At 58.5% G+C, this 115,343-nt stretch carries 85 protein-coding genes, 1 tRNA gene and 1 pseudogene (1 of these 87 running past the window's edge); 46 read left to right on the top strand and 41 right to left on the bottom strand.

Features of this window, described 5'->3' with window-relative positions; all coding sequences use genetic code 11:
- Both GVL50_RS00435 and GVL50_RS00430 read left to right on the top strand, forming a co-directional pair.
- On the top strand, positions 1-1,062 hold the 3' portion of the coding sequence (locus GVL50_RS00435; protein WP_159811348.1) for a RimK family protein. Its footprint begins 513 nt before the window's first position; the window shows 1,062 of its 1,575 coding nt (coding positions 514-1,575); the start codon falls outside the window, past its left edge; its stop codon occupies positions 1,060-1,062.
- Between the two features lie 7 nt (positions 1,063-1,069).
- Positions 1,070-1,993 carry a magnesium transporter CorA family protein gene (locus tag GVL50_RS00430; RefSeq protein WP_159811347.1) on the top strand — a complete coding sequence of 308 codons (924 nt, stop codon included), beginning with the start codon at positions 1,070-1,072 and terminating at the stop codon, positions 1,991-1,993.
- Between the two features lie 129 nt (positions 1,994-2,122).
- Here the strand turns inward: GVL50_RS00430 and GVL50_RS00425 are convergent, their stop codons facing one another.
- On the bottom strand, positions 2,123-2,458 hold the full coding sequence (locus tag GVL50_RS00425; protein ID WP_159811346.1) for a DUF2834 domain-containing protein: 336 nt from the start codon (positions 2,456-2,458) through the stop codon (positions 2,123-2,125).
- Positions 2,459-2,801: 343 nt separating this feature from the next.
- Here GVL50_RS00425 and ilvA point away from each other — a divergent pair.
- Positions 2,802-3,791, top strand: a pseudogene (gene ilvA, locus GVL50_RS00420) (threonine ammonia-lyase, biosynthetic); the annotation flags it as partial.
- A gap of 30 nt (positions 3,792-3,821) precedes the next feature.
- On the opposite strand, the gene GVL50_RS00415 reads toward ilvA, so the two are convergent.
- Entirely contained in the window at positions 3,822-4,127 is a 306-nt protein-coding gene (locus GVL50_RS00415) for an NIPSNAP family protein (RefSeq protein WP_159811344.1), read from the bottom strand.
- A gap of 20 nt (positions 4,128-4,147) precedes the next feature.
- A complete protein-coding gene (gene eco / locus GVL50_RS00410; protein WP_053119858.1) occupies positions 4,148-4,633 on the bottom strand; it encodes a serine protease inhibitor ecotin in 486 nt (161 codons plus the stop codon).
- 369 nt (positions 4,634-5,002) lie between these two features.
- On the opposite strand from eco, the gene GVL50_RS00405 reads away from it, so the two are divergent.
- On the top strand, positions 5,003-5,272 hold the full coding sequence (locus tag GVL50_RS00405; protein ID WP_159811343.1) for a DUF1652 domain-containing protein: 270 nt from the start codon (positions 5,003-5,005) through the stop codon (positions 5,270-5,272).
- Here GVL50_RS00405 and GVL50_RS00400 read toward each other — a convergent pair.
- Positions 5,269-5,667 (bottom strand): hypothetical protein, encoded by a 399-nt coding sequence (locus GVL50_RS00400; protein WP_159811342.1) that lies wholly within the window; start codon positions 5,665-5,667, stop codon positions 5,269-5,271. The genes GVL50_RS00405 and GVL50_RS00400 overlap by 4 nt on opposite strands.
- Before the next feature lie 89 nt (positions 5,668-5,756).
- Positions 5,757-6,026 (bottom strand): DUF2790 domain-containing protein, encoded by a 270-nt coding sequence (locus GVL50_RS00395; protein WP_159811341.1) that lies wholly within the window; start codon positions 6,024-6,026, stop codon positions 5,757-5,759.
- A 480-nt stretch (positions 6,027-6,506) separates the two neighbouring features.
- Between GVL50_RS00395 and GVL50_RS00390 the strand changes: the two genes are divergently transcribed.
- Positions 6,507-6,815: a hypothetical protein gene (locus GVL50_RS00390; RefSeq protein WP_159811340.1), complete on the top strand. Its 309-nt coding sequence runs from the start codon at positions 6,507-6,509 to the stop codon at positions 6,813-6,815.
- Between the two features lie 105 nt (positions 6,816-6,920).
- Here the strand turns inward: GVL50_RS00390 and GVL50_RS00385 are convergent, their stop codons facing one another.
- From GVL50_RS00385 to GVL50_RS00370, 4 genes are read right to left on the bottom strand one after another with little or no spacing between them, the layout of a single operon-like run.
- Positions 6,921-7,898 (bottom strand): tetratricopeptide repeat protein, encoded by a 978-nt coding sequence (locus GVL50_RS00385; RefSeq protein ID WP_159811339.1) that lies wholly within the window; start codon positions 7,896-7,898, stop codon positions 6,921-6,923.
- Positions 7,899-7,913: 15 nt separating this feature from the next.
- Positions 7,914-11,450 carry a LysM domain-containing protein gene (locus GVL50_RS00380; protein WP_256671787.1) on the bottom strand — a complete coding sequence of 1,179 codons (3,537 nt, stop codon included), beginning with the start codon at positions 11,448-11,450 and terminating at the stop codon, positions 7,914-7,916.
- 29 nt (positions 11,451-11,479) lie between these two features.
- On the bottom strand, positions 11,480-12,337 hold the full coding sequence (locus tag GVL50_RS00375; RefSeq protein WP_159811338.1) for a DUF4123 domain-containing protein: 858 nt from the start codon (positions 12,335-12,337) through the stop codon (positions 11,480-11,482).
- The gene (locus GVL50_RS00370; protein ID WP_159811337.1) at positions 12,328-14,376 is read right to left on the bottom strand and encodes a type VI secretion system tip protein VgrG; all 2,049 of its coding nucleotides are present in this window, start codon (positions 14,374-14,376) and stop codon (positions 12,328-12,330) included. Before GVL50_RS00370 ends, GVL50_RS00375 begins: the two co-directional genes overlap by 10 nt.
- Positions 14,377-14,752: 376 nt before the next feature.
- On the opposite strand from GVL50_RS00370, the gene GVL50_RS00365 reads away from it, so the two are divergent.
- Positions 14,753-16,054: an OprD family porin gene (locus tag GVL50_RS00365; protein WP_159811336.1), complete on the top strand. Its 1,302-nt coding sequence runs from the start codon at positions 14,753-14,755 to the stop codon at positions 16,052-16,054.
- 143 nt (positions 16,055-16,197) lie between these two features.
- Here the strand turns inward: GVL50_RS00365 and GVL50_RS00360 are convergent, their stop codons facing one another.
- The 13 genes from GVL50_RS00360 to GVL50_RS00300 form a co-directional block, all read right to left on the bottom strand.
- Positions 16,198-16,818 (bottom strand): hypothetical protein, encoded by a 621-nt coding sequence (locus GVL50_RS00360; protein WP_159811335.1) that lies wholly within the window; start codon positions 16,816-16,818, stop codon positions 16,198-16,200.
- Between the two features lie 45 nt (positions 16,819-16,863).
- Positions 16,864-17,802: a carbohydrate kinase gene (locus GVL50_RS00355; RefSeq protein WP_159811334.1), complete on the bottom strand. Its 939-nt coding sequence runs from the start codon at positions 17,800-17,802 to the stop codon at positions 16,864-16,866.
- A gap of 13 nt (positions 17,803-17,815) precedes the next feature.
- Positions 17,816-19,312 (bottom strand): xylulokinase, encoded by a 1,497-nt coding sequence (xylB, locus tag GVL50_RS00350; protein WP_159811333.1) that lies wholly within the window; start codon positions 19,310-19,312, stop codon positions 17,816-17,818.
- Positions 19,313-19,619: 307 nt separating this feature from the next.
- Positions 19,620-21,092 (bottom strand): mannitol dehydrogenase family protein, encoded by a 1,473-nt coding sequence (locus GVL50_RS00345; RefSeq protein WP_159811332.1) that lies wholly within the window; start codon positions 21,090-21,092, stop codon positions 19,620-19,622.
- A 19-nt stretch (positions 21,093-21,111) separates the two neighbouring features.
- On the bottom strand, positions 21,112-22,215 hold the full coding sequence (locus tag GVL50_RS00340) for an ABC transporter ATP-binding protein (RefSeq protein WP_159811331.1): 1,104 nt from the start codon (positions 22,213-22,215) through the stop codon (positions 21,112-21,114).
- A gap of 129 nt (positions 22,216-22,344) precedes the next feature.
- Entirely contained in the window at positions 22,345-23,175 is an 831-nt protein-coding gene (locus tag GVL50_RS00335; protein ID WP_159811330.1) for a carbohydrate ABC transporter permease, read from the bottom strand.
- Positions 23,176-23,183: 8 nt separating this feature from the next.
- A complete protein-coding gene (locus GVL50_RS00330; protein WP_053119886.1) occupies positions 23,184-24,110 on the bottom strand; it encodes a carbohydrate ABC transporter permease in 927 nt (308 codons plus the stop codon).
- A gap of 153 nt (positions 24,111-24,263) precedes the next feature.
- A complete protein-coding gene (locus GVL50_RS00325; protein WP_159811329.1) occupies positions 24,264-25,574 on the bottom strand; it encodes a sugar ABC transporter substrate-binding protein in 1,311 nt (436 codons plus the stop codon).
- Between the two features lie 332 nt (positions 25,575-25,906).
- Positions 25,907-26,812, bottom strand: a complete 906-nt coding sequence (locus GVL50_RS00320; protein WP_159811328.1) for an AraC family transcriptional regulator — start codon at positions 26,810-26,812, stop codon at positions 25,907-25,909.
- Between the two features lie 67 nt (positions 26,813-26,879).
- The gene (locus tag GVL50_RS00315) at positions 26,880-27,773 is read right to left on the bottom strand and encodes a phospholipase (protein WP_159811327.1); all 894 of its coding nucleotides are present in this window, start codon (positions 27,771-27,773) and stop codon (positions 26,880-26,882) included.
- Between the two features lie 193 nt (positions 27,774-27,966).
- Positions 27,967-28,605, bottom strand: coding sequence for a phospholipase (locus GVL50_RS00310; protein WP_306109853.1), 639 nt, complete (start codon positions 28,603-28,605; stop codon positions 27,967-27,969).
- A 350-nt stretch (positions 28,606-28,955) separates the two neighbouring features.
- On the bottom strand, positions 28,956-30,245 hold the full coding sequence (locus GVL50_RS00305) for a glycosyltransferase (RefSeq protein WP_159811326.1): 1,290 nt from the start codon (positions 30,243-30,245) through the stop codon (positions 28,956-28,958).
- 68 nt (positions 30,246-30,313) lie between these two features.
- The gene (locus GVL50_RS00300; protein ID WP_159811325.1) at positions 30,314-30,682 is read right to left on the bottom strand and encodes a response regulator; all 369 of its coding nucleotides are present in this window, start codon (positions 30,680-30,682) and stop codon (positions 30,314-30,316) included.
- 252 nt (positions 30,683-30,934) lie between these two features.
- Between GVL50_RS00300 and GVL50_RS00295 the strand changes: the two genes are divergently transcribed.
- From GVL50_RS00295 to GVL50_RS00270, 6 genes are all read left to right on the top strand, one after another.
- Positions 30,935-34,426, top strand: a complete 3,492-nt coding sequence (locus GVL50_RS00295; protein ID WP_159811324.1) for a response regulator — start codon at positions 30,935-30,937, stop codon at positions 34,424-34,426.
- Positions 34,426-35,259 (top strand): protein-glutamate O-methyltransferase CheR, encoded by an 834-nt coding sequence (locus GVL50_RS00290; RefSeq protein WP_053119903.1) that lies wholly within the window; start codon positions 34,426-34,428, stop codon positions 35,257-35,259. Before GVL50_RS00295 ends, GVL50_RS00290 begins: the two co-directional genes overlap by 1 nt.
- A complete protein-coding gene (locus GVL50_RS00285) occupies positions 35,256-35,849 on the top strand; it encodes a chemotaxis protein CheB (RefSeq protein ID WP_053119905.1) in 594 nt (197 codons plus the stop codon). Before GVL50_RS00290 ends, GVL50_RS00285 begins: the two co-directional genes overlap by 4 nt.
- Complete coding sequence (locus tag GVL50_RS00280) at positions 35,843-37,057, top strand: hybrid sensor histidine kinase/response regulator (RefSeq protein WP_159811323.1); 1,215 nt, start codon at positions 35,843-35,845, stop codon at positions 37,055-37,057. The genes GVL50_RS00285 and GVL50_RS00280 overlap by 7 nt, the downstream gene beginning before the upstream one ends.
- 44 nt (positions 37,058-37,101) lie before the next feature.
- Entirely contained in the window at positions 37,102-37,479 is a 378-nt protein-coding gene (locus tag GVL50_RS00275; RefSeq protein WP_053119909.1) for a response regulator, read from the top strand.
- 100 nt (positions 37,480-37,579) lie between these two features.
- On the top strand, positions 37,580-40,543 hold the full coding sequence (locus tag GVL50_RS00270; RefSeq protein WP_159811465.1) for an RHS repeat domain-containing protein: 2,964 nt from the start codon (positions 37,580-37,582) through the stop codon (positions 40,541-40,543).
- Between the two features lie 7 nt (positions 40,544-40,550).
- Here GVL50_RS00270 and GVL50_RS00265 read toward each other — a convergent pair whose 3' ends face one another.
- The 3 genes from GVL50_RS00265 to GVL50_RS00255 all read right to left on the bottom strand — a co-directional run bounded on the left by GVL50_RS00265 (position 40,551) and on the right by GVL50_RS00255 (position 45,050).
- A complete protein-coding gene (locus GVL50_RS00265; protein ID WP_159811322.1) occupies positions 40,551-42,221 on the bottom strand; it encodes an ATP-binding protein in 1,671 nt (556 codons plus the stop codon).
- Positions 42,218-43,720, bottom strand: a complete 1,503-nt coding sequence (locus GVL50_RS00260) for an ATPase domain-containing protein (protein WP_053119916.1) — start codon at positions 43,718-43,720, stop codon at positions 42,218-42,220. The genes GVL50_RS00265 and GVL50_RS00260 overlap by 4 nt, the downstream gene beginning before the upstream one ends.
- 274 nt (positions 43,721-43,994) lie before the next feature.
- On the bottom strand, positions 43,995-45,050 hold the full coding sequence (locus GVL50_RS00255; protein ID WP_159811321.1) for a tetratricopeptide repeat protein: 1,056 nt from the start codon (positions 45,048-45,050) through the stop codon (positions 43,995-43,997).
- A gap of 161 nt (positions 45,051-45,211) precedes the next feature.
- On the opposite strand from GVL50_RS00255, the gene GVL50_RS00250 reads away from it, so the two are divergent.
- Genes GVL50_RS00250 through GVL50_RS00240 form a run of 3 tightly spaced genes read left to right on the top strand, consistent with a single transcriptional unit; the run spans position 45,212 to position 48,501 of the window.
- Positions 45,212-47,359 (top strand): FUSC family protein, encoded by a 2,148-nt coding sequence (locus GVL50_RS00250; RefSeq protein ID WP_256671785.1) that lies wholly within the window; start codon positions 45,212-45,214, stop codon positions 47,357-47,359.
- Positions 47,349-47,549: a DUF1656 domain-containing protein gene (locus GVL50_RS00245; RefSeq protein ID WP_053119922.1), complete on the top strand. Its 201-nt coding sequence runs from the start codon at positions 47,349-47,351 to the stop codon at positions 47,547-47,549. The genes GVL50_RS00250 and GVL50_RS00245 overlap by 11 nt, the downstream gene beginning before the upstream one ends.
- A gap of 4 nt (positions 47,550-47,553) precedes the next feature.
- Complete coding sequence (locus GVL50_RS00240; RefSeq protein ID WP_159811320.1) at positions 47,554-48,501, top strand: HlyD family secretion protein; 948 nt, start codon at positions 47,554-47,556, stop codon at positions 48,499-48,501.
- 197 nt (positions 48,502-48,698) lie between these two features.
- Here the strand turns inward: GVL50_RS00240 and GVL50_RS00235 are convergent, their stop codons facing one another.
- The 7 genes from GVL50_RS00235 to GVL50_RS00205 form a co-directional block, all read right to left on the bottom strand.
- Positions 48,699-50,120, bottom strand: coding sequence for an efflux transporter outer membrane subunit (locus GVL50_RS00235; RefSeq protein WP_053119925.1), 1,422 nt, complete (start codon positions 50,118-50,120; stop codon positions 48,699-48,701).
- Positions 50,117-53,296, bottom strand: coding sequence for an efflux RND transporter permease subunit (locus GVL50_RS00230; RefSeq protein WP_053119927.1), 3,180 nt, complete (start codon positions 53,294-53,296; stop codon positions 50,117-50,119). Before GVL50_RS00230 ends, GVL50_RS00235 begins: the two co-directional genes overlap by 4 nt.
- A gap of 15 nt (positions 53,297-53,311) precedes the next feature.
- Positions 53,312-54,565, bottom strand: a complete 1,254-nt coding sequence (gene mexE, locus GVL50_RS00225) for a multidrug efflux RND transporter periplasmic adaptor subunit MexE (protein WP_053119928.1) — start codon at positions 54,563-54,565, stop codon at positions 53,312-53,314.
- A 230-nt stretch (positions 54,566-54,795) separates the two neighbouring features.
- Positions 54,796-57,132, bottom strand: a complete 2,337-nt coding sequence (locus tag GVL50_RS00220; RefSeq protein WP_256671794.1) for a TonB-dependent receptor — start codon at positions 57,130-57,132, stop codon at positions 54,796-54,798.
- 175 nt (positions 57,133-57,307) lie between these two features.
- On the bottom strand, positions 57,308-58,273 hold the full coding sequence (locus GVL50_RS00215) for a FecR domain-containing protein (RefSeq protein ID WP_159811318.1): 966 nt from the start codon (positions 58,271-58,273) through the stop codon (positions 57,308-57,310).
- A complete protein-coding gene (locus GVL50_RS00210; RefSeq protein WP_159811317.1) occupies positions 58,270-58,791 on the bottom strand; it encodes a sigma-70 family RNA polymerase sigma factor in 522 nt (173 codons plus the stop codon). Before GVL50_RS00210 ends, GVL50_RS00215 begins: the two co-directional genes overlap by 4 nt.
- 166 nt (positions 58,792-58,957) lie before the next feature.
- Complete coding sequence (locus GVL50_RS00205) at positions 58,958-59,872, bottom strand: LysR family transcriptional regulator (RefSeq protein ID WP_053119932.1); 915 nt, start codon at positions 59,870-59,872, stop codon at positions 58,958-58,960.
- 270 nt (positions 59,873-60,142) lie between these two features.
- On the opposite strand from GVL50_RS00205, the gene GVL50_RS00200 reads away from it, so the two are divergent.
- The 4 genes from GVL50_RS00200 (at position 60,143) to pgm (ending at position 66,377) form a co-directional block, all read left to right on the top strand.
- Positions 60,143-61,165 carry a zinc-dependent alcohol dehydrogenase family protein gene (locus GVL50_RS00200; RefSeq protein ID WP_053119934.1) on the top strand — a complete coding sequence of 341 codons (1,023 nt, stop codon included), beginning with the start codon at positions 60,143-60,145 and terminating at the stop codon, positions 61,163-61,165.
- A 545-nt stretch (positions 61,166-61,710) separates the two neighbouring features.
- Positions 61,711-63,174 carry a hypothetical protein gene (locus GVL50_RS00195; RefSeq protein WP_159811316.1) on the top strand — a complete coding sequence of 488 codons (1,464 nt, stop codon included), beginning with the start codon at positions 61,711-61,713 and terminating at the stop codon, positions 63,172-63,174.
- Positions 63,175-63,223: 49 nt separating this feature from the next.
- Positions 63,224-64,624, top strand: coding sequence for a PLP-dependent aminotransferase family protein (locus GVL50_RS00190; protein WP_159811315.1), 1,401 nt, complete (start codon positions 63,224-63,226; stop codon positions 64,622-64,624).
- 106 nt (positions 64,625-64,730) lie between these two features.
- Positions 64,731-66,377, top strand: coding sequence for a phosphoglucomutase (alpha-D-glucose-1,6-bisphosphate-dependent) (gene pgm / locus GVL50_RS00185; protein ID WP_053119941.1), 1,647 nt, complete (start codon positions 64,731-64,733; stop codon positions 66,375-66,377).
- A gap of 142 nt (positions 66,378-66,519) precedes the next feature.
- Here pgm and GVL50_RS00180 read toward each other — a convergent pair whose 3' ends face one another.
- Positions 66,520-67,215, bottom strand: a complete 696-nt coding sequence (locus GVL50_RS00180) for a pirin family protein (RefSeq protein ID WP_159811314.1) — start codon at positions 67,213-67,215, stop codon at positions 66,520-66,522.
- 235 nt (positions 67,216-67,450) lie between these two features.
- Between GVL50_RS00180 and GVL50_RS00175 the strand changes: the two genes are divergently transcribed.
- Positions 67,451-69,925, top strand: a complete 2,475-nt coding sequence (locus GVL50_RS00175) for a UvrD-helicase domain-containing protein (protein WP_159811313.1) — start codon at positions 67,451-67,453, stop codon at positions 69,923-69,925.
- 58 nt (positions 69,926-69,983) lie between these two features.
- Here GVL50_RS00175 and GVL50_RS00170 read toward each other — a convergent pair whose 3' ends face one another.
- Positions 69,984-70,256 (bottom strand): DUF1652 domain-containing protein, encoded by a 273-nt coding sequence (locus GVL50_RS00170; RefSeq protein WP_053120469.1) that lies wholly within the window; start codon positions 70,254-70,256, stop codon positions 69,984-69,986.
- Positions 70,257-70,520: 264 nt separating this feature from the next.
- On the opposite strand from GVL50_RS00170, the gene GVL50_RS00165 reads away from it, so the two are divergent.
- The 14 genes from GVL50_RS00165 to GVL50_RS00100 all read left to right on the top strand — a co-directional run bounded on the left by GVL50_RS00165 (position 70,521) and on the right by GVL50_RS00100 (position 92,663).
- Positions 70,521-71,336, top strand: coding sequence for an AraC family transcriptional regulator (locus GVL50_RS00165; RefSeq protein WP_159811312.1), 816 nt, complete (start codon positions 70,521-70,523; stop codon positions 71,334-71,336).
- Positions 71,337-71,388: 52 nt separating this feature from the next.
- Positions 71,389-72,795, top strand: coding sequence for an FAD-binding oxidoreductase (locus tag GVL50_RS00160; RefSeq protein WP_159811311.1), 1,407 nt, complete (start codon positions 71,389-71,391; stop codon positions 72,793-72,795).
- A gap of 42 nt (positions 72,796-72,837) precedes the next feature.
- Complete coding sequence (locus GVL50_RS00155; RefSeq protein WP_053119950.1) at positions 72,838-73,182, top strand: cupin domain-containing protein; 345 nt, start codon at positions 72,838-72,840, stop codon at positions 73,180-73,182.
- Between the two features lie 55 nt (positions 73,183-73,237).
- On the top strand, positions 73,238-74,323 hold the full coding sequence (locus tag GVL50_RS00150; protein WP_159811310.1) for a polyamine ABC transporter substrate-binding protein: 1,086 nt from the start codon (positions 73,238-73,240) through the stop codon (positions 74,321-74,323).
- A gap of 475 nt (positions 74,324-74,798) precedes the next feature.
- Positions 74,799-76,265: a serralysin family metalloprotease gene (locus tag GVL50_RS00145; protein WP_159811309.1), complete on the top strand. Its 1,467-nt coding sequence runs from the start codon at positions 74,799-74,801 to the stop codon at positions 76,263-76,265.
- A 92-nt stretch (positions 76,266-76,357) separates the two neighbouring features.
- Entirely contained in the window at positions 76,358-76,780 is a 423-nt protein-coding gene (locus GVL50_RS00140; RefSeq protein ID WP_159811308.1) for an AprI/Inh family metalloprotease inhibitor, read from the top strand.
- Positions 76,781-76,983: 203 nt separating this feature from the next.
- Positions 76,984-78,759 (top strand): type I secretion system permease/ATPase, encoded by a 1,776-nt coding sequence (locus GVL50_RS00135; RefSeq protein WP_159811307.1) that lies wholly within the window; start codon positions 76,984-76,986, stop codon positions 78,757-78,759.
- Entirely contained in the window at positions 78,756-80,105 is a 1,350-nt protein-coding gene (locus GVL50_RS00130; RefSeq protein WP_159811306.1) for an HlyD family type I secretion periplasmic adaptor subunit, read from the top strand. Before GVL50_RS00135 ends, GVL50_RS00130 begins: the two co-directional genes overlap by 4 nt.
- A 2-nt stretch (positions 80,106-80,107) precedes the next feature.
- Positions 80,108-81,478, top strand: a complete 1,371-nt coding sequence (locus GVL50_RS00125; RefSeq protein WP_159811305.1) for a TolC family outer membrane protein — start codon at positions 80,108-80,110, stop codon at positions 81,476-81,478.
- 489 nt (positions 81,479-81,967) lie between these two features.
- On the top strand, positions 81,968-84,919 hold the full coding sequence (locus tag GVL50_RS00120; RefSeq protein WP_159811304.1) for an autotransporter serine protease: 2,952 nt from the start codon (positions 81,968-81,970) through the stop codon (positions 84,917-84,919).
- A 197-nt stretch (positions 84,920-85,116) separates the two neighbouring features.
- Positions 85,117-88,203, top strand: a complete 3,087-nt coding sequence (locus tag GVL50_RS00115) for an autotransporter serine protease (RefSeq protein WP_159811303.1) — start codon at positions 85,117-85,119, stop codon at positions 88,201-88,203.
- 55 nt (positions 88,204-88,258) lie between these two features.
- Complete coding sequence (locus GVL50_RS00110) at positions 88,259-89,947, top strand: polyurethanase (RefSeq protein ID WP_159811302.1); 1,689 nt, start codon at positions 88,259-88,261, stop codon at positions 89,945-89,947.
- A gap of 201 nt (positions 89,948-90,148) precedes the next feature.
- Positions 90,149-92,002: a polyurethanase gene (locus GVL50_RS00105; RefSeq protein WP_159811463.1), complete on the top strand. Its 1,854-nt coding sequence runs from the start codon at positions 90,149-90,151 to the stop codon at positions 92,000-92,002.
- A 286-nt stretch (positions 92,003-92,288) separates the two neighbouring features.
- A complete protein-coding gene (locus tag GVL50_RS00100; protein WP_159811301.1) occupies positions 92,289-92,663 on the top strand; it encodes a hypothetical protein in 375 nt (124 codons plus the stop codon).
- A 111-nt stretch (positions 92,664-92,774) separates the two neighbouring features.
- On the opposite strand, the gene GVL50_RS00095 is transcribed toward GVL50_RS00100, so the two are convergent.
- Positions 92,775-92,999, bottom strand: coding sequence for a YgdI/YgdR family lipoprotein (locus GVL50_RS00095; protein WP_159811300.1), 225 nt, complete (start codon positions 92,997-92,999; stop codon positions 92,775-92,777).
- A gap of 195 nt (positions 93,000-93,194) precedes the next feature.
- Between GVL50_RS00095 and GVL50_RS00090 the strand changes: the two genes are divergently transcribed.
- From GVL50_RS00090 to GVL50_RS00070, 5 genes are all read left to right on the top strand, one after another.
- Entirely contained in the window at positions 93,195-94,847 is a 1,653-nt protein-coding gene (locus tag GVL50_RS00090) for a VRR-NUC domain-containing protein (protein WP_159811299.1), read from the top strand.
- Complete coding sequence (locus GVL50_RS00085) at positions 94,844-97,111, top strand: ATP-dependent DNA helicase (protein WP_159811298.1); 2,268 nt, start codon at positions 94,844-94,846, stop codon at positions 97,109-97,111. Before GVL50_RS00090 ends, GVL50_RS00085 begins: the two co-directional genes overlap by 4 nt.
- Before the next feature lie 161 nt (positions 97,112-97,272).
- Entirely contained in the window at positions 97,273-98,181 is a 909-nt protein-coding gene (locus GVL50_RS00080) for a zeta toxin family protein (RefSeq protein WP_159811297.1), read from the top strand.
- A 97-nt stretch (positions 98,182-98,278) separates the two neighbouring features.
- Entirely contained in the window at positions 98,279-100,198 is a 1,920-nt protein-coding gene (locus GVL50_RS00075) for a PAS domain-containing sensor histidine kinase (RefSeq protein WP_159811296.1), read from the top strand.
- 74 nt (positions 100,199-100,272) lie between these two features.
- The gene (locus GVL50_RS00070) at positions 100,273-100,809 is read left to right on the top strand and encodes a hypothetical protein (RefSeq protein WP_053119988.1); all 537 of its coding nucleotides are present in this window, start codon (positions 100,273-100,275) and stop codon (positions 100,807-100,809) included.
- Between the two features lie 256 nt (positions 100,810-101,065).
- On the opposite strand, the gene GVL50_RS00065 is transcribed toward GVL50_RS00070, so the two are convergent.
- The 4 genes from GVL50_RS00065 to GVL50_RS00050 all read right to left on the bottom strand — a co-directional run bounded on the left by GVL50_RS00065 (position 101,066) and on the right by GVL50_RS00050 (position 105,255).
- Entirely contained in the window at positions 101,066-101,362 is a 297-nt protein-coding gene (locus tag GVL50_RS00065) for a hypothetical protein (RefSeq protein ID WP_159811295.1), read from the bottom strand.
- Positions 101,363-101,549: 187 nt separating this feature from the next.
- Positions 101,550-102,893, bottom strand: a complete 1,344-nt coding sequence (locus GVL50_RS00060; protein ID WP_159811294.1) for a sodium:proton antiporter — start codon at positions 102,891-102,893, stop codon at positions 101,550-101,552.
- Positions 102,894-103,062: 169 nt separating this feature from the next.
- Positions 103,063-103,920 carry a glucose 1-dehydrogenase gene (locus GVL50_RS00055; RefSeq protein ID WP_159811293.1) on the bottom strand — a complete coding sequence of 286 codons (858 nt, stop codon included), beginning with the start codon at positions 103,918-103,920 and terminating at the stop codon, positions 103,063-103,065.
- 186 nt (positions 103,921-104,106) lie between these two features.
- The gene (locus GVL50_RS00050; RefSeq protein ID WP_159811292.1) at positions 104,107-105,255 is read right to left on the bottom strand and encodes a MalY/PatB family protein; all 1,149 of its coding nucleotides are present in this window, start codon (positions 105,253-105,255) and stop codon (positions 104,107-104,109) included.
- Positions 105,256-105,543: 288 nt separating this feature from the next.
- On the opposite strand from GVL50_RS00050, the gene fdnG reads away from it, so the two are divergent.
- The 7 genes from fdnG (at position 105,544) to GVL50_RS00015 (ending at position 114,615) form a co-directional block, all read left to right on the top strand.
- Positions 105,544-108,609, top strand: coding sequence for a formate dehydrogenase-N subunit alpha (fdnG, locus tag GVL50_RS00045; RefSeq protein ID WP_159811291.1), 3,066 nt, complete (start codon positions 105,544-105,546; stop codon positions 108,607-108,609).
- 14 nt (positions 108,610-108,623) lie between these two features.
- The gene (gene fdxH / locus GVL50_RS00040; RefSeq protein ID WP_034154153.1) at positions 108,624-109,559 is read left to right on the top strand and encodes a formate dehydrogenase subunit beta; all 936 of its coding nucleotides are present in this window, start codon (positions 108,624-108,626) and stop codon (positions 109,557-109,559) included.
- A complete protein-coding gene (locus GVL50_RS00035; RefSeq protein WP_053120000.1) occupies positions 109,556-110,221 on the top strand; it encodes a formate dehydrogenase subunit gamma in 666 nt (221 codons plus the stop codon). The genes fdxH and GVL50_RS00035 overlap by 4 nt, the downstream gene beginning before the upstream one ends.
- 3 nt (positions 110,222-110,224) lie before the next feature.
- The gene (fdhE, locus tag GVL50_RS00030; protein ID WP_159811290.1) at positions 110,225-111,151 is read left to right on the top strand and encodes a formate dehydrogenase accessory protein FdhE; all 927 of its coding nucleotides are present in this window, start codon (positions 110,225-110,227) and stop codon (positions 111,149-111,151) included.
- Between the two features lie 45 nt (positions 111,152-111,196).
- Entirely contained in the window at positions 111,197-112,600 is a 1,404-nt protein-coding gene (selA, locus tag GVL50_RS00025) for an L-seryl-tRNA(Sec) selenium transferase (protein ID WP_178124141.1), read from the top strand.
- On the top strand, positions 112,597-114,513 hold the full coding sequence (gene selB, locus GVL50_RS00020; RefSeq protein WP_159811288.1) for a selenocysteine-specific translation elongation factor: 1,917 nt from the start codon (positions 112,597-112,599) through the stop codon (positions 114,511-114,513). Before selA ends, selB begins: the two co-directional genes overlap by 4 nt.
- Before the next feature lie 6 nt (positions 114,514-114,519).
- Positions 114,520-114,615, top strand: a tRNA-Sec gene (locus GVL50_RS00015).
- 64 nt (positions 114,616-114,679) lie between these two features.
- Here GVL50_RS00015 and GVL50_RS00010 read toward each other — a convergent pair.
- Positions 114,680-114,970 carry a type II toxin-antitoxin system RelE/ParE family toxin gene (locus GVL50_RS00010; protein WP_159811287.1) on the bottom strand — a complete coding sequence of 97 codons (291 nt, stop codon included), beginning with the start codon at positions 114,968-114,970 and terminating at the stop codon, positions 114,680-114,682.
- Positions 114,963-115,208: a type II toxin-antitoxin system ParD family antitoxin gene (locus GVL50_RS00005; protein WP_053120009.1), complete on the bottom strand. Its 246-nt coding sequence runs from the start codon at positions 115,206-115,208 to the stop codon at positions 114,963-114,965. Before GVL50_RS00005 ends, GVL50_RS00010 begins: the two co-directional genes overlap by 8 nt.
- Positions 115,209-115,343: the final 135 nt, after the last annotated feature.

Genomic DNA, 115,343 nt, shown 5'->3' with positions numbered 1-115,343 from the left:
TTAGTTGAGTTTCGCCGAACTAACGGTTGGCACATCGAGGGCGTGAAGTCCGGTGCGTTGCACAAGTTGCGCGATGATCAGGAAGATCAGTTTGCCAATGCGCTGGACGGTTTCAGCCGTAAAGTCTGGCGTGTGCCGCGCTCGCCGCAAGTTGCGCGTTATGACCTGGCTATTCTTCACGACCCACAGGAAGCCTTGCCGCCGTCGAATCCCAAAGCACTGGAAAATTTCGTCCGGGTCGGCAAAACCATGGGCATTGATGTCGAATTGATCGAGCGCAAGGATTACGCGCGATTGGCCGAGTACGACGGGCTGCTGATTCGCGAAACCACCAGCGTCGACAACCACACCTACCGATTCGCCAAGAAGGCCGAGAGCGAAGGGCTGGTGGTGATGGACGATCCGACGTCGATCCTTCGCTGCACCAACAAGGTCTACCTGACCGACCTGCTCAACAGCCATCAACTGGGCATGCCCGCCACCGAAATCCTCTACAAGGAGCGACCCGAAGAGTTCGAACGGGTCGGCGAACGCCTCGGTTTCCCCTTGGTGTTGAAGATCCCCGACGGCTGTTTTTCACGCGGCGTGATCAAAGTCGAAAGCCAACAAGCGCTGCTCGAAGCCACTGCGGAATTGTTCGAGCACTCGGTGTTGTTGCTGGCCCAGGAATTCTTTTACACCGAATACGACTGGCGCATCGGCGTACTCAATCGCAAACCGATCTTCGCCTGCCAGTACTTCATGTCCAAGGGCCACTGGCAGATCTACAACCACAAAGCCAAAGGCCAGGACGTCACCGGCGAATGCCGAACCATGGCGATCCATGAAGCGCCGCGTGCGGTCGTCGACCTCGCGGTGAAAACTGCCAACCTGATCGGCGATGGCCTCTACGGCGTCGACCTGAAACAGGCCGGCGACAAAGTGGTGGTGATCGAAGTCAACGACAATCCAAACCTCGATGCAGGCATCGAAGACGCATATTTACAGGACGATTTGTATTCGCTGGTGCTGGAAGAGTTTGTGCGGCGGCTGGAACTCAAACGTCGCGGGCAAGCGTGGTGAGCCGCCGATGATCAGCAGTTTCTCACTGAGCCACGGCGCGTTACAGCGGGTTGAACGATTGGACGCCGAGGTGATGCTGTTCAGCAATCCCGACGCCGCCGAGCGCGACTTGCTGCACAGTCATTTCAAGGTCGATGAACATGCGTTGGCCTCGGCGCTCGACCCGGACGAAGTCTCGCGCATCGAGTTTCACCCCGATCATTTGTTCCTGATCTGGAAGCGCCCGGAAAACTATTCCGGTGGCGGCAGCCTGGCCTTTGAGGTGTCGTCCTGCGGCTTGCTGTTCGCGCCGGGGCAATTGCTGGTGATCGCCACCGACGACACGCCGCTGCATGGCCTCGGTACTCGGCAGCCATTAAACACGCCGCTGGATGTGCTGCTCGATCTGCTGTTCAACAACATCCATCACTACCTCGGTCACCTGAAGGTGATCAAACTGGTCGCCCGCGAGTTGCAGCAAAAATTCAACGCCTCGATGCAGAACCAGCATCTGGTGCAGATGTTCAACCTCAGCGAGAGCCTGATCTATTACATCAACGCCCTGCACAGCAACGGCGCGGTGCTGACACGGCTGCGTAATCACGCCGAGAAACAGCATTTTTCCAGCGAGGCGCTCGGCCTGATCGATGACCTGATCATCGAAAACAACCAGTGCTACAAACAGGCTGAAATCTACTCAACGGTGTTCTCCGGGCTGATCGACGCGCGCGGTAACCTGATGAACAACAGCATGAACAACCTGCTGCGCAAACTGACGTTGATCAACGTGGTGTTTTTGCCGCTGAACCTGATCGCGAGTATTGGCGGGATGTCGGAGTTCAGCATGATGACGGCGGGGACGCCGTGGTGGGTGTCTTATCCGGTGTTTTTGCTGGTGATGTTGATGGGGGCGGGGGGGATGTTGTTTGGGCTGAGGCGCTTGGCCAGCTGATTTGTGTTGTCTGAGCTGGCCTCTTCGCGAGCAAGCCCGCTCCCACAATGGATCTGCGCAATGGCATAGATCCCCTGTGGGAGCGGGCTTGCTCGCGAAAGCTATTTCCCAAACGCCAAAAAATCCGGATCAGCCCGCATTCGCCGAACTGCTGATCTTCCTACGCTCCCGAACCCCACGAACCACCAGATACAACAACGGCCCCACCGACACAAACACCGCCGTCAGCAACAAATAAGGCACCACCGACCAAACCGACTGCCCGCGAGCCTTGGCATCCTTGACCATCCAAACCCCGGCCAACGTCGCCAGCAGGTACAAATCAATCACCACCTGTGCCGTATCCGGCCGCGACATCAAGCTGATCCCAAAATCAATCAGCGACTGTTCAGCCTGGAGCATCACCGAAACGGTGTAACCGGAAAAAGCCAGCAAAGCCGTGAGGGGCAGGGCGACAGACATCATGCATTCCTTCCTTGAACTGATGAGCAGAATCGCCAGATTACCCGCGCCACGCAAAATTGGCCATTGACGTGCCAGCGGCGTTCAGGCTAATTTTCAGGCCATGACTACCTACGTATTGCGCTGCCAGCCAAGCATTATTATTACCGCCATTCCTCACTTGGCGGGCTAGCTCACGACTGCAGCACCCAACCCGCCCTAGAGGCGGGTTTTTACTTTCTGTCTCCAGGGTTCGAAACACCGCTCATGTAGGAGCTGCCGCAGGCTGCGATCTTCAGGATCAAAAGATCGCAGCCTTCGGCAGCTCCTACGCAGGGTGTGTGAAATCGCTATCAAGGAGATCAGCATGAGTTACACCAACGACCAGCAAGCCCTGCTTGAGCACTACGTGAAAAGGATTCTCGCCGCTCCCGTGTACGACCTGGCTGTGCGTACGCCATTGCAGGCAGCCCCGGCGTTGTCCGAAGCGCTGGGTAATCGCATCCTGCTCAAGCGCGAAGACCTGCAACCGACGTTCTCTTTCAAGATCCGTGGCGCCTACAACAAACTGGTGCAACTGAGCGATGCGCAGAAGGCACAAGGCGTCATCACCGCATCGGCCGGCAACCACGCGCAAGGCGTGGCACTGGCGGCGCGCGAACTGGGCATCGCCGCGACCATCGTCATGCCGTGCACCACCCCTGAACTGAAGGTGCTGGGCGTACGCAGTCGAGGCGCGGAAGCGCGGCTGCACGGTGAAAGCTTTCCCTTTGCGTTGGCCTATGCCCTGCAATTGGCCGAAGAAACCGGCCGCACCTTCGTGTCCCCCTTCGATGACCCGGACGTGATCGCCGGACAAGGCACCGTGGCCATGGAAATCCTTCAGCAACACCAAGGCGTGCTGGATGCCATTTTCATCCCGGTAGGCGGTGGTGGCTTGATCGCCGGCATCGCCGCGTACATCAAATACCTGCACCCGGAAGTGCGGATCATCGGCGTTGAATCCGAACATTCCGCGTGCCTGAAAGCCGCTCTGCACGCAGGCGAACGTGTCGTGTTGCCCAGCGTCGGCACCTTCGCCGACGGCGTGGCCGTGGCGCAGATCGGTGAATACGGTTTTGAAGTGTGTCGTTTCTGCGTGGACGAGGTGATCACCGTCAGCAACGACGACCTCTGCTCCGCGATCAAAAACATCTACGACGACACGCGATCAATTACCGAACCCTCCGGCGCCCTGGCCGTCGCGGGCATCAAGCAATACGTGGCGCGAAGCGGCGTGCGCGGTCAAACCTTCGTGGCGATCGACTCAGGCGCCAACATCAACTTCGACAGCCTGCGTCACGTCGCCGAGCGCGCCGCTGCGTGCGGCGTCCCGGTGTAACGGTGTTCAGGGCAGCAGCGGGCGCAGGAACGTGCGCTCGTAGCTGACGATGAACTTTTTCTCGACCAAAGAGGCGACCAGCGCAGTACTCTCGGGATCGGTCATCGCGATATGCCGATAGCTTTCGTAATCCGCCAGTGACGGAAAACTGAACAGGCAATACGCAATGTTGCTCGCACCCTCCGATGGCAAAAAATAGCCATGATGGCTGCCGCCCAAGCGTTCAACGATACCGAGCCAGGCCTTGGCGTAAGCCTCGAACTCGGTCAGTTGGTACGGGTCGATCACGTATCTGACGTGGCAAGTAATCACTGCACGTGCTCCTTGCCCGGTTATTCCTGAATGGCTGTGTTGACCTTGTCCGAGGCTGACCAGATGCGGTAGCGCACTTCGACGTCCGTTGGGGCGTAGACCACGATCGGCAATTTGCTGTTGTAACGCACGGTGAAACCATCGCCTACAACCGGCACGAACGCGCGCTTCTTCTTGCTGCCGGGCGGGCAGGCCATCAGCGTGCTCATCGGGCCAATGACTTTCTCGAGGCGATAATACGGATAGCCCCAGCCTTGCAGATTTTTCTCGTCGAGCACGCCGCCGAGCTTCGGACGATTGCAGTCCACCTCAAGGGTCTTGCCGGCAAGAATCTCGACCTGGAAGTTTTCTTCATTCTCTTGCTTCGGCAAATGAATGACCTGACGGGTAAAGCCCGCCTCAGCCTTCGGGTAAGGTGCGACGTCTTCAAGTTTCGCCGCATGGGCGAGGGTGGACAGACTGGCGATAATCAGCCCGGTGGTCGCGTAAGCGCGTAAAGAACCCATGGATGCCTCCTTGCGGGTGTAGGGTGGTTTGACAAGCATTCTTACCGTCATGGGTGATGAATGCAAACCCGCAACAGATTGCAAAATGCAACGCGCAAAAGGGCCCAACCGGCATTTTGCACGTAGCGAAATACTGGCCTTTGCGCCAAGTGATTGATTTTTATGTGGGTCAGAATGACCCGATGAAAGGCACGCTTTATGCGTCTTTTCAGTGCGGCGCACCGGGTTTGGGCGCCTACACTCCAATGGGCATTTCGCCGTACCACCGTTTGCCGCACCAGGGAAACAGCGGGGACACACCCGTGCAGGCGCAGCAAAGGTCAGCGTGAATACTTGATTGGCAATCTCACAGTAAGGAGAGGGTTCGCCATGTTTCTGTCTGCCTTGGAACTTCGTAACATCGTTGAAAGCAGTTTCCTGCCAAAGCGCTGCCAGTGCACGCTGTCGCCGGACTTGCTGATGACCGTCAAAGTGTTTGGCGATCACCAGACCGATCAGGTCGATCTAATGGTTCGTGACATCGACGCCAGCCACCTCAACGGCTGTCGCGAGATCAATGAACTGATCGCAGGGCTGCGTTCGGATCTGAACAAGCAAAGTACACCGCACTACTACAGTCCGCGATCCAGAGCCGTTTAACCCACTGTTTCAGCCAGTTCGACCGTCACGCGCCGGGCCTGCACAAAACCAAGGCCCAGCGCGAGCTCGACCAGCACCGCCAGCAAAATGCCGGGGCCGGCATGGCCATTGAGCCATTCGCCAAAACCCAGCACAGCCAAGCCAAAACAACCGACGATAAACCCGTTGCTCAGCGCACTGCGCGCCACCGACGGCGGTGCATTGCGCACCAGAAAAAACATCACCCCCAACGCCGCAAACAACACCGCACTGCGCCGCGCGACAAATCCGACTGCGGTCGAATACTCAATGCTCCAGATCGCCAGCAACACCTCGGGGAAAAAGCCCCAGGCCAACGCGAGCAAAAAACACAACGAAGAGGTAATGCCCGACAACGCGCGAAACGACAACTGCATGGCTAATCCTTGCGGCAGTGAGGAGGGCCCCGAGCATAACCCCCGAAACACCCCACGCCTACCGCAACGCCAAAAATCAGAACGTTCTGTCAGTTTTGGAAACTGCACGCGTCAGACATTTTCCGATAACTGATCTCCTCAGGCTTGCCGGCGTTATCGATGTACTTCATATCAGCTGTAATCACCTTGCATTGCTGAGTGGCCGGCTCAGTCAACGAAATCACCTTCGCCACATGCAGCGGCATGCCGTACTCATAAGGCACCGCTTTCGATGTGGCCGACGTGTCATTGGCATGCGCCAACCCGGCAAAAGCCGCGCAGGCGAGGGCGGTGGTGAGCAGAAACGGACGAATGTTCATGAAAAGACTCCCGTGCGACGCAAAGAGAGTTCGGCGCAATACAAACCGAACCTGCCGCACTGGGCGTCAGCCAAGGGCTGAGGGCGTGCGGTTCAGTACAGTTTTCGACCACGGCGTTAAGCGATGGTTAACCCGGCTGAACGCCGGTTGTCAGGGAGTGAGGCGGTTTTCTTCGCGCGGTTTGGCGAATTCCTACAGAAGCTGCTGCTTTGTCTGCGTTCGGGGTCTGGAGCGGGGCGGGTATTGTCGGGTGTCGCTGCAAAATCAGCGGCTCGGGTTTGGTCACCTGAATACTCGTACATGTGCCATCATTCGCGCCGCGGACACTTATGTCTTCGGAGTGCATTGCTGTGGCGGCTGTGTGCAGGATTGCCTTCGGGCGAGCTGATTGGGTATTCAGTTGACCAAGCTTGCATACAGTCCGCCTCCCTCGTTTGGTCACGGTGTCGGCGGGTTACTTACCCAATTGGAGTTATCTCTATGCCGATACTGAATCCGCTGCCAAACCGTTATCACCCTCTAAACAGCAACATCACCGAAAGCCCGACACTGCTCATCGATACCGAAGCCAACCCCAAAGACATCCCCAAAGACATCCTTGAAGCAGCTGTCCAGCGCATCCGCGCGTGCAGCGACCTGCTCGAAACATTGCACTGTCTGTGCTTCAAGCAAGCCGACGTGGAAGACATTCCGCACATTACCCATGCGCTGTATCTGCTGGCGCAGGATGGCAATGATTTGCTGCAGGTCGCGCAGCAACAGATGGTGAGCTGGAAGGCGCCGGTTTGATGGGGTAGGTAATTTGGCAGGAGTGAATGGCTGATAAATGTAGGCTGATTCACTGCTGTCGATTGGCAAAGGCAAGGCGCTGCGCGTTGAAATCTTGAATCCCGGTTACCTTCCGAGCTTGTCAGGAAAGAATGAAAGTGGTGGATGGCTTTTTTTCCACTGATCTGCAAATTTTTCTGCGTCTAGTATTTGGGTTGGAGTCATTTTCTCTGCAATCTCAGGCAGGACTTCCTCTACGTATGATTGCATGCTCCCACCTTCATCGAGTTCTTTGAGTAAGGAAGTGATCGCATATCCTTTCACCAAATCAAGTTCAAATCCAAATCGTTCAGGTGTGTGAGCAAGATAGGCTCCGTAACTGGTAACTCCGCTTTCATAGCCTCGCTCAGCGGCAGTCTTTATCCATCGGCGAGCGACTTCAAGATCCCCTCCGCTTTCATGTAAATACGCTGCATATTCCATCATCGCTCGAGGGTTGCCACCTTCCGCAGATGCTTTAAACCAATGGGCGACGGATTCTTTTCGTTTCCAAGGTAAAACAAATCCCTCTCCTTGCCGAGTCGAAATTGCCATCCAAAACTGAGCTGTCGAATTTCCTGATTCTGCTGATTTTTCGAGCCAATTACGATCGAGCGTCGCCTCATACATTAAGTACATAGCTTCAGAGTCCCCTTGCTGAGCTTTGGGTTCTGCCAATAAACTTGCTTTTAATAACCAGTCCGTAGGTTTGACTTCTGACACTGGACAGTTTTTCATCTCTACACAAAGGTCATTTCCGCTTCGCCCTAGTTGTATCATTGCGTATAAATTGCCTTGCGTCGCAGCAGCTTCGTACCATTTTTGTGCGGCTGTCGTCATGTACCGATTTCTTTTTCTAAGCGATTCCCCTAAGTAATATTGAGAGTCTTGATCTCCTGCCTTGGACGCTTCTTCTAAATACGGGAGCGCAGACGTAATTTTGAGTTGGTTGTAAAGGATCAATCCTTTTTCTTTCGCGAGGTTTTGCTCAGTGTTAAGTGCTGCGAACGCACTAAGTGAAAACGCGGAAAGGGCAGTTATAATAAAGGTTGCCAATTTTTTCATAAGTGTTCGCCCTGTTTAACGGCTCTGTCCGATAAATGTAGATGTTTGTGAGGGGGTGTAGGTCTTTCCATAAAAGTTACTGCGTCGGCAGGCGCCATCTAGGTTTGCTCCAAGTGTGCTCACATGGTTTTTGTAGTTTTGACGCATTCTGTCGTTCGCGGGGCTGACAAAACTCAGGACAGGCTCACTCATGAAGACATCTAGAACGAGGCGATTACTACAATATTCCTGATTGGCATTTAGAGCTTGTACGCCGAAGCCATTCATACTGGCGCACGCTTGTTCAAACTGCGTCTGTGCTTGGCTAACGGTTTTATTTTCTATGGCGTTTTTAACGATCCAACTCAAGATCCGTTCAATTGCTCTCTGTTGTAGGAGATGCGATTGAGTGTTGTCATACTCCCTTTTTTTGTTAGGGTTTTCTGATACCGAGAATGACTCAGGTGAGCTTGTTAGAGTCATTAATAACGGCCCGAGAGCTGATGGTATAGCATTTACACACCACTCTTCGAGCTCGCTCTGGTTGCCATATTCAATAATTGCATCCGCTATTGGGCCCCCTTTGCCTGCACGAGTCAATGATTCGTAGAGCCCCATAACAATGTCCCAACGCAACATGTAAGCCATTGCCACATTGAGGCCTACGGCACCCAACGCATTAAGCGCAGACGCATACTCACTGGCCTCAGGATCCATCCACTCTACATTTCGCCCCTTAGTCTTATGCAGTTCCTTGCGATAAAGGTTAATGATATCAACCACCGCCTCATACCCAATTTCAAACTTGAAGCTCCCGTTGGCACCAGGCCCAAGTACCACGGTCGCTTTCAGGTTGAGAATGAATCGTCCTTTATCCAAAGAAATCTGCGCAGTGCCCTGGAACCCGGCACCCAACGCCAGCCCAACGGATCCACTTAACTTGGCGAGCGTCAGCCATGGGTTCGTGCTTTTCGCATCTTTGTCGCTGCCAACTCCCATCGTCGGCGCAGTGCGCAGTGCAACGAGATCTTTTGGTGGAGCCCAATTCAATGCGCCGGTCAGTTCGATGGCGCCTTGCAAGCCTCCGAATACGTTGAAGGTCGCCTTCGCCCCGTTTTCGACCTGGACGTTGGCCAAGCGCCCGGTGAGGACTTGATCCGAACTTTTAGTGGCGACAGCGGTGCCGGACTTCGACTTGTGTTCAAGGTCGGGGGTAGGGCTGGTGTCGCCGCTGTCGGTCTTGGCTTTCTTCGCGGCTTCGTGATCTGGGCGTTCTTCTTTGGCTGATGCGTCTTCGCGCTGTGCGCGTTTGACGGGGCTGAGCGTTGCGCCGTATTTGACGTTGCCGAGGATCGGGCTCAACTCGACGCTACCGGCCAGCAACAACGATGCGCCGGCGTAGCCCCAGGCCCTTACGCCAAAGTGGAAGGAGAAGCGGCCAAAACTCATGTGCTGAGGAACACCGTCCAGGAGGTAATCGAGGGTGATTTCCTGAGCACGTTCTTTGGTGGGCATGTCGACTTTCAGCAACTGCACTTCGCCGCGAGCCAGGTCGAGACTCAAACCGACGTTGCCGGACATTTGAAAGCCTTCGGCGGCGGTAACGGTGGGGCCTTCGAGTTTTACTTCGCTGTGAATGCTTGGCTGAGGAGGGGTCAGGCAGCGGACGAATTGAGCCTGGGGGCTGCTATCGAACAGCCTGACTGCGCCGCGAACACTTTTCTTGAAGACCAGTTGCTGAAGATTTTTACCCCAGCTTTCCAGCGTCGCATCGTTTTCCAGTTCAGTGACCTTACAGCCTTTACTTTTTATATAGGCGTAAAAATCTTTGGCCAGGAACCAGCCTTTTTTATCGAAGCAGTCCCCGACCTGGTCGCTGAATTTTATGGCGCCCTGAGCCAGGAGCCATTGGCGGAACGAGGTAGTAGCACTGTTTTTATCAGAGCCTTCAGTGGCATCTGTCGGTAGGCTTTCGCCGACTTTCGTTACAGAACCCAACGCTTTTTTAGAGTCCTCCTTCATGATTTTCTTAGCGTCTTTGAGGTTCATCATGCTGAACCAGCCCAAAGGTGTGCCTTTGCTATCCGAAAGACTCACTTCACGCAGGGGGAAGCCAGGTTTTACCATGCGGTCTACGGGCTTGGGCTGGAATTGTTCCGGTTCCCAAACCAGGTAGCGTGCTGGTTTTGCGGCGATGACGTTCTGCTGAGCAGTGGCATGAAGGTCGTCTTTGATTTTCTGCAGGCTATCCCATTCGGCTCGTTCGGTATCCACCAAACCGGCCGGTGCTTGCGCATTTTGCCCGGTGGCCTCGATCCAGCGTTTGTACTTTTCCTGCAGTTGTGCGGTGACCTCCGCTTGCCTCTTCTCTGTATCCAGATACCGTTTGAATTGCTCAATACCCGATGGAAGTCCGTCACTGATCAGGGCGAACTCTGGCAGCGCGATGCCGTATTCCGAGGCTTTGATAATGGATTCTGTGTAGGCGTGGTAATCCAGCGCATCGGCGTTCTTGAACAACGTGTAGGCATAACCGACGAGGTCGGCAGTGCAGTCGTTCATGCCGCTGCAGATGTTTTCGTAACTTTTCTTCTGCTCAGCCAAAGCCTTGGCGACGTCTTCCAGCGCGACTTGTTTGAATTCTTTATTGCTGAGGAGTTTTTGACGCGCCTCGAGGTAAGTCTGCACGCGGGCGCGGGCTTCCATCGCCTCTTTGGAGAACAGCGAGCCACTTTCAAAGGTGTAGCCTTCGAGCTTGGCGGCTTTGATTGCCAGTTTTTTCAGCTCGGCGCGTTCAGCCAGCAGATTGTGATAATCGACGAACTCTTGGCGAACACTCTCGCGTGAGTCCATATCTGCTGTCATTTGCGCCATGCGCGATCGAGCAGTGTCCTCTTGAGGAGGCTGGGTAGAAGCGGGGGCGGGATTCTTTTCATCGACTTCGTTTTGCCGGCGTTTAGCGGTGGCAGGGTCGATTTCAAGCTCATCTCCCATTGCTTCGAATTCTTCCATCCGCGCACGTTCGGCGCCCGTGAGAAAGTTGCTTAACTTGGGCTCAAGGAAGTATTCCAGCAGTCCCGATTCTTGCAGCCCGTTGAGGCGCGCATCACGCGGCTTGCCGGGCGCAATCATTTTCTCCAGCTTGAACATCGACTCTTTGATGGAAGCCAGTGCAGGTTCAGGCAACAGCCAGAACTCTTGCTCCTCGGTGGCATACAGCGCACTGGCAAACGTTGAGGAGCACGCAGTGGGTTGATCCTTGAAAGTCTTCGAAGGCTTCTCAGGATCGTCCTTTACCGGATCCAGCTCAACCAGATCCTCAGCGGAGCACTGCGGTGCGGCGCTCGGAGTCGCCTCTGCAGGTGCTTGAGCCGCAGCGGGAGACTGAGCGGCGGGTGCAGTTGAAGCGGCTTGTGCGCTTTTCGGCACGCTTAGATTCCATCCCACTTTGACGTTGTCGGGGCTGGTAATGAAGGGGTTCAGCTGACGCAGTTGCGCCACGGTGGTCTTGTAGCGCGAGGCAATCTGACCCAGCGTTTCGCCAGGCATGACGGCGTGATTAGTGATTTCCATAGTGCTTCCGTTCTGTGGTCGCGTCGCCGTTATTGTTTGGCGACGGCGGCTGATTCCAGGAGCCGATCAACTTTGATAAACGACTCGTCCTTTGATTGCAGGATCGCCATGATCTCTGGCTGTGTTTCAAACAGCGGGCCGTTCACTGCATGGCCAAGCTTGAGCAGGTGTTCACCTTCGTAAATGTTGCTTTCCAGCAGCAGGTCGAGGTTGTCCGCGATGTCGTTCAGACGCTCATCTTTCGGCTCGTTGAAAGACGCGTATTCCTCGTCAACCCAATAAATCCAGCCGAGGCGAGCCTGAACCAGCGCGGCTGATTCAGGCAGATTGAACGCCACCCCATCACTGCGCCATTTCGATTCGGCGTTGGCTATCGTGGCTAGCCAAGGCCCTCGTTGTTGGCCGAACTGCTTGGGCGCGGGGCTGTAAACGGCACTCCAGCAACCGAGTAACTGATCGAAGCTGTCGCCGGCGGTGTAAGCCAATGCGTTCCACAGGCTGGGCTTGTGGTAGCTCAACAAGCTTTGGCCACCGGAACCGTCATTGGCCCGCAGCAGCCATCGTGCGTGTGCCAGTGCTTTTGCAGGATCCGCTGCTGAGATCGCAATTCCGGCAAAGTGTTCCTCACAAAGTTTCACGGCTTCATCTGCCAGTCGGCTGCCCCTTGGCGCGACCAGCCACAAAGGCCCATCGGGCATTTCAGCGAAATCTGTCGCGAAAAAAAGTGCTTGCGAGGTGACCGGTTCACCGACCCGATACAGACGAGCCAAGGCTTCGGGCTGTAGTCCACGGTCGATGATGAAGCACAGAGAGCTGCCAACCATCGGCAACTGGGGAAAGTCATAGCGAGGCGCCGCCAGCAGCGTGCTCAAGGCTTTTACATGCATGTGCAATCCTTACGGCTGCAAGCGCCGTTACTCTGCAATCCGCACAGCGGAGTGATGCCTGATTCATTCGGACGCTTCGGCAGTGGCGCTTTCCCAGCCTTATCCGCATCCGCCACTTTCATCGGCCCCGGCAACAACGGCGCCGCCGGCGTACCCGCACCCGGCCCACCGCCAGAGTTCACCTTCACCTCGGCCCCGCTGATGGTCACACCCCCGGCATCCACCTTCACAAAACTCCCGCCAGCCTTGGCCGTGAGTTCCATGCCGCCTTCCATCACAACTTTCTCGCCAGCGTTGTAGTGAATCTCCGTCCCGGCCTCAACGAACTGCGCTGTGCCAACCTTGACGTGCTGAGTCACCGCAACCGTCAGGTGGTCGTTCGCGCGCATTTCGCTTTTGCGGTCGAGGTGGGTGATGCGGTGTTCTTCGACTTTGAATTCGCTGTAGGTGTTGGCTTCGACGGTGTCGTGGCGTTCGTTGCCGACGCGGATTTTCTGGTCGTGTTCGATGTTTTCGTCCCAATCGCGTTGGGCGTGCAGGTAGATCTGTTCGGCACCTTTTTTGTCTTCGATGCGGAATTCGTTGTAGCCCTTGCCGCCCGGGGAGCTGAGGGTTTTGAAGGTGCTGCGGGTTTTGTTCGCCGGCAGGTCGTAGGGGACGACGTTTTCCTTGTGGTACAGGCAGCCGGTGACCAGTGGCTGGTCGGGGTCGCCTTCGAGGAAGGTGACGAGGACTTCCATGCCGATGCGCGGGATGGCGATGCCGCCGTAGGCTGCGCCGGCCCAGCCGCTGGCGACGCGCATCCAGCAGGAGGTGTTGTCGTCGGACTGGCCTTCGCGATCCCAGTGAAATTGCACTTTGATGCGGCCGTACTGGTCGCAGTGGATTTCTTCACCTTTGGGGCCGGTGACGACGGCGGTCTGGCTGCCGAGGACTTTCGGTTTTGGGTGTTCGAGGGCAGGGCGGTAGTGCGCGTCCCACGGGGTCGCGAGGAAGCTGTTGCGGTAGCCTTGATGGAAATCGCTTTTGTGGTCGGTGACGTCGCTGGTGACGTTTTCGCCGAGCACTTGCGGTTGTTTGCCTTCGTGGAAGACTTCCAGCAGCAGCCACAGGTCGTTCCATTCGGCACGCGGGTGTTCGGCGAGGGTCAGGAAATGGCCGCTGGTGAGGGTCGGCTCATCACCTTTGCCGTCGGCGAGTTTGTAGTCGCTGCGATGGCGTTCGAGGGCGCGGGTGGTGAGGAATTTGCCGCGCTCGCGGGTGGTGAAGCGACCGGGGTAATCGTAGTCTTCGAGATCCGGGCTGAACTCGGTTTTGTTCGCGGCCTCGGGGAGGATCTTCGGTTTCTCGAAGTCGTAGTCGCGGCGGCTGACGCGGGTGGTGCGGGTTTCCAGGCGCAGGTTGAAACGCTTGATCACTGGTTTTTCCGCGGCCATGCCGGAGTCTTGCTGGTAGCTGACGGCTTTCAGTTTGCGGAACACCGTCTGGTCGTCGCCAAACACCAGTTTGTGGCCACTGCTGCTGTGCTGGAAATGGAAGTGGATGCCTTCTTCCTCGCACAGACGCTGGATGAAGTGCAGGTCGGACTCGTCGTACTGCACGCAGTATTCGCGTTGCGGGTACTCGGCGCCGAGCTGGAAACTATAAGCGTCGGCAAGAATGCCGCGTGCTTCGAGCACCTGGCCGATGATTTTCGGCACGGTCAGGTTCTGAAAGATTTGCTGATCGTGGTTGTGCCGCAGGTAGGCGAGTTGCGGCACCAGGCTGATGCTGTAGCGGGTCAGCGTCTTGCCGGAATCGCCTTGCTCGATGCGATAGACCAGGCCGTGGATGATGCCTTCGCCGGTGGCGCCGAAGGTCAGAACGCCGGGTTTGTGCAGCAGCTCTTCGAGTTTCAGGTCAGGGCGGGCGCTGACCAGTTCGAGGTCAAAACGGAAGGGCTGATTGAGGGCTTCGCGACCGGTGAAGCTGAGTACTTGCAGGTCAGCGGAGGCGCCTTCGAGCGTGAGGGTAATGTGGGTTGCGTTGGCGTCCAACATGCCTTGAATTCCGTCCTTGAATAAGCAGAGCCCGGATGGTGCAGCATTCAACCGCCTCGTTCAAGGCGCAAATGCCGTAGACGTTGGCCCTTGTCGGTATGGGGGAAACCCTTAGTTGGGGACTTTCGCTCAATAAAACCGGGCGCTTCGCTGCACTGAAAAGCGCGTGCGGCGAGGGCATCTATCCGACCGGGCGCACAGGAAATCGTGGGTCAGATTCAGACTAAAGTCGTCTTTGGCGCGTCAAAGCCATCTGCCATCATTGTCGTTCACCCCCGTGTTTCCACTTCTGTCCGGCTCGGTTTTCTGACTCGGATCGGGAGCTATTTCTGGCTTATTGCGCGCTTGCGCAAACGCTGCAGTGTTGGAGTTTTTCATGCGTCCCCCATTACCCCTCATCACCCCGCGCCAGTCGTTTGGCTTCGGAGCCTTTGTCCTGTGCGCAGGTTTTACCGCGCCGGTTCAGGCCAGCGGTTTTCTCGAAGACACCACGGCGAAAATCGAATCGCGCACGGTGTACTTCAACCGCGACTTCCGTGATGGGCACACTTCCAACGAGCAGGGCGCGTCGAAGCGTGAAGAGTCGGCTCAGGGTTTTATTCTCGATCTGCAATCGGGTTACACCGAGGGTACGGTGGGCTTTGGTATTGATGCGCTGGGCATGCTCGGTTTCAAACTCGATTCCAGTGCTGACAGCAGCAACAGTGGTTTGCTGCCATCGAGCGGTCAGGATCCGCGCGGTTCGAAAGATCAGTACGCGAAGATGGGCCTGACCGCCAAAGTGCGCGTTTCTGATTCGGTGTTGAAGTACGGCGCGTTGCGGCCGGATCTGCCGCTGCTCAAGTACAACGACGGGCGATTGCTGCCGACGATGTTCAACGGCGCGATGTTGACCTCGAAAGAGGTGAAGGATCTGACCTTTATGGCGGCGCGTCTGGACAAGTACACCGCCCGCGATTCCACCGATTCGCAAGACATCCGCGTGCACTGCAAGAACAAGCGTTACGCATGTAACACCACGGCCGATCATTTCGACATGTACGGCTTCGATTACAAGATCAATGATCGTCTGACCGGCCAATATCACTACGCGGAACTGGAAGACATCTACCGTCAGCACTTTGTCGGGTTGTTGGCCAATCAGCCGTTGGCGGGTGGTGTATTAAAGGCTGATCTGCGCTTGCTCAAGAGTGCTGACAGCGGCGATGCAACGGCCGGTTCCATCGATAACCGTGCATTGAGCGGTTTGCTGTCTTTTGCGCACAGCGGCCATACGTTCAGCGCGGGTTGGCAGCGTATGAACGGCGATAACTCGATGCCGTACCTCGATGGCAGTAATCCGTATCTGGTCAACTACGTTCAGGTTAACGATTTTGCCGCGGCGCAAGAGCGCTCGTGGCAGTTGCGTTATGACTATGACTTCAAGGCGATCGGCATTAATGGTTTGAGCTTCCTGACCCGTTACGTCAACGGTGATCACATCAAAGTGCTGGGCAGTGATCAGGAAGGCAAAGAGTGGGAACGCGACAGCGAGTTGAAGTATGTGATTCAGGAAGGGACGTTCAAGGATGTCAGCGTGCGGTTGAGGAATGCGACGTATCGCACGAATTACCAGCAGTTTGCCCGGGATGTGGATGAGACGCGGGTGATTGTGAGTTACAGCTTTTCGGTGTTGTAGGGCTTGGATTTGTAGTGCCTGATCGGGCGCTTTCGCGAGCAAGCCCGCTCCCACATTTGATCTTCAGTGAATTCGGTTTTTGTGTACGACAGAAGTCCAATGTGGGAGCGGGCTTGCTCGCGAAGGCGTCCGTTAGATCACCACTACAACCAATGCCAGAACCGGCTCCAGAACCCGCGATTCAGCTCTTCCTTACACCCGGCATATTGCTGGGCATACATGCTAGAGCGGGCCTGCACTTTGCGCGCCGTTGGCAGTAGCCAGGCTTTGCTCGCATAAGTCTTGTTGCGGAAACCACCCCAGCCCTCGTGGTAGTTGAGGTACTGGTTGTAAGCGTCGTACTTGTAGACGCCATTAATGGTGGTGGTCTTGTCCATGTACCAGCCGATGAAGTCGATGGCGTCGTCGAAGTCTTCACGATCGGCCCAGTTGCGGCCGGTGCTTTTCTGGTAGTCCGACCAGACTTCATCTTTCGCCTGCGCATAACCCGACGTGGTGGTCACGCGGCCCCACGGAATCACCCAAAGCAGATATTTGCGCGGGGTTTTGGCGTCGTAACGGTAGCCGGACTCTTGGTACATGATCGCGAAGGGCACCTGAATCGGCACCCCCCAGCGTTTTTGCGTGACTTGCGCCGCGTCGTACCAGTCGCTTTTTTCACGAAAGATATCGCAGAGATTTTCCGGCGAACGCGGCGGTGAAGTGCCGCAACCGGTCAATAACCCTGCGAGTGTCAGTAGTCCAAGCGTCTTTCCGTAATTCAAAAGCCGTTATCCCGTCATGCGCAAAAAAGGCGACAGTCTACGCGTTCAGGACAGTTGATGACGATAAGGCAAGTCTGGGCCGGTTTTGCTGCACGTCAGCGCGGCGGCTTGCACGGCGAATTTCAGCATCGCGTCGATCTGCTCGCGCGTCAGTTGCTGCACGCCTTCTACAGAGTCCAGACCGTGCTCAGTCAGCCAGGTAATCAGCGCGGCCTGGAAAGTGTCGCCAGCGCCAACGGTGTCGGCGATTTTCACCGAACAGGCCGGTACTGACCACGAACCGTGCGCGCGACTGAACACCGTTGCGCCTTCACCGCCACGGGTGAGAAAGACGATTTGGCAGCGGTGCTCCAGCCAGCTTTCGATCACCCGCTGCGGATCCTGCTCGGGGTACAGCAGGCTCAAATCTTCGTCGCTGACTTTGATCAGATCGGCCAGTCGCACCAGCGTGGCAATGCGCTCGCGCCACAACTCGATGTTCGGTTCCGGGTTGAGACGCACGTTCGGATCGAGGCTGATCAGGCGTTTACCGCTTTCACGCTGGACGAGTGCCAATAGGGTGTCGGCAATCGGCTGCACCACCAAGGAGAACGAGCCGATGTGCAGGCCGCGCACTTCCGGGCCCAGCGTCGGCAGATGCGCGAGGCTCAGTTGTCGATCCGCGCAACCTTCGCCACGGAAGCTGTAATGCGGCGAACCGTTGGCACCGACGGCGACCATCGCCAGGGTGGTCGGCGCGGCGAACTCCACCAGGTAATCCGGACGCACGCCTTCGTCCTGCAACACTTGCTGCAAGCGGCGGCCGAGGTAGTCGGTGGACAGACCGCCGAACAGCGCCGAGTCCACGCCCAAACGGCGCAAACCCACGGCGACGTTGAACGGCGAGCCGCCGGCAATCGCCTTGAAATTCACTTTCGAAGCCAGACCGCTGGCATCGTCTTCGCTGAAGAAATCAAACAGGGCTTCGCCACACACCAAATACATAATTGTTTGCTCTTTATAGGGTTGCGACATGCTGTTGATAGCGTTCATAGACCTGCTGAAACGCCGCAACATTGGCGGCGATCGGCAGGGTTTCACTGCTCAGATCAAGTTTGACGCAACGCTGACACAGATCGGCCAACGTTTCTTCGTGGCCGTTCGACCAGGATTTGCACCACGCCGCTTGTATCGCAGCGCCGAGGGCAGCGGCTTCGCTTTGTTCGGTGCAGATCACCGGGGTGTTCATGATGTCGGCGACGATCTGTCGCCACACCGCGCTTTTCGAGCCGCCGCCAATCAGGCAAATGCTGCGGCTTTGTAAACCATTCTGCCGTAGCAAATCCAGCCCATAGCGCAATCCGAAGGTCGTGCCTTCGACGGCGGCGCGGCACAGATTGGCCTGGGTCAGGTTGTCCATGGCCAAACCGTGCAGGCTGCCGGTGGCGTGGGGCAGGGCGGGGACGCGTTCGCCGTTGAGGAACGGCAGCATGCTCACCCCGTCGGCGCCGATCGGGGCCTGGGCGACGAGGTCGTTGAAGCGTTCGAGGTCGAGGTCGAACAGCTCGCGTATCGCGCCGGTAGCGTTGGTCAGGTTCATGGTGCAGATCAGCGGCAACCAGCCGCCGCTGGACGAGCAGAACGTGGCGACGGAGGCGTCGGGGCTGACTTTCGGTACGTCGGAATAGGCGTAGACCGTGCCGGATGAACCGAGGCTCATGGTGATCGCGCCGGGCTGAATATTGCCGGTGCCGATGGCGCCCATCATGTTGTCGCCGCCGCCGCTTGCGACCAATGCAGCGGGGTTGATGCCCAAGTGCTCAGCAATCGACGGCAGGATGGTGCCGACGGCTTGGTGGGCGTCAATCAGTTCGGGCAACGCTGCTTGCAAGCGGCCGCTGGAGTCGATGTCGCGCAGCAACTGCAAATCCCACTGACGGGTGCGCACGTTGAAATAGCCGGTACCGGAGGCGTCGCCGTATTCGCTGCACGCGCGGCCGGTGAGCCAGAAGTTGAGGTAATCGTGGGGCAGCAGGATGCGCGCGATGCGGGCGAACACGTCGGGATGCTGTTCCTTGGTCCACAACAACTTGGAAACGGTGTAGCCCGGCGCGATGACTACGCCGAGGCGTTCCAGCGAACCTTGTTCATTGCCCAGATGTTTGAGCAGGCGATCGTTTTCGGCGCTGGTTTCGGTGTCGCACCAGAGCTTGGCCGGGCGCAGGACCTGGCCTTGGTCGTCGAGCAGTACCAGACCGTGTTGTTGGCCGGAGACGCCGATGCCGAGGATGGATTGGCCATCGACGTTTGCCGCGAGGAGTGCGCGGCGGGTGGCGAGGGCGAAGGCTTCCAGCCATTGATCGGTGTGCTGCTCGCGGCGGCCGTTGGCGCCACTGATCATCGTGTGATTGGCGGCGCCCTGGCCGAGTACTTGACCGCTGGCGGCGTCGAGGATGATGGCTTTGCTGCCTTGGGTGCCGCAGTCGATGCCGAGGAAGAGGTTTTGGGTTGTCATGTGTGAACCACTCGGGGTGTGGTGAAGATCAAGAGCTTACCCCCTCACCCCAGCCCTCTCCCCCAAGGGGGCGAGGGGAAAGGGAGCCGATCGGGGGCTTTTCGGAAGCAAGGTCGACTCCGGATCCATCTTTTAATGGAAAGGGAGCCGATCGGGGGCTGTTCAGATGCAAGGTCGACTCCGGATATCTCACTCAGAGGCTGTTCAAAGCTTGAGTTCGACTCCGGACTTTCAGGTCGACGGAGCTTTTGCAAACCACTCGGTCAGTCTCCTCTCCCTCCGGGAGAGGGTTAGGGTGAGGGGCTTTTCAGTCCAGAATCCGCTGCAAAGTCCGCGTAACGCCCACTTCCCGCAAACTCTCACAGCACCACTCAAACGCCGCCACAAACTCCGTCGAACGCGGTATCGCCGTGCCAAAAATCTCCTCCACCGCCAACAACCGCTCAGTCATCAACCCATCATCCGCCACCAACGCCTGACAAAACGTCGCCCGTGGATCAGGAATCGAATAGGTATCCCCATTCTCATCGACCCCCTTCAAATACAGCGCCCAGGCCGCTACCACCAGCGCCGCACGTTTGGTCTCGCGACCATCGGCAATCAACCGGTTAATCGTCGGAATGGTGAACTTGGGAAACTTCGACGAGCCATCCGAACACACTCGCTCAAGCTGATCGGCAATCGCCTGATTGGAAAACCGCGCGACCAGCGTGTCCTTGTATTCACTCAGATCAATGCCCGGCACCGGCGCCAGTTGCGGGGTGACGTCCAGATCCATGTAAGCGCGCATGTAACGCACAAACAGCGGGTCGTTCATGGTCTCGTGGACAAACCGATAACCCTTCAAAAACCCCAGATACGTCAGCGCCAGATGACTGCCGTTGAGCAGTTTGATCTTCATCTCTTCGTACGGTGAAACGTCGTCGGTGAACTGCACGCCCACGTTTTCCCACGCCGGCCGACCGTTAACGAATTTGTCCTCCAGCACCCACTGCACAAACGGTTCGCAAACCACCGGCCAGGCATCGCCCACGCCGTGTTTGTCGGCCAGTTGCAGGCGATGCGCAGTGCTGGTCATCGGCGTGATGCGGTCGACCATGGCGTTGGGGAAACTGACGTTCTGATCGATCCACTCACACAGATTCGCGTCGAGTAAACCAGCAAAGGCCAGCAGTGCCTTGCGGGTGACGGCGCCGTTGTGCGGCAGGTTATCGCAAGACATCACGGTAAACGCCGCAGTGCCCGCCCCACGGCGTTTGGCCAGCGCCGCGCAGAGGAAACCGAACACGGTTTTCGGTGCTTGCGGGTTTGCCAGATCGTGCTGAATCTGCGGCAGATGTGCCATGAATTCGCCGTTGCTGTCGTCGATGCAGTAACCGCCCTCGGTGATGGTCAACGAGACGATACGAATCGCTGGATCGGCGAGTTTGTTGATCAGCGCCTGAGCACTGTCTTGGGCCAGCAACATGTCGCGGATCGAGCCGATCACCCGCACTTCGGTGTCGTCGCTGTCACCCAGTTCGAACAGGGTGAACAGGTAATTCTGCTCTTTTAGGTCGTCGCGGGCGCGCTGGTCTTCAGCGCGCAAGCCGACGCCGCAGATCGCCCAGTCGAGGGCCTCGCCGGTGTTCATCAGCGCATCGGTGTAGTACGCCTGATGCGCGCGATGGAAGCCGCCGACGCCAATGTGGGCGATGCCCTGGCGGGTGTCGCTGAGGTTGTAGGCCGGCAGTTTTACTTCGCGCGCCAGGCCGTGGAGATTCTGTTGGTTGAGTTTCATTGGGCAAGTCTCTTGAAAATCAGGCTGCAGCGCGCAGGGGACGGGTCAGCGCCACGCCTTCGGCATCGAATAAATGGCAGTGGGCGGCGTCGAGGTGCAGGCTCAGTTGCTCGCCGTAACGGCTGGCCAGATCACCGCGCACGCGCATGGTCAGGGCTTCGCCGGCGCTGGTGGTAACGTGGCAGAAGGTGTCGCTGCCCAAGCGTTCGCTGACGTCGGCGGTGACTTGCAGGGTGCAGTCGCCCGGTTGTGCGAGTTCCAGATGTTCCGGGCGAATGCCGAGGGTCACGGCGCTGCCGACGCTGAGGTTGGCGGCGTTGAACGGCAAGGTGACGCGGGTGCCGGCGTCCAGCGAGACTTCGCAGCTTTGCGCATCGACACGGGCAATCTTGCCTTTGAGGAAACCCATTTTCGGTGTGCCGAGGAAGCCCGCGACGAACAGGTTGGCCGGTTGGTGATAAAGATCCAGCGGCGAGCCGACCTGCTCGATCTTGCCGCCATTGAGTACCACGACTTTGTCGGCCATGGTCATCGCTTCCACCTGATCGTGGGTCACGTAAATCATCGTCGCTTGCAGGTCTTTGTGCAGGCGCAGCAACTCCAGGCGCATTTGCACGCGCAGGGCGGCGTCGAGGTTGGACAGCGGTTCGTCGAAGAGGAAGATTTTCGGATTGCGCACGATAGCGCGGCCAATCGCGACACGTTGACGCTGGCCGCCGGAGAGCTGTTTCGGTTTGCGCTCAAGCATCGGCCCGAGTTCGAGGATGCGCGCGGCTTCGCCGACTTTCTTCTCGACTTCGGCTTTCGGCACGCCGGCCAGATCGAGGGCGAACGACATGTTCTTTTTCACGGTCATGTGCGGGTACAGCGCGTAGGTCTGGAACACCATCGCCAGATCTCGCTTGGCCGGGCTGACTTCGGTGATGTCGCGGCCATCGAGTTCGATGGTGCCGCCGCTGACTTCTTCCAGCCCGGCGATCAGGCGCAGCAGGGTGGACTTGCCGCAACCGGACGGGCCGACGAAGACCACGAATTCCTTGTCGTTCACCTCAAGGTCGATGCCTTTGATGATGGAAAAACCTTCGAAGCCTTTTTGCAGATTCTTGATTTTCAGGTTGGCCATGATGATGGGCCTCCGCGTTGTTGTTTTTTTAAGATCAAAAGATCGCAGCCTGCGGCAGCTCCTACAGAGGGGGGGCTGCATGCTTTATGTAGGAGCTGCCGAAGGCTGCGATCTTTTGCTTTTCAATATTCATTTCACGGCGCCGAAGGAGAGGCCGCGCACCAGTTGTTTCTGGCTGATCCAGCCGAAGATCAGAATCGGCGCACAGGCCAGCGTCGACACCGCCGACAACTTGGCCCAGAACAAGCCTTCGGGGCTGGAGTACGAGGCGATCAACGCGGTCAGTGGCGCGGCTTTCGACGAGGTCAGGTTCAACGACCAGAACGCCTCGTTCCAGCACAGAATCAGCGACAGCAACACAGTGGAGGCGAGGCCACCCTTGGCGATCGGCAGCAGCACACGCACCATTTCCTGCCATAACGTGGCGCCGTCGAGACGGGCGGCTTCGAGGATGTCTTTGGGGATGTCCTTGAAGTAGGTGTAAACCATCCAGACCACGATCGGCAGGTTGATCAGCGTGTAGATCACGATCAGTGCGATGCGCGTGTCGAGCAGGCCGAATGTTTTGGCCAACAGGTAAATCGGCATCAGCACGCCCACCGGCGGCAGCATTTTCGTGGAGAGCATCCACAGCAGCGTGCCTTTGGTGCGCTGGGTTTCGTAGAACGCCATCGAGTACGCCGCCGGCACCGCGATCAACAGGCACAGCGCGGTGGCGCTGAAGGAAATCACCACTGAGTTCCAGGCGAAACTGAAGTAGTCGCTGCGCTCGTTGATGTGCAGGTAGTTCTCCAGCGTCGGCGTGAAGATGAACTGCGGCGGCGTGGCGAACGCGTCAATTTCAGTTTTGAAACTGGTCATCACCATCCAGAAGATCGGGAAGAAAATCACGATCGCGATGGCCCAGGCCAAGGTGCCGAGCAGCAGGCTTTGCAGCCGGCGGGATTGTTGAAGAGTCATGGCGGGCCTCAGGCTTTGTCAGTCAGGTTTTTGCCGATCATCCGCACCAGAATGATCGCGGCGATGTTGGCGATGACCACGGCAATCAAGCCGCCCGCCGAGGCCATGCCGACGTCGAACTGCACCAGCGCCTGGTTGTAAATGAGGTAAGCGAGGTTGGTCGAGGCATAGCCGGGGCCGCCGTTGGTGGTGGTGAAAATCTCGGCGAACACCGACAGCAGGAAGATCGTTTCGATCATCACCACCACGGCAATCGGTCGTGCCAGATGCGGCAGCGTGAGGTGCCAGAAGATTGCGATCGGCCCGGCACCGTCGAGGCGCGCGGCTTCCTTTTGTTCCTGGTCAAGGGACTGCATGGCGGTCATCAGAATCAGGATCGCGAAGGGCAGCCACTGCCACGAGACAATGATGATGATCGACAGCAACGGGTAGTGAGCGAGCCAGTCCACCGGTTGCGCGCCGAAGAGTTTCCAGATGTAGGCGAGAATCCCCGAGACCGGGTGGAAAATCAGGTTCTTCCAAATCAGCGCACCGACCGTGGGCATGATGAAGAACGGCGAAATCAGCATGACCCGCACGATGCCGCGACCGAGAAATTCGCTCGCTTCGAGCAGTGCACTGATAAGCACACCGAGCACCACGCTGATCAACAACACACTGCCGACCAGCAACAAGGTGTTGGTCGCACCGGGCATGAACCCCGAATCCGTCAGAAAGTACGTGAAGTTCTCAAGCCCGACGAACTCGTTTTCACCGGGGTAGAGGAGGTTGTAGCGGATCAGCGAGAAATAAATGGTCATGCCCAGCGGCACGATCATCCACAGCAGCAACAGGGCCACCGAAGGGCTGACCAGAAACCAGCCAGGATTGCGCACGCGCACTTTGCGCTGGGGCTGGGACAAGTCGATGTGGGCTTTGGCAGTTGAAGTATTCATGGCGATCACAACCGAGTCATACAGACCTATGGAGATCCCATGTGGGAGCGGGCTTGCTCGCGAATACGGTGGGTCAGTGTCATGTATATTGGCTGACACGACGCTTTCGCGAGCAAGCCCGCTCCCACAGGAGGCAGGAGCGAGCGGTGCGGGTTACTTTGGATAACCGGCGCGCTTCATCTCGCGTTCAGTGGATTGCTGCGCGGCAGCGAGGGCTTGATCCACCGTGGTCTGGCCGATCAGCGCTGCCGAGAACAGCTTGCCGACCTGGGTGCCCACTGCCTGGAACTCAGGAATGGTCACCAGTTGAATGCCGATGTACGGCACCGGTTTCAGCGTCGGTTTGCTCGGATCGACAGCCTTCAGCGATTCCAGCGTGATCTTGGCGAATGGCGCGGCGCTCATGTACGCATCGCTGTAGGTCGAGGCGCGAGTACCCGGTGGAACGTTGGCGATGCCATCGGTCTTGGCGACCAGTTCGCCGTACTCTTTGGACGTCGCCCAGGCGCTGAATTCTTTCGCGGCGTCTTTTGCCTTGGAACTGGTCGGAATTGCCAGTGCCCACGAATACAGCCACGCCGAGCCTTTATCAGTCACCTGATGCGGGGCGAAAGTGAAGCCGACGTGATCAGCCACTTTGCTTTGAGTCTTGTCGGTCACGAACGAGCCGGCGACGCTGGCATCAACCCAGATCGCGCACTTGCCGCTGTTGAACAGGGCGAGGTTTTCGTTGAAACCATTACTTGTAGCGCCCGGCGGTCCGGACTTCTTCATGGTGTCGACGTAGAAGTTCAGCGCGTTTTTCCATTCGGGGCCGTTGAATTCCGGCTGCCACTTCTCATCGAACCAGCGCGCGCCGTAAGCGTTGGCGACGGTGCTGATCAGCGCCATGTTCTCGCCCCAACCGGCCTTGCCGCGCAGGCAGATGCCGTACTGCTCTTTATCTTTGTTGGTGAGTTTTTCCGCGAAGCCGGCGATCTCTTCCCAGGTCGGCCGCTCCGGCATGGTCAGCCCGGCATCCTTGAACAGGTCGGTGCGGTAGTAGGTGATCGAGCTTTCGGCGTAGAACGGCAGGGCGTACAGCGAACCCTTGACCGACAGGCCTTCACGCACTGATGGGAAGACGTCGTCGAGGGCGTAACTGGCCGGCAGATCTTTCATCGGCTCCAGCCAGCCTTTTGCGCCCCAGAGTGCAGCTTCGTACATGCCGATGGTGAGCACGTCGAACTGGCCGCCCTGGGTGGCGATGTCGGTGGTCAGGCGTTGGCGCAGAACGTTTTCTTCGAGCACCACCCAATTGAGCTTGATGTCCGGATGCTCGGTCTCGAAGGTCTTCGAGAGTTTTTGCATGCGGATCATGTCGCTGTTGTTGACGGTGGCGATGGTCAGGGTCTGGGCGCCAAGGCTGACGCTGCAGAGGGTCATGCAGGTGAGGGCAAGCAGAGCTTTTGCAGTGGGTTGCATCGTGCACTCCTTTTCTGCGCCCGGCGGGGGCAGAAGGACAGTTATTGTTTTTGTGTCTTCCGACTGCAGGAAGAATGTGCACTGATTACAGCCTTCAATGGCCGGGCTGACAAATCATCCCTAGCACTGGAATCGATACTTTTTTGCACTGGAGTTTGAAGGGGTAAACGTAGGGAAGGGGTTTTCAGCGGTGCGGCTCGATCGGATGTGTACAGGTTTGTATGGATTGTGTGGGAGCGGACTTGCTCGCGAATGCGGTGGGTCAGTGCCATATAGGTTGGCTGACACGACGCTTTCGCGAGCAAGCCCGCTCCCACAAGGGCGAAAGCGTGTCAGCCGTGGTTTTGCTCGGTCAGGCGCTGCACCGCCAGGCGGCGATAGTGCGACGGCGTCATGCCTTTGAGTTGCTGAAAACGCCGGTTGAAGTTGGAGATATTGTTGAACCCCGACTCGAAACACACCTCCGTCACCGGTTTATCGCCATCGGCCAACAGTTCGCAGGATTTGCTGATGCGCAGTCGATTGACGAATTCGATGAAATTACGCCCCGTCGCCTGTTTGAACACCCGGCTGAAGTAGGTCGGCTTCATGTTCAGATGCTCGGCGACTTCTTCCAGTGTTATCTCGCGGGCGTAGTGCGTGAAGATGTAATCGACCGCGCGGTTGGTGCGATCAATGTTGTGCTCGTCTGCCAGTTGCGGGGTCGTCGCGCCGGACAGCAACTGAAAGTCATCACTGGCGGCCAGCAGCTCCATCAGAATGAAAAAATGCCCGAGCCGCGTGATGCCTTTGGTGTCAGCGATTCGTTGCATCAATGTCATGGCTTGACGAATGGTGCGTTTGCAGCGGAATTCGATGCCGTACTGCGCACGCTCCAGCAACGGCGCCAGAGTTTTCAGCTCGGCGAAAATCTGATTGCCGCTTTCGAACAGATCGTCTGTGAAGTTGACCAGCATGTCGCGCTTCTCCACGACTTCATCCTCCGCGACCTGGCTGATCCAGTTGTGCGGCAGATTCGGGCCGGTGAGAAACAGCGTTTCCGGGTAAAAGTTACCGATGTAGTCGCCAATGAACACCTTGCCGGAACTGGCAACAATCAGGTGCAGTTCGTATTCCTTGTGAAAATGCCAACGCACCAATGGGCAAGGGAAACCGTGCTGGCGGTAAATGATGGACAACCCGTTGTGGTCATCCATCAACTCGTAAGAGGGGTCGGTCACTCGGGCTGTTCGGGACATGGCTGGGCGCTTTTTTTGTTATCGCACGCCAATCATGCCCCTTTCTGACCGGGTTCTACTACCCGTGTCATGGATTTGCCTGGATTCTGGAATGCAGTGCCTCGCCGTAAACCGCTTTCATGCTGGTGGCGCTCCAGCACAGGCGGACGATGTCTGACTCCTCGAAAAAATCAGTGCTGATGATGCTGCAACGGGTGACCCAGTCTCGCGTGGTGTCAAACCAGTCGTTGATGTGGTTCTTGATGCGCTGCGGGCCGCCGAGCACCGAATAGCTGGTCGCCGATAGCGACCAGAGTGACAGGGGGTAGGGTGCGCCTTCCAGCGACGTGCGGATGTGGGTTTGCAGATCCGTGGTATCGGTGAAGCGTTTGCCGCTCCATTTGTGTTTGATCCGGAACCAGAAGTAGTCCTCGTCCAGCTCACGTTTGGCAGGTGCCGCCATGATGATGCGGCGTTGCGTGCTGTTGCGTTTCAACTGGTCAATGGTTAGCAGGCTGTCCGAGGGCGATATGGCGCGCGAGCCGAGGCGCGCCATGATCAGGTCATTGAAGCGCTGGAAATCGAACGGCTTTTCAGCGTCGCCCAACTCATGAAAATCGAGCACGATGAATTCATCGCGGTTCCGATCAAGGAATGTGGTGAGCGCCGTCATCAGTTCATCGAGGGTGCGACCGGATGAATAACCGTTGTGGTGGCAGTAGAACTGCGGCTGTTGCCAGTGAGCGGTGTAGCCGAGGCGAAGGTCAAACGCTCTCGCGCCATTGGCCAATTGCCAAGCAAAGGAATCGTTCTGGCAGGTTGTCCAGTTGCCGAATACGCTGTCGTAATCAGGGGCTTTGCGATCCATACCACTGTTGTGCGTACCGGGCCAGACGATGTCGGCCAGTCTCAACCGCCCGACATCCAATACGTTGCCCATCCAGGTGTTTTTGTCGAGTGCGCCTGTTGCAATACTGTTCATGAGCCATCCTTGTCGTTGTTATCACACCATTCCATGGCGCAATACATTCATGATGCGGATGTGACGGTGTTGCACATCCGCCGTTTCCCGGTGGTTACCGGATTTCATGAACCAGCTTAGAGTCTGTCAGTACTTTTGCCAGCTTTTGACATATCTGCACAAATATAGCGATTTAATATTACTCGGATAGCGCTCAACGTCCCTTGAGCAGATTGACGACTCGGCAGAAGTTAACGATCTGTGATTCTTCAATGAAGTCGACATTAATGATGTTGCACTTTCGCGCCCAATCACTTGTCTGCGGGTCAAACATTAAATCCAGGTCTTTGTGGATATCAACAGGGCCGCCCGTACCGCTGTAACAGGTGGCGGAAAGTGTCCAGTTATTGTAATTGCCAGGCGGATTACTCATCACGTCAGTGATGAAATTGCGTAGGTCACTGACATTCGGGGTGGACAGCCCAGACCATTTACTTTGCACTTCGTCATGAAACAGGCTGGCGTCGAGCTCGCTGTATCTAGGAGCACAGACCAGCACACGTTGCAGCGGGCTGATTCTCTTCAGATCGCCAAGCGTGAGGTGCTTGTTGCGGGCAGTAATCATGCGTGGCCCCAACGCTTGCACGATCAGCCTGTTGAACAAGGCGAAATCAAACGCGCCTTTGCCATTTTTGAAGTTTTTGAAGTCGAGAATAATAAACTCGTCAGGATTGACGGACAGAAAGTCCCAGACTTCTACGACGAGGTTTTCCAAGGTGCGCGACGACAGATATTCGTTATGGTGAAAGCGAAAACGATCAAATCCCTCCTTGGCCCCGGCGTCGTAACACAAGCGCACATCCAGCGCCCGGGAACCGTGATTCAGCTGGCTGGCGAAAGACTAGTGCTGACAGGCAAGCCAGTGTTTTCCCGGTATCAGTGCATAGGATGCTTGCCAGTCACAACCGGCGTTGTGAGTACCGGGTAGCGTCAACTCGCTAAGCGTGAGTCGATCAACTTCTCGTGTTGCAGTCATCCAGTTTTTGTTTGGGTAATTGTCCATGTGTTTGCGTCCCTGTATCGGTGGGTTATTTAAGTCGCACATTAACGCTGGTTGCATTAGTGCGAAAAGTGCAGGGTTTTTATAAGGCCTGGCGCAGGCTGCGCCAAGCGTCGGAGTAATGCGAAGTGTGTAAATTGCGGCTATTTCGAGTTCTTTGCTTCAATCCACTGCGACATGTATTGAGTGCTCTTGTGCAAGTGATGGCGCAACATGCTGCCAGTGAAATTGTTGGTTCTAAGTTGCGATAAGTTGTTTGTGCAATGCAGTAATTTGTTGATCAGCGCCGGGCCGTGCACAGCGTGTTGATAACGATCCGCTAATAATAAGTATCCCGCCGATTGCGCCTTCTGCCAATGCGCCTCATCGCGGTATAGCCGAACCGCTTCATCCGCCAGTGCTTGCGCCGAAACACTGACCGCCCCTGGCCACGAATGATCGCCGTGCATGGCTTCCGCTCCAATCGGCGTGGTTACGCTTGGCGTACCACAGAGCATTGCATCGACCAGTTTGCCCTTGATCCCGGCACCGAAACGCAGCGGCGCCAGGCATACGCGGGCCTCGGACATTACTTGCAACGCATCCTCTGCCCAGTTCATCACATGAAAGCCTTGCGCAGGATTGTGCAGCGCCGTGGCTTTCGGCGGCGTGTAGGCACCATAAAGGTGTAGTTGCGCCTTGGGCAATTGCGCGCGGATCAAGGGCCAGACGGTCGACTTCATCCAGAGCACCGCGTCCCAGTTGGGCGCGTGACGGAAGTTGCCAATGCTCAGGAAGTGTTCGCGATCATCGAAAGTCCGAGGCGTGGCAGTCGGCGGATCGATCATCAGCGGACACCAGTGCAGCAAATCTGCCGGTAAACCGAACTGGTCTTGCAGCAGCTGGATCTCCACTTCGGAGATCATCAGGTTGAGGTCGCAGCGATACAGCGCGGCGATTTCCCGTTTGGCCAGATCGGTGTTGGCCATCAGATCGAACTCTTCGCGCAGTGCCGGCGCGAACAGTTCGCTGAAGTCGTTTTCGTCGGCGCTGGCCTTCAGGCGATCTTTAAGACGCTGATGACGAGCATGACGCAGGCTTTGCAGGTCGGAGGTCTCGAGTACGCGCAAGGCATCAGGGCAGTGCTTTTCAACACGCCAGCCGAACTGTTCTTCCATCATGAACTGGTCAAACAGGACGATATCCGGCGCGAGCTCAGTAATAAAGGTATCGAATGTGCTGCTGTTTAGCTCGATAGGCACTTCGCGAATGCCCAGTTCGGCCAGATCAGCCTTGTGCTCGCCAGGGCCGGCAGGGCTGCTGAAGGTGATCTCCCAACCTTGCTGCAAAAACGTTTCAAGGATTTGCATGACGTGCCCACTGGCAGCCGAAGAGCGTGGTTCCGGCCAGACGTAGCCAATAACCAGGACTTTGGTGGGGTGGGGCTGGTGCATGCGGGTATTTCCTTGAGACGGGCTGTGGCCAAAAACGGGGCGCAATTAAACCACAGCCAGCCTGGGTCTTAGTTGCCCTGGTTGAGGACAGCCTTGACCTTGTCGCGCAGTTGATCGATTGAGAAGGGTTTGCCGATCACGTGCATGTCCGCCGGGACCTCGATGGTTTCGGCGTAGCCGCTGGCGAACAGGATCGGCAGAGAAGGGCGCAGTTTGCGCGCTTCAGTGGCCAGTTGCTTGCCGTCCATGCCGGGCAAACCAACGTCGGTCATCATCAGATCAATGTGCTGACCGCTATCCGCGAGTTTCTCCAGCGCCTGCTCGCTGCCGTCCGCCTCGAGCACACTGAATTCCAGTTCCTCCAACACATCGACGATGAGCATACGCACGATGTCGTCGTCTTCTACGACAAGGATGGTGGCGGAGGTGGCGGGCATAATAAAGGCTCTCAAGGGGTGAATTCGGGGGCGCCGGTCGATCAAAAATGCCGGGCTCTTGCATGAGTAAGTGGCGCATAGCCACAAGTTCCCGAACGGATACAAAAAAGAATAGCGGCAAGGATACCGGTTGGTCGCTGTGATAGCGCTGGCAAATGTAGAAAAATGCGGCAAAAGCGATGAGAAAAATGGATCCATGCCGGGGTTTTGGGGCAAACTCTCGGGTTTTCAACAGTTCGACAAGGCTGCCCCATGTCCACTCCGTCTTCGGTTGATGAGCAACGGTTTCGCAAACTTCTAAGCCGCAACATCGGTCTGCCGCTGGGCGTCGGTGTGCTCAGTGCCGTGTTTTTCGTGTCGCTGATCACTTATTTGCTGTCGGTCATCCAGTGGGTGGAACACACCGACCGGGTGATCAATAACGCCAACGAAGCGGTGAAACTCACCGTTGACCTGGAAACCGGCATGCGCGGCTTCCTGCTCAGCGGCGACGAGCATTTCCTTGATCCGTACGAGACGGCCAGGCCGCGCATTGCCGTAGCGCTGAAAACCCTGACCGAACTGACCATCGACAACCCGGTGCAAACCGATCGTTTGCGTCGCCTTGAGGCCTTGCAGACTGAATGGGCCAATTACGCGCAATCGATGATCGATCTGCAGCGATCCAGCGGCGATTATCGGGGCGCGGTGAAGGCTGGGCGGGGCAAGCGCCTGACCGACGAAATCCGTAAGCAATTCGAAGATGTGATTGAAACCGAGCAAGTCCTGCGCACTACGCGTAATGAGGACGTGCGCCGTACGACGATCTGGAGCATCAGCCTGTACCTGCTGTTTATCGCCGGTATCAGTGGTTTGCTGGCCTACATTGGCCGTCGTGACCTGATGACGTTGTCGGGAAACTACAGCGCCAATCTCGCCGCACAACAGGCCAGCGCCGAACGTCTGGAGCAGCAGGCATGGCTGCGCAACGGTCAGACCGAACTGGCCGAGCAAGTGCTGGGGCAACTGACCCTCAATCTGCTGGGCCGCAACATTCTGCAGTTCTGCGCGCAATACCTCGGTACCGCCGTAGCCGCTCTTTATGTCCGTGAAGAACACGGCGGGCTCAAGCGCGTGGCCACTTACGGCTTCTCCCGCGAGCAGGAAGAACAGGATCAATCGATTTACAGTGGCGAAGGCATCGTCGGCCAAGTGGCACAAACGTCGCGTCTGATCCGTCTGGATTCAGTGCCGGTCGACTATTTCAAAGTCAGCTCCGGGCTGGGTGAGGGTTTGCCGCACAGTGTGCTGGTGGTTCCGACTAGCGATGATGATCGGGTCAATGGGGTGATCGAACTCGGTTTCCTGCGCCCGCTCAACGACCGTGACATCGAATTGCTGGAGCTGATTGCCGGCAACATTGGCACCTCCATCGAGGCCGCGCGTTACCGTCAGCGTTTGCAGGAAGTGCTGGCCGAGACCCAGCAGCTCAACGAAGAGTTGCAGGTGCAGCAGGAAGAGCTGAAAACCGCCAACGAAGAGCTGGAAGAACAATCGCGGATCCTCAAGGAATCTCAGGCGCATCTGGAAACCCAGCAAGTCGAGCTGGAGCAGACCAACGAGCAGCTCGCCGAGCAGGCGCAGACACTGGCCGAGCAGCGCGACGCCATGGATGAGAAGAACACCGCCCTCAATCAGGCGCAGGTACAGCTCGAAGAGCGCGCCGAAGAGTTGCAGCGTTCAAGCAAATACAAATCCGAATTCCTCGCCAACATGTCCCACGAACTGCGCACGCCGCTGAACAGTTCGTTGATCCTGGCCAAACTGCTGGCGGAAAACCCGCAGGACAATCTCAGCGCCGAACAGGTGAAGTTTGCCGAGTCGATCTATTCGGCCGGCAACGATCTGCTCAACCTGATCAACGACATTCTGGACATTTCCAAGGTCGAGGCCGGCAAGCTTGAAGTGATCCCGGAGAACACCAGTGTTGCGCGTCTGGCCGATGGCCTGCGTGGCGTGTTCGAGCCGATGGCCAAAGACAAACAGCTGACCTTCACCGTCGATTTGCAGCCGGGCACGCCAGGCATGATGTTCACCGACCGGCAGCGTCTGGAGCAGGTGATCAAAAACCTGCTGTCCAACGCCGTCAAGTTCACCGAGAAAGGCGCGGTCAGCCTGACCATTGCCGGCCAGCCGAATGACCAGATCGCGTTTATCGTGCGTGATTCGGGGATCGGCATCGCGGCGGATCAGCAGGAAAGCATTTTCGAAGCGTTCCGTCAGGCCGACGGCACCACCAACCGCAAGTACGGCGGCACCGGGTTGGGCCTGTCGATTTCCCGCGATCTGGCAACGTTGCTGGGCGGTTCGATCAGCGTCAGCAGCACGCCGGGGCAGGGCAGCGTGTTCACCCTGTTGCTGCCGCTGCAGTACAGCGAGTCGGGCGAAATCTCGACTGCACCTTTAACGTTTACGCCGCCAGCGCCGACCGCGCCTGTACCTTTGGCGCCGATCGTCTCGCCATTGGCCCCGGTTCACATTCCGCGCTTCGCCGATGACCGCGATAAAGCTCCATTCGCCACACGCTGCATTCTGGTGGTGGAAGACGAACCGAATTTCGCCCATATCCTTTATGACCTGGCCCACGAGTTGGGCTATCAGTGCCTGGTTGCTCACGGCGCGGATGAAGGCTATGACCTGGCGAAAGAGTTTATTCCGGACGCCATCCTCCTCGACATGCGCCTGCCCGATCACTCGGGTCTCACTGTCCTGCAGCGTCTGAAAGAACGCGCCGAAACCCGCCACATCCCGGTGCACGTGATTTCGGTCGAAGACCGCGTTGAAGCCGCGATGCACATGGGCGCCATCGGTTACGCGGTCAAACCGACCACCCGCGAAGAGCTGAAAGACGTGTTCGCGCGTCTCGAAGCGAAGCTGACGCAAAAGGTCAAACGCGTGCTGTTGGTTGAAGACGACGATTTGCAGCGCGAAAGCATCGCGCGATTGATTGGCGACGAGGACATCGAAATCACCGCCGTCGGTCTGGCGCAAGACGCCCTGGAGCGGCTGCGCGAGACGGTTTACGACTGCATGATCATCGACTTGAAGCTGCCAGACATGCTTGGCAACGATCTGCTCAAACGCATGGCCACTGAGGACATCTGCTCGTTCCCGCCGGTCATCGTTTACACCGGGCGCAACCTGACCCGCGATGAAGAGGCCGATCTGCGCAAGTATTCGCGCTCGATCATCATCAAGGGTGCGCGTTCGCCTGAGCGTTTGCTCGACGAGGTCACACTCTTTTTGCACAAAGTCGAATCGCAGTTGTCCCATGAACGGCAGAAGATGCTCAAGACCGCGCGCAGCCGCGACAAGGTCTTCGAGGGTCGCAAGATCCTGCTGGTGGACGACGATGTACGCAACATTTTCGCCCTGACCAGTGCTCTGGAAACAAAAGGCGCAGTCGTGGTGATCGGTCGTAATGGCCGCGAAGCGATTGAAAAACTGAATGAAGTCGAGGACATCGATCTGGTGTTGATGGACGTGATGATGCCGGAAATGGATGGTTTCGAAGCCACCATTGAAATCCGCAAGGATCCGCGCTGGCGCAAGCTGCCAATCATTGCGGTGACGGCCAAGGCCATGAAGGACGATCAGGAGCGCTGCCTGCAAGCGGGTTCCAACGATTATCTGGCCAAGCCCATTGACCTGGATCGCCTGTTCTCGCTGATTCGTGTGTGGTTACCGAAGATGGAACGTATTTAGTGGAAGGCAGCAGTCCAGCCGAACGAAACAGCGAAATCGAATTACGTTTGCTGATTGAGGCGATCTACCTCAAGTACAGCTACGATTTTCGCGATTACTCGGGCGCTTCGATCAAGCGCCGGGTGCAGCACGCGTTGAGCCAGTTCGAGTGCGCGACCATTTCGGCGTTGCAGGAAAAGGTTCTGCACGACCCGACCGCGTTCATGCAGTTGCTGCAACTGCTGACGATCCCGGTCAGCGAGATGTTTCGTGATCCTTCGCACTTCCTCGCGATTCGCAAGGAAGTAGTGCCGTTGCTGCGCACCTATCCGTCGATCAAAATCTGGATCGCCGGCTGCAGCACGGGTGAGGAGGTCTATTCGATGGCGATACTGCTGCGCGAAGAAGGCCTGCTCGATCGCACGATCATTTACGCCACGGACATCAATCCGCGCTCGCTGGACAAGGCCAAGCAGGGCATTTTCTCGATGGAGAACGTCCGTGCCTATACCGCCAACTACCAGCAGGCCGGCGGTCAGCGTTCATTTGCCGAGTACTACACTGCCGCGTATGGCTACGCGATATTCGACAAAACGCTGTGCGAGAACGTGACGTTTGCCGACCACAGCCTGGCGACCGACAGCGTGTTCTCCGAAACCCAACTGATTTCTTGCCGCAACGTGCTGATCTATTTCAACAAGAAGTTGCAGGATCGCGCCTTCGGGCTGTTCCATGAATCGCTGTGCCATCGTGGTTTTCTGGTGCTCGGCAGTAAAGAGACGCTGGATTTTTCCAGCTATGCCAATCAGTTCGAGCCGTTGGTCAAACAAGAACGGATTTACCGCAAAACATGAACGAGGCCGTGGCTTTACCTCGCGTCGAGGCGATTGTGGTCGGTGCTTCCGCCGGTGGCGTTGAGGCGTTGCTGAGCGTGCTCGGCCCACTGCGCAGTGGGTTTGTGCTGCCGATTATCGTTGTGCTGCACTTGCCCGAAGAGCGTCGCAGCCAATTGGCCGAAGTCTTCGCGCGGCGTCTGGACATGCCGGTGCACGAGGCGATCGACAAGCAGGACATTGCTGCTGGCACCGTGTATTTCGCCACACCGGGCTATCACCTGTCGGTGGAGCAGGATCGCAGCCTGTCGCTGAGCCTTGAGGATCGTGTGCATTACTCGCGGCCTTCGATTGATTACCTGTTCGAGTCCGCCGCTGATGCCTACGGCTCGAAGCTGGCCGCTGTATTGCTGACCGGCGCCAATCACGACGGTGCGCGCGGGCTGGCACAAGTCAAACGTCGCGGAGGCCTGACCATTGTCCAGGATCCGCAAGAGGCGCAAGTCGCCACCATGCCTCAGGCTGCGCTGAACATTCAGCAGCCCGATCATGTCCTAACCCTTAACGGCATCGGCCGTCTGCTTGTCGAGCTGGAACGAATCGCATGCTGAGTAATATTCAAGCCAAATTGCTGATCGTCGACGATCTGCCGGAAAACCTGCTGGCGCTCGAAGCCTTGATCAAACGCGAAGACCGCACCGTCTACAAGGCGTTGTCCGCGGACGAAGCGTTGTCGTTGCTGCTGCAGCACGAATTCGCCATGGCCATCCTCGACGTGCAGATGCCGGGGATGAACGGCTTCGAACTCGCCGAGTTGATGCGCGGCACCGAGAAAACCAAGAACATCCCGATTATCTTCGTCAGCGCCGCCGGTCGTGAATTGAACTACGCGTTCAAGGGTTACGAGAGCGGTGCGGTCGACTTCCTGCACAAGCCGCTGGATATCCATGCGGTGAAAAGCAAGGTCAACGTTTTTGTCGATCTGTACCGCCAGAGCAAGGCGATGAAACAGCAGGTCGAAGCGCTGGAGCAGGCCCGTCGGGAGCAGGAAGCGCTGTTGCAACAGTTGCAGAGCACTCAGTCGGAGCTGGAGCAGGCGGTGCGGATGCGCGATGACTTCATGTCAATCGTCGCCCACGAAGTGCGTACGCCGCTCAATGGCCTGATACTCGAAACGCAGCTGCGCAAGATGCACCTGGCACGGGACAACGCGTCGGCGTTCACCCTCGACAAGATGCACGCCATGGTCGATCGCGACGAGCGGCAGATCAAAAGCCTCATCCGCTTGATCGAAGACATGCTTGATGTTTCGCGCATCCGCACCGGCAAGCTGTCGATCCGGCCGAACCGTTTCGATCTGGTGCAGTTAGTCAGCAATCTGTTGCAGAACTTTGCGCAACAGATCGACGCGGCGGAAACCGAAGTATCGTTCACGGCGCCAGAGCCGGTCGAAGGTCACTGGGACGAGTTCCGCATCGAGCAAGTGGTGTCGAACCTGATCACCAATGCCTTGCGTTACGGTGGTCGCAGCCCGGTCAAGGTGCGTGTTTACCGCGAAGGCGATGAGGCGCGCATCGAGGTCGAGGACAATGGCATCGGCATCAGCGCCGAGAATCAGAAGCGAATTTTCCAACAGTTCGAACGGGTGTCCGCCAAGACGGTAGTCGCCGGGCTCGGGCTGGGTCTGTTCATTTCCGAGCAGATCGTCGCCGCCCATGGCGGCTCCATCGTCGTCGAGAGTGAAATCAACGAGGGCGCCCTGTTTCGCGTTTGTCTGCCGATCGAGGAAAACGGCAAATCTGACGCAACCTCTGATTGACCGCACGGTCGTATCAGCAGCTATTGACCGAACAAAGGCTTCCCATGAGCGTAGATGCACAAGATGTAGTACTCGTCGTCGAGGACGAACCGGTTATCTTGATGGTCCTGACCGATTACCTGTCGGGCCAGGGTTACCGCGTGTTGCAAGCGGAAAGCGGCGAGCAGGCGTTCGAGATTCTGGCGAGCAAGCCGCATCTGGATGTCCTGATCACTGATTTCCGTCTGCCTGGCGGTATTTCCGGCGTACAGATCGCCGAGCCTGCCGTCAAATTGCGACCGGATCTAAAAGTGATCTTCATCAGCGGTTACCCGCAGGAGATCCGCGAAACCGGCAGCCCGATCACGCGCAAGGCTCCGATTCTGGAAAAACCGTTTGATCTGGATGTCCTGCAGGAGAAAATTCAGGAGCTATTGGCCTGAAAACAGGGCGGTTGGCGGCGTACCTGTAATTTCTGACAGTTGACGACGCGATCGTAATGGATCGTTATAAACCCTGAAATCCGTTTCGGGGTTGAGTTTCATGGATCGTGGCACACCGGCATTAGCCGTGATTGACCCCTGTGGTGCACCCATTCGCGCCGTAGTTTATTGGCGGCAGTCGGCACTCGATGCACCTCAGGCGCGTATTACTCAAACGATCCTTGATCGCCACACCCGTACCAGCCATCGCCGCGATCCACGGCTCTTTTCGCTGTTTAAAAGCGCCTCCGCGCCTGCCAATCAGACGACCCTGACTAGCCTGTCCGGCGCCTCCTTGCTGTCCGTCAATGTTGATGCCGGTTGGCGCTTGAGCCTGACCGGCGCCAGTGGGCAGCCACTGGAAAGCTGGGATCAGAAACTCAGCCACCGTCGTGTTGTGCATGATGCGTTACTGCGCCCAGCGTTTCTTTTCGAGCAGGAAGCGGGCGAAGCGCTACAGCGCAGCGAGTGCTATGACTATGCCGACGGCAGCCCCGAATCTGCACAGCACAATCTTTGCGGTCAGATCGTCCGCCATGATGATCGGGGAGGGACGGTGTTTCTTCTCGAGTGCAGTCTTTCCGGCTCCGCCCTTGAGCAGTCCCGACGCTTTCTCCAGGCGCTTGATGCCCCTGACTGGCCGGAAGATGAAATCGGACGGGACAACCTGTTGGAACCTGAACGAGCGCTAACGCGCACGGACAACAACGCCGCAGGTGATCAGATCCGTCATGTTGATGCGTTGGGCAATGAACAACTGCTGCGGCAAACGCGGGCTGGAGAGTTGTCAGAAACTTGCCTGAAACTGCAGGGCGCTGCCGGGTTCAGCACGCTGGTGGGCAACATTCGCTACAACGCCGAAGGGCAGATCGAGCAACAAACTGCAGGAAATGGCGTGGTCACGCGCGCTACTTTTGATGCGGAAAATGGCCGATTGAGCACGTTGATCACGCAAAACACGAACCAGTCGCCGATACAGAACCTGACATATGCCTACGATCCCGTCGGCAACCTGCTCAGCATCAGTGATAGCGCCCAGCCCATCCGCTACTTCCGCAATCAGCGAGTCGCGCCACTCAACACTTACCGTTACGACTCGCTTTATCAATTGATCGAAGCCAGTGGCCGGCAGTGCGTCAACACTCCGGGTGGGCCATTGTTGCCGGAATTCATATCGCCGCCCGACTCAAGTCAGCTGGAAAATTATCGTCAGACGTTTGCTTACGACAGTGGCGGGAATTTGCTGACGTTGCAGCACGTGGCTGACAGTGGTCAGCGCAGTGAGCGCACCGCCGTTGCCGCGGCAAGCAATCGGAGTTTGCCGTACTCAGCGAACGGTGAGCCGCCAGGGGAGGGCGAAATCAACGCCGGATACGACCCCAACGGCAACCTTAAATTGCTGCAGCAAGGCCAGAATCTGCTGTGGAATGGCCGTAATCAGTTGTGTCAGGTCGATCAGGTTCTACGTGAGGGTGAGCCCAACGATTCAGAGCGCTATGTTTACGACGGCGCAGGCCAGCGTCTGCGAAAAATTCGCACGGCCTACAGTTCTCGCCGAACCCGTACTCATGAAACCCGCTATCTGCCAGGCGTTGAAATTCGCACAGCTCCCGAAGAAACCGTACACGTCATCAGCGTTCAGGCCGGGCGTTGCACCGTGCAGATCCTGCACTGGGAAAAAGGCCGGCCAGCGCATGTTGCTGATGATCAACACCGTTATCTTTTGACCGATCATCTGGCTTCCAGCAGTCTGGAACTGGATGTCGACGCCCAACTCATTAGCCAGGAAAGTTTCTACCCCTATGGCGGAACAGCCTGGTGGGCCGGGCGCGACAAGGTTGAAGCCGGTTATCGGACGTTGCGTTATTCGGGGCAGGAGCGGGACGCAACCGGACTGTATTACTACGGGTTTCGCTATTACATGCCTTGGCGCCAGCGATGGCTGAGTGCGGATCCTGCGGGTGTGAGCGATGGGTTGAATTTGTATCAGATGGTGGGGGGTAATCCGATCGGGTTTGTTGACTTTCAAGGGTTGGCAAAAACGCGCGTGAACTGGCCTGACCGCGCAAAAGCCATGCCGTCAGGGATAGCGCGAGGCATCGTCAAAGGGAGTGCGGGGTACGGTTTCAAATACGTCGCGAAGCAGGCACTGAACGCTACAATCGGGCCGTATGTGCGCTGGCTGGCAGCGGGAATGAGTGGTGCTGCCGGAGGTTACGCTGCCGCCGGCCTGACCGCGCACGCTCTTCAGAGCGCCGGTGTCACGGGTCGACGTAAAATGATGGCGGTAGGTGCCATGGGAGTAGCGGGCTCTGTTGCGGGATTTGCAGGTGGCTTTCTCAGTTCAGATCCGATTGGCACGTTGAGTGACGTTGCAAAAGATCTGGGTGGCGTATTGACCGGTAGGGTCATTTCTCCGCTTGGCCCCTCCATCACCTATGACGGTAATGCCACGCTAGCCTCGCAAGCCGTCAACATCGCGACCAATCTTGCCGTAAATTTCGTAGAAGGAATGTGGCTCGGTGGTTTGAAAAACAGTGATTACCCACTGTTGAGATCAGCCGGAAATGGTGCGCTGAAAAGCTTTGTCGGCGACGCTATTCGCTCTACAGACGTTGTGCCCGCCAGTTACAACGAGAGTAAACATTCGGCGTGGAGTCTGCCAACCGTTGCGGATGGTAAAACAATAGTTAAGACCTTCGCTCACGATACGGCAATGTCTTCCCTCTACGGTTTTGGTAACGACGCGATCAACCGAGGTATTGATATTGGCTTAGCGGATTCGCACGTCGATCCGACCCTACGAGGAGGCTTTGGGAACTTGCAGGTGGTCAACGAACTGGATGCAATTGTGGGAGAAAAAGTGCTGTCGGGAATGGCCTGGCATGAGGTTAACGCTATTCCCAACGAAACAACCACGAAAGCGAGTACTGCAAGAAATCAGCAAGCCGCTAAAGATAAGCGAATGGCTCGAAGTCGACGTAGACACGGCATCGGCATCGAAATGCAACCGATGAATGTCTGATTCGGCGTTACTGCCGAATCATCTCCCTGACCTTCGCCGTCAGAAGGTCAAAAGTGAACGGCTTGGTGATCATCTGCATTCCCGGATCGAGGAACCCGCCGCGCACGGCCGCGTGTTCGGCATATCCAGTGATAAACAGCACCTTCAACCCCGGCCGATATTGACGACCAATCTCGGCCAACTGCCGACCATTCATGCCCGGCAGGCCAACATCGCTGATGAGCAGATCAATACGCTGTGCCGAATTCAGAATCGGCACTGCACCGTCGGCATCTCCGGCCTCGACGAAGGCATAACCCAACTCGCTCAAAACCGCGCTGACCAGCACGCGAACGGCGGGGTCATCTTCGACGATCAACACTGTTTCACCGTTGATTGCATCCGGCGCTTGCTGAATATCGGTATCGGGTTGTTCCAGCTCTTCACCACGGAAGCGCGGCAGGTAGAGTTTCACCGTGGTGCCTTGATCGATTTCGCTGTCAATCGAGACATGCCCGCGTGACTGTTTGCTGAAGCCGTAAATCATCGACAGACCGAGCCCGGTGCCCTGGCCGATTGGTTTGGTGGTGAAGAACGGATCGAACGCGCGGTTGATCACGCTTTGCGGCATGCCGCCGCCATTGTCGGTGACGCTGAGCATCACGTAATCGCCGGGCTCAAGGTTGCTGTAGGCCTCGGTGAATTCGCGATGCAGCACCTGATTGCTGGTTTCGACGATCAATTTGCCACCCTCGGGCATGGCATCGCGGGCGTTGATCACCAAGTTGAGCAGGGCGCTTTCCAATTGATTCGGATCGGCCTCGGCGACCCACAATTTGTCGTTCAGGCGCATGTCCAGCTGGATGCTTTCGTTGAGACTGCGTTGCAGCAGCTCGCCCATCGACAGCACAAGGGTATTCATCTGTACGGCTTTGGAATCAAGCGACTGCCGACGAGAGAACGCCAGCAGCCGATGGGTCAGGCCAGCGGCGCGGTTGGCAGAGGTCACGCCCAGATCGATCAGGCTGTCGAGATCATCCAGACGTCCACGCGCAAGTCGCCGGCGCAGCAACTCAAGGCTACCGATGATCCCGGTGAGCATATTATTGAAGTCGTGGGCGATGCCGCCCGTGAGCTGGCCGACCGCTTCCATCTTCTGCGACTGGCGCAACGCTTCTTCGTTGTGGCGAAGTTGCGCGGTGCGTTCCTCGACCTGTTGTTCGAGGGTTTCCAGTGTCGATTGCAGACGCCGTTCGCTTTCACTCAGATCGATCAAGCGGTCGCGGGCTTCATATTGTCGTCGTCGACCGCGCAGGGCGGCGGAGACCATACTGACCAACGTGGCCGGGTGGAAAGGGCGCTCAAGGAATGACACGTTGCCCAGCAGGCTGCTCAGTTGCGACGAAGGGCCTTGTTCCTGTCCGCCGTGATGAGTGAGCAGCACGATCGGTAGATCCGACCAGGCCGGTTGTTGCTCCAGATGCTGGAACAACACCTCCAGCTCCGGGCCACGCAACGCTTCCGCGGCAATCAACAACAACCCGGCGCCAGGTTCCAGTTGCGAACACAGTGTCGCCAGATCCGGCGTGATCAAACCACCAAATCCAGCTTCATTAAGGATCATCAGCGCAATTTGGCTGTCGCGACCCACGGGCGCCAGAATGAGCGCCCGTTCGGCCAGCGGCGTAGCCACCGTCACAAGTTATCTTCCTGCAGCAGCGGTTTGCTCGCGCCGAGGTAAGTCGGTACGCCACGAAGCACGCCCTGGAAGGCTTCCAGCGGTTCACCAATGGTCATGCCCTGCGTGGAAATGCGGTATTCGCGAATGGTCGATTCGTGGCTGCCGGTGCGTTTCTTGATGATGGAAATCGCCCGCCGGACTTTGCCGAGGGCTTCGAAGTAACGCAACAGAATCACCGTGTCGGCCAGGTAAGTGATGTCGACCGGCGCTTGCATATCGCCGACCAGACCATGTTGGGCGACCGTCATAAACGTCGCCGCGCCTTTGCGGTTAAGGTACAGCAGCAACTCGTGCATGTGCAGCACCAGGGCATTTTCTTCCGGCATCGCGGCTTGATAGCCGTTTATGCTGTCGATCACCACGGTTTTGATTTCGCCTTCATCGACGCAGCGTCGCACGCGGTGGGAAAACTCGCCCGGCGACAGTTCGGCGGCGTCTACCTGTTCGATCAACAGATTGCCGGTCGCTTGCAGGGCCTTGAGGTCGATGCCGATATTTCTCATGCGCTCGAACAGCAAACCCAGTTCTTCATCGAAAATGAACAGCGCGGCTTTTTCGCCACGCGTCACTGCCGCAGCGGCAAAGATCATCGAGATAAGCGATTTACCGGTACCGGCCGGGCCGAGAATCAGTGTGCTGGAACCGGTTTCGATGCCACCGCCGAGCAGGGCGTCCAGCTCTTTGATGCCGCTGGTGAGCTGCAGGCGTGCATATTCTCCACGGTGTTCGGCGGCGACCAGCCTTGGGAATACGTGAACGCCGTCACCCATGATGGTGAAGTCGTGGAAGCCTCCGCGATACTTCTGACCGCGGTATTTGACCACCCGCACGCGGCGGCGCTCGGCGCCATAGTTTGGGGTCAGTTCTTCCAGACGAATCACGCCGTGGGCCACGCTGTGCACGGTTTTGTCGAGGGACTCGGTGGTCAAGTCGTCGAGCAACAGTACGGTAGCGTTGTAGCGCACGAAGTAATGTTTGATTGCCAGAATCTGCCGGCGATAGCGCAAAGAGCTTTGCGCCAGCAGACGGATCTCCGACAGGCTATCGAGCACGACGCGGGTCGGTTTGAAGCGTTCGACCGCTTCGAAAATCTGCTTGGTTGCTTCGCCCAACTCCAAATCGGAGGAGTACAGCAAGCTCTGCTGATGCTCGGCATTGAGCAGGCTTTCCGGTGGCGTCAGCTCAAAAATCTTGATGTTCTCATCCAGCTCCCAGCCGTGGGAGAGCGCACCCTGGCGCAATTCATTCTCGGTTTCCGACAGCGTGATGTACAACGAGCGTTCGCCGGCTTTCGCGCCGGCCATTAGAAAATGCAAAGCGACCGTGGTTTTACCGGTTCCGGGTTCTCCTTCCAGCAGGAAAACATGCCCGCGCGATAAGCCACCGGCCAGGATGTCATCCAGGCCCACAATGCCGGTGGCGGCTTTTGCACTGATCAACTCGTTAGATGTAGACAAAAAATGCCCTCTCATGACTAGGGGAAGCGAGGCAGCTGACTCGATTGAGCTGCCTGATTACTTGACCTTGGGCCGTGATGGCAGTTCCGCTCTTTCTTCTTGAAAGTTTACGGCGAACACAAAAAGCTGAGGCAGGATTTTGTGGCGAGGGGATTTATCCCGGTTGGCGTGCGCAGCAGGCCCTGCTTTTGGTGAAGAGGGGCCGCTGCGCGACCCAACGGGGATAAATCCCCTCGCCACAGGCAGTGGTGAATTCGGTCAGGGTGCTTGAGGTTTAGAGGCCCTGTTGCAAAGCAGGATCATCCGGATTGAGCTGTTCCAGTTGTGCCAGCAAAACCTGCACGTTCTGCAATTGACCGCTTTCTTTCCAGTAATTGATCAGCAACACCCGCGCCTTGCGGTCGGCAGGATGGCGCTGAACGATTTCCTGCAACTGATTCTGCGCGGCTTCCAGTTCTTCAGCACTGTGCAGGGTGGTCGCGAGGTCGTAGCGATAATCCTTGTTGTCGGGTTCAAGTTCGACGGCTTTGGATAAGCCGAGCAAAGCAAATTCGAGCTGATCATGGTGCAGCAACCATAGGCCGAGAGCATGTTGCAGATACGCCGAATCGGGCTGGGCTTTGAGCTGCTGCGCAAGCAATTGTCGGGCAGCGTCGCTCTGGCCCTGACGGTCGAGCACATCAATCTGCATGACCAGCGCCGGCAAGTTGCCCGGCTCCAGGCGCAAAGTGTTTTCCAGCGCGTCCTGCGCTTGCTTGAGTTCGGCATTGTGCAAGTGCAGGCGCGCCAGTTGCGCGTAGGTCGCAGCGCTCGGTGGTTGCTCCTTGAGGACTTGCTCCCAGCCGTCGATCGCTTGCTCCAGCGGCGCGAAGTACAACCCCAGCTCATCCGGGGTCAAACCGAGCAGGGCATTGATCGCGGCAAAGCGTACAGATTGATCTTCGTCATCCAGCAGCGGCCCGAGCAATAGGCTGCGCTGGCCGCCGGGTACCAGGCCCACGACACTTTTGATCGCGGCCAGGCGAACATCGGCCGCTTCGCTCTGCAAATCCGCATCGGCCAGTTTCAACGCCTGCGGGCTTGGATAATTGGGCAATTCCGCATGCAGCCACACGCGGCGTTTCACCGACAGATCAGGACGCCCCAATTGCTGATACAACTGCCGCGCCGCCCCCGGCTGACCGGCACGCGCCGCCGACAAAGCTTCGCTGTAGCCATGCTTGATCGCTTCGGGGACAACCGGAGTGGTGCTGCGCAGTGACAACCAGGCGACGATCACAATCAATGCGAGGCCAAGGCTGATGAGCAGATAGCGGCGGGACTGGGGCATGCAGGTATCCGGAAACGTGCTGACTTGAGCAGAGCGGCAAGCTTCGGTCAGCTCGGCGCGGGAGTCAAACCTTGTCCTTGTGAAACGTCCTACAACACGCGTCGAATGCATTACTCGCCCGGCTTGCGATGCAGTGTCTACGCTTGCAGGAGTTGCTTTTAATGAGTGTGCCCATGCAAGCCCTGTTCAATTATTTCAAAGCGGTGATCCACCCGGGTCAGGCTGTGCTGCTGTTTGGTCTGCGCACCATCGCCGCCGGGTTGCTGACGTTGTATCTGGCGTTTTTGTTCGACCTCGACCAGCCAAAGTGGTCGATCATGGCGGTGGTGATTGTCAGCCAGCCGCTGGCCGGGATGGCACTGGCACGCAGTTTTGGCCAGGTGATCGGCACCACGCTGGGTGCGGCGGTGGCAGTGCTGATCATGGCGATTTTCCCTCAGGCACCGCTGCCATTCATTACAACGCTCGCGTTGTGGTTGGCACTGTGTACGGCGGGCGGCACGTTGTTGCGTTACACCAGTTCGCAGGCATTCGTGCTCAGCGGGTATACAGCGGTGGTGGTGGCGTTGTTGGCGATTCCCGAACCGGACGGGACGTTCCTGCTGGCCGTCACCCGAGTCACTGAAACGTTATTGGCGGTAGCCTGCGTCTGTGTGGTCAGCCTGCTGACGGCGAGGCCCGAAGCGGTGGCCAAGGGTTATTTCGCCAAGGTTGATCAAGTGATCAAACTGGTCGCCGGCCATGCCGCCGCCGTGATTCGCACGGAAGAAAGCGAAGCCGATTTTCAGCGTCGGCAAATGCAAGTGCTCGCTGAAATCAGTGCGCTGGAAGGCCTGCGTCGGCATTTGTACTTCGATGCACCGCGCCTGCGCAGCGCTAACAATCTGGTGCTGTTATTGGGCAATCAACTGATGTTGCTGACGTCGCGGCTGACCGCACTGCGTCACCAGCGGCAATTGCTCACCGAGCGTTGGGAAGGTGATCTACCGCTGGATATCCAGCGATTACGCGCCGATGAACTGGCGTTTCTCGATCAGTTGGCGCAGCAGGGCCGTGCAATGCCTGAGGAGGCCCGGCACCACTTCGTCACGCTGCAGCAACAGTTCGATGAAATGGCCTACAAGGCCGAGCAATTGACCGAGGACATGAGCGCCACTCTGCGTTCACTGGCGTGGGCGCTGCGCTGGGAGCAAGCGCGGTTGATGCAACAACTGGAGCAGATTCTTGAACTCAGCGATGCGATCCAGGAAGGGCGCGAGGCCAGTTGCATGTTTCGCGGTCAGCAGAGCCCGCTGCATCTGGATTTCACCTTGGCGTCGATGAACGCGATTCGGGCATTTACAGCATTGCTGGTGGCCGGGCTGATCTGGATCGAAACGGCGTGGGATGGTGCGCGCGGCGGGATGATTCTGGTCGGCATCCTGTGTTCACTGATGGCGACGTTCCCGCGACCGCTGATGGCTGCGCAGAGTTATGCGCGTGGCTTGGGCGTGGCGTTGCTGGTGTCGGCGCTCTATCAATTCATGATCGTGCCAGCGATCAGCAACTTCGAAATGCTGGCGTTGGTGCTCGCGCCATTGCTCTATGTGATCGCGGTGGGGTTATCCAGTCCGGCCACGGCGGGCATCGCGATGGGGTTGGGTTTGTCGAGTTTTCTGATGCTTGGCCCGCAGAACGCTGGTACCGGTCAGAACAGCGCAATTCAATGGTTTGAGTTCGCCGGCGCTTACGTCAGCGCGGCGATGCTGGCGCTGATTGTCTACGCGTGGATTTTCCCGTTTCGTCCGGCGTGGCGTCTGCGTCGCCTCTATAACGAAGCACGCGAGCAGGTCTATCAACTGACCAAGCTGCCGGCCACCGATGAACAGCAATTCGCTTTCGAAAGCCGCATGGTCGATCGCCTGACCAGCATGCAGGGTCTTTTGCCGGCGGTGAATGACCGAGCGATGCCGCAACTCTACGAAGTGACGCTGGCGTGTCTGGCGTTGGGGGTGGCGATGCAGCAACTACGGCTGCAAGCACAGAACAACACGCTGGTGACGCCTGCGTTCAGCCAGCATTTGTCTTCAGCGTTGCGCCACACCGGGCGGTTTGTCGCCGCGCGTGATGATGTGCAACTGGCGCCATTGCTGGAGCGACTTCACGCATTAGGCGATGAGCTGGACGAATTGCACGTCGCCAGTCACGAACATCTAGGCTCGGTGTTTCGTATGCGCGTGGCGTTGCTGATCGTCGTGTCATTCCTGCAACGTCATGGCGAATATCTGCAAGCAGGAACCGTTGAAGGAGAACCGATCCTTGCCCATTGATTTCGAAGTTGGCGGCGTCTACCTGCCGCCCATTGCCCAGGCGCTGTTACTGGCGATTCCGATATTCCTGCTGCTGGATTGGGTGCTGCGTCGTCTGGGTGTGTTGCGCCTGGTCTGGCATGAAGCCCTGTTCGAAGGCGCCTTGTATGCCTGTGTCTGTGCCACGCTGATTCTGTTGATGGGAGCCTGAACCCTTGAAAATGTTGTTGGCAAGAATGATGACCGTGGCGGTGGTGATATTGGCGATCGTTCTCGGCTGGTTCGCTTGGGAGTATTACACCCGCGCGCCGTGGACACGGGATGCCCGGGTGAGGGCGGATGTGGTGACATTGTCGGCCGATGTGTCCGGGCGCATCGTCAGTCTGGCAGTGCAGGACAACCAGCACGTTGATAAAGGCCAATTGCTGATGGAGATTGATCCGGCACGCTACAAACTGGCGGTGGAACATGCGCGACGTGAGGTCGAGGTGTCCAAAGCCACACTGGGCCAATCGAAAGCCTCGATTGTTGCCAGTGAGGCGCTGCTCAAACAGCGCCAAAGCGAAGAACGTCGGCGGCGCACGTTGAAACAGGGTTTTGCCATTTCCGGTGAGGAGTGGGAGAAGTCCAGCACCGACGTCGCGGTGGCCCAGGCCGATCTGTTGCGCAATCAGGCCAATCTCGGGCTGGCCGAGGCCAATGTGCAATTGGCTATTGCTGCACTGAGCCAAGCGGAACTGGATTTGCAGCGCACCCGCGTTGAATCCCCGGTCAGCGGTTTCGTCACCAATTTACTGACCCGGCAGGGTGATTACGCCGTGGCCGGTGGCGCGCTGTTGGCGCTGGTCGACAGTGATTCTTTTTACATCAGCGGTTATTTCGAAGAAACCAAACTGCCGAGGATCGAAGAGGGCGATCGTGTCAAAGTGCAGCTGATGAGTGGCGAAACCTTCGGCGGCACGGTGCAGAGCATCGCCTACGCCATTGCCGACCGCGAAAACGCCCCGGGCAGTCGACTGCTGGCCAACATCAATCCGAGTTACACCTGGGTAAAGCTCGCGCAACGGGTGCCGGTGCGGATCGTGATTGACGCGGATTACGCTGGCAAGAACCGCTTGCGTGCAGGCACAACCGCCACCGTCACGATCCTGGAATCACACTAACCCCTGTAGGAGCTGCCGAAGGCTGCGATCTTTTGATCTTGCCCATCCAAAAGCAACATCAAAAGATCGCAGCCTTCGGCAGCTCCTACATGAAGTCGGTTCATTCGGCAGGCACAAAAAAGCCCCGCGACCGAATGATACGCGGGGCAAAAAATTTGGTTGGTTGCGGCCAACCAAAGGAGCTCTTTAACAATCGATTACTTGCTGGCAACAGTCTCCGGTTGCCAGCCGCCGCCGAGGGCTTTGTAGATCGCGACAATGCCGCGATACAGATCGACTTCGGCCTGCGCCTGGGTGTCTTCAGCGTTCAGACGTTCACGCTGAGCATCAAGCAGCACGAGGAAGTCGGTAGTGCCTTCGCGATAGCGGATCTCGGCGAGGTCAGCAGCCTTGCGGCTCGACTCACTCTGACGAATCAGCGAGATCAGCCGTTGCTGACGTTTGCCGTAATCGCTGAAGGCGTTTTCCGATTCTTCCAGGGCCAGCAGCACTTGCTGCTCGTAAGTCGCCAATGCGCCTTCGGCTTCGGCATCGGCGCCGCGCAAACGCGCTCGCACGCTGCCAAGGTCGAACGCAGCCCAGGTGATGCTCGGGCCGAGTGCCCAGGCGTTGGCCGCCGAGGAACCGATTTGCGAACCACGCCCGGCCGTCCAGCCAAGGAAACCGCTGAGGCTGACCCGTGGGAACAGATCGGCTTTCGCCACGCCGATGCGCGCTGTGGCCGACGCCAGGTTGCGTTCTGCGCTGAGAATGTCCGGGCGACGTTGCAGCAGTTCACCCGGATCGCCAATCGGCAAGGCCTTGGCAATCGCCGGCAAGTCTTTTGGGCTGAGGTCGACGGTCAGCTTGTCCGGACGCTCACCCAGCAGGGTGGCGATGCGGTTTTTCTGCCGAACCTGTTCGGCCTGCAATTGCGGCACGCTGGCTTCTACCGAAGCCAGACGCGCATCGGCACGTTCGACGTCGAGCTGATCACCAACGCCGGCGTCACGCAGGCTGATGGTGATCTTGCGCGACTCCTGCTGGTTGTTCAGGTTGGCCACGGCGATCTTTTCCCGCAACTGAGCGCCGCGCAGTTGACCGTAAGCGTCGACCAGTTCGGCAATCATGGTGACTTGCAGTTGGTACAGATCGGCTTTGGCAGCCTCTTGATCGGCGTCGCTGGCTTCCAGATTGCGCTGGATGCGTCCGAACAGATCGAGCTCCCAGGCCATGTCCAGACCGAGATCATAGCGTTCGCTGTTGACCCGGTCGGTGGTCTGGCCGGGGATTTGCCCCTTGGCCAGATCACTGCTGACGCGGCTGGTGATGGTCGGCATTGCATCGTTGCTGGCATCGTCGCGGATTGCCCGAGCGGCTTTCCAGCGGGCGAACGCCACGCGCAGTTCACGGTTGCCTTGCAGCGATTGGGTCACCAACTGGTTGAGGGTCGGATCGTCGAATTGCTGCCACCAGATGCCTTCGAATTTCGAACGGTCGAAGTTCTTTTGCCCGGCGGCGCCGTCGGTGACGGCCGTGATGTTGGCCGCCTCCGTGGCTGGGGTCTTGTAGTCGGGGCCGACGGCGCAGGCGCTGAGGGCCAGCACCAGCAGGCTCGGCAGGAAGACTTTCAGACTCATTGTTGCGCCTCCAGTTTGAGGGCCTTAGCCGCTTTGCGGGCTTCGCCGCGCTCAACAAAGTTACGGATCAGCACGTAGAACACGGGCGTCAGCAACAGACCGAAGAAAGTCACCCCGAGCATCCCGGAGAACACCGCCACGCCCATGGCATGACGCATCTCGGCACCGGCACCGCTGGAGAACACCAGTGGCACTACACCCATGATGAACGCGAAGGAGGTCATCAGGATCGGCCGCAGACGCAGACGGCAAGCTTCCAGTACTGCGGCGAGCGGGTTGAGGCCTTCTTCCTGTTTATCCTTGGCGAACTCGACGATCAGAATCGCGTTCTTACACGCCAATCCGACCAGTACGATCAAACCGATCTGGGTGAAGATGTTGTTGTCACCGCCCGAGATGATCACACCGGTGATGGCCGACAGCAGGGTCATCGGAACGATCAGGATCACCGCCAGCGGCAGGCTCCAGCTTTCGTATTGAGCGGCGAGCACCAGGAACGCCAGCAATACGCAGAGCGGGAACACGAACAGCGCGGTGTTGCCGGACAGAATCTGCTGGTAGGTCAGGTCGGTCCATTCGTAGGTCATGCCGTTCGGAAGTTCTTCCTTGAGCAGTTTCTCGATGGCTTTTTCGGCCTGGCCGGAGCTGTAGCCTGGGGCTGCGGCACCGTTGATTTCTGCGGTAATGAAGCCGTTGTAGTGCATCACGCGATCCGGACCCGAGGTGTCGCTGACCTTGATGAAAGTCGCCAGCGGGATCATTTCGCCTTTGTTGTTACGCACTTTCAGCTGACCGATCTGATCGGATTCGAGGCGGAACTGCTGTTCGGCCTGAACGTTGACCTGATAGGTGCGCCCGAAGCGGTTGAAGTCGTTGGCATACAGCGAACCCAGGTAAATCTGCAGGGTGTCGAAGATGTCGCTGACGGCCACGCCGTGGGTCTTGGCTTTTTCCCGGTCGATGGCGGCATCGACCTGCGGCACGTTCACGGTGTAGCTGGTGAACAGGCCTGCCAGTTCCGGCACGTTGTGGCTCTTATTGATGATGTTCATGGTTTCTTTGTACAGCTCGTCATAGCCCAGGTTGCCCCGGTCTTCGATTTGCAGACGGAAACCACCAATGGTGCCCAGACCTTGTACCGGCGGTGGCGGGAAGATCGCCATGTACGCCTCTTGAATGTTGGCGAACTGGCCGTTCAAGGCACCGGCGATCGCACCGGCGGACATGCTCGCGTCTTTACGTTCGTCGAACGGCTTCAGGGTCACGAAGACGATGCCGGCGTTCGGACTGTTGGTGAAACCGTTGATCGACAGGCCCGGGAACGCTACAGCGCTTTCCACGCCTGGCTGTTTCAGCGCGAGGTCGGACATGCGTTTGATCACGTCTTCGGTGCGATCCAGGCTCGAAGCGTCCGGCAGTTGCGCGAAAGCCACCAGGTATTGCTTGTCCTGGCCGGGTACGAAACCCGTCGGGGTGCTGGAGAAACCGAAGAAGGTCAACACCATCAGGCCTGCGTACAGCAGAAGGGCGATGCCGCTGCTGCGGATGACCCGGCCCACTGTGCCGACGTAGCCATGGCTGGCGCGGTCAAAGAAGCGGTTGAACGGACGGAACAGCCAGCCACCGAAGATCTTGTCGAGCACTTTCGAGAAGCGGTCTTTCGGTGCGTCGTGGCTTTTCAGCAACACCGCGGCCAGCGCTGGCGACAGGGTCAGCGAGTTGAACGCCGAGATTACGGTCGAGATGGCAATGGTCAGTGCGAACTGCTTGTAGAACTGCCCGGTGAGGCCGGAAATAAACGCCGCCGGAATGAACACCGCACACAGCACCAGCGCCGTGGCAATGATCGGGCCGGTCACTTCACGCATCGCCCGTTTGGTCGCTTCGACCGGCGTCAGGCCGAGTCCGATGTTCCGCTCGACGTTCTCCACCACCACGATGGCGTCGTCGACCACGATACCGATGGCCAGTACCAGACCGAACAGCGACAGCGCGTTCAGCGAGAAGCCAAACAGGTGCATCACCGCAAACGTACCGATCAACGATACCGGCACCGCCACCAACGGAATGATCGAGGCGCGCCAGGTTTGCAGGAACAGAATCACCACCAGAACCACGAGGATCAGTGCTTCGAAGAGGGTGTGAACCACCGCCTCGATCGAGCCGCGCACGAAGATCGTCGGGTCATAGACGATGCTGTAGTCCATGCCTTGCGGGAAGCTTTTCTTCAACTCGTCCATCTTGCCGCGAACTTCGTTCGAGATGTCGATGGCGTTGGAACCTGGGCGCTGGAAGATCGGGATCGCCACAGCCGGCTGGTTGTTCAGCAGGGAACGCAGGGCGTATTGGCTGGAACCCAGTTCGACGCGAGCGATGTCTTTGAGGCGCGTGATTTCACCATTGTCGCCAGCGCGAATGATGATGTTCTCGAACTCTTCCTCAGTGACCAGACGGCCCTGAGTGTTGACCGACAGCTGGAAGCTCTGGGCATTCGGGGCAGGGGGCGCACCCAATTGACCGGCGGCGACCTGGCGGTTCTGCTCACGAATCGCCGTGACCACATCGGTCGCGGTCAGATTGCGCGAAGCAGTCTTGTTCGGATCGAGCCAGACTCGCAACGAGTAGTCGCCCATACCGAACAGCTGCACGTCACCAACACCGTTCAGACGCGCCAGCTCATCCTTGATATTGAGGATCGCGTAGTTCGACAGATAAAGCATGTCGTAGCGTTTGTCCGGCGAGGTCAAGTGCACAACCATGGTCAGGTCGGGCGAGGCCTTGTCGACGGTGATACCGATGCGTGTCACTTCCTCGGGAAGTTTCGGCTCGGTACGGGTCACCCGGTTTTGCACCTGCACCTGCGCGTTGTCGAGGTCAGTGCCCAGGGCGAAGGTGATGGTCAGGGTGATCTTGCCGTCGGCGGTCGACTGCGAGGACATGTACAGCATGTTCTCGACGCCGGTGATGGCTTGCTCCAGCGGAGCCGCCACGGTTTCACCGATGACTTTGGGGTTGGCGCCCGGGAAGTTCGCACGCACCACCACGGTCGGTGGCACGACTTCCGGGTATTCGCTGATCGGCAGCTGGAACAGCGAGATCGCGCCGGCGATCAGGATCAGCAGCGACAGCACCGCTGCGAAGATCGGCCGTGAAATGAAGAATTGGGAAAAATTCATCGGAGTTGTCGTCCCTTAACCGCGTGGGGTCGTGGCGGCCAGCTTCACAACCGCACCGGACGCACCCTTGGCAGGGGCGACTTTGGGCAGGTTGCTGGCTTCCAGCGCTTGACGTTGTTGAGCGAGTGCCGCGATGGTCTGTTCGCTGGCCATCGGCACCACTTCCGGGGTAACCGGCGAGCCAGGGCGAACCCGTTGCAGACCCTTGACGATGATCGTGTCGTCCTTGTTCAGACCGGTGCGGACGATGCGCAGGCCTTCGATTTTCGGGCCGAGTTCGACGGCGCGGTACACGGTGTTGTTGTCCGCATCCATTACCAGCACGAACTTCTTGCCAAGGTCGGTGCCGACCGCTTCGTCGTTGATCAGCATGGCGTTGTAGGTGCCGCTGCCGACCAGTTTCAAGCGAGCGTAGAGGCCCGGGGTGTAGGTGCCGTCGCTGTTGTCGAACACTGCGCGACCACGGATGGTGCCGGTTTTCGGGTTGACCTGGTTGTCGACGAAGTTCATCTGACCGAGGTGCGGGTTGCCGTCTTCATTGGACAGGCCCATGTACACCGGGGTGGTCGCGCCGCGCTGACCGTTGCGAGCGAGTTGGGTATATTTAAGGAACACACGCTCGTCAGCATCGAAGTAAGCGTAAACGCGATCAGTGGAAACCACGCTGGTCAGCGGCGTGGTGTCGGCGGTCACCAGGTTACCGGCGGTGATCTCGGCACGGCTGACGCGGCCAGTGATCGGCGCGGTCACGCGGGTGAAGCTGAGGTTGAGTTTGGCCAGATCCAGTTGCGCTTGCAGGGCACCGACGGCGGCGCGGGCTTCTTGGGCAGCGCTGGTGCGCGAGTCAGCCAGTTCGGCAGAGATCGCGTTGCTGGCACGCAGACGTTCACCACGGCCGGCTTCGTTTTCACTGCGGGTGGCGTTGGCGCGGGATTGGGCGACAAGGGCTTCGAGGCGGCGAACCTCGGCCTGAAACGGACGCGGATCGATCTGGAACAGCAGGTCGCCTTTCTTGACCAGGGCGCCTTCAGTGAAAGCGACTTCGTCGATCTGGCCGGAGACCCGTGGACGGATTTCAACGGTTTCCGGTGCTTCGAGGCGGCCGGTGAATTCGTCCCATTCGTTGACCGGTTGTTCGATCACCTTGGCCACGCTGACTTTGGCAGCAGGCTGGGTGGCGGCAGTCTCCGGAGTCTTGCCGCAGGCGCTCATCACCAGGATGGCCAGCATGGCCAACGGGAAGCGCAAATGTTTGAGTGACTGTTCCATGGATGCATCCGCCAATGTATTGAAGATGGGCGGATGATGCTCGGCAGGCTGTGATGGCACGAATCGAATGAAGCAAAGGTAACTATCATTCGGAATGATATAAGACCGTAGCGAGCCCTCTAGTATGCACCTTTCGTTAGGGTGCTATCAATATCCTTAATGAAAGTTTCATGCGAGGCGCTGCCGGCGCATGGCGCACCCATAAAGAGGGCGCGCCACTTCAGAGCGGATCAGAAGTTGTACTTGAAGCTCGTCATGATATTGCGCGGTGCGCCGTAAACCCCGTACAGACCAGACTGGCTGTAGTACTCGCGATCAAACACGTTGTTCAGATTCACCGAAGCGCTGAGGTTGTGGCTGATGTCGTACTTGGCCATCAGGTTGGTCACCGCGTAGCTGCCCTGGCTGAACGTATGCAGGTCGGCGCCGACTTTGCTCTGCCAGTTCACGCCGCCGCCAATCGTGACTTTGTCCAGCGGGCCGTGCAGGCGATAGCTGGTGAAGGTCTTGAAACTGTTGCGCGGCAGGTTGGTGTTGATGCGCTCGTCGTCTGCGTTAGTGGTCACCGAATAAGCGTAGCCGGCGGAGGCCTGCCAGCCTTCGGCCAGTTCACCGTTCAACTCCATCTCGATGCCTTTGGAGGTGGTGTCCTGCTCGGAGCTGTAGACGTTGTCGTGTTGCCAGATCGCCAGGTTGTCCTGCTCCAGTTTGAACACGGCCAGGCTGGAGTTGAGCTTGCCATCGAGGTGCGTGCCCTTGATGCCGATCTCGTAGCCTTTGCCTTCCATCGGGTCGAGCGGTTTGTTGTCTTCGTCGGTGACCCACGAGGCTTGCGGGTTGAAGATCTTGGTGTAGCTGGCGTACAGCGACCAGGTGTCGTTGAGGTCGTAAACGACGCCGGCGTACGGAATGAACACGCCGTTTTCTTCTCGATTGACTTCGCTTTCTTCGCCGCCATACGGGCGATCCGAGGTGTCGCGTTTCCAGTTGATCACGCGGCTGCCGAGAATCAGGCTCAAGTCATCGCTGACGCTGAAACGCGAGGTCAGGTACGCCGCGTATTGGTCTTCGTCGATCGACGATTTGCCGCTGACGGCGAAGTCCGGTTTGGCCGAGTTGCCGTCCCAGGTGAACAGGTTGTCGATAGCGCCCGCCGGCGAGCCGTTGTAGTCGTAACGCCAACCGCCCCAGCTCGGCGTGCTTTCTTTGTACTGTGAGAGGGTCATGCCGGTAATCAACTGGTGTTCGCGCCCGAACAGGCTGAATGGGCCGGTGAGGTACACATCGAGGTTGTCCTGACGCGGCGTGCCCGAGAAACGCACCGGCAGTTGCGACAGACCGCTGCCGTCGGTATTCAGGTCACCCATGGCGAAGTTGAACAGTTCGTCGAACTTGTTTTCGGCGTGGGTCAGTTCGATCTTGCCGCTCCAGCCGTTGCCCAGTTGCTGCTCGATGGAAGTGAAGAAACTTGTCTGTTCATGATCGTTGTACGACCAGTCTGGCGCAGCATTTAGCGAACGTTGCAGGTCGGTGCGCTGGCCGGTACTGAAACGCGTCGGCAGGCCGGAGCGCAGCGGCGAGTCGATATCGCTGCGCAGGTAACTGAAGCCCATGGTCAGCAGGGTGTCTTCCGTCAGATCGAACTCGGTGATGCCGTAGATCAGCTGCGACTGCTGGTTGTAACGGTCGATCCAGGCTTTCTCAGTCTTGTAGTCGGCGACAAAGCGTCCGCGCACATTGCCGGTTTCCGTCAGCGGCCCCGACACATCAAAACCGGTGCCGTAGCGATCCCAGTTGCCGGCCTCACCGGTGATGCTGGCCTGCGCCTCAGCGGTCGGGCGTTTGCGGATCAGGTTGATCGTCGCGGACGGGTTGCCCATGCCGCTGATCAAACCGGTGGCACCGCGCACGACTTCGATGCGGTCGTACATCGCCATGCTTTGCGAATAGTTGTCGAGGCGCGTGTTGGTGGGAACGCCGTCGACCTCGTAGTTCTGAATCGCAAAACCGCGCGACCAATAGGAATCGCTTTCCGAACCGAGACCGTCGCGCACCACGGTGATGCCCGGCGTGGCTTCGAGGGCATCGGTCAGGTTGGTCAGGCGCTGGTCATCGAGACGCTGGCGGGTCATCACCGTCATCGATTGCGGGGTCTCACGCGGGGTCAGGTTCAGCCGCGTCGAGCTGCTGGAGGAATACGTGGTGTAGAGCCCGGTGCCTTCAGTGGTCGAACCCGGCGCCTTGCCGGAAATCGACACCGCGCCCAGCTCCAGCGCATCACCGGTGCTGGCCTGCAGCGAATAATTACCGTTGGCGCCGCGACTGGCTTCAAGCCCGGAACCGGCCAGCAGAATCGCCAGACCTTGGTCGACGTCGTAACGACCTTTCAAACCGGAAGTGCTGCGCCCCTCGGTCAGCGATGTCGAATAGGACAACAGGATGTGCGCAGTCTGGCCAAAACGCGTCAGCGCCGGTGCGAGTGCGCCAGCGGGGATATCGAAATCTTCTTGCGCTTGCTCGGCAGCGGCCCAGTTCGGCGCGATCAGCAGTGGTGCGGTCACAGTCATGCAAGCGATGCCTTGAACCACGGCGCCGGCCAGTTTCTGTTTGATCGAGAATTGCCAGCCCTGGCGTTTGCGTGCGGTGAGATTCACGAGTTGCTTCCCCATTGAATTGAATGTCTGGGGTTTAAGTCTCGCGAGAATCGAAATCAGACCACCCAAATGCGAATATTTTTCAGTATCAGGCGGTGCGCGGTTTCAACGTCACCCAGTAGCGAGTGAACTGCTGCACTTCGAGCTGCAAAGTGTCGGCGACGGCGAAGATGATTTTCTCGGTGTTGCCGAGGGGGAAGGTGCCGGAAACCCGCAGGTCGGCCAAACGCGGATCGCAGGCCAGATGGCCTTGGCGATAACGGCTCAGGTCTTCGAGGAAGTCGGCCAGACGCTGGCCCTGCGCGACCAGCATGCCCTGACTCCAGGCCGGCGCGGTGAGTGCAATGGTTTGCCTGCTGAAAATCTCCCCGGCGCTGAAACTGATTTGCTCGCCGGCCTTCAACGCGATGGGCTGATGCGGCAGACGGGAAGGGTTGATCACCAACGTGCCCTGATAAACGCTGACCTGGGTGAAACCGGCGCGCTGTCTGACGCTGAAGCGCGCCAGTGCGGATTCCAGTCGACCCTGAGCGGTGTCCACCGACAACAATCGGCCATCGGCGCGGGTGACCAGCAGCTCGCCGCGCAGCAACTTGATGCGCCGCAATTCCCGTTCAAAAACCACGTTGATTGCGCTGTCGGTGTTGAGCTGGATTTGCGTGTTATCGGCCAGCGTAAAGCTCTTTTGCTCGCCAACCTGGCTGTAGTAATCCGCGCGCCAGTCTTGCACCAACGCCGTGTCTTTCATGGCCCAGGCACCGGCACCGGCCGCAAACAAAACGCTCAACTGCTTGAGCGCCGAACGCCGTGACAGCGTGGGTCGCAGGGCGGCGTGGGCGAGGGGACGCTGGTCGGGGCTGCGCAGGTCGCGCATGCGTCGAGCGAACACTTCCGCCCGTTGCCAGGCGTGCTCGTGCACCGGGTGCGCCTGACGCCAGCGCATCCACGCCGCGAGCGTCGCTTCGCTGACCTCGGGCTCCTGCAACTCAAGGTGCCAGTGCATGGCCTGCTCGGCGACGTCGCCGGAAATCGCCAAAGTGTCTTCGCGGTTCATGGCAGGTCGAGGCTATCGTCGAGCATGATGCACATCGCCCCGGCCTTGATGATGTAGCGCTTGACCGTGGTGATCGAAACGTCGAGCCGCGCGGCGATCTCACCGTGGCTCAAACCGTCCATTTGCGACAATAGAAACGCCTCGCGCACCGGGCGCTCAAGACCTTCGAGCGCAGCGTCGAGGGCGATCAGGGTTTCCAGCAGAATGGCCTGCGTTTCCAGGCTCGGCGCGACCTGTTCAGGCATTGCTGCCAGTGCTTCAAGGTAAGCGCGCTCGAGTTTTTGTCGGCGGTAGTGATTGCACAGAACACTCTGCGCCACCTTCGCCAGAAACGTGCGCGGGGCGTGTAGTTCCGGCACTTGTTCCTTGGCCAATAGGCGCATGAACGTGTCCTGCGCCAGATCCGCCGCACTCTGCGAGCAATTGAGCCGACGCCGTAGCCAGTTCTGTAACCAACCGTGCTGCTGGCGATAGAGCACAGCGACATCGCAGAAACTGGTTTGAGGAGATGGAAGCATCGTAGGAGGGCGCCGGATAAGGATGGTACAAATGATAATCCTTATCATATATATCGGCTGGGTGTGGCGGCAAGAAGTGTGCGTAGGAATTTTCGCAGCAGGGGTTGGCGCAAAGAGGCTAACGTCGCTGAGGTGTCAGCGACGACGTCACTATCGATGGTGGGTTCTAGAGGCTGTCCGGATCGCCAAAGAACATCTGAATTCGCGACCGCAACCAGCGCTCCCCCGGATCATTATCCTGCGACCCACGCCAAGCCATGTGCAGCTCAAACGTGCGCGTCGGCAACGGCGGATCTTCCGCACGAACCCCGCCAGCCGCCGTCAGCGCTTCCGCCGTGTAATCCGGCACGGTCGCGACGATGTCAGTGCCCGCGAGCAACGTGCTCAACCCGTTGAACTGCGGCACGGCCAGCACCACATGCCGTTTGCGGCCAAGCTTTTCCAGTTCTTCATCAATAAAGCCACTGAGGTCGCCGGCAAACGACACCAGCGCATGCGGGCGCGCGCAGTAATCATCCAGACTCAACGGCCCCGGCACGGTATCGGCGCGCAGCAGTTTAGGCGCACTGCGACGTAGAACCTTGCGTTTGGCGTTGGCCGGCAGGTCGGTGGTGTAGCTGACGCCAATGGATATCTCGCCGGAAGCCAACAGGCCCGGCATCAATATGTAGTTGACGCGACGAATCACCAAGACGATGCCGGGTGCTTCAGCGCGCAGGCGTTTAAGCAGCATCGGCAGCAGGGCGAACTCGACGTCATCGGATAAACCGATGCGGAACACCGAGGTGCTGGTCGCCGGATCGAATTCTGCCGCGCGGCTGACGGCCGTGGAAATCGAATCGAGGGCCGGCGAGAGCAGGGCGAAGATTTCCACCGCGCGGGCAGACGGCTCCATGCTGCGCCCGGTGCGTACAAATAACGGGTCATCGAACAGGCTACGCAGGCGCGAGAGCGCCGCACTGATCGCCGGTTGACCGAGAAAGAGCTTTTCTGCCGCCCGGGTCACGCTGCGTTCGTGCATCAATGTTTCGAATACGATCAACAGGTTCAGGTCGACACGACGCAGGTCATTACGATTCATCTGGAGTCCTGGCAGAGTCATCAAGCTTGACGAGAGCGGCCATATGAGAACAATGGCCAGCATGAATCTTACGGGGAAAGGCTGGTACTCTGCACCGGTAAATTCAGCTTTACCGAGCCGGTGGCAGTGATTTTTTGCTGGATTGTGCCAATGCCGCCCATACTGCGGAATCAATGACAGGCATGTCGACTATTAATAGCCACTGATAGTCTTGGGTTAAAAGCCCAGATAGAGTTCATGGCATTAGAGGTTACTTTGACGAGGTTTGCGATGTCCCGCACGATCCGTTTTCACAAGTTTGGTCCCGCCGAGGTGCTCAAATGCGAAGAGCATGCGGCCGCTCAGCCAGGTCCTGGCGAAGTGCAGGTACGTGTCGAAGCGATCGGCATCAGCTGGTATGACACGCTCTGGCGTCAGAACCTTGCCTCGTCTCAGGCACGTTTGCCTGCAGGCCTCGGTCACGAGATGGCCGGTGTGGTCACCGCCGTCGGTGACGGTGTCGATGACTTGTCGGTAGGCGACAAAGTTGCCAGTTTTCCGGCCGAGAGCGCCAACGATTACCCGGTTTACGGCGAGCAGATCTTGCTGCCGCGTACCGCGCTGACCCGTTATCCAGACGTCCTCAGCCCGATCGAAGCCAGCGTGCATTACACGCCGCTGCTGATTGCCTATTTTGCCTACGCCGATCTGGCGCGGGTCAAACCGGGGCAATTCGCCTTGGTCACTGACGCCAGCCACTGCGCCGGGCCGTCCTTTGTACAACTGGGCAAAGCCTTGGGTGTACGCGTGATTGCCGCGACCAAAACCGCGGAAGAGCGTGAATACCTGCTGTCGCTGGGTGCCGAGAAAGTCATCGTCACCGAGGAAGAAGATCTGCTGATGCGGATCAACAAGATCACCGACAACCGCGGCGTTGACGTAGTGTTCGATGGCCTGGGTGGCCCGCAGATGTCGTTGCTCGGTGACGTTCTCGCCCCGCGTGGCAGCCTGGTGTTGTACGGTCTGCAAGGTGGCAACCAGACGCCATTCCCGGCGTGTGCAGCGTTCCAGAAGAACATTCAATTCTTTGTGCACTGCATCGGCAACTTCACTGGCAAACCGGAGCTGGGCATCACGCAGGATTCCGTGGCGCTGCAACGTGCCTTGCGTGACATCAACCAGCTGACCGCTGATCGTGTGCTGCTGCCGCTCAAGACTCGGGTGTTCCCGTTCGATGAGTTTGTCGAAGCACACCGCTACATGGATGAATGCCCGTGTCGCGAACGGGTCGCCCTGCAGGTCGAACCGGCCTGACACTGCTGAACAGAGTCCGTGGCCCCACGGACTCTTTGCGTTTATCCCCCAAAAAGAGACTGCCTGCGCGTGATGCGTGTAGGGCCATTCAGCAACTGAACTGGTTTTTGCTCTCGATCTGTATCTTCTAATCGCTATATAAGCCCTGATAATTGAATGATTACTTTCATCTCAAGGAATGAGCCATGGCTGTGCATTCTATTTACCCTGTGCAATATCAAACGGCTACTTCTGCTGGTCGTGTCAATTTCTGTTTAATTGTTGTAGGGCTATTCCGAAGTTGCGTCCTTTTTTCTTGTACTCAATTGTCGTGGGCTGTTGTGGGAAGTTTCCTAGGAATATTTTCCACAAAAAAATACCGTTATTTAACAATCGGTTGAAGCCCGTGGTGTGGGCGTTGGTGGGGTCTTAACTGTTCAAGTGTTTCAAATAACTACGATTGCGTAAGTGTTAGCATTTGAGCGTCTATTACTTATTGATGAATTGTTGTGCGACCGAGCATTCAGTCTGCGCAGCATGAAACTATTGATACCGGGTAAATACCGATGAGCACGATCCATGATCAGGCAATGAATTATGTCTACCAGCAAGTCCTGCAGCGTTTGCTGAGCTTCTTCTCACGCGCAGAACGTACGGCGTTGCAGCTATTGATGCAGCGACTGCTGGTGGCCGCTGGCGGCATGGAAAACATCGGTCATTTCAAGGTGCTGGTCGTCCAGTCGGGCTCCCGGGACAGCTGTTACACGCTGGCCCTGCTGCGGGCCGCGCAGTTGAGCCTGGCCAGTCGTTCACCGGCGACATTCCAGTTGCGCGTGGCCAACCTGCGCTGGAACGGCACAAGTCCTTTCGCCTTGCAGAACATGCACCGCAGCTACAGCGCACTGTTTCTGTATGACGACCCTCGGGTTGAACTGTTGATGGTGGATCATCGCGAGGTGCTGCCATTCGATTATCAGACGCCCGCCAGCGAGGACAGTCGTGAAGCCAATCGCGTCAATCTGTTGATGGCCGGCCATCGCCGCACATGGGATGAGCCCCTTGAGCTGTGGGACGACGCCTACTTGGCTACGGCGGAGTTCTACAGCCAGATCGCCCGCTGGAACAATGGCGTCGATGCGATGATTGGTGCTGAAACACCGCGCCGACAACAGCAGTTTCTCGAGGGGCTGAATCGCGCTGCGCTCAAGGCCGAAATCGGTGGTTTGCCTGCTGGGCACGGTGGTTTTGATGCTTTGTTCCCGTTGCTCGACGGTCTTGGCCCAGATTTCTACCGCCATTTTCATGCAGACGGTGAGCACCTGCCATGGCGCCCGGAGGGCAAGTTTGAGGCCTGTCGCCGCACCAGTTTTATCGCTATCAACGACATGATTGTCGGAAAACTTGAAGAGCGCTGGCCTTTGCTCAGTGATTTTCTCGGGTTCCAGGCCGACGATCTTGCGCTGTATCACAGCGACAACGACTACGTTGAGCCACTGCTTGCCGCGCATCTTCAAGGTTTGCAGGCGTGCGTGATCGAGGGGCGGACGTACGAGGCCGGCATCAGCGAATATTTGCAGGAAAGCTTGTTGACGATGCGCCTCAAACAGGTGCCAGAACCGGTTTGCGAGCAGTTGCTGGCCAATTTCGGCAACTTGCTCGACCTCGAGCAGCGGCGCATTCAAGCGGCCAATCACCTGCAAGCGGCGTTCGCAATCAGTGAAACCCAACTCACGTGCCTGTTGTTTGCGCCGTTCATCGATCACGGCGCCGGGCTCGAGCGGTTTCTGCGCAAGTGCCACCCCGGCATGCTGGTGGCATTGCCTGACCTGCACCGCGCCATGCAGGGCTCGAGTGCGCCGGAGCAGGTCATGAAGTGGATGACCGACGTCAGCGGATTGCCGGTCAAACTGATCAGCCGTTTGTACGCTATGGGGCCGATTCACATGCCGCAATCGACTGAAGCATCAGGCTCTCGCGCCGATGCCAGCGAGGCAGATGTCGTTGCGGGTGACCGGTCGGCGGAAGGTTGAACTTGAGCCTTTTGGCACATATTGCGCCAATGCCTATGGATGAGGGCTCATGAAGGTCTTGCGTGAAAACGATTTTGCTTACCAAGCGGTTTACCGCTACCTGACGTCGGTGATTAACGAGTCCGACGCCGCTGGCGCCATGCGATTGCCGTCATTGCGCCAATTGGCCGATCGCTTGAAGGTGTCGATCTCGACCATTCAATACGCGTATTCGTTGTTGGAGAAGGAAGGGCGGGTTTACTCGATAGCCAAGTCCGGTTATTACGCAAAAGCCCGCTCGCTCCTGGTGCCGCCGGCCAATGGCAGCGATCTGCTAGAGGCTGTCTATGTCAACGCCCGGCGCCCGGGCATGTGCGTGTTGAGCACCGACGATCCGGCGTCACTGCAGCCGCTGGACAGTCCTTTGCTGATGCTGGAAAGGGAGTTGCTGCGGCAATACCCGCGCCAGCCACAATTGTTGCTGCAACCCTGTGGTGAACTGGAATTGCGCACGGTTCTGGCGGCGCGCTACACCACTTCATCGACTCATTGCTGGCACGCCGATGACGTCTACATCGGCGCTGATCTACGCGCCGTGCTGGAAATACTCATCGCCGTGCTGGAATTGCGCCAGGCCACGGTTCTGGTCGAGTCACCCTGTGACTGGGTGATCCTGCGTCTGTTCGAGGCGGCCGAGGTACGCGTCATCGAGTTGCCGTTGCAGATCGATGGCGCACTGGATCCTCAATGGCTGGCGTCGTTGCTCAAGACTGAACCTGTGCGACTGATTTTATTGTCTTCGGCATTGAATCTGCCGCATGGCAGCGCCGCGCCGACGGCCAATCGGCAATTGATTGCAAAATTACTCGCGGAGCAGGGCACTTGGGTGCTGGAAAATGACTGTTGCAGTGAGCTGGCAGACGAGCACGATGGCCAGCGGTTACGCGACTGGCTGGATCCCGAGCGTTTGCTGGTGTTTTCCGCTTTCGACAAGATCATCGGCACCGAAGCCCCTTACGGTTTCGTCCTGTCACGTCAGTGGCGAAGCGAATTGCAGCGGCATTTTCTGCTGCGCTCGTTCCGCTTGTCGGTCACTCGGCAAAAAGCCATCGCGCGTTTATATGCGAGTGGGCGCATCGATCAGCATTTGCTGGTGTTGCGGCGGTTACTCAAGGAACGCCGAACCCACCTGATTCAGCTGTTGCGCGAGCGTTTGGGCGATGCCTTGCAGATAGTCGAGCCACAGGGCGGGGCGACGGTGTGGGTTCGGTCGCTGCGGACGGTGAACATGAGCGACGTGTTTCATGACTTGCTCAGGCAACAGGTCGTGATTGCCCCCGGCGAGTTGTTCAGCCTGCATCGACAGCACGCGCAGCACTTGCGCTTGAGCGCGATCAGTCACAGCGATCATGATCTGGCCAGCGTGGTCGGGCTTGTCGGTGACGCCTTGCGCCTTGCGCCTGTCGAGTGACGTTAGAAAACTTCTGCGATGTGCCGGATACATCCCATCGCACTGTGGTCAAACTGCCAGTAAACTGCGCTGTATTTCCTGAACCACTCGATCTCAGAGGTTTTGCATGACACTCAGTCCTTTTGCGGGCAAACCGGCACCGGCAGAATTGTTGGTCGATATCCCGCGACTGGTAACGGCCTATTACACCGGCCAGCCTGATGCATCGATTTCGACCCAGCGCGTGGCGTTCGGCACGTCCGGACACCGGGGCAGTTCCTTTGATTTGAGTTTCAATGAATGGCACGTTCTGGCCATCAGCCAGGCAATCTGCCTGTACCGCGAAGCCCAGGGCATCACCGGCCCGCTGTTTGTCGGCATCGACACTCACGCATTGTCGACCCCGGCCGGGGCGAGCGCGCTGGAAGTTCTAGCTGCCAACGGCGTGACCGTCATGATCGCCGAAGGTGATGAATACACACCAACGCCGGCGATCTCCCACGCGATTCTTTGCTACAACCGTGGCCGTACCACTGGCCTGGCGGACGGCGTGGTTATTACGCCGTCGCACAACCCACCACAAAGCGGCGGCTACAAATACAACCCAACCAACGGCGGCCCGGCCGATACCCACATCACCAAGTGGATCGAAGCCAAGGCCAACGAGTTGCTGGCGAACAAACTGGCGGGCGTGAAGCGCATCAGCTACGAGCAAGCGCTCAAGGCCAGCACCACGCACCGCCATGATTACCTCAACACCTACGTCGCCGACCTGATCAACGTGATCGACTTCGACGCCATTCGTGACGCCAAACTGCGTCTGGGCGTGGATCCGTTGGGCGGAGCAGGGGTGCGCTATTGGTCGGCGATTGCCGAGCACTATCGTCTGGATCTGGAAGTGGTCAACAAAGAAGTTGATGCGACCTTCCGTTTCATGACCGTCGACTGGGATGGTCAGATTCGCATGGACCCATCGTCCAGTCATGCGATGCAAGGTCTGATCGGTCTGAAAGAGCGTTTCGACGTGGCTTTCGCCTGCGATCCGGATCATGACCGCCACGGCATCGTCACGCCGTCCGGTGGTTTGCTGGCGCCGAACAATTACCTCGCCGTGTCCATCGATTACCTGTTCCAGAACCGTCCGCAATGGCGCGCCGATGCTGGCGTGGGTAAAACCGTGGTCAGCAGTGGCTTGATCGATCGCGTGGCCAAGCGTCTGGGGCGTCGCCTGTATGAAGTGCCGGTCGGTTTTAAATGGTTCGCCGACGGTCTGTTCGACGGCTCGCTGGGTTTTGGCGGTGAAGAGAGCGCCGGTGCATCGTTCCTGCGTAAGGATGGCGGCGTTTGGAGCACTGATAAGGACGGTCTGATCCCGGCCCTGTTGGCAGCGGAAATGACTGCTCGTACCGGTCGCGACCCGAGTCAGGCTTACCGTGCATTGACCGATGAACTGGGCGAACCGTTTTCCGTGCGCGTAGACGCCAAGGCGAATCCGGAACAAAAGGCTTTGCTGAGCAAGTTGTCGCCGACGCAAGTGACCTCGACTGAACTGGCCGGCGAGAAGATTCAGAGCATTCTGAGTCATGCGCCGGGCAATGATCAGGCGATCGGTGGTTTGAAAGTGATGACCGAGAACGGCTGGTTCGCGGCGCGTCCGTCGGGCACTGAGGACATCTACAAGATCTACGCTGAAAGCTTTATTGGCGACGATCACCTCAAGCAACTGGTGGCAGAGGCGCAGACGTTGGTGGATGGGGCGATTTCCACTAAGTAACCTGGGCCTGCACACTTTGTAGGTGATGCATCTGTGGTGAAGGGATAAATCCCCTCACCACAAAGACACTCAGCCACAGGGCCGTATGTCAGATGCAAAAAAGGGGTGACCAAAATGGTCACCCCTTTTTCATGCCTGCCACTTAAGCCAGATCAACCAGCACAATCTCGCTGTCTTCAATCGCCGTCACCGTCAACACTCGCTCTTGCGCAACCGCCACACCGTCGCGTGCTTGAGCCCGCAAACCATTGACATCAATCACGCCAGTCGCGGGCACCAGATACGCCCGGCGGCCTTCATCCAGTCGATACTCCGCCGTTTCCCCAGCCTTGATATTCGCTGCTACCAAACGCGCATCGGCGCGAATCCGCAGGCTCTGATCATCGCCGTCCTTACCGCTCGCCAGCGTCACAAAACCTTCGCGCTGACCTTTCGGGAACGGCTTGGCACCCCACGACGGCGGTGCGCCAGTCTCGGTCGGCAAAATCCAGATCTGAAAGATCTTGGTGTCACGCGCCTCCAGGTTGTACTCGCTGTGCGCAATACCGGTGCCAGCGCTCATGACCTGCACGTCGCCAGCCTCGGTGCGGCCCTTGTTGCCCAGATTGTCCTGGTGGGTAATTGCACCTTCACGCACATAGGTGATGATTTCCATGTCGCGATGCGGGTGCTGCGGGAAGCCTGTGCCAGCGGCGATCACGTCGTCGTTCCACACCCGCAGGTTGCCCCAGTTCATGCGTTGCGGATCGTAGTATTCGGCGAACGAAAAATGGTGATGGGCATCCAACCAGCCGTGATGGGCGCCGCCCAGCGAGCTGAAGGGTCTGAGTTCGAGCATGATCGTCTCCTGAAAACGAGGTTTATGACGGCCATCATCCATCAGCCAAACATCGATAAAAAGCGTAAAAACTGCGGCATTACCATCGAATCAGTCGATAGAAAACAGCGTAAAAATGATTAAGCACAACCTTCAATTCATCGCCTAAACCAATGACCTGCAAGCATTTCGCTAGAACTCGACGGCAAATGCAGACACCATAGAGCCAACAGCCTCACACCCTGGAGTCGTCAGCGTGGCGCAACACACCCCCGATCTACCTCCCGAACTTCGTCCTCTGGCCGAGATGCCTTGGTTCAAGCGTTTGGCCGCGCGTTTCTTCGGCCACGGCCTGACCCGTTTACGCGCTCAACACCGCGCGTCGTGGCTGCATGGCCAGGCCGATGGCTTTCGCAGCGGGCACACCGCTGGCGTCGAATACGGTTTTAACGAAGGCAAGCTTGAAGGGTTGGAGGAAGGCCGTCAGGTTCTGCTGATTCGCGACAGCCGCAACACCGAGCATCGACCGCCGAGCATCGACAACCACTTGTTCGATGATTGGCGTTTGCCACTGACCGCCGAACTGAAGAAACGCATCAAAGCCGATGTCGCTCGGTTGCTTCCCGAAAAGGCGCAACCGAGTGCCGCGCAATGGAAAATGATTTTCAGCGAGACGCCGTCCACTTCGGTGGTTGCCGGCGCCGGGGCAGGCAAGTCGACCACGCTGGTGCTGCGCATTCTGCTGCTCACGCACTATCTGGGTTTTGAGCTGGATTCGATGACCGTGGTGACCTTCACCCGTGAGTCGCGCAAAGACTTCATCAATAAGCTGATGGAAATGTTCGCGCTCTGGGGTCAGGCCTTGAGCCCGAAACAGGCGCGCGAACTGGTGCGCACCTTTCACTCGCGCATTTTGCCGATGGTGCGCAGCCTGCCGGGGTTCGAACGCCTGCAAGCCTTCGAAAACCTCAGCAATCGCCCGCAGGGCAGCGATGAAGAGGTCGACAGCAACCCTTTCGACCTGCGCATCAACGACGCCCAGCGTCAGCAGCTCAATGCCTGTTATCACCGCCTGTTTACTCGCGATGAACGTTTCCGCGAATTGATACAGCCGCTGTCTCGCGCGGCGTTGCAGCTTAAAGAGCTGGAACGCGATCACCCGGACGTGCAGAAACGCGTGGCGGTAACCGAGCTGGCCGCCAAGCGCGACGAAGAACTCTGCGACGCCATCGAGGATCTATGGTTTCGCGCGGGCGCCTGGCCGATCAAAGGCATCGAACCGAACCGCCAGACCTTCGACATCAATGGCGCGAAATTCCATGCCCATGGCTACATTCCAAGCCTCGACGCGTGGGTGGTGCTGGGCTTTGATCCGCGCGAAAACGCCCAGATCTGTCGGCCAAACGCCAAACTCTCTATCCGCGCAGAATGGGCGGTTAAGCGCACCCTGTTTCAAGCTTTCTGTCGTAAGCCATTGATATGGATAGATTCCTACGAATCATCGAGACGCGTATTGGCCACGTTGGCCGGTGATGCCAGCGCGGGTCCGGGCTTTGATTACAAGGTTAAAGGCGAACTCGCTTCCGCGCCGCTACTTGATTGTTTCGTCGCCGCCGCCGGCTTTATCGAGAACCTGGGACTGGACGTGCCGGACGCCGTAGGCCGCATGAGTTTCGCCAAGGAAGACCCGGATCGGTTGTTTTTCGAGGCATTGAGCCTGTTCTGGCGTGCGCTGGAAGATCATCTGCTGGATCAGAAACCGCCGGTGATGACCTACAACCGCATGTTTGCGCTGTTCAGCGAACACTCGCCGGAGAACCTCAAGTTGCTCAGCGATGAGCTGCTGCGACCAATGTCGCACCTGATGATCGACGAGTTTCAGGACGTCTCGCCGCAGATCGTCTCGTGGATTCGCGCGAGCCTCACGGAGATTCGCAGCCGAGGCCCGGCCATGCACGTCGGACGCGGCGCGCAGCGCTCGTCGTTGCTGTGTGTGGGTGATGATTGGCAGTCGATCTATGGCTGGCGAGGCAGTTCGCCGAGTTATTTCATGGAGTTCAACAAGGAATTCCCGTCGCCGAGCACCACGCGGGTCATGCTCAGCGACAACTATCGCAGCCACCAGCACATCATCGACGCCGCCGAGCACATCGTTCGCGCAGCGCCGGCGATCCCCGGCAAGAAAGCCAAGTCCAGCGGCGAGCCCAAACCACTACAACCGGTTAATGTGCTGGAGCGAGATGACCAAGGTCTTGGTCAGCGCCTCGCCGAACACTACCGTCAGGGCGATTCGATCTTGATGCTCTATCGAAAAAGCAGCGATAAGTTATTGATAGAGCAGCATATTCAGTCTGTGGTTAATGTGGATTCGAGCTTGCCATACGAAGCTCGGCGCCTGAAACAACTGACCTATCACAGCGCCAAAGGCTTGCAAGCTGATGCGGTATTTTTGCTCGGCGATTGTCAGCACCTGACCAGCTCGCCGTACAAAAATCAGGTTTACCGCATGGCCGGGCTAGGCAAAAGTGGCGACAGCGAGCCCTACGACAGCGCGCAAAAAGACGAAATCCTGCGCCTGGCTTATGTCGGCATCACCCGCGCCGTCAGCCATTGCTATTGGTACGTCGAACCACAGGAAAGCCAAGCGGTGAACATGCCGCGAGCGTCCGAGCGGGTGGCCAAAGGCAAGGCGTTCTTTGTCGATCACCGCGCAGAAAGCCAGACCGCCTGAAACCTTCGCCCACAAAAAAGCCCGCTTAACGGCGGGCTTTTCTTTGTCAATCAAAAGCTTATGCATAACTCCTGAGAGATTCAGGCGGTATGAAAGCTTCCAGCTCATCCTCCACCGCTTCAATCATCCGCTCGACATCCGCCGCATTCATCACCGTTGCACACGGGATGCCGGCGATGGCGATCAGGGTTTCGCCGCTGGCGCGATCAAACAGACGCGCGACCATGCTGCCCGGCGCGTCCATCGTGGCCTCGAAACCCATGGGATGAAAATGCCAGCGCATCAGCTGGCAAGCGTTGGGGAACGTGACTTTGCTTGACCCTTTATTCATGTTGTTGCCCGCCTTCATCATCGAGCGTTTCCTTTTGCTCATGGTAGGTGGGAAGAGCCTTCATTGGCTCAACCAGTGTCAGGACTTAAAAGTAGCATCCGGATGTGAATTTTCTGTGAGATTTTTCAGTTCATTTGGCGATTGCGACCGGTTTTTTGATGTGCGTCACGCCAAATGCACTTATCGCCAAATGGCCACTATCGATTGGCCATTGCTGCCCGAGGCGAAGTTGGGCAAGCTCGGTTCTTTTTCGCCGAGCCTTTTATGCACGCCGATGACGACGGCCCACAACAGACCGAGGCCACGGCCGCCACGGTCATGCGCTATCACCTGAGCTGGAAACACCGCAATCTGGACGCCGTCATGGCGCTGTATCACCCGGACATCGAATACAACGACTTCTTTCAGAATCGCGTGCTCGGCCTCGACGACCTGCGCGAGTACGTGCGTGTCAGCATGCCGCGAGAATCCGACGAAGCGCTCGAGCATTGCGACCGCATTCGCGTCGACGGCAACACCGCGTTCATTCAATACGAAGTGACGTTGCGCGGCGGCGACGGTTTGGTGTCGTTCCGCTCCAGTGAAGCGATCACGGTCAAGGACGGACTGATCTGGCGCGTCAACGAATACGCCTCACTGGTGCGTGCGCAGGCAGGCGGGACTTCGGCGTCGAATCAGCGCCCGGCGGTCAGTCGTCTGGGCTTGTCGCCACGGCAACTGAGCTTTATGGCCGAAGATCTGCAGCAATACTTCGAAAAACAGCAACCGTATCTCGATCCCGCACTCGACCTGCAGCGAGTGGCGAAGGAGTGCGGGTACAGCCGCAATCAGATTTCTTACCTGCTCAATCAGGTGCTGGGGCAAAGCTTTTATCGCTACGTAAACCAGGCGCGGTTGCAGCATTTGTTGCGCTCGCTGGATGGCGCCACGCCCCCCGTGCGCATTGATGAGCTGGCCTTCGCCGCCGGCTTCAACTCGGTGTCGGCGTTCTACAGCTGTTTCCGTCAGCACACCGGCCAGTCTCCGAAGGCCTACGTCAAACAAATTTCTTTGCGGACACGCGCGCAAGACAACGCTTAAGCCCACGCACTAGGATCGACGCCATCGAAGGTTTTCAGTGGCGGAGTCTTGCATGCCGGCGTGGCGCACTATCAGTTTGTGGATGGATCAACTCGACGAGCCGCTGACCGCGCGGCCCGAGCTGACGCAGGATCTCGACGTCGATGTGGCGATCATCGGCGCCGGTTACACCGGGCTGTGGACGGCGTACTACTTGAAGAAACACGCTCCCGGCCTGGACATCGCCATCGTCGAAGCGCAAACCGCCGGTTTTGGCGCATCGGGTCGCAACGGCGGTTGGTTGATGGGCAATCTGCTCGGTGAAGATCGCTTGCTCGCCGGACTGTCACCTGAACAGCGCCGCGCCTCGTTTGATCTGCTGCACAGCATTCCCGATGAAGTTGAAGTCGTCCTCGAACGCGAAGGCATCGACTGCGATTATCGCAAGGGCGGCGTGTTGTATTGCGCTGCACGTTACCCGGAGCAGGAAGCCACGCTGCGTGAATACTTGGCGAAACTGCACGCGCAAGGCCTGAACGACAACGACTACCGCTGGCTCAGCCCCGAGCAATTGGCGCAGCAGATTCGCGTGGCCAAGCCTTACGGCGGTATTTACGCGCCGCACGTGGCGACCATTCACCCGGCGAAACTGGTGCGTGGTCTCGCGCGGACCGTGCAAAGCATGGGTGTGAAGATCTACGAAAACAGTCCGGTCACGCATTGGCAGTCCGGCAGCTTGCGCACCGCCAAGGCCAGCGTGCGCAGTCGCTGGATCGTCCCGGCCGTTGAAGGTTATTCGGTGACCTTGCCGCCGCTCGGCCGTTATCAATTGCCGGTGCAAAGCCTGATTGTCGCCACCGAACCGTTGTCCGCCGCCACTTGGGATGAGATTGGCCTCAATCGCGGCCAGGCTTTCAGCGAATTCAGCCGTCAGGTCACTTACGGCCAGCGCAGTGCCGACAACCGCCTGATCTTCGGTGCCCGTGGCGGTTATCAGTTCGCCGGCAAGCTGCGCCACAACTTCGATCTGACCCGCGATGAGGTCGAACTGCGCCGTTATCTGTTCGGCGAACTGTTCCCGCAACTGAAAAACGTGCAAATCACTCACGCCTGGGGCGGCAACCTCGGCATGTCGCGACACTTCAAGCCGCACATGCTCTGCGATCGCGCCAATGGCATCGCGCTGTCCGGCGGTTATGGCGGGGAGGGCGTCGGTGCGAGCAACCTCGGCGGCCGCACCCTGGCGGATCTGATTCTTGAACGCGACAGCGAACTGGTGCATCAGCCGTGGGTACTGCCGGACGGCGGCATTCATGCGCTGCGTGCCTGGGAACCTGAGCCGTGCCGCTGGCTCGGTTACAACGCGATCATCAAAAGTTTCGTCCATGAAGACCAGACCCTGGCCAATCCAGCGACCGCGCCATGGCGGCGCAAACTCGCCAGCCAAGTGGCCGGTTTCATGGAAGGTTTCATGCACTAAACGTCGATTGATTTTAAGAACGCCCAAAAGACAGGTCAGACCATGAGCATTACCCAGTTCAAAAACACCGCGACATTGCAGCTCGACGAATCCAACCCGGTGGCCGTTCCTCTCGGCGAACCGATCGCCATCGCCTCAACCACCAGCGTCGAGCGCGACGACGGCGTCGAAACCGGCGTCTGGGAATGCACCCCGGGCCGCTGGCGCCGGCAGATCACCGCGCAGGAGTTCTGCCATTTCATCTCCGGGCGTTGCACGTTCACCCCGGACGGTGGCGGCGAAACCCTGCACATACAAGGTGGCGACGCACTGATGTTGCCGGCCAACACGCTCGGTATCTGGGACATCGAAGAGACCGTGCGCAAGACCTATGTACTGATTTTCTGATCGTTTGATCCCTTTGATTGCCTGCCAACAAAAAAACCTACACAGGAATCGACCCATGATCCGCAAGACCCTCGCTCTGGCACCGCTGATGCTGGCCGTTTCCCTCGCTCAGGCGGCGGACACGGTCAAGGTGTACAACTGGTCCGACTACATCGCGCCAGACACCACCAAGAATTTCCAAAAAGAAACCGGCGTTGGCGTCACCTATGACGTCTACGACAGCAATGAAACCCTCGACGGCAAGTTGATGACCGGCAAATCCGGCTACGACGTGGTGTTTCCGTCTAACCACTTCATGGCGCGGCAGATTCAGGGCGGGGCGCTGAAGAAACTCGACAAGAGCCAGTTGCCGAACTGGAAAAACCTCAACCCGGTGCTGCTCAAGGCGTTGCAGGTCAACGACCCGAACAACGAACACGGCTACCCGTATTTGTGGGGCAGCACCGGCATCGGCTACAACATCGCCAAGGTCAAAGCCGTGCTGGGCGACGATGCACCGGTGGATTCCTGGGATCTGATCTTCAAACCCGAGAACATGGAAAAACTGCAGAAGTGCGGCGTGGCCATCCTCGACAACGGCCCGGAATTGCTCCCGGCAGCGCTCAATTATTTGGGCTTGCCGCACCACAGCAAAAATCCCGAAGACTACAAAAAGGCTGAAGCACTGCTGATGAAAGTGCGGCCGTACGTCAGCTACTTCCATTCCTCGAAATACACCAGCGACCTGGCCAACGGCGATATCTGCGTGGCAGTCGGTTTCTCTGGCGACATTCTGCAAGCGGAAAACCGCGCCAAGGAAGCCAAGAACGGTGTCGACATCGGTTACAACATTCCCAAGGAAGGCGCGGCGATCTGGTTCGACATGGTCGCCATGCCGGTCGATGCACCGGACGAGAAGGCCGGTTACGCGTTCATGAACTACTTGCTGCGCCCGGACGTCATGGCCGGCATCAGTAATTACGTGCACTACGCCAACGGCAACGAACAGGCGGACAGCCTGATCGACCCGGCGATCAAAAACGACACCAAGGTGTATCCGAGCCCGGAGATGATGGGCAAGTTGTTCGCACTGGAGGCGATGCCGCTGAATATCGACCGGATTCGTACGCGGGTCTGGAACAAGATTCGCACGGGTAGCTGATTCCAGACGTGCACAACCGCCTGTAGGAGCTGTCGAGTGAAACGAGGCTGCGATCTTTTGATTTTGTTGTTAAAGACAAGATCAACAGATCGCAGCCTCGTTTCACTCGTCAGCTCCTACAATTAAATCGTCGACAGTTTCGTTGATATCAATACACTGGCACTGCGCTGTTAAAGTGCGAAAAAGTGAGACGCAGCTAACAAAACACAACTTACCGATATTTAATAATTAAATATAAAATCGTCAGACAATTAGGCGAAAGCCCGCAACTTTAAACATTCTTTAGACCTCGCGCGCTTTGTTTACGGCAGTTTTCAGAAACACTCAGATTTCATTCCAAAAAAATCCTTTACGGCAGATTTCAAATTGTGTCAGTTTTCTTTCGCCCTCAATGGGGCGAGTGATAGGACGATCTCGCCAGGGATCGCCGCTATCGGACAAAAACTGTTCCATTGCTAAACAAGGAAGTGTGTTTATGTCGAAAGTTAAAACCAATGCTATTGGTGCTGCCGAACAGGCTTTCCAGCCGGTTGGTGCCGTTCAGCCACTGGCAGCTGCCAGTTCGGCCTGGAATCAGATCAATAGTTTCAGCCATCAATACGATCGTGGCGGCAACCTCACGGTCAATGGCAAACCCTCCTTCTCCGTCGACCAGGCCGCCACCCAGTTGCTGCGCGACGGCGCGGCCTACCAGGACAAGGACGGCAGCGGCAAGATCGAACTCACCTACACGTTCCTGACTTCTGCTTCGTCGAGCACGATGAACAAGCACGGGATCAGCGGGTTCAGCCAGTTCAGCACCCAACAAAAGGCCCAGGCAGCGCTCGCCATGCAATCCTGGGCTGACGTGGCCAACGTGACCTTCACCGAGAAAGCCTCGGGCGGTGACGGCCACATGACCTTCGGTAACTACAGCGGTGGCCAGGATGGTGCGGCAGCGTTCGCCTATCTGCCAGGCACCGGCGCCGGTTACGACGGTACATCGTGGTACCTGATCAACAGCGGCTACACGCAAAACAAGAACCCGGATCTGAACAACTACGGCCGTCAGACCCTGACCCACGAGATCGGCCACAGCCTCGGCCTGGCTCACCCGGGCGACTACAACGCAGGCAATGGCAACCCGACTTACAACGACGCTTCCTACGGGCAAGACACCCGCGGCTACAGCCTCATGAGTTACTGGAGCGAGAGCAACACCAACCAGAACTTCAGCAAGGGCGGCGTGGAAGCTTACGCGTCTGGCCCGCTGATGGACGATATCGCGGCCATCCAGAAACTCTACGGTGCCAACACCAACATCCGTACCGGTGACACCACCTACGGCTTCAACTCCAACGCCGGTCGCGATTTCCTCAGCGCCTCGTCGTCGAGTGACAAGCTGGTGTTCTCGGTGTGGGATGCGGGCGGCAAGGACACCCTGGACTTCTCTGGCTTCACCCAGAACCAGAAGATCAACCTCAATGACGCCTCGTTCTCTGACGTTGGCGGCATGGTCGGTAACGTGTCCATTGCCAAAGGCGCGATCATCGAAAATGCCATTGGCGGTTCGGGCAACGATCTGCTGATCGGCAACAGCGTCGCCAACGAGTTGAAGGGCGGTGCCGGCAACGACATCATCTGGGGCGCCGGTGGTGCCGACAAACTGTGGGGCGGCGCCGGTTCGGACACCTTTGTGTTCGCAGCCAGTTCGGATTCCAAACCGGGTGCGGTGGATCAGATCCTCGATTTTGTCAGCGGTCTCGACAAAATCGACCTGACCGGGATCACCAACGGTGCAGGCCTGCACTTCGTCAGCAGCTTCACCGGCGCGGTGGGCGATGCCGTGCTGACCTCGTCGGGCGGCAACAGCTTGCTGTCGGTGGATTTCTCCGGGCACGGCGTGGCTGACTTCATTGTCAGCACGGTTGGCCAGGCAGCGACCAGCGACATCGTGGCGTGATGTAGCCGGGGAAAGCGGCGTGCGAGCGTCGCTTTCTTTACTTGCATCGAATGATTCAGTGGGCAAGGCTACGTGCCGGAGCGAATATTCCCATGGTCAGTAAGGCTTTTACCTACAAGGCAGTGGCGTGGTTTACGGCATCGCTCTTCATGATTTCTGGAGAAACAAGCATGGCAAGCAGCCTCAGACTCGAAGAACCCTCGGCATTCGCCGGCCATTGGCAAGCAACGTTGTCGGCTCGCGAAGATGCAGCGGATGCGCAAAAGCTCCAGGACAAACCGTCAAACACCTGTGGTGTTGAACTGGCGGCGAACAAAACCCTGAGTTCCACGTGTCTGGGCGCATGGCTGGAAGAAACTCCGGTGGGCTGGTTTCCCGATCCCGATGGCTTATCGATCACCGGCAAAGAAGGTTCAAGGATTCAGTTTTTCAGCAGACAACGTAATGGGCAATATCAGACGACTTTAAAGTCGGGCCTGATCATTACGCTCGAACGTGCGGCGCAACAGCCGTAACTATCAAATTTACGACAGCGTTTTTATACAAAGCGCCACGGGCGGGCTATCAGCAACGCCTCGATGAACAACTGCGCCGTAATATTCGCCGGTAGTTGTTATGAAAGTGTAAGCGGTCACTTAAACAGCACACCTCGATGAAGTGCCGATAATTAATAAAAGTCTCGCCAACGAGTGGCGGGAATATTTTCCAGGAAGAATCAATGAAGATGGCGAAGGCCCCAGCCACCGCTCCCTTATTCAAGGCATTGGCTGACTATAAAAGCATTCTGATCAGCGTTGGCTGCTTTACTGCGCTGATTAACGTACTGATGCTGGTGCCCTCCATCTACATGCTCCAGGTCTATGACCGAGTGCTGTCGTCGCAGAACGAAACCACACTCGCGATGTTGTCGCTGATGGTCGTCGGCTTCTTTGCCTTTATCGGTCTGCTAGAGGTGGTGCGCAGTTTTATCGTGATCCGCATCGGCAGCCAGTTGGAGCGCCGTTTCAACCTGCGTGTCTATCAAGCCGCGTTCGAGCGCAACCTGTTCAAGGGCGAGGGCAACGCCGGGCAGTCGCTGGGCGACTTGACGCACATCCGCCAATTCGTGACCGGGCCTGCGCTGTTCGCGTTTTTCGATGCGCCGTGGTTCCCGGTTTATCTGTTGGTGATTTATCTGTTTAACGTCTGGCTCGGCGTACTCGCCACCGCCGGCGCGCTGCTGTTGATCGCATTGGCCTGCCTCAACGAATACATGACCAAAACGCCGTTGGGCGAAGCGGCCGGTTTCTCGCAGAAATCCAGCCAATTGGCGACCAGCCACCTGCACAACGCTGAAACAATTCAAGCCATGGGCATGCTCGGTGCGCTGCGCAAGCGCTGGTTTGGCGTGCACTCGCGTTTTCTCGGTTTGCAGAATCAGGCCAGCGATACCGGTGCGGTGATCAGCTCGTTGAGCAAAACCCTGCGCCTGTGCCTGCAATCGCTGGTGCTTGGCCTCGGTGCATTGCTGGTGATCAAGGGCGACATGACCGCCGGGATGATGATCGCCGGCTCGATCCTGATGGGCCGCGTGCTGAGCCCGATCGACCAGTTGATCGCCGTGTGGAAACAGTGGAGCGGGGCGAAACTGGCGTACCGTCGTCTCGATGCCTTGTTGCAAGCCTTCCCGCCGAGTGACGACGCCATGGCGTTGCCGGCACCGAAAGGCCAGATCACCTTCGAGCAGGTCAGCGCTGGCCCTCCGGGTCAACGCGCGGCGACGCTGCACATGGTCAATTTCAATCTGGCGGCCGGTGAAGTGTTGGGCGTGCTCGGTGCTTCCGGCTCGGGCAAGTCGACATTGGCCCGCGTATTGGTCGGCGTCTGGCCGACCCTTGGCGGCACGGTGCGGCTGGACGGCGCGGATATTCATCGCTGGAACCGCGACCAGCTAGGCCCTTACATCGGTTACCTGCCGCAGGACATCGAGCTGTTCAGCGGCAGCATCGCCGAAAATATTGCGCGCTTTAGCGAGGCCGATCCGCAGAAAGTGGTGGCCGCCGCGCAACAGGCGGGCGTGCACGAAATGATCCTGCGCCTGCCACAAGGTTACGACACGCAGTTGGGCGAGGACGGCAGCGGTCTGTCTGGCGGTCAGAAACAACGTGTGGCACTGGCGCGGGCGATGTATGGCAACCCGAGCCTGGTGGTGCTGGATGAACCCAATTCCAATCTCGACACCGTCGGTGAAGCCGCGTTGGCCAGCGCCATCGCGCAACTCAAATCCCAAGGCACCACCGTGGTGTTGGTGACGCATCGTTCTTCGGTGCTGGCTCAGGCGGACAAATTGTTGGTGCTCAATGACGGTCGTTTACAGGCCTTCGGCCCAAGTCAGGACGTGCTCAAGGCACTGTCCTGCCAGCAAGAACAACAACGGGAAAAAGCTGCACAGGCACCGGGCGGGCTCAGCATGAGCCGGCAGTATCAGCCCACGACAAGGAATTCGGGTGTATGAGCAGCGCCAGCATGAACACTGAAAACGAAGCGAACATGGAACACGCCTACCTCAACGAGCGTCCGGAACGCGATGCGAAGTTCTTCGCGCGCATGGGCTGGATTCTGGCGATTGTCGGCGCAGGCAGCTTCTTTACCTGGGCGGCGTTGGCGCCGCTGGATCAAGGCATTCCGGTGCAGGGCACGGTGGTCGTCTCGGGCAAACGCAAAGCCGTGCAATCGATGAGCAGCGGCGTGGTCAGCCGGATTCTGGTGCGCGAAGGCGAGATCGTGAAGCAGGGGCAGCCGCTGTTTCGTCTGGATCAGACGCAAGTGGCGGCTGACGTGCAATCGCTGCAAGCGCAGTACCGCATGGCGTGGGCGAGCCTGGCGCGCTGGCAGGCCGAGCGCGACAACCTCAAACAAGTGACCTTTCCGGCTGAACTGAGCAACGATCCGGATCCGCGTCTGGCGCTGGTGCTTGAGGGCCAACGTCAACTGTTCAGCAGCCGCCGCGAAGCGTTCTATCGCGAGCAGGCCGGACTGCGCGCAAGCATCGAAGGCGCCACCGCGCAACTGGGCGGCATGCGTCGCGCACGCACCGACCTCAATGCGCAAGCCGCGTCGCTGCAACAGCAATTGAGCAACCTGCAGCCACTGGCCGACAACGGCTACATTCCGCGCAACCGCTTGATGGAATATCAGCGTCAACTCTCGCAAGTGCAGCAGCAACTGGCCGAGAACACCGGCGAAAGCGGCCGCGTCGAGCAGGGCATCCTCGAATCGCGCCTGAAGCTGCAACAGCACGGCGAGGAATATCAGAAAGAAGTCCGCACACAACTGGCCGACGCTCAGCTCAAAAGTGTGACGCTGTCCGAGCAACTCACCTCTGCCGGTTTCGACCTGCAACACAGCGAAATCATCGCCACCGCCGATGGTGTGGCGGTCAATCTCGGCGTGCACACCGAAGGCGCCGTTGTACGCCAAGGCGAAACCTTGCTGGAAATCGTCCCGCAAGGCACCACGCTGGAAGTGGAAGGGCACTTGCCGATCAACCTGATCGACAAAGTCGGCACGCACTTGCCGGTGGACATCTTGTTTACCGCGTTCAACCAGAGCAAAACCCCGCGTGTACCGGGCGAAGTCAGCCTGATTTCAGCGGATCAGATGGTCGATGAGAAAACCGGCGCGCCGTATTACGTGCTGCGCACCCGGGTCAGCGATCAGGCGATGGAGAAACTCAACGGTCTGGTGATCAAGCCCGGCATGCCAGCAGAGATGTTCGTACGCACTGGCGAACGTTCACTCCTCAACTACCTGTTCAAACCGTTGCTCGACCGGGCCAACTCCGCGTTGACCGAGGAATAAGGATGTTCGGTTGTATGAATAAGCTTTCGATGCTGACGGCAGCGTTCGCGCTGTTGGCCGGCAACAATGCAGTGGCGGCGATGGGGCCGTTCGAGATCTACGAACACGCGTTGCGCAATGATCCGGTGTTCCTCGGCGCGATCAAGGAGCGCGACGCCGGCCTGGAAAACCGTGTGATTGGCCGCGCCGGCCTGTTGCCCCGCGTCGGTTACAACTACAACAAGGGCCGCAACTCGTCGAAAGCCACTTCGCTCGATGAACGCGCGCGCAACCGCACCGATGACCGCAATTACAGCAGTTACGGCTCGACCCTGAGCGTGCAACAACCGTTGCTCGATTACGAAGCCTACGCCGCGTATCGCAAGGGCGTCGCGCAGTCGTTGTTTGCCGATGAAAACTTCCGCGGCAAGAGTCAGGAACTGTTGGTGCGGGTGCTGGATAACTACACCAAAGCTTTGTTCGCCCAGGATCAGATCGACATCGCCCAGGCGAAGAAAAAAGCCTACGAGCAGCAGTTCCAGCAGAACGAACACATGTTCCGCCAAGGCGAAGGCACGCGCACCGACATTCTAGAAGCCGAGTCGCGCTATGAGCTGGCGACCGCCGAAGAGATCGAGGCGCGCAACGAACAGGATGCTGCACTGCGTGAACTCGGTGCGTTGGTGGGTGTTGCGGTGGTGAACATCGATGAGCTGGCGCCGCTGGATCAGAACTTCCAGACCTTCGCGCTGATGCCGGCCAACTACGATACCTGGCACGAAATGGCGATCAGTAATAACCCGAATCTGGCGTCGCAGCGTCAGGCCGTGGAAGTCGCGCGTTATGAAGTGGAACGTAACCGCGCCGGCCATCTACCGAAGGTCAACGCGTACGCCTCAATGCGCCAGAACGAATCGGAAAGCGGCAACACCTACAACCAGCGCTACGAGACCAACACGATTGGTTTTGAGGTGAGCGTGCCGTTGTATGCCGGTGGCGGCGTGTCGGCCTCGACGCGGCAGGCCAGCCGCAGCATGGAACAGGCCGAGTATGAGCTGGATGGCAAAACCCGCGAGACGTTGATCGAGCTGCGCCGGCAGTTCAGTGCGTGCTTGTCGGGGGTGAGCAAATTGCGTGCGTATTCGAAGGCATTGTCCTCGGCGGAAGCGCTGGTGGTGTCGACCAAGCAGAGCATTCTTGGTGGTGAACGCACCAACCTCGACGCGCTGAACGCCGAACAACAACTGTTCACCACCCGCCGCGACCTGGCGCAGGCGCGCTACGACTATCTGATGGCGTGGACGAAATTGCATTACTACGCTGGGACGCTGAACGAACAGGATCTGGCGCGGGTGGATGAGGCTTTTGTGGTCGCGCAACAGCCCTCACCCTAACCCTCTCCCAGAGGGAGAGGGGACTGACCGGGTTGTTTGCGGGAGATGCATCGACCTGAATGTTCGAGTCGAACTCGAGATTTGAAAGCAACACAAATCGGCTCCCTCTCCCTCGGGAGAGGGCTGGGGTGAGGGGCAGCAACACCGCAAAACTACGCGGGAACGCTGAACGATCAGGATCTGGCGGCAGCAGCCCTCACCCTAACCCTCTCCCGGAGGGAGAGGGGACTGATTGGGGGATGTTCAAGAAATACGGCGACCTGAGATTGCTTTAGCGAATCCATAGTCGGCGGGTTGTTTCAGGTCGGCGAATGAAGCAAGGCCATCTCGGTCGGCTCCCTCTCCCTCGGGAGAGGGCTGGGGTGAGGGGCAGCAACACCGCAATTTTCTGTAGGAGCTGCCGAAGGCTGCGATCTTTCAAGCCACAAGATCAAAAGATCGCAGCCTGCGGCAGCTCCTACATAACAACAAAAAAAGTGAGGAGTGAACATGGACGTACGCATCAAACCGGCATCAGTCGGCACCCTGTTGCTGGTGATTTCTACCACGCAAGCCCAGGCCCAATACCTGGAAACCGGCCAACCCGGCGACGCCGCCAGTTGGCGCAGCGCCGAATTCCAGCGCGACTGGGGCCTTGCGCGCATGCAGGCCGATCAAGCCTACGCCGCCGGCATCACCGGCCAAGGCGTAAAAATCGGCGCCCTCGATTCCGGTTTCGATGCGAGCCATCCCGAGTTCGCCACTGACCGATATCACCCGGTACAAGCCAGCGGCAACTACCTGAACGGCACGCCGTTCAACGTCGACGGCACACTCAACCCGAACAACGATTCCCACGGCACCCATGTCGTCGGCACCATGGGCGCCTCGCGCGATGGCACTGGCATGCACGGCGTCGCGTACAACGCGCAAATCTACGTCGGCAACACCAACGCCAACGACAGTTTCCTCTTCGGCCCGAAACCGGATCCGCGTTATTTCAAAGCTGTTTACGACTCTTTGGCCGATGCCGGCGTGCGCGCGATCAACAACAGCTGGGGCAGTCAGCCGCCAGACGTCAGCTATCGCACGCTGGCCGATCTGCACGCCGCATACGCCCAGCACTGGAATCAGGGCACCTGGCTCGATGCCGCTGCCGACGTTTCGCGTCGCGGGGTGATCAATGTGTTCAGCGCCGGCAACAGTGGCTACCCGAATGCCAGCGTGCGCTCGGCGCTGCCGTACTTTCAGCCGGATCTCGAAGGTCACTGGCTGGCCGTTTCCGGGCTCGATCAAAGCAATCAGCAGAAGTACAACCAGTGCGGCCTCGCCAAATACTGGTGCATCACCACGCCGGGGGCGAAGATCGACAGCACCATTCCCGGCGGCGGTTATGCGATCAAGTCCGGCACCTCGATGTCAGCGCCGCACGCGACCGGTGCATTGGCGCTGGTGATGGAACGTTACCCGTACATGAACAACCAGCAAGCGCTGGAAACGCTGCTGACCACCGCCACGCAACTGGATGGCTCCGTCACCGACGCGCCGACCGAGCGAGTCGGCTGGGGCGTGGCCAACCTTGAGCGGGCGATGCGCGGGCCGGGGCAATTGCTCGGTGCGTTCGACGCGAATCTGGGGGCAGGGCAGCGCGATGTCTGGAGCAATGACATCTCCGATAAAGCGTTGATCCAGCGTCAGAGTGAAGACCTCGCCGAGCACAACGCCTGGCAGCAAACGTTGCAGGACAAGGGCTGGCAGAACGGCGTAGCGGCGGGCGCCAGTCAGCAGGATCAGACCGATTACGCCGTGGGCATGGCGCGTGATGCAGCAGCGGCGAGCCGCATTTATCTGGGCAGTTTGATCAAATCCGGCGGCGGCCAATTAATCCTCAGCGGCGACAACACCTATCGCGGTGCGACCACGGTCAATGGCGGCTTGCTGACGGTCAACGGTTCGCTGACCTCGGCGGTGACCGTCAACGACAGCGGCACCCTCGGCGGTTCCGGGCGGATCAATGCCTTGACGGCCAACAGCGGCGCCCGCGTGGCGCCGGGCAATTCCATTGGCACGTTGAACGTAGCGGGGGACGTCACGCTCGCGCCAGGTTCGACCTACGCGGTGGAGCTATCGCCCACCAGCAGCGACCGCATCGTCGCCGGCGGCACGGCCACGGTCAGCGGCGCCACCGTCAGCCTCGCGCTGGAAAACAGTCCAACGCTGCTCAGCGCCACAGAAACCCGCAGCCTGCTCGGTCGCCAATACGACATCTTGCAAGCGGCCGGCGGCGTTCAAGGCCAATTCGCGGCAGTCGTGCCGAACTACCTGTTTATCGGTGGCAATCTCGACTACGCCGCCAACGCGATTCAACTGAATATCGAACGCAACGCAACGACGTTCGCCAGCGTCGGCCAAACGCCGAATCAGCGTTCCGTCGCGGCGGCGGTTGAAAGTCTCGGTGCCGGCAGTTCGGTGTATGAAAGCCTGCTGCTGTCACCATCAGCCGCCTCAGCGCAACAAGCGTTCCAACAATTGAGCGGTGAAATCTACCCGGCTCTCGGTTCGGTGTTGATCAACGACAGCCGCCAATTGCGCGATGCGGTGGGCGAGCGTCTGCACGCTGCGTCGGCCACGCAAAACAACGGCTGGATCAAAGCCCTCGGCGCGTGGGGCACAACCGATTCCAGCCATGACACGGCGGGTTACAGCACCTCGATTGGCGGCTTGCTCGCCGGTGTCGACGGTGCGCTGGACGAGCAGACGCGCATCGGTCTGGTCACCGGTTACAGCGACAGTTCGCTGAGCATGGGCTCGGGCACGCACTCGTCGGCCAAGGTCGACAGCTACCACCTCGGCGCCTACGCCGGCCACGAAATCGGCGCCTGGCGCTTGAGCACCGGCGCGGCCTACAGCTGGCATCGCGCCGATGTGAAACGCGATCTGCAATACGGCGATGTCAGCGCCAAACAGAAAGCCAAAGTCGACGCGGCCACCACCCAGGTGTTCGGTGAGGCGGCGTATCGACTGCACCTGCAACCGTTGGCGTTGGAACCGTTCGCCAATCTGGCTTACGTGCATCTGGACACCGAAGGCTTCAAAGAGAAGGGCGATGCGGCGGCGCTGAAAAGCTCTGGCGATCAGCGTGATGCGGTGTTGAGCACGCTCGGTGTGCGCGCGATCAAGACGTTCAACCTGTCGGCGCAGCAGACCCTCGACGTCAGAGGACATCTTGGCTGGCAGCACAGCCTGAGTGATATCGATTCTGAGCAGCACCTGCGTTTTGCCAGCGGTGGCACGCCGTATTCGGTGGAGAGTTCGGCGCTGGTACGTGATGCCGCGCTGGTCGGCGTGCAAGCCAGTCTGGCGCTGAGCCGCGATGTGCGGGTGAACCTCGACTACAACGGACAACTGGCCAATCGCGAGAAAAGCCATGGCGTCGGGTTGAGCCTGAACTGGCAGTTCTAATTGATCGACGCACCCCTTGTGTTGATCGTTCCCACGCTCTGCGTGGGAATGCCTCTACGGACGCTCTGCGTCCAGTGACGCGGAGCGTCACGGGCTGCATTCCCACGCGGAGCGTGGGAACGATCACATGCAGGTAGCCCGTTCACATACGCAAGAGATACGGATTTTTTCGCAACATCACTAAGGAAGGTCGCTGGATGAATAACAACAATACACCCGCGCAATCGGGTGGCCGTTTTGCCTTGAAAACCCTGAATCTCGCGGTGCTCTGCGCACTCACCACCTGGGGCAGCGCACACGCCGCACCCTACGTGGAAAACGCTCGCACGGGCGATCCGTCCAGTTGGCGCAGCGCCGAATTCAAAGCCGATTGGGGCCTTGGCGCGATAGGTGCCGATCACGCTTACGCTGCTGGCTACACCGGCAAAGGCGTGAAACTGGGGATCTTCGACCAGCCGGTGTACGCCGCGCACCCGGAGTTTTCCGGCAGCAACAAAGTCGTGACGCTGGTCACCAGCGGCATCCGCGAATACACCGACCCGTACATCCCGGTGAAGGCCGGCGATGCGTTTCGTTATGACGGTTCGCCCTCGGTCGGTTCCGACGGCAAACTCGGCGCCCACGGCACCCACGTCGGCGGTATTGCGGCGGGCAGTCGTGACGGCGGGCCAATGCACGGTGTGGCGTTCGCCGCGCAAATCATCAGCGCCGACAACGGTGATCCGGGCCCTGAAGACGGCATCGTTCGCGGCAATGACGGCGCGGTGTACAAGGCCGGTTGGGATGCACTGATCGCCAGCGGCGCGCGGATCATCAACAACAGCTGGGGCATCGGCATCACCGACCGTTTCGACCTCGGCGGCCGCGACCCGGCGTACCCGCATTTCACCGTCAACGACGCGCAAGTGCAGTTCAACGAAATCCGCACATTGCTCGGCACCAAGCCCGGCGGCGCCTATGACGGCGCCATCGCCGCCGCGCGCAGTGGCATCGTCACCATCTTCGCTGCCGGCAACGACTACAACCTCAACAACCCCGACGCCATCGCCGGCCTCGGCTATTTCGTGCCTGAGATCGCGCCGAACTGGATCACCGTCGCCGCACTGCAACAGAACCCGGATCTGGCCAGCGCCAATCCGTACGTCATCAGTACGTTCTCGTCGCGTTGCGGCTACACCGCGAGCTTCTGCGTGTCGGCGCCGGGCACGAAAATCTTCAGCTCGATCATCGAAGGCACCAACGCCGATAACCTCACCACCAGCTATAAAAATTACAACGGCACCTCGATGGCCGCGCCGCACGTCGCCGGTTCCATGGCGGTGCTGATGGAGCGCTTCCCGTATATGACCGGCGATCAGGTCGCTACTGTGTTGCGCACCACCGCCACCGACCTCGGCGCACCGGGCATCGACGCCTTGTACGGCTGGGGCATGATCAACCTGCGCAAGGGTATCGACGGCCCGTCGATGTTCGTCACCGAGCAGGACATCCCCGAGGAATTCCGCGTCAACGGCGCCTACGGTTCCGGTCAGTTTGTCGCGGATTTGCCGGGCATCGGCGCGATCATCGACAAGGGCAAACCGACCGAGCGCGTTTGCAACGACATCACCTGTGGCCTCGACACATGGCGCAACGATATCTCCGGTCACGGCGGCCTGACCAAGCAAGGCATCGGTACTCTGGTGCTGACCGGCAACAACAGCTACAGCGGCCCGACGCTGGTCAATCAGGGTCGACTGGCGATCAACGGCGCGCTGGCTTCTGAAGTGACCGTGAACGACAGCGGCATCCTCGGCGGCAATGGTCGCATCGGCGCCCTGACCGCGAAAAGCGGCGGCACCGTGGCGCCGGGCAATTCCATCGGCACGCTGAACGTGGCGGGTGACGTGACCTTCGAACGCGGTTCGACCTACGCGGTGGAAGTCTCGCCGATCAGCAGCGACCGCATCGTTGCCGGCGGCACCGCGCAGATTGATGGCGCGACCGTCGCACTGTCGCTGGAAAACAGCCCGACATTGCTGAGCACTAGCGAAGTGAAAAGCCTGCTCGGCACGCAATACAACATCCTCCAGGCAGCGGGCGGCGTGTCCGGCCAGTTCGGCCAAGTGTTGCCGAACTATGCGTTCCTCGGCGGTACGCTGGGCTATTCGGCAAACGGCGTTCAGCTTGAGGTCGGCCGCAATGGCGCGTCGTTCGCCAGCGTCGGTCTCACGCCGAATCAGCGTTCAGTCGCGGCGGCGGCGGATCGTCTCGGTGCCGGCAATGCGCTGTTCGAAACCCTGCTGCTGTCGCCTAACGCGGCGTCGGCACAACAGGCTTTCCAACAGTTGTCCGGCGAGATTCACCCGGCCATTGGCACCTTGCTGATCAACGACAGCCGTTACCTGCGCGAAGCGGTTGGCGAGCGTCTGCGTGAACGCGATCTGTTCAACGCCGATGCACCGAAAAGCGAGGGCAGCAACGCCTGGGTCAAGGTGTTGGGCTCGTGGGGCACCAGTGATGGCGGCAATAAATACGCCGATTCCACCAGCTCGATCGGTGGCTTGCTCGCCGGTGTCGATGGCTTGATTGCTGAAGATACCCGTCTCGGTTTCGTTACCGGTTATAGCGACAGTTCTTTGAGCATGGGCAGCGGCACGCATTCGTCGGCCTCAGTCGACAGCTACCACTTGGGTGCGTATCTGGGGCATGAAATCGATGCCCTGCGCCTGACCGTTGGCGGCGCCTACAGCTGGCATCGCATCGATGCGAAGCGTGATCTGCAAATCGGCGATGTCAGCGGCAAGCAGAAAACCAAACGCGATGCGACCACTGCGCAATTGTTCACAGAAGCCGCTTACGATCTGGGCTTGCAGCCGATGAACCTGGAACCGTTCGCCAATCTGTCGTACGTGCATCTCAACACTGACAGCTTCACCGAGAAGGGTGACGCGGCGGCGTTGAAGGGCGGTGAAGACAATCGCGACGTGGTGCTGTCGACCCTCGGCGTGCGCGCCAAGCGCAGTTTCGCCCTGTCGGATCAGCATCAACTGGAACTGGGTGCGAGCCTCGGCTGGCAGCACAACCTGAGCAGCGTTGACGCTGACAGCCACTTGGCTTTCGCCAACGGCAACAGTGCGTTCAACGTGCAGAGCGTGTCGATGGATCGTGATGCAGCGGTGGTCGGCGTGCGTGCAGGTCTGGCCCTCAATCGCGATGTGCGGGTGAATCTGGATTACAACGGGCTGATCGGTTCGAACGAGAAAGACCACGGTGTCGGCCTCACGCTCGACTGGCAGTTCTAACGCGTACCGGCAGCCTCGCAAAAGGCTGCCGGTTTAAAGGAAGAGAGAGCACAACATGGGATTGTTCGATTACAAAAAAGCCGATGGCAAAGCGTTGTACAGCGACGCCATCGCCCTGACGTTGTACGCCTACACCCCGACCGGCAAGCCTTTGCCGGCAACCGCGTGGGCGCCGGTCACTGCGACGGCGCTGGGTTATCAGGGCAAGGTCGGGCCGCAAGGCACATTCTTCGGTGAGCAGGATGGCTTCACCAGCGCCGAGGCGGAGGTGCTCGGCAAGTACGACGCGGCCGGCAAATTGATCGGCCTCGGCATTGCCTTTCGTGGCACCGGCGGGCTGGGTTACAGCGACACCTTCGGCGACATGAAAAACAATCTGCTGGCCGCGGTCGGGCCGTCGGATTATGCGAGCAACTACGCGCAAAACGCTTTCGACAATCTGCTCAAGGCTGTCGCGACATTCGCCATTGCCAACGGCATCGCTGCCAATGACGTGCTGTTCAGCGGTCACAGCCTCGGCGGCCTCGGGGTCAACAGCGTCGCCGAGTTAAGCGCGAACAATTGGGGTGGGTTCTTCAAGGACGCCAACTACATCGCGTTTGCCTCGCCGACCCAGAGCAGCACCGGCAACAACGTGCTGAACATCGGTTACGAGAACGACCCGGTGTTCCGCGTGCTCGACGGCACTACGTTCAGCACGGCCTCGATGGGCAAACACGACAAACCGCACGATTCGACCACCGACAACATCGTCAACTTCAACGACAACTACGCATCAACCGCGCAGAACCTGGTGCCGTTCAGCATCATCAATCCGCTCAGTTGGTCGGCGCATGGTTCGTTGGGTTATGCCGATGGCTTGAATCGAGTGATCGATTCGACGTTCTACAATCTGACGCATAAAGACTCGACGATCATCATTTCCAATCTGGAGGAATCTTCGCGGGGCAAAACCTGGGTTGAGGACTTGGGCCGCAGCGGTGAACCGCACACTGGCAGCACTTTCATCATCGGCACGCAAAGCAATGACTGGTTGAAGGGCGGGGCGGGCAACGACTTCCTTGAAGGCTTGGGCGGTGACGACCATTTCCGCGATGACGGCGGCTTCAATATTTTGCTCGGCGGCCAAGGCCACAACACGTTCGAACTGCAGAAACCGCTGCAAAACTTCAGCTTCGCCAATGATGGCGACGGCACGCTGTACGTGCGCGACGCCTACGGCGGCATCAGCATGACCCGCGACATCGGCGCGCTAGTGAGCAAGGAATCGGGTTCGTGGTGGGGCAGCAAGGAAATCACCTGGGGCGTCACGGCCAAGGGTTTGAGTAATGGCAACGAACTGACCCAGTACAACCACTCCTTGAGCGGCGATAGCTACGGCAATGCGCTGCACGCTACGGCGGACGGTGACTGGCTCTTCGGTCTGGGCAGTGATGACACGCTGATCAGCGACAAGAACCACGTGACCTTCGTCGGTGGCGCCGGCAACGACGTGATGAATGCGATAGGTGGCAACAACACCTTCCTGTTCAGCGGTGCGTTTGGTTTTGATGCGATCAATGGTTATCAGGGCAGCGACAAACTGCTGTTCATGGGCGTCGAAGGCGCGGGGCAGGGTTACGACTACAAACAGCACGCGTCGCAGAACGGCGCCGATACCGTGCTGAAGATTGGCGACTTTGCCGTGACCTTGGTTGGGGTGGGAGTGGCTAACCTGTCGGACGCTAATTTCCTGTTCGCTTAAATCCCATGTGGGAGCGGGCTTGCTCGCGAAGGCGGTGGTTCAGCCGACTTATCTGGTGACTGAAGCACCGCCTTCGCGAGCAAGCCCGCTCCCACAGGGGTGATGTGCAAGTAGTAATGAAATGCTCCGGGGCGGCCTGCGAGGGGCGCTCTGGCTGTGAGCTATCTCTGAACAATTCCAACAAAAAGAGAGGCAATGGCAATGGGTGTGTATGACTACAAAAACTTCGGCACAGCCGATTCCAAGGCGCTGTTCAGCGACGCCATGGCGATCACGCTGTATTCCTATCACAACCTCGATAACGGGTTTGCTGCCGGTTATCAACACAATGGCTTCGGCCTCGGCCTGCCGGCCACACTGGTCACGGCGCTGATTGGCGGCACCAATTCACAAGGCGTCATCCCCGGCATTCCGTGGAACCCCGACTCGGAAAAAGCCGCCCTCGACGCGGTCAAACAAGCCGGCTGGACACCGATCACCGCCTCGCAACTGGGCTACGACGGCAAGACCGATGCGCGTGGCACCTTCTTCGGCGAAAAGGCCGGCTACACCAGCGCTCAGGTAGAAATCCTCGGCAAGTACGACGCCCAAGGCTATCTCACCGAACTGGGCATTGCCTTTCGCGGCACCAGCGGGCCACGGGAAATCCTCATTGGCGATTCGATCGGCGACGCGATCAACGATCTGCTCGCGGCATTCGGCCCCAAGGATTACGCGAAAAACTACGTCGGCGAAGCCTTCGGCAATCTGCTCAATAACGTCGTGGCGTTCGCCAAGGCCAACGGTCTCAGCGGCAACGACGTACTGGTCAGCGGCCACAGCCTCGGCGGCCTCGCGGTCAACAGCATGGCCGATTTGAGCGGTGGCAAATGGGGCAGTTTCTTCGCCGATTCCAACTACATCGCTTACGCCTCGCCGACCCAGAGCAGCACCGACAAAGTGCTCAACATCGGCTACGAAAACGACCCGGTGTTCCGCGCCCTCGACGGCTCGACCTTCACCAGCGCCTCGGTCGGCGTGCATGACGCGCCGCACGCATCGACCACCGACAACATCGTCAGCTTCAACGATCACTACGCCTCGACCGCGTGGAATCTGCTGCCATTCTCGATCCTGAATATTCCGACGTGGATCTCGCACTTGCCGACCGCGTATGGCGATGGCATGAACCGGGTCATCGAGTCGAAGTTCTACGACCTGACCAGCCGCGACTCGACGATCATCGTCGCCAACCTGTCCGACCCGGCTCGCGCCAACACCTGGGTGCAGGATCTCAATCGCAACGCGGAAACCCACAAGGGCAGCACCTTCATCATCGGCAGTGACGGTAATGACCTGATCCAGGGCGGCAGCGGCAACGACTACCTGGAGGGACGCGCAGGCAACGACACGTTCCGTGACAGCGGTGGTTACAACGTCATCCTCGGCGGGCAGGGCAACAATTCACTGGATCTGCAGAACTCGGTGAAGAACTTCGACTTCGCCAACGACGGCGTGGGCAATCTGTACGTTTGCGATGCACAGGGCGGGATCAGCATCACTCGCGACATCAGCACGATTCTGACCAAGGAACCGGGGTTTCTCTGGGGCGTGTTCAAGGATGATGTGAGCCACAGCGTCACGGCCAATGGCTTGAAAGCGGGCAGTAATGTCACGGCATACGAGTCGAGCGTGAAAGGCAGCAGTGGCGTCGACACGCTCAAGGCGCACGCCAGTGGTGATTGGTTGTTTGGGCTGGATGGCAACGATCATCTGATTGGCGGTTCGGGCAACGATGTATTTGTCGGCGGCGCCGGTAATGACCTGATGGAATCGGGGGGCGGGGCGGATACGTTCCTGTTCAACGGCGCGTTTGGGCAGGATCGGGTGGTGGGTTATTCGTCGAATGACAAACTGGTGTTTCTCGGTGTGCAGGGTGTTTTGCCGGCGGATGACTTCCGTGCGCATGCCTCCAGTGTCGGGCAGGACACGGTGCTGACGTTTGGCAACGACTCGGTAACGTTGGTGGGCGTGGCGCTGAATAGCCTGAATGCCGACGGTATCGTGATCGCCTGATTCGTTAGGGCTATCCCAAAACCTGTGGCGAGGGGATTTATCCCCGATGGGTTGCGCAGCAGCCCCAAATTCTGAGCACGCGCTGTTTCAGACGCACTTCTGCTTAAGGGTTTGGGGTCGCTGCGCAACCCATCGGGGATAAATCCCCTCGCCACAATGAATGGTGTATGTGACTGATAAGCCTGTTTCTGACTCAAACCCCTGCAAAAACAGGAAATGCGGCCTAAAGCCAGCACGTGCACACACGTTCTTTAGCTAGCCGCCATTGAGTACAGGAGATTCAAACGTGAAAGGTTTCAAGGGGTATATCGGTTTCGTCGGGCTGGCGATGTGTTCGGCCAACGTCTGCGCCGATCTGCCTCAAAGCTCGATTTTGAGCCGCTACGGCATTACCACCGACCAACTGCCGAACCCGGTGAAGACTGCCGAGGACAAACCGGTCGAAGAAAAAAGCCGCTTTAAAATCCAGCCCGAACAACCGTTCGTGACGATCCGTCTGGGTGACGGCAAGCAGCCGCCAACCACCGGCAATCTGAGCATCGATCGCATGGCGCAGCAGGATCTGCAGCGTTGCCAGCGTTTGCAGGGCGAAGTGGTCAAGCGCGGCGGGACGTACATGAGTTGCGACAACAGCATCCCTGGCATGCCAACTCTCGAGTAATGATCGTTCCCACGCTCTGCGTGGGAATGCATCCCGGGACGCTCTCCCTTCCAGAGCCGAACGCGGAGCGTCCGTTGCGGCATTCCCATGCCGAGCGTGGAAACGAGAGTGTTAGTCTTCCTTGCGCACGGTCGCCACTTCATCGGCGCGCACTTTCACCTTCGCCCCGGAAATATCCTGGAACTCGTAGAAGCCATCCTTGGTTTCGGTCTTCGGCATGTCCTTGGTCAAATACTGGGTGCCGTTCTGCAACGTGACCACGGTCTGGGTCGAGCAACCGCCCAATGCCAACAGGGCGGCAACCGCCAATGGAAGGCCCAGCGTCTTGATGTTCATAGCCACCTCAAACTCCTCATGCGATGTAGTACCGATCATTGTCGGTGTTCTAACGCGGTTGGTGTCATGGCACCGTGAAAAGTTCGATGTTCACCGATAAAAAATGCCATTGATCTTTTTCCGTTTGCACGGGGTAGGGCTGAGCTGGTATCTGTACGCATAACCAGTACTCGCTCGCCATGGCCCTGAATTCCCGTGACTGCCAATCCCCTCGACGATCCGTTTTATTACCTCAACAACTTCCGGCAAGTGCTTGATTGGCTTGAGCTTCGCTATGCCGATGTGATGGGCGAAGCGGAGCACGCCTTTATCCGCGACTTCAATGCGCTGCCGCGAGCGTCGCAGGGTCTGCTGGTGCGGATGGTGATGCGCAAGGGCATTCATTTTCGTGCGGGAAAACTGACTTACGCCGAAATCGGCGACATCGCTGCAGCCGCACAGCCGTTATTGGCGCGCGGATGGCTTGACGAGCAGTCACCGTTGGCGATCGCAGAGCTCTTTGATGTGTTGCTCAAGGCTGAAATCCTGCAGGCTTTCGGTGACTTTATTGATCGACCCAAGGGCCGCAAGGATGAATGGCTGCCTTTGCTGGCAGAACAGTTCGATACGCCGCGAACCCTCTGCGACTGGGCGCCGTCTCTGAATGATCGCCTGTTCAGCCTGACCATCATGGATCTGTGCGATCGCCTGCGTCTGATGTTCTTCGGCAACCTCTATCAGGATTGGTCAGAATTCGTCCTGGCTGATCTCGGCATCTTTACTTACGAAAAAGTCGAATTCTGCGCCGATTCCCGAGGCCTGCGCAGCCGCGCGGACGTCGACGCCTGCCTGTTCCTGCACAATTGCCAGTTGCGTTTCGAAGCCGGTGAGCCGCTGGAAACTATCTTTGAACAGGTCAGCGCGCTGCACTTCGACAACTCGTGGTTGCAGCGGCGGCGCGGCAAAGTGCTGTTCCAGATCGGCCAGTATTGCGAGCGCATCACCGAGTTTGCCTTGGCCCTGAGTATCTACCGTGACTGCGCCTATCCCGGTGCACGGCTGCGGATGATCCGCGTGCTGGAGCGCAGCGCCGAATACGCGCTGGCGCTGGAGCTGGCGTTATTGGCCGAACAAGCCCCGGAAAGCGCCGCTGAGCAGCAAGGTCTGCAACGCATCATGCCGAGGTTGCGACGCAAACTCGGCGGCCCGCCGCTCAAGCGCGCAACGGCTAAACCCGTGGAGCGTCTGGATTTGCACCTGCCACGCAGCGATCCGGCGCTGTCGGTGGAGTTTTACGTGCAGGCGCATCTGCATGACGACGAGGGCCCAGTGCATTACGTCGAGAACAGCCTGATCAACTCGCTGTTCGGCTTGCTCTGCTGGCCGGCGATTTTCGCGCCGCTGCCCGGGGCGTTTTTTCATCCGTTCCAGCGCGGCCCGGTCGATCTGCTCAATGAAGACTTCCAGCAACGTCGCACCGAACTGTTCGAGGCCTGCTTCGCCGAGCTCGATGATGGCCGTTATGCCGACACCATTCGTCAACGGTTCGTGGATAAATGGGGCGTGCAGTCGCCGTTCGTGTTCTGGGGTGCACTGAATGAGGGCTTGCTGGAACAGGCGCTGGCCTGTTTGCCCGCGGAGCACCTCAAACACTGGTTCAATCGTTTGCTGCTCGACATCAAGGCCAATCGCGCCGGCATGCCCGACCTGATCCAGTTCTGGCCGCAGCACAAAACCTATCGAATGATTGAAGTCAAAGGCCCCGGCGACCGCTTGCAGGACAACCAGTTGCGCTGGCTGGAGTTCTGCCACCAGCACCAGATGCCGGTTGCCGTGTGTTACGTGCAATGGGCGGAGCAGAGCGCTTGAGCTACAGCATTGCCGTGCGGGCACTGTGCGAGTTCACCGCCAAGACCGGCGACCTCGACTTGCGCTTCACGCCGTCACCCACCGCGCTGGAAGGCATCGCCGGCCACCGCACCGTAGCCTCGCGGCGCAGCGACAATTACCAAAGTGAAGTGGCGCTGGAAGGCGAATTCCTGCAGTTGAAGGTCAAGGGCAGGGCGGACGGCTACGACCCGGCGCAGAACTGTCTCGAAGAAGTCAAAACTTACCGTGGCGACCTGAGTAAACAACCGGCCAATCACCGCCAGTTGCACTGGGCGCAGGCGAAAATCTACGGATGGTTGATGTGCCGCAAACTGGATTTGCAGAAGATCAATCTGGCGCTGGTGTATTTCGACATCGTCAGCGAAAAGGAAACCTGTCTGGTTGAGGCGTTCAGCGTCGACACCTTGCGCGAGTTCTTTGAGCAGCAATGCCGCTTGTTTCTGTACTGGGCTGAGCAGGAAATGGCGCACCGCGAGGCGCGCAATCTGGCAGCGCAGCAGTTGTGCTTTCCCCATGCGGATTTTCGTCCAGGTCAACGGCATCTGGCCGAATCGGTGTTCAAGGCTATCAGCACCGGTCGTTGCCTGATGGCCCAAGCACCGACCGGCATTGGCAAAACCCTCGGTACATTGTTCCCGATGCTCAAGGCGCTGGCGCCGCAGCAACTGGACAAAGTGTTCTTCCTCACCGCTAAAACCCCCGGGCGCAAACTGGCGCTGGACGCCAGTCAGGTGTTGTTTGATCAATCGCCGACGTTGCCGTTGCGTGTGCTGGAAATGGTTGCCCGGGACAAGGCTTGCGAACACCCGGACAAAGCCTGTCACGGCGAATCCTGCCCGTTGGCGCAAGGCTTTTATGATCGTCTGCCCGCCGCCCGTGAGGCCGCCAGCCGCATCAATCTGCTCGATCAAGCCGCCATGCGTGAAGTCGCCGCGCAACATTCGGTGTGCCCGTATTACTTGAGCCAGGAAATGGCCCGCTGGGTGGACGTGGTCGTCGCCGACTACAACTATTACTTCGACTTCAGCGCGCTGCTGTTCGGTCTCGCCCAGCTCAATCAATGGAAAGTCGCGGTATTGGCTGATGAGGCGCACAACCTGGTCGAGCGTGGCCGGCAGATGTACAGCGCCAGTCTCGATCAATTCGTCTTGGGCAGCGTGCGCAAAACCGCCCCCGAAGCGCTTAAAAAATCTCTGCAACGGGTCAATCGTGAATGGAACGCTCTGCATGCGCCGCAACTGGCGGCGTATCAGGCCTACGACAAAGCCCCGGAAAAATTGCTGCAAGCGATCTCCCTGTGCTGCTCGGCCATCGGTGATTACCTCAACGATCACCCGCAAGGGCTCGACAGCGCGTTGCAGAACTTCTATTTCGATTTACTGCAGTTTGGCCGAGTGGCGGAGCTGTACGACGAGCATTACCTGTTCGACATCAGCAAGCGCGACCTCGACCGTAAACGGCCGCTGTCACAGCTGTGTTTGCGCAACGTGGTGCCTGCTGCGTTCATTGGCCCGCGCCTGAAGTCTGCGCGCAGCAGCGTGTTGTTCTCCGCGACCCTCAGCCCACGGCGTTATTACGCCGACCTGCTCGGCACGCCGGCCGATACGGTGTGGATCGACGTTGAATCACCGTTCAGCGCCGAGCAATTGCAGGTGCAGATCATCAGTCGCATCTCGACCCGTTTCAATCACCGGCAGGCGTCGCTGGAACCCATCGTCGAACTGATCGCGCGGCAGTTCAGCGAGCGCCCGGGTAACTATCTGGCATTTTTCAGCAGCTTCGATTATCTGCAACAAGTGGCAACCTTGCTCGCCGAACGGCACCCGCAGATCACCCTGTGGCAGCAATCGCGGGGCATGGCCGAAGGGCAGCGGCAGGCGTTTCTTGATCAGTTCACAGCAGACAGCCAAGGCGTTGGTTTTGCGGTGTTGGGTGGAGCATTTGGCGAGGGCATCGACCTGCCGGGCGCGCGGTTAATCGGTGCGTTCATTGCGACGCTGGGGCTGGCGCAGCTCAACCCGGTCAACGAACAGTTGAAACTGCGCATGGCAGCGATTTTCGGCGCCGGTTATGACTACACCTATCTGTTCCCGGGGGTGCAGAAGGTGGTGCAGGCGGCAGGCCGGGTGATCCGCACTCGCCAGGATCGCGGTATGGTGATGTTGATCGACGACCGTTTTGCCGAGAGCCGGATCAAGCAGCTACTGCCGAAATGGTGGGCACTACAGCATTCGCCTGGCTGATTGTTTTGGAGGCCGTTTCTGATAGCGCTGTAGGAAGTTTTTCCTTTTAAAAGCAGTGACATATCCCGTATTGAAGCCGTGTTTGATGGTTTCGCAAAAGCAGACTTTATTGATAAGACCGCTCAAGCGGTTCAGCCCATTATCGATAAGGACATCGACCCATGACCGTTAACGCCATCTACCGCTACACCCCGGAACAACTCAGTGCCGCTCTCAGCGATATCACCGCAACGTTGTTCGCCGGAATCACGCCTGACACCCGACCAAAACTATTGATCACCGCCGGCGTACAAAGCTCGGGCAAGACCTGGCTGCTGGAAAAAACCTTGTTGCCATCCGGCAACTACAAAAACCACGTGCGCCTGTATTTGCCGGAATACCGCAGCAAACACCCGCAGTATCAAGAAATGCTCAAGCACGGCGTACTGCACGCCTATGAGCACAGCGAAACGTTCATTCGCGAGCTGTGCGGCAAGATCTTCGAAAAAGCCTTCACTGAGAAACTCAACATCATCATGGAATGCGCCTTCGACTCGATCGACTTTGCAGCACTGCCTGCCATCGCCGTCAACGCGGGATATCAACTGGAGGTGCACATCGTCGCGTGCAATCAGCCTTTTGCATTTCTGTCCGGATTCAAACGGGCCTTCAAAAGCCTGGAAACGCAGGAAGTCGAACGATTTGTCCGGCCCTCGGAACTCAAAGCCAGTCTGGCAACGGCGCATGCAGTAGTGTTTGCACTTGAGGCAGCGGCAAAATTGTCGGATGGCTCGCAAATCCTTTTATACGAACGTGGAATGGGGGCTCTGCAAGATCGCGTGTTGCGTGCACGCAGCCTTTACAGCAGGGACGAGCAGGGCGTACTGAACGTGACCACGCCGAATGAGCCCTATAGCTATGCGGAGTACCAGCGCATCAGCAGTGCTTCAATCAGTGGCAATATGGAACGCGACGAATTCATCAAAGCGTGCCACCGGATGCTGCTGCAGACCCGGCAATACGCCGAGCAGATCCCTGACTACGTTTACGACGCGCTCTATTCACGCATTCTCAAGTACGTGCAGCGTTGAATGACCAAATCCTTGCGAGGTTTAACCGACATGCGCTTCCCAAACCGCCGGTTTGACGCATACTCCTCCAATACCAAATGTGCTTGAGTCGTACCTGATGATCAAAAACACCAAGACCGCTGCGATCGAAGAAATGCGTTTCAGGCTTTTGATCGATGCAGTGGTCGACTACGCGATCTACATGATCGACCCGGACGGCATCATCACCAGTTGGAACTCCGGCGCCAAACGCTTCAAGGGCTACGAAGAAGCCGAGATTCTCGGTGAGCACTTTTCCCGCTTCTATACCGCCGACGACCGCGCCGCCGGGTTGCCGCAGCGGGCGCTCGACACGGCGATTCGTGAAGGGCGCTTTGAGGGCGAAGGTTGGCGGGTACGCAAGGATGGCACCAATTTCTGGTCGCACGTGGTGATCGATCCGATCATCGACCCCAATGGCCAACTGCTGGGGTTCGCCAAAATCACCCGCGACCTGACCGACCGCAAGATGGCCGAGGAAACCCTCAGACGCAGCGAACAGCAGTTCCGCATGCTGGTGCAGGGCGTGACCGATTACGCAATCTACATGCTCAGCCCCGAAGGTCGGGTCAGCAACTGGAACCAGGGTGCACAGCGGATCAAAGGCTATCTGCCTGAAGAAATCATCGGTCAGCATTTTTCAGTGTTCTACACGCCAGAAGACCGTGCGGCCGGCGAACCACAACGGGCGTTGGCGATTGCCACCCATGAAGGTCGCTTCGAAAACCGCAGCTGGCGGGTACGCAAGGACGGCACGCAGTTTCTCGCGCACGTGGTGGTCGATGCCATTCGCGGTGAAACCGGCACGCTGCTCGGCTTTGCCAAGATCACCCGTGATGTCACCGAAGCCCATAAAGCCCAACAAGATCTGGAAAAAACCCGCGAAGCCTTGTTCCAGGCGCAGAAGATGCAGGCCATCGGCCAACTCAGTGGCGGCATCGCTCATGACTTCAACAACCTGCTGACGGTGATTCTCGGCAACCTCGAGATTGTCCAGAAGCGCATTGGCGATGATCCGAAACTCACCCGGTTGCTGGAAAACGCCACCCAGGGCGCACTGCGCGGCGTGTCGCTGACCCAGCGCATGCTGGCGTTCGCTCGTCGTCAGGAACTCAAGACCGAGGCGGTCGATATTCCGCAACTGGTGCAAGGCATCACCGGGCTGCTGCGCAGTTCCTTGGGGCCGAACATCAAAATCGAGACACGTTTCCCCCTCGAACTTGATCGCGTATTGGCTGACACCAATCAGCTGGAACTGGCGATCCTCAATCTGGCGACCAATGCCCGTGATGCCATGCCCGACGGCGGTAGCGTCATTATCAAAGCTGAACACGAAGTGGTGCTGGAACAAGCTCAGCATGCGTTGGCGGCCGGTCACTACGTGTGCCTGAGCCTCACCGACACGGGCGCCGGCATGGATGCCAACACCCTGGCATCGGCCAAGGATCCGTTCTTCACCACCAAAGGCTTGGGCAAGGGCACGGGGCTGGGCTTGTCGATGGTGCATGGCTTTATTGAGCAACTGGGCGGGCGGTTCGTTCTCAAAAGCGAACCGGGGCAGGGCACCACGGCTGAACTCTGGTTGCCAGTGGCGACCCATGCGGACATTGCCAGTCCGTTGCCGGTCATTGAACCCGTCAGTTCAGTGCCACGCTTGAGCGTATTGGTGGTGGACGACGACAGTCTGGTACTGACCAGCACGGTGTTGCTGCTCGAAGACCTTGGCCACCGGGTGCTGAGCGTCACCTCAGGTGCTCAGGCGTTGAGCCTGTTCGATCAGGGTGAAGTGATCGATCTGATGATCACCGACATGGCCATGCCGCACATGAGCGGCGCGCAACTGGCACACGCCGTAAGGTTGTTGAAACCGGATCTGCCGATCATCCTCGCCACCGGTTACGCCGAGCGTCTGGAGGGTTTTGCGGCACAACTGCCGCGTTTGCCGAAACCGTTCACGCAACTCAATCTGCTGGAGGTCATTGCCCAATCAATGAAATGACCCGTCGGGAGATCCGCCTGAACTTGTCCGCTGTGGAGTTCTTCTAACTGTTTTCCACTCCGGAGCGTGCGTCCTTGTCTCGCATACTGACTCATCCAACTGCTGAAGAAACCCTGACCGAACACGACGCAAAAATGTTTGGCTCGCCCAAGGAGCGGCTGGATTTTTACCGTCGGGAAATACAGTACGAAACCAGCATTCTGGCCAACCGTACTGACGCTTATCTGGCGGCGCAATCGTTTCTGGTGATCGCCTTTGCTTCGTGCATGGCCAATCTCAACCCGGAGTGGGGCAAGTTGTTCACCTTGGTGGTGCCACCGTTTCTGGCATTGCTCGGGCTGCTTAGCTCGCTCAACGCCTGGCCGGGGATTCGCGCGGCGTACGACATCATTGATCACTGGCACTTCAAGCAGAGTCATTTGCTGCACAGTGAACCGGTGATGGGTTTGGCGTATGACGAGTCGCCGCTGTTCAGTGAGATGGAGTCGACGCACAAGGGGTACCGAAAGTCGCTGCTGTTTTCGGTGCGTACGCCGTGGATTTTTGCGGTGTTTTGGATAGTGTTGGGGAGTTATGCGGTGTTTATTCAGGTGACTAATCCTGGTGGATGATGCATAGCAAAAAGCCCGACTGAAATGGCCGGGCTTTTCATATTTCGCAATCAATCTGCGGCGTGCTTTAAATCGATCCCCCTCACCCCAGCCCTCTCCCCCAAGGGGTAGAGGGGGAAGGGAGCAGATCTTTGCTGTGTTCAAACATGAGTTGTTCGACCGGATATTTCAGGCCTGCGTATCTCGAACAAACACTGCGGTCAGTCCCCTCTCCCTCCGGGAGAGGGCTAGGGTGAGGGGTTTTTCACCTAAAGCCTCAAGCCACCGTCTCAAGCTCCCGACGCAACCCCGCCGAATTCTGCGAAGACATCGGAATCGGCGGGAAGTCCTCGTTCAGCACGCACAGATGATCAATCGCGTCTTCAAACATAAAATCGGCTTTCTTGCGCAAGGCTCGATAGTGCTCAAACTGTTCGAAATCCAGATTTTCCACTTCCAGCAACGCATTCGCCGCTCGATTGAGCGCGTGGGCGTTTTCGAAGAGTTGACGATTGCGTTCCAGAGCCAGTGCTCTGCAAGCCTTGATTTGCGCAGGAGTCGAGCATTCTTTCATGACCGTAACCTTATTCTTCGGGGTTCCTTTTCTCAGGCCCTCAAGCCGCAGGGGAACCGAACCTGCCGAGCCCCGTCGGACTCATCCGGCGGGGGGTTATGCTTGTGACTGTCGAAAATCGGGCAGGGATCCATTTTTTTTCAAAAGAATATTCGATGGATCTTCATGGAAAACCTGTAAGGAAAAATCAGCTTTTTTGTTTTTTTCGCTGTTCGTAGCGCGCCAGGATCGGTTGCGTACTGATGCCGTGTAACAGAATGCTCAGCGCAACCACCGACAGCGTGAGATCCGTGCACAGCGTCGCCACCGAATCCGTCAGCCCATGGTTCAGCGCATAAAACAGATAAAACAGACTGCCGATCCCGCGGATGCCAAACCAGCCGATCAACAATCGTTGCCTGCCTTCAAGCAACGATCCCCAGGGCATCAAAGCCACACAGGCCGGACGGATCACACAAAACAACACGGCACCGACCAGTAATGCCCGCCAGTCCCAATGGGCGATCAACACGACGCCGAGCAGAGTCACCAAAAACACTTCCATGGCCCGTTCGACCAGACCGCCAAACGAAAGCATGTCGCCCATCATGATGCCGGCAGCCACCTGGCTGCTTTCCAGCCGCTCGGTATCGCCATGCACCGCGTACTGCGGCTCGATGTTCTGGTGGCCCACCACCGGTTGCACCAGATGCTCGGCGGGCGGCTGACCGGCACCGGTGGATTTCACTTCGATCTGGCGCAGGCCCAAGCCCGCTGCGAACACCGACAGAAAGCCGTAACCGCCGATGGCTTCCGCCACCACGTAGGCGAGGGCGATCAGCGCTAGCGCGAGGTAATCGTTGGGGCTTAAGGTGCTGTCGTCATTACGGATGCGCAGCGACAACGTGACGCGTCCGATACCGCGCCCCATCCAGTAACCGGTCAAGAGTCCCGCGGGCACGGCCCACAGCACATTGCGCAAGACCCAACCCTGCCACTCGGCGGAGGTACCTTCGCCATGGATCAACAGCAGTCCGAGAATCACAAACGGGAACGCGATCCCGTCATTCAAACCCGCCTCACCGGACAGGCCGTAGCGCACGCTGTCGACGTCCCGCGCATCGTTGACTTGCACCAGCGCCGCCAGCACCGGGTCGGTCGGCGCCAGGATCGCGCCAATCAGCAGCGACGGCCCCCACGGCAATTGCAGCGCCCAATGCAACAGCAGACAAACCCCGATGATGGTCACCACCATCACCGGCCCGGCCAGTCCAAAAGCGATTCGCCAACGCTTGTCACGCAGCGGCAATCGCAATTTCAACCCGCAGACAAACAGCGAAAAGAGCACCGCAACTTCCGTCAGGTGCTCCATCCACAGCGAGGTTTCTTCTAGGGGCAGTTTCAGAAGGCCCAAGCCACTGGGGCCGATGCCGATGCCCAGCAGCAGGCAAACCGCTGACGTCGTGACCGGCATCCAGCGCAGGTACGACGAGGTCAGTGCCAGGGTCAACAACACGGCGCCGAGCACCGCGACCCACACGATAAAACTCATGTTGTGCCGCCTCCGAATGTTCCATATGACGGCAATCGCACCGCATTCTTTTGGTAACTGCCATATCACTGTAGGAGCTGCCGCAGGCTGCGATCTTTTGATCTTGAAAAACACAAGCAAAAGATCGCAACCTGCGGCAGCTCCTACAGTGACGCAAGGCCACAGGGTTTCAGAGCATCGGTTTGCCGCCGGTGACGCCGTAGCGCTGACCGGTGATGTAACTGGCTTCATCCGAGGCCAGCAGCACATAAATAGGCGCCACTTCGACCGGTTGACCTGGGCGACCAAGCGGGGTTTGCGCACCAAAGTTCTGCACTTCTTCGTCGGGCATGGTCGAGACAATCAGCGGCGTCCAGATCGGCCCCGGCGCCACGCAGTTCACGCGAATTTCCTGCGGCCCGAGCATCTGCGCCAGACCGCCGGTGAAATTGGCAATCGCGCCTTTGGTGGTGGCATAGGCGAGCAGGCTGGGTTTGGGCATGTCCGAGTTGATCGAGCTGGTATTGATGATCGACGAGCCGGCGCGCATGTGTTTGAGCGCGGCCTGGCACAGGCGGAAAATCGCCGTGATATTTACGTCAAAGGTCATCACCCATTCTTCGTCGGGGATTTCCTCGAAGGTTTCGTGGGTCATCTGAAACGCAGCGTTGTTGACCAACACATCGATGCGGCCGAAGCGTTCGACGGTTTTATCGACCAAGGCCTGGCAGTGGGATTTCTGCGCGATATCGCCCGGCAGCAAGAGGCACTGGCGCCCGGCCTGTTCGACCCAGCGTGCGGTTTCCTTGGCGTCTTCGTGTTCGTTCAGATAAGCGACCGCAACGTCTGCGCCTTCACGGGCAAAGGCAATCGCCACGGCGCGACCGATGCCGCTGTCGGCGCCAGTGATCAGGGCAATTTTGCCGGCCAGGCGTCCAGAGCCGACGTAGCTTTGCTCGCCACAATCGGGGTAGGGCTGCATTTTGCTTTGCGAACCGGGGACGGCTTGGGCTTGTTTGGCAAAGGGAGGTTTTGGATAGTCGGTCATCGCGGGTCTCCGAGGTCTCATGGCAGGTATGGGTGGTTGACCCGGGGTGTTTGCCGTGAGTTCGATCGGATTTCCATACCCCCCCCCCCCTGTAGGAGCTGCCGCAGGCTGCGATCTTTTGATCTTGATCTTAAAAAACCAGATCAAAAGATCGCAGCCTGCGGCAGCTCCTCCAGGGGAATGGTGTCAGCGGTTAGCCAAAGCACGCTCCATCCGCGCAATGCCTTCTTCCAGCATCGAGCGTGGGCAGCCGAAGTTCAGGCGTACGAACTGTTGGTGCTGATCGCCGAAATCCAGACCGGCACTGAGGCCAACCTTGCCTTGCTCAAGGAAGAACTGCTGCGGGTTGGCCAGATCCAGCGCCGAGCAATCCAGCCACGCCAGATAAGTCCCTTGCGGCACATTAATCGTCACGCCCGGCAAACGGCTGCGCACCGCATCTACCAGATAATCACGGTTGGCTTGCAGATAGATTTTCAGCTCGGCCAGCCACGGCGCGCCTTCGCTATACGCCACGCGAGTCGCTTCCATGCCCAGCGGATTGACGCTGTCGACCATGCCGCAGCGGGCGTGGTTGACGCGTTCGCGCAGGGCGGCGTCTTGAATGATCATGAACGAGGTCTTCAGGCCGGCGATGTTGTAAGCCTTGCTCGCCGACATCAGGGTGATGGTGCGCTGGGCAATTTCCGGGCTCAGCGAGGCGGTCGGAATGTGTACGCGGCCGTCGAAGCACAGTTCGGCGTGAATCTCATCGGAGATGATCCACGCGTCCTGCGCCACGCAAATGTCGGCAACGGCTTGCAGTTCTTCGCGACCGAATACTTTGCCCAGTGGGTTGTGCGGGTTGCTCAGCAATAAAGCGCCACCACCGTTTAGCGAATCACGCAATACGTCCAGCGACGTCAAGTAGGTGCCGTCCGCCTGCGCATTGAATTCCAACTCAACCTTGTTCAACCCCCAGTGCCCCGGCGCATGGCGCAGCGGCGGGTAGTTCGGCACTTGCACCACAACGTTCTGCTGCGGCTGCACCAGCGCTTTCAACGCCATGTTGAAACCGGATTCAACGCCTGGCAGGAAGATCAGCTCTTGCGGTTTGACCTTCCAGGCGAATTTGGCCCAGAGGTCGGCGACGATGGCTTCGCGCAGGCTGTCCTGAGCAACGCTGTAACCCACCAGCGGGTGCAACAAGCGCTGTTGCAGCGCCTCGATGACTACCGGCGGCGCGGCGAAATCCATGTCAGCAACCCACATCGGCAACACGTCGGCCGGGTAGCGGCTCCACTTGGTGCTGCCGGTGTTGTGGCGGTCGAATAGCTGATCAAAATCGAAAGTCATGCGCGGTCTCGTGAAGGCGGGTTGTTCATGGGCGCCATGATAAACCCTCAACCCCTGTAGGAGCTGCCGAAGGCTGCGATCTTTTGATCTTGTTTTTTACAAGCAAAGTCAAAAGATCGCAGCCTTCGGCAGCTCCTACAAAGGCTCTGCAGCCTCCGACGGTCGGTTTTCACACAGAACGTATGGTCTTTGTCTACAGTGAAAAGGTCGGCAGACGTTTGCCGCAACCGTGTTTGTCCAGATAAAACCCGGCACAAGTACCGGGTTCCACCTGATCAGGAGTGCACGATGGATCTCAGCCGTCGTCAGTTCTTCAAGGTCGCCGGTATCGGCCTTGCAGGCTCGAGCCTGGGCGCGTTGGGCATGGCCCCGACGCTGGCCTTCGCCGAGCAGGTGCGCCACTTCAAGCTTGCCCACACCCATGAAACCCGCAACACCTGCCCGTATTGCTCGGTCGGCTGCGGTTTGATCATGTACAGCCAGGGCGATGCTGCGAAGAACGTTGCGCAAAACATCATTCACATCGAGGGCGATGCCGACCACCCGGTCAACCGCGGCACCCTCTGCCCGAAAGGCGCAGGCCTTCTCGACTTCATTCACAGCCCCGGCCGTTTGCTCTACCCGCAAACGCGCAAACCGGGCAGTAGTGAATGGACGCGGATCAGTTGGGACGAAGCGCTCGATCGCATCGTCGACCTGATGAAGACCGACCGCGACGCCAACTTCATCGAACAAAATGCCAACGGGCAAACGGTGAATCGCTGGCTGAGCACCGGTTTTCTTGCGGCGTCGGCGGCGTCCAACGAAGCCGGTTACATCACCCAGAAGGTGATTCGCAGTCTCGGCATGCTGGGGTTCGATAACCAGGCGCGTGTCTGACACGGCCCGACGGTGGCAAGTCTTGCCCCGACGTACGGCCGTGGTGCCATGACCAATACCTGGACTGATATCGCCAACGCGAATCTGATCCTGGTGATGGGTGGCAACGCAGCAGAAGCGCATCCGTGCGGCTTCAAATGGGTGACCGAGGCCAAAGCGCACAACGCTGCGCGGCTGATTGTGGTCGATCCGCGTTTTACCCGCACCGCTTCGGTGGCCGACTATTACGCGCCGATCCGCACCGGCACCGACATCGCCTTCATGGGCGGGCTGATCAATTACCTGCTGACCGAGGACAAGATCCAGCACGAGTACGTGCGCAATTACACCGACGTCTCGTTCATCGTCAAAGAAGGCTATGGCTTCGAAGACGGTATCTTCAGCGGCTACGACGTCGCCAAGCGCAGCTACACCGACAAGACCGGTTGGGGCTACGAGATGGGCGACGATGGCTTTGCCAAAGTCGATCCGACGCTGCAGCACCCGCGCTGCGTCTATCAATTGATGAAGGTGCATTACAGCCGCTACAACATCGACCTCGCCAGCCAGATCTGTGGCATGCCGGTCGACGCCATGCAGAAAATCTGGGACGAAATCGCCACCTGCTCGATTCCGGGCAAGACCATGACGATTCTCTACGCCCTTGGCTGGACGCAGCACTCGATCGGCGCGCAGATCATCCGCAGCGCGGCGATGGTGCAACTGCTGCTGGGCAACGTCGGCATGCCCGGCGGTGGCGTCAACGCCTTGCGCGGGCACTCCAACATTCAGGGCCTGACCGACCTTGGCTTGCTCTCCAATGCGCTGCCGGGATACCTGACATTGGCCAGCGACAGCGAGCAGGACTACGGTCAGTTCATCCATAAACGCACGCAAGTTCCGCTGCGCCCGGGGCAACTGTCTTACTGGCAGAACTACAGCAAATTCCACGTCAGCCTGATGAAGTCGTGGTACGGCGCCAACGCCACTGCCGAAAACAATTGGTGCTACGACCATTTGCCGAAACTCGACATCCCCAACTACGACGTCTTGAAAATGTTCGACCTGATGAGCCAGGGCAAGGTCAACGGCTACTTCTGCCAGGGCTTCAATCCGATCGCTGCGCTGCCGGACAAAAACCGCGTGATGGGCGCATTGGCGAAACTGAAATGGCTGGTGGTGATGGATCCGCTGGCCACCGAGACCTCGGAGTTCTGGCACAACGTCGGGCCGTACAACGATGTGAAAAGCGCGGAGATCCAGACCGAAGTCATTCGCCTGCCGACCACCTGTTTTGCTGAAGAAGACGGTTCGCTGGTCAACAGCAGTCGCTGGTTGCAATGGCACTGGAAAGGCGCCGATGGCCCGGGCGAAGCGCAGACCGACATTCGCATCATGGCCGAACTGTTCCTGCGCCTGCGTAAGCGCTATCAGGCCGAAGGCGGCAAATTCCCTGATCCGCTGTTGAAACTGACGTGGCCGTACAAGATCCCCGACGAGCCTTCGCCGGAGGAACTGGCCAAGGAAATCAACGGCAGCGCCGTGGCTGACTTCACCGATGCCACAGGCGTGGCGGTCAAGGCTGGCTCGCAACTGGCCGGGTTCGGCTTGCTCAAGGATGACGGCAGCACCGCGTCCGGCTGCTGGATTTTCGCCGGTAGCTGGACTGAGGCCGGCAACCAGATGGCCCGACGCGACAACGCCGATCCGTATGGCATGCACCAGCATTTGGGCTGGGCGTGGGCGTGGCCGGCCAATCGGCGGATTCTCTACAACCGCGCTTCGGCAGACGTGTCCGGCAAACCGTGGGATCCGAAAAAACGTCTGGTCTGGTGGAACGGCAAAGCCTGGGGCGGCACCGACGTGCCGGACTACAAGGCCGACGTGCCACCAGAAGCCGGGATGAACCCGTTCATCATGAACCCCGAAGGCGTGGCGCGATTCTTCGCCGTCGACAAGATGAATGAAGGGCCATTCCCCGAGCACTATGAGCCATTCGAAACGCCGATCGGCATCAACCCGCTGCACCCGCAAAACAAGAAAGCCACCAGCAACCCGGCGGCGCGGATCTTCGATTCGGTCTGGGAAACCCTCGGCGAGGCCAAGGACTTCCCTTACGCCGGCACCAGTTACCGGTTGACCGAGCATTTCCACTTCTGGAGCAAGCACTGCAAGTTGAACGCGATTGCCCAACCCGAGCAGTTCGTGGAAATCGGCGAAGTGTTGGCGAAAGAGAAGGGCATCGCTGCCGGCGATCGCGTGCGGGTCAGTTGCAAACGCGGCTTTATCGAAGCGGTGGCAGTGGTGACGAAAAGGATCCGGCCGTTGCAGGTCAACGGCCAGGTCGTGCATCAGATCGGCATCCCGCTGCACTGGGGTTTCACCGGCCTGACGCGCCACGGTTACCTGACCAACACCCTGGTGCCGTTCCTCGGCGATGGCAACACACAGACCCCGGAATCCAAGTCATTCCTGGTCAACGTGGAGAAGCTCTGATGGAGAATCTTTAAATGGCCAGCCAAGACATCATTGCCCGCTCGGCCACCACAACGGTGCCGCCGTCGGTGCGGAATCAGGAGGCGGTGGCCAAGCTGATTGACACCACCAAATGCATCGGCTGTAAGGCCTGCCAGGTCGCCTGCTCGGAATGGAACGAGCTGCGCGACGAGGTCGGCCACAACCACGGCACCTACGACAACCCGCAGGATCTGAGCGCGGAAACCTGGACGTTGATGCGCTTCACCGAACACGAAACCGACGCCGGCAACCTCGAATGGCTGATCCGCAAGGACGGCTGCATGCACTGCGCCGAGCCCGGTTGTCTGGCGGCGTGCCCGAGCCCCGGCGCGATCATCAAGCACGCTAACGGCATCGTCGATTTCGATCAGGATCACTGCATCGGCTGCGGTTATTGCATCACTGGTTGCCCGTTTAACATTCCGCGCATTTCGCAGAAAGATCACAAGGCTTACAAGTGCACCTTGTGTTCGGATCGGGTCGCAGTCGGGTTGGAACCGGCCTGCGTAAAAACCTGTCCGACCGGGGCCATTGTTTTCGGTACCAAGGAGGACATGAAGGAACACGCTGCCGAACGTATCGTTGACCTGAAAAGCCGTGGCTTCGAAAACGCCGGTCTGTATGACCCGGCAGGCGTTGGCGGCACGCATGTGATGTACGTGTTGCATCACGCCGACACGCCAACGATCTACGCCAACCTGCCGCAGGATCCGGCAATCAGTCCGTTGGTGGGTCTGTGGAAAGGCATCAGCAAACCTCTGGGCCTGCTGGCCATGGGCGCGGCGGTGTTGGCCGGGTTCTTCCATTACGTGCGCATCGGCCCGAATCGCGTCGAAGAAGATGAACATCCAACGCCACCCGATACCTCGGTGCACGTCGTCGATCCGGCGGTGCACACCTTCGATCCACGCGGGGAGGAGCGGCCATGAGCAACAAGACGATCCTGCGTTACACCGCCAACCAGCGCACCAATCACTGGCTGGTGGCGATCCTGTTTTTCATGGCCGGACTGTCCGGGCTGGCGTTGTTTCATCCGTCGCTGTTCTGGCTGAGCAACCTGTTTGGCGGCGGGCCATGGACGCGGATTTTGCATCCGTTCATGGGTGTGGCGATGTTCGTGTTGTTCCTCGGTCTGGTGTTCCGATTCTGGCGCGCGAACTTCTTTATCGACAACGACTGGAAGTGGATGCGCCGCATTGATCGGGTGCTGGTCAATGACGAAGAAAGCGTACCGCCGGTGGGCAAATACAACGCCGGGCAGAAGCTGCTGTTCTGGACTTTACTGCTGTGCATGCTCGGGTTGCTGTTCACCGGGCTGGTGATCTGGCGCGCGTATTTCAGTGCGTTTTTCGGCATCACCGTGATCCGCTGGGCGATGCTTCTGCACGCGCTCGCCGGGTTCGTGCTGGTGCTGAGCATCATCATTCACATCTACGCCGGGCTGTGGATCAAGGGTTCGGTGGACGCGATGATGCACGGCTGGGTCAGCCGCGCCTGGGCGAAGAAACACCATGAACTGTGGTATCGCGACATCACCCGCGACGAGCGTCAACCGGACGTGCCGGAGCGACCGATCACCAAAAAGGGCTAACTTTTGCCAAGCATTCTTGAACCTGGGGAAATTGAAGCGGCGGCCAGTTCGCCGCCGTTTCTGCACCTGCCGCCGCACAATCTGTTTTCCCTGCGCGCTGATCGTCTCGAGCAGTTGGCCGAGGGGCATCCGTTGGCTGAGTATTTGCGTTTGATCGCCGGATTGTGCCGGGTGCAGCAGCAGGTATTTGACGATCCACCGCTGACCGCGCCGTTTGATCAGCAACGGATCGAGGCGTGTCAGCAGCATGGTTTGCCGCCGTTTGCGGCGGATACGTTGGTGCGCGAGGAGGGTTGGCAGGCTTATCTCGATGCTTTGTTGCAACGTTATCAGCCGGGTGAGCAGCCTGCTGTTGTCGAGGCGGTCGACACCTTGCGCGGCGCCAGTCCCGGCCAGCTGCGCGCATGGGCGGTGGCGCTGGTCAGCGGGCAGTATTCGATGGTGCCGGCGCAACTGGTGCCGTTTCTCGGGGCGGCGCTGCAAGCGGCGTGGAGCCATTGGCTGCTCACTACGGCGGATCTCAAATTGAAACCTGGCGATAGCCTCAGCCAGTGCCCGGCCTGCGGTTCGCCGGCGATGGCGGGGGTGATCCGTCATCGCGGCAAGCACAACGGTTTGCGTTATCTGGTCTGTTCACTGTGTGCCTGCGAATGGCATGTGGTGCGGGTCAAGTGCGTGTATTGCGAATCGAGCAAGGGCCTGGATTATTTCAGCCTTGAGGATGATCGCCACGCGGCGAATCAGGCGCCGTTGCGGGCTGAGGTTTGTCCGGGCTGTAACAGTTATCTGAAACTGGTTTATCTGGAAAACGATGCTGACGCTGAGGCGCTGTCGGCGGATCTCTCCAGTTTGTTGCTGGACATGCGACTGGCACAGGACGGTTATCAGCGTCTGGCGCCGAATCTGTTGCTGGCACCGGGAGACGAATGATCTGAGCGTCTACACTCTGGCGCAGTGATCTGTCTCCAGGAGTGGCTGATGTCCCTGCGGTTACCTTCCATTGATGGTTTGTTGCGTCACGCGGCGTGTGTGCCTTTGCTTGAGCGTTATGGGCGTGAGTCGTTGCTGAACAGCTTGCGCCAACTGCTTGATGAACTGCGTCCCGGCGTCTTGAATGGGCAATTGTCGGCGGTTGAAATCAGCCCCGAAGTGCTCGCCGGTCGCGTCGGCGAACGCTTGGCGCAGCAACAACGCAGTAACGTGCGCCGGGTGTTCAACCTCACTGGCACCGTGTTGCACACCAACCTCGGCCGCGCCTTGTTGCCGGACGAAGCCATCGAAGCCGTGCAAATGGCCGCGCGTTATCCGCTCAATCTCGAATTCGATCTGGCCAGCGGCAAACGCGGTGATCGCGATGATTTGATCGAAGGCCTGATCCGCGAACTGACCGGTGCCGAAGCCGTCACCGTGGTTAATAACAATGCTGCGGCGGTGCTGCTGACGCTCAACAGCCTGGGCGCGCGCAAGGAAGGCATCATCTCGCGCGGTGAGCTGATCGAGATCGGCGGCGCCTTTCGCATTCCCGACATCATGGCCCGCGCCGGCGTGCGTCTGCACGAAGTCGGCACCACTAATCGCACCCATGCGCGCGACTACGAAGCAGCGATCAGCCCACGCAGCGGCTTGATCATGCGCGTGCATGCGAGCAATTACGCCATCGAAGGCTTTACCGCGCGAGTGCCCACCGCTGAGCTGGCCGAGTTGGCGCATCGGCATGCTTTGCCGTTGCTGGAGGATCTGGGCAGCGGCAGTTTGCTTGATCTGACGCGCTGGGGTTTGCCGGCCGAGCCGACGGTGCGTCAGGCGCTGCTCGATGGCGCGGACATCGTCACCTTCAGCGGCGACAAATTGCTCGGTGGGCCGCAGGCCGGATTGATCGTCGGGCGCAAAGAACTGATCGCGAAGATCAAGAAGAACCCGCTGAAACGCGCGTTGCGTGTCGACAAGCTGACCTTGGCGGCGCTGGAGGCGGTGCTGGGTTTGTATCGCGATCCGGATCGGCTGGCCGAGCGTCTGCCGAGTCTGCGACTGCTGACTCGACCGCAGGCGGACATCTTTGCGCAGGCCTCGCGCTTGCAACCGGCGCTGGCTGAAGTGCTGGGCGAGGGTTGGCAGGTCAGTGCGGTTGAGGCCTTGGGCATGATCGGCAGCGGCAGCCAACCGGTGGCGCGTTTGCCGAGTGCGGCGCTGTGTCTGCGTCCGCAGGTCTCCAAGCGACTGCGCGGGCGTTGCTTGTTGAATCTTGAAGCGGCACTGCGCGCGTTGCCGATCCCGGTGCTCGGCCGTATCGACGACGATGCGCTGTGGCTGGATCTGCGCCAACTCGACGGTGAACCGGCGTGGCTGGCGCAATTGCCTAACCTGCAGGTCGAGCCGTGATTGTCGGCACAGCGGGGCACATCGACCACGGCAAGACGTCGCTGCTGCAAGCCCTGACCGGGCAAACCGGCGACCGCCGCCCGCAGGAGCGCGAGCGCGGCATGACCATCGACCTCGGTTATCTCTATGCCGAACTCGAACCGGGAGCGGGCCTCACCGGGTTTATCGACGTGCCCGGTCATGAGAGATTCACCCACAACATGCTCGCCGGCGCGCAAGGCATTGATCTGGTGTTGCTGGTGGTTGCGGCGGATGACGGCGTGATGCCGCAAACCCGTGAACATCTGGCGATCGTCGAACTGCTCGGAATACCGCGTGCGCTGGTGGCGATCACCAAGTGCGACCGGGTCGAGGCGGGCAGGGTGGAAGAAGTGCAGCGTCAGGTGCTCGATCTGCTGGAGGCCGGGCCGTTTGCCGAGGCGCCGGTTGTGATTGTCTCGAGCGTGAGCGGGCAGGGCGTTGATGAATTGCGCGAACTGTTGCTGCAAACGCAACGTGAAGTGCTGGAGCGCAGTCGTGAGGGTGGTTTTCGATTGGCCATTGATCGGGCGTTCAGCGTCGCCGGTGCGGGGATTGTGGTGACGGGCACGGCGCTGTCGGGTGAGGTCTCGGTGGGCGATAAACTCACGCTCGGGCCGTCAGGGAAATCGGTGAAGGTGCGCGGGTTGCACGCGCAGAATCAGGCGGCTGAGCAAGCCTTCGCTGGGCAACGGGTGGCGCTGAATCTGAGCGGCGAACGCCTGGAATTGGCGCAGATCCATCGCGGGCAATGGCTGCTGAGCGATTGGCTGCACGCCCCGACTCAGCGCGTGGATATCGAATTTCAATTACTGCCGGGCGAACGGACTTTCGAGCATTTTCATCCGGTGCATGTGCATCTCGGCACGCAGGACGTGATCGCGCGGGTGGCGCTGCTTGAAGGGTCGCGCCTGAGTGCTGGCGAGCGGATGTTCGCGCAACTGCTGATCAACGCGCCGGTGCATGCGGTGAAGGGCGATCGGCTGATCCTGCGCGACTCCAGCGCCCAGCGCACCCTCGGCGGTGGGCGTGTGCTGGATCCGTTTGCCCCGGCCCGACAGCGCCGCAGTCCTGAGCGTTTGGCGCAGTTGCAGGCGTTGGCTGACAGCGAAAGTTTTGAGCAGGTGTTGCCAGCGTTGCTGGATCACAGCGCCGGCGGCCTCGGCCCGCAACGGCTGGAACGCCAATTCAATCGTCCGCGCGCAAGCTGGTCTTTGCCTGAGAATGTGCGCCTGATCGACACCCGCCAAGGCCCGGTGCTGTTCAACGTGCAGCGCTGGGGGCAGCTGAAATTTACCCTGCTGGAGCAATTGGCGAAGTTTCATGAACTGGAGCCCGATCAGATGGGCCCGGATCGTGATCGCCTGAGACGCTTCAGCGCACTGCCGCTGGAACGTTCGACGTTTGCCAGTTTGCTCGACGAATTGCGCGACGCCGGCGCGATCTCTGCCAGTGGCCCGTGGCTGCATCTGCCGGATCACCAGGTGCGTCTGAATGCCGAAGACGAAATCCTCTGGCAGCGACTGCAACCGCTGTTTGAAAACGGCGGCTTCGATCCGCCGTGGCTGCGCGACGTGGCGAAGATGCTTGGCGAGGATGATGCCGTGGTGCGTTTGCTGTTGCGCAAACTGGCGCGGCTGGGGCTGATGCATCAAGTGGTGCGCGACCTGTTCCTCAGCGACAGCCAACTGCGCAGGATGGCGGCGATCCTCCTGCAACTGGCCAAGGAAAATCCGCAGATCCAGGTGACAACCTTCCGCGATGCGCTAGGCTTGGGACGCAAACGCTGTATTCAGTTCCTCGAATACTTCGACCGCCTCGGCCTGACCCGGCGCAGCGGCGAAGCACGGCAAATCCGCTACGACAACGCACTGGCCAACACCAGCGCGCACTGAGTTCAAGGAAGGCAATCGCGCCCGGTGGCGCGGCCGGGCTTCAAACCCGGTTGGGGACGGCATCCGTTCCCGGGCAGGTTCGACTCCGGCTGCCTTCCGCCAATTATCAGAATCAAAAGATCGCAGCCTTCGGCAGCTCCTACAAAAGCCTGCGATCTTTTGATGTTCAAAGTTTGCGTTGCGCATCCATCCGATCATGCAGGATTCGAATGATCGCAATGCCATAGGCCGTAATGCGAAAGTAGATCATGTGCCGTTCTACGCTGCAGCGCCGATAACCAACACGGATGGCATCGCAGGCGGGTGCTGTTTTGGGACGCTCAGTCAATTGAGCAAATGCAGTGGTGAGAATATCGATGTAACGACTTGCCTGATCCAGGCCCCATTGTTGCGCGGTATAACTCCAGATCGCCTCGAGGTCGCCCTCGGCAGCAGGTGTCAGGCGATATTCAGCCATGCGTAGTCAGCATTCTCTGTTTGAACGCCTCTGGATCGAAGGGGCGTGGTTTGCCGCTAGACTCACCTTCGCGAAGCGCTGCACGAATCGTTTCAAGTTCAGCAGTGCGTTCTTGTTCACGTCGGATCAGATCGCGAATGTATTCGCTGTCGTTGGTGTAATGGCCGGCGTCGATTTGAGCTTTGATCCAGTTATCTTGTTGGTCAGTCACGGTGATGGTTTTTCGAACGGTTCCCATGATCGGGCCTCCAGTGAAAGGGTCGATAGCGCGGAATTTATCATACTATTGGTGCGATAAGGTGCTCTCTTGTAGGAGCGGGCTTGCTCGCGAAAGCGGTGGGTCAGTCAACATTGCGGGCGACTGATGCGCCGC

Origin of the sequence: Pseudomonas sp. 18058, from assembly GCF_902706155.1 — a bacterium.
In the GTDB taxonomy this organism is placed as follows: Bacteria; Pseudomonadota; Gammaproteobacteria; order Pseudomonadales; family Pseudomonadaceae; genus Aquipseudomonas; species Aquipseudomonas rustica.
Note: the sequence above shows the minus strand (reverse complement) of the source record. Positions and strands in the feature narration are given on the sequence as shown.

Coding starts and splice junctions, on each gene's coding strand:
- GVL50_RS00160 (WP_159811311.1), top strand. CDS start 71,389: ATGCCGGCGTGGCGCACTATCAGTTTGTGGATGGATCAACTCGACGAG.
- GVL50_RS00395 (WP_159811341.1), bottom strand. CDS start 6,026: ATGAACATTCGTCCGTTTCTGCTCACCACCGCCCTCGCCTGCGCGGCT.
- xylB (WP_159811333.1), bottom strand. CDS start 19,312: ATGACAACCCAAAACCTCTTCCTCGGCATCGACTGCGGCACCCAAGGC.
- GVL50_RS00120 (WP_159811304.1), top strand. CDS start 81,968: ATGGACGTACGCATCAAACCGGCATCAGTCGGCACCCTGTTGCTGGTG.
- GVL50_RS00380 (WP_256671787.1), bottom strand. CDS start 11,450: ATGGAAATCACTAATCACGCCGTCATGCCTGGCGAAACGCTGGGTCAG.
- GVL50_RS00235 (WP_053119925.1), bottom strand. CDS start 50,120: ATGAGTCTGAAAGTCTTCCTGCCGAGCCTGCTGGTGCTGGCCCTCAGC.
- GVL50_RS00255 (WP_159811321.1), bottom strand. CDS start 45,050: ATGCCCCAGTCCCGCCGCTATCTGCTCATCAGCCTTGGCCTCGCATTG.
- GVL50_RS00280 (WP_159811323.1), top strand. CDS start 35,843: ATGCTGAGTAATATTCAAGCCAAATTGCTGATCGTCGACGATCTGCCG.
- GVL50_RS00365 (WP_159811336.1), top strand. CDS start 14,753: ATGCGTCCCCCATTACCCCTCATCACCCCGCGCCAGTCGTTTGGCTTC.
- GVL50_RS00425 (WP_159811346.1), bottom strand. CDS start 2,458: ATGATGTCTGTCGCCCTGCCCCTCACGGCTTTGCTGGCTTTTTCCGGT.
- GVL50_RS00135 (WP_159811307.1), top strand. CDS start 76,984: ATGAAGATGGCGAAGGCCCCAGCCACCGCTCCCTTATTCAAGGCATTG.
- GVL50_RS00430 (WP_159811347.1), top strand. CDS start 1,070: ATGATCAGCAGTTTCTCACTGAGCCACGGCGCGTTACAGCGGGTTGAA.
- GVL50_RS00155 (WP_053119950.1), top strand. CDS start 72,838: ATGAGCATTACCCAGTTCAAAAACACCGCGACATTGCAGCTCGACGAA.
- GVL50_RS00320 (WP_159811328.1), bottom strand. CDS start 26,812: ATGTCCCGAACAGCCCGAGTGACCGACCCCTCTTACGAGTTGATGGAT.
- GVL50_RS00405 (WP_159811343.1), top strand. CDS start 5,003: ATGTTTCTGTCTGCCTTGGAACTTCGTAACATCGTTGAAAGCAGTTTC.
- GVL50_RS00050 (WP_159811292.1), bottom strand. CDS start 105,255: ATGACTTTCGATTTTGATCAGCTATTCGACCGCCACAACACCGGCAGC.
- GVL50_RS00330 (WP_053119886.1), bottom strand. CDS start 24,110: ATGAATACTTCAACTGCCAAAGCCCACATCGACTTGTCCCAGCCCCAG.
- GVL50_RS00305 (WP_159811326.1), bottom strand. CDS start 30,245: ATGCACCAGCCCCACCCCACCAAAGTCCTGGTTATTGGCTACGTCTGG.
- GVL50_RS00400 (WP_159811342.1), bottom strand. CDS start 5,667: ATGCAGTTGTCGTTTCGCGCGTTGTCGGGCATTACCTCTTCGTTGTGT.
- mexE (WP_053119928.1), bottom strand. CDS start 54,565: ATGGAACAGTCACTCAAACATTTGCGCTTCCCGTTGGCCATGCTGGCC.
- GVL50_RS00315 (WP_159811327.1), bottom strand. CDS start 27,773: ATGAACAGTATTGCAACAGGCGCACTCGACAAAAACACCTGGATGGGC.
- GVL50_RS00220 (WP_256671794.1), bottom strand. CDS start 57,132: ATGACTGTGACCGCACCACTGCTGATCGCGCCGAACTGGGCCGCTGCC.
- GVL50_RS00270 (WP_159811465.1), top strand. CDS start 37,580: ATGGATCGTGGCACACCGGCATTAGCCGTGATTGACCCCTGTGGTGCA.
- GVL50_RS00385 (WP_159811339.1), bottom strand. CDS start 7,898: ATGAAAAAATTGGCAACCTTTATTATAACTGCCCTTTCCGCGTTTTCA.
- GVL50_RS00180 (WP_159811314.1), bottom strand. CDS start 67,215: ATGCTCGAACTCAGACCCTTCAGCTCGCTGGGCGGCGCCCATCACGGC.
- GVL50_RS00140 (WP_159811308.1), top strand. CDS start 76,358: ATGGTCAGTAAGGCTTTTACCTACAAGGCAGTGGCGTGGTTTACGGCA.
- GVL50_RS00035 (WP_053120000.1), top strand. CDS start 109,556: ATGAGCAACAAGACGATCCTGCGTTACACCGCCAACCAGCGCACCAAT.
- GVL50_RS00335 (WP_159811330.1), bottom strand. CDS start 23,175: ATGACTCTTCAACAATCCCGCCGGCTGCAAAGCCTGCTGCTCGGCACC.
- GVL50_RS00340 (WP_159811331.1), bottom strand. CDS start 22,215: ATGGCCAACCTGAAAATCAAGAATCTGCAAAAAGGCTTCGAAGGTTTT.
- GVL50_RS00010 (WP_159811287.1), bottom strand. CDS start 114,970: ATGGCTGAATATCGCCTGACACCTGCTGCCGAGGGCGACCTCGAGGCG.
- GVL50_RS00060 (WP_159811294.1), bottom strand. CDS start 102,893: ATGAGTTTTATCGTGTGGGTCGCGGTGCTCGGCGCCGTGTTGTTGACC.
- GVL50_RS00230 (WP_053119927.1), bottom strand. CDS start 53,296: ATGAATTTTTCCCAATTCTTCATTTCACGGCCGATCTTCGCAGCGGTG.
- GVL50_RS00115 (WP_159811303.1), top strand. CDS start 85,117: ATGAATAACAACAATACACCCGCGCAATCGGGTGGCCGTTTTGCCTTG.
- GVL50_RS00170 (WP_053120469.1), bottom strand. CDS start 70,256: ATGAATAAAGGGTCAAGCAAAGTCACGTTCCCCAACGCTTGCCAGCTG.
- GVL50_RS00145 (WP_159811309.1), top strand. CDS start 74,799: ATGTCGAAAGTTAAAACCAATGCTATTGGTGCTGCCGAACAGGCTTTC.
- fdxH (WP_034154153.1), top strand. CDS start 108,624: ATGGCCAGCCAAGACATCATTGCCCGCTCGGCCACCACAACGGTGCCG.
- GVL50_RS00095 (WP_159811300.1), bottom strand. CDS start 92,999: ATGAACATCAAGACGCTGGGCCTTCCATTGGCGGTTGCCGCCCTGTTG.
- GVL50_RS00125 (WP_159811305.1), top strand. CDS start 80,108: ATGTTCGGTTGTATGAATAAGCTTTCGATGCTGACGGCAGCGTTCGCG.
- GVL50_RS00390 (WP_159811340.1), top strand. CDS start 6,507: ATGCCGATACTGAATCCGCTGCCAAACCGTTATCACCCTCTAAACAGC.
- pgm (WP_053119941.1), top strand. CDS start 64,731: ATGACACTCAGTCCTTTTGCGGGCAAACCGGCACCGGCAGAATTGTTG.
- GVL50_RS00325 (WP_159811329.1), bottom strand. CDS start 25,574: ATGCAACCCACTGCAAAAGCTCTGCTTGCCCTCACCTGCATGACCCTC.
- GVL50_RS00065 (WP_159811295.1), bottom strand. CDS start 101,362: ATGAAAGAATGCTCGACTCCTGCGCAAATCAAGGCTTGCAGAGCACTG.
- GVL50_RS00200 (WP_053119934.1), top strand. CDS start 60,143: ATGTCCCGCACGATCCGTTTTCACAAGTTTGGTCCCGCCGAGGTGCTC.
- GVL50_RS00130 (WP_159811306.1), top strand. CDS start 78,756: ATGAGCAGCGCCAGCATGAACACTGAAAACGAAGCGAACATGGAACAC.
- GVL50_RS00285 (WP_053119905.1), top strand. CDS start 35,256: ATGAACGAGGCCGTGGCTTTACCTCGCGTCGAGGCGATTGTGGTCGGT.
- GVL50_RS00150 (WP_159811310.1), top strand. CDS start 73,238: ATGATCCGCAAGACCCTCGCTCTGGCACCGCTGATGCTGGCCGTTTCC.
- GVL50_RS00275 (WP_053119909.1), top strand. CDS start 37,102: ATGAGCGTAGATGCACAAGATGTAGTACTCGTCGTCGAGGACGAACCG.
- GVL50_RS00005 (WP_053120009.1), bottom strand. CDS start 115,208: ATGGGAACCGTTCGAAAAACCATCACCGTGACTGACCAACAAGATAAC.
- GVL50_RS00055 (WP_159811293.1), bottom strand. CDS start 103,920: ATGACCGACTATCCAAAACCTCCCTTTGCCAAACAAGCCCAAGCCGTC.
- GVL50_RS00105 (WP_159811463.1), top strand. CDS start 90,149: ATGGGTGTGTATGACTACAAAAACTTCGGCACAGCCGATTCCAAGGCG.
- GVL50_RS00165 (WP_159811312.1), top strand. CDS start 70,521: ATGCACGCCGATGACGACGGCCCACAACAGACCGAGGCCACGGCCGCC.
- GVL50_RS00080 (WP_159811297.1), top strand. CDS start 97,273: ATGACCGTTAACGCCATCTACCGCTACACCCCGGAACAACTCAGTGCC.
- GVL50_RS00300 (WP_159811325.1), bottom strand. CDS start 30,682: ATGCCCGCCACCTCCGCCACCATCCTTGTCGTAGAAGACGACGACATC.
- eco (WP_053119858.1), bottom strand. CDS start 4,633: ATGGGTTCTTTACGCGCTTACGCGACCACCGGGCTGATTATCGCCAGT.
- GVL50_RS00110 (WP_159811302.1), top strand. CDS start 88,259: ATGGGATTGTTCGATTACAAAAAAGCCGATGGCAAAGCGTTGTACAGC.
- GVL50_RS00205 (WP_053119932.1), bottom strand. CDS start 59,872: ATGAATCGTAATGACCTGCGTCGTGTCGACCTGAACCTGTTGATCGTA.
- GVL50_RS00210 (WP_159811317.1), bottom strand. CDS start 58,791: ATGCTTCCATCTCCTCAAACCAGTTTCTGCGATGTCGCTGTGCTCTAT.
- GVL50_RS00345 (WP_159811332.1), bottom strand. CDS start 21,092: ATGAAACTCAACCAACAGAATCTCCACGGCCTGGCGCGCGAAGTAAAA.
- GVL50_RS00075 (WP_159811296.1), top strand. CDS start 98,279: ATGATCAAAAACACCAAGACCGCTGCGATCGAAGAAATGCGTTTCAGG.
- GVL50_RS00295 (WP_159811324.1), top strand. CDS start 30,935: ATGTCCACTCCGTCTTCGGTTGATGAGCAACGGTTTCGCAAACTTCTA.
- GVL50_RS00195 (WP_159811316.1), top strand. CDS start 61,711: ATGAGCACGATCCATGATCAGGCAATGAATTATGTCTACCAGCAAGTC.
- GVL50_RS00215 (WP_159811318.1), bottom strand. CDS start 58,273: ATGAACCGCGAAGACACTTTGGCGATTTCCGGCGACGTCGCCGAGCAG.
- GVL50_RS00355 (WP_159811334.1), bottom strand. CDS start 17,802: ATGTATTTGGTGTGTGGCGAAGCCCTGTTTGATTTCTTCAGCGAAGAC.
- GVL50_RS00190 (WP_159811315.1), top strand. CDS start 63,224: ATGAAGGTCTTGCGTGAAAACGATTTTGCTTACCAAGCGGTTTACCGC.
- GVL50_RS00375 (WP_159811338.1), bottom strand. CDS start 12,337: ATGCATGTAAAAGCCTTGAGCACGCTGCTGGCGGCGCCTCGCTATGAC.
- GVL50_RS00370 (WP_159811337.1), bottom strand. CDS start 14,376: ATGTTGGACGCCAACGCAACCCACATTACCCTCACGCTCGAAGGCGCC.
- GVL50_RS00250 (WP_256671785.1), top strand. CDS start 45,212: ATGAGTGTGCCCATGCAAGCCCTGTTCAATTATTTCAAAGCGGTGATC.